Here is a 115,343-nt window from a genome sequence, read left to right on the forward strand (position 1 = left end):
GGGTGGAGAAACAGAGAAGCCAGGTGGAGGAACAGAAAACCCAGGTGAAGAAACAGAGAAGCCAGGTGAGGAAACAGAGAAGCCAGGTGAGGAAACAGAGAAACCGGGTGGAGAAACAGAGAAGCCAGGTGGAGGAACAGAAAACCCAGGTGAAGAAACAGAGAAGCCAGGTGAGGAAACAGAAAACCCAGGTGAAGAAACAGAGAAGCCAGGTGAGGAAACAGAGAAACCGGGTGGAGAAACAGAGAAGCCAGGTGAAGAAACAGAGAAACCGGGTGAAGAAACAGAAAAGCCAGGTGGAGAAACAGAGAAACCGGGTGAAGAAACAGAGAAACCGGGTGGAGAAACAGAAAACCCAGGTGAGGGAACAGAAAACCCAGGTGAAGAAACAGAAAACCCAGGTGAAGGAACAGAGAAGCCAGGTGAGGAAACAGAAAAGCCGGGTGAAGGAATGGAAAATGTAGATAAAGAAAACCCTACCTTACCAGAAAAAGGACAAGGTGCGTCTCATGCACAACTCCTTCCAGCTACAGGACATGATATGAATTATCTTCCATTCGTTGGTTTTGCTCTTGTTTTATTAGGGATACGTCTTAGATTTATGATTAAAAATAGCTAATAGTTTTATAAAAGGCATAAGAGAAATGTTATCTCTTATGCCTTTTAGTTTTTTGTTTAAGCTTCAATAACTTTCAGCATTCGATTTAAAAATGCGGCTGCTTCAGCACGTGTTGCTGTGCCTTTTGGTACGAATTCATTCCGTTCGTTCCCTTTTACGATTCCGTATGCGTAAACATTTTGTAATGCTTTCTTATCGTAGGCTAAATCTTGGTCAGTGAATGGTAATTTCATTTCTTTTCTATAAATCCAGTTATATTCTAATGCACGATCAATCATAATAACAGCTTCATCACGTTTTATCGTAGCGGTTGGATCAAATTTATTATTTCCACGACCACTAATGATACCTGCGCTAGCGGCACGATTAATTCCGTCTACTAAAGATGGATGTGCTTCGTTTAAGTCTGTAAATTTAGCGTTTCCAGCAGGTAAATTTAAAGCTCGTGACATTAAATTTGCAAATTCAGCTCGTGTTACGAGGCGGTTTGGCCAGTAAGAACCGTTTCCGTCACCAAACATGATTTTCCTAGCTGCTAACTGACGAATGTCTTGCTCATACCAGCCGCCTGTAATGTCGTCTTTTTCATGAGGGACTTCTGGCGGCGGAATAACATCTTTACGATTTTCATTATAGTAAGCGTTCGTGCCTTTTAAGAAAGCATCCCATTGTCCGCGCTGAATCATAAATGCAGGGCAGTTTTTTCCGCTCCAAAATTGATGCTTTTGAACGTGATCTAGAGATATGTTTAATTCGTTCATTAAATAAGCAGCTAACTTGCGTGCATTTTCTACCGCTTTCGCATAATTTCCATCACTATTCACAGCAATTTCAATTCCGATAGATTCATAGTTTCCGGTCTTATTTCCAGCATGCCAACCAACTTCATTTAATGGAAGATGTTGATAAATTTCTTTGTCATCTACTGTAAAATGCCAAGATGCTGAACGATCAGTATTTCCGCGGGCTTGGCTATCTAAGTACTTCGCATGATTTAACGCGTTAGCACCTTTACTTGTATTAGCAGTTTCATGAATTGTAATGTATTTCGGTTCCATTGCGTAGCCAGGGCGAATATTTTCATTCCCTTTTGGAACGATCATTTCTTTAAATGTAACACCATAAACGTTATTTGTAGGCAAATTAGATGGTGTTTTAAAGAAAGTTGCGCTTCTCTTTTCGATAGAACCTGTTTTTTCAAATAATGATGCTTTCGTACCTTCAAATGTAGCTGAAGGTGCATAAATCCATTTTTCAGTTCCGTTCATTTGAATTTTAAACCAGTTCCCAGCTTGTTCAGTAGGAGCTACTGTTTGTGGCTGTAATGTCGCTTCTTCTTTAAACGATTGGAAAGGGAATGAATATACTGATGTTTCTTCTGTTACAATTAATTTTTGATCCGAGAGTTTATGAATCTCTTGTACTTCTAAACTATTATTTTCCTTATTAACCCAGCCAGAACCAAACGTAGTTTGTATATAATATGCATTCCCTTTTTTCTTCGTTGCTTTTACTACAGGTTCAGCAATTTCAATATTTGTTTTGGTTTTTAAGTCGTTTGAATCGTATAGTGGAAGTTTTGTTGATAAGTGGAGAAGATATTCGCCCGAGATTTCAAGGTCGTTTTCTTCGTCATGTCTATGCTGTTTTGCATGCTCTTCAATGCTTTTTAAAGCTTGTTCATCAATAGACAATTCCGCAGTTCTCTCTATATTTTCTGCGAATGAATGGGTAGGTGCTACAAATGTTTGTAATGCCAAAGATAGTGCTAAAATGTTGTAAAGCTTTTTTTTCATAGTTGTTTTAACACGTGATAGTCTTTATTGCGTGTTAAGAGTCCTCCTTTATATGTATTTAAATTAGTAGTAAGTACTAATACGTTCTAGATTGTAACAAGAGTATATTACAATGTCTATATAACTAGGAAAAGTTCGTTAAAAATCAATATTCAGTTTGTTTTAAATAGGATATCAAAATAAGGTAAAACCTTCTGTATTGACCTGCAAACGCCCTTCAAGTAAACTAAAGAGAGTTTGCAAATGAAAAGGTGATAATGTTGTTAATTTCAATTAAAACGTTACAAGATGATCGTTTTTTACGTCCGCTGCAAAATATTGGCGGCTTATTTTTTGAAGATAGTACGATTGGATTTGAACAAGAGGAAGCAAATCTAATTGTTGATTTACACATTGAAGAGAATGTGAAAGCATCTGCTCGTTTAACAGATGTTGCTACTGGAAATGTGTATGAAGAAACATTCGCAAAAGATTTATCTGCTTTCACAGATGAAAAAGAGCGTATGAAACAAGTGAAGCACGTTGTTTCTTATGTATATCTTTCTGTTCTTCAGCAGTTAACTGGTCTTGAACAAAGCTGGGGCATTTTAACAGGAGTTCGTCCGACAAAACTTCTTCATAAAATGCTTCAAAATGGTATGTCAAAAGAAGAAGCACACCAAGAACTTCGTGAAAGCTATTTAATTCATGAAGAGAAAATCGAACTTCTTCAGCGTATTGTGGATTGCCAATTAGCGGTAGTTCCGGATTTATACCGTTTGAAAGAGGAAGTAAGTATTTATATCGGTATTCCATTCTGCCCAACAAAATGTGCATATTGTACATTCCCGGCGTATGCAATTAACGGACGCCAAGGCTCTGTTGATTCATTCTTAGGTGGTTTACATTATGAAGTTCGTGAAATTGGTAAGTTTTTAAAAGAAAAAGGTGTAACAGTTACGACGATTTATTACGGCGGTGGTACACCGACAAGTATTACAGCAGAAGAGATGGATATGCTGTATGAAGAAATGTATGAAGCGTTCCCAGATGTGAAAAATGTGCGTGAAGTAACAGTTGAGGCAGGTCGCCCAGATACAATTACGCCAGCGAAGCTAGAAGTGTTAAATAAATGGAACATTGACCGTATTAGTATTAATCCGCAGTCATACCATCAAGAAACACTAAAAGCAATTGGGCGTCATCATACTGTAGAAGAAACAATTGAGAAGTATCACTTAGCTCGTGAAATGGGAATGAACAATATTAATATGGACTTAATTATTGGTCTTCCTGGTGAAGGGCTAGATATTTTCAAGCACACGTTAGATGAGACAGAAAAGTTAATGCCAGAATCGTTAACAGTTCATACGTTATCATTTAAACGTGCTTCTGAAATGACGCAAAACAAACGTAAATATAAAGTAGCTGGTCGCGAAGAAATTACAGCGATGATGCACGAAGCAGAAGAGTGGACGCAAAAGCATAATTACGTACCATATTACCTATATCGTCAAAAGAATATTTTAGGTAACTTAGAGAACGTTGGTTATGCAATGCCGACGCAAGAAAGTATTTATAACATTGTTATTATGGAAGAAGTTCAATCAATTATCGGACTTGGTTGTGGTGCATCAAGTAAATTTGTTCATCCGAAAACAGGTGCAATTACGCACTTCGCAAATCCGAAAGATCCAAAATCATATAACGATGGCTTCGTAAAATATACAGAAGACAAACTGAAAATTTTAGAAGAGCTATTTGTATAAGAAGAAAGAGGTTGTTCCAATTTGGAACAGCCTCTTTTTATTCCACTACTTGTAGGTTGATTAAAGTTTTTCTTTATAGTGTCAGTTTTTGTCGGTGAGTCGATATATTCGAAAAAAAGCCGAAATAATTTCACTTACCGATAAGCGGAACCGTTTGTAAAACTATGTCGATAATAATCAGAAAAATTAGTCAAATCATTAGAGGACAATGTCTACTTATGGACGAAATGATAGATTTATGAAAGAGAAAAGGGGGAAATTGTTGGCATGTACATGACGATAGGGAGAATATTTGATTTAGCTGTTGGTAAGTATCCGAATAAAGAGGCGTTAGTAGAGCCGGAAAAAAACATTCGCTGGACATATAAACAGTGGGATGAGCAAATAAATAAAACGGCGCAAGCCCTGTTGAAAGAAGGGGTAAGAAAGGGAGATACTGTATCTGTTTACTTATATAATTGCCGTGAATTTGTAAACGTTTACTTAGCCTGTGCGAAAATTGGGGCAATCTTTAACCCGATTAACTTCCGTTTAAAAGCAAAAGAATTATCGTATATCCTTCAAGATGCAGCCTCAAAAGTAGTAGTCTTTGAAAAAGCGGTTGAATCAACTGTTGCCATCATTGAACGAGATTTTCCAAATTCGTCTTTTTGGTATGTAGAAGACGATACACCTTCTTATGCTAGTTCTTACCATGAAAAAGTAAATGAAGCATCAGCTGAAAAAGTAGATATTGAAGTCGATGAAATGGATTATTGTTCTATGTTATATACGAGCGGTACGACTGGTCATCCGAAAGGCGTACTACATCGCCATCGTGAAATGGCTGAGCATAGTATGATTTGTACGTATTTCATAAAATATAACAGAGATAGTGTCGGGCTTGTAGTTGCGCCTTTATATCATTGCGGGGAGTTAAATGCTGGAATCATTCCGCGCATTCAAGTTGGTGGAAAGAATGTTATTTTACATCACTTTGATACGGATAGAGTATTACATACGATTCAAGAAGAGAAGATTACGACGTTTTTTGCAGCACCGACGATGTGGAATATGTTACTGCAAAAAGATTTAACACAGTACGATTTAACTTCGATGAAGATTGGTGTTTATGGAGGAGCGGCGATGGCTCCAGCGCTAGTGAAGGAATGTAAAGAACGTCTATATATTGATCTTGTACAAATTTACGGAATGACAGAAATGGGACCAGTAGTTGCGTTTCTCGTAGAAGAAGATCAAATTACGAAAGCAGGTTCAGCGGGAACACCATGCTTTAGTCATGAAATCCGTATTGTAAAACCGAACGAAGATGCACCAGCAGAGCCGGATGATGTATTGCCTCCTTATGAAGTTGGGGAGATTATTTTGCGCGGCCCAACTATGATGGCTGGTTATCATAACCGAGAAGAAGCAAATGCAAAATCGATGTATAAAGGATGGTATCACTCTGGTGATTTAGGTTATTTCGATAAAGATGGCTATTTATTCGTCGCAGATCGTGTGGATGATATGGTAATTAGCGGAGGCGTTAATATTTATCCACGTGAAATTGAAGATTTCCTTCATAGTCATCCTGGTGTATTAGATGTTGCGGTGCTTGGTGAGCCAGATGAGTTATGGGGAGAACGTGTTGTAGCCATTGTTGTAAAGAAAGATGAAGCGATTACAGAAGAAGATTTGGAAATATATTGTAAAGAAAGTGATGAATTAGCAGATTATAAACGTCCGCGTCATTATTTATTTGTGGATGAACTTCCTCGTAATGCGAGTGGAAAATTACAGAAGTTTGTGTTGAGAGAGTCTTTAAAAGGGGCAAAAAAATAGAAAGTGGGGGATACCCACTTTCTATTTTTATTTACGTGAAAATCCTTCTTCATCAAGGTATTCCGCAGCTTCTGGATAAGAGTTGAATGTACCGTCTAAGTTTACACCAGCGTACACGTTCCACATATCATCCTCTGAGATAAGAGTAAGGATATGGCCGTCTTCGTTATGCCATTCTTCTTCTTTCGCAGGTTCTGCAGGAACTACGATTTCTTCTTGTGATAATAGTTCAATTGATTGCTCAATTACTGAACGTAACTCTTCTGCTGAAAACTCGCGGATGTTAATCATACCTTTATCATCCGTTTTATAGCCTTTAATACCATTTGCATATACAAATCCGTTTCCGTTTGGATGTAAATGATATACAACGTTCTTTTTATCTAAACGACTTTCTTCAAAGTGAAAGTTCACGCGTTTTAATGATACGTTCTTTCTTTCTAATTCAGGGAAAGATTCAATAATCGATAATTTTTCTTCAAAAGTTAGCATAGTGCCTCCAAATATATAATAAAAGATTTAATTTATCTATTATAGCACAGTTACAATGGTTTCCAAAGATAAGGCGAGGCTTATAATTGAATGCGTTTACGTCACGATACTGTAAAAAGTCGACTAACGAATATATTCTTTTAGGTGTACAATGGAACGTGGACTTAATGTGAAGGTGGTTATTATATGTTTCAAAGAATAGCAAAGGAATGTTTAGCAGGTTTTACTGTTGCGATTGTTGCGTTGCCACTTGCCATTGCGTTTGGTATTGCTGCAACGGGAACGTCTGAAGGAGCACTAGTCGGATTGTATGGTGCGATTTTTGCAGGTTTATTTGCGGCTTTATTTGGCGGGACGCCAGGTCAGGTTACGGGGCCAACTGGACCGATTACGGTTATTGCAACAGGGGTTATTGCGACGCATGGATTAGAGGCGAGTTTTATAGCCTTTATGATGGCGGGACTGTTCCAAATTTTATTTGGTGTATGTAAGCTTGGCTCTTACGTTCGATATATTCCGTATCCTGTCGTTTCAGGATTTATGAACGGTATCGCATTAATTATTATTTTAGGTGAAATGAAGCATGTGCAAAATAGTTTTCTACTCGTAGTATTAACGATTATTGTCATGATTGTTTCTGGAAAATGGATTAAGGCCATTCCATCTAGTTTAGTTGCATTAGTTGGTGTGACTGCTTTGCTTCCTTTATTTTCTTCTGCGTTAGAAGGGCTTACAGTGAAGTTACCGATTATCGGCAATCTGTCATTAAATAAGGTGATTGAAAAGATTGGAACGATTCCAGAAGCAATGCCAACGCTTCATATTCCATCTTTAAGTGGAACAGGCTTAGCGGAACTTATTTTACCAGCGCTTAGTATTGCTTTATTAGGATCGATTGACTCGTTGTTAACATCGGTCGTAATGGATAATGTGACGGGTACACGTCATAAAAGTAATAAAGAACTGGTCGGACAAGGTATCGGTAATATGGTGAGCGGATTGTTTGGCGGGTTAGCAGGGGCAGGTGCGACTGTACGGTCTATCGTTAATATAAGAAGTGGCGGTAAAACGGCGCTTTCAGCAAGTATGCATAGTGTTATATTATTTATTTTCATTATGGGACTTGGATCAGTTGTACAATACATCCCACTTGCTGTATTATCAGGTATTTTAATTTTAACTGGTATTGGCATGTTTGATTGGGAAAGCATGAAGAAAATGCATGTAGCACCAAAAGGTGATGTCATCGTTATGCTCATAACGATGGTTGTTACAGTGAAGTTTGATTTAATGATCGCTGTTGCGTTCGGTATTATTCTTTCGTTCATTATATACATGGTGAAATGTAAAGAACGTAAAGCTTCTATTGTAAAAGAAAAGGAAGCGACGTATAAAATTAAAGGCCCACTTTCTTTCTTAACAGTGGATCGTATTTTTTATGCTTTACAAGACGTAAAGTCTCCGGTTGTTTTACGTATGAAAGATGTGCGCTATATGGATGTATCAGGAGCTATGGCATTATTAAACTTTGTTGAGCAGTCGGATAAAGCGGGCGCGAGTGTGACGCTGGAACATGTACATCCGCATGTTGAAAAGACGATAGTGACGCTAGCAAACGATGAGCAAAAAGATAAATTACAATTTTTGGAAACTGAAGCGATATAATAATAAAAACTTTCACATGGAATACATTGTAGAGTGTGAAGGTTTTTATTATTTTTCCCTTTGTTTTTAATATGTGAAATTCGTATATCTAGATGTTGTACGTTTATTGATAATTGATTTTCTACACAATATAGTAACATCTTAGATTAGCAATGTGCTATTATAAGAAGGTATATGAATTTTGAGATTCCTTTATATTCAGAAGGAAGAGCTTTAAGCTGGAGGGAATATTTGATGTACAAACAGTTACCACATGGAGTGAAGATCGGGATTACGCGATCAATTGTTGTTTCTTTTGAGAAGTATATGAAAGAAATTGAATGGAATGAAGAAAAATTTGATATGCAGCAATTTGTTGAACAGTGGAAACAATATTTATACACAAAATCAACTTGGATTAATAAAGTAGATGATGAGTTGAAAGAACATCCAGATTTCCATCAAGCGTTAGCAGTGAAAGTGAATGAAAAAATTAACGAGCTTATTAATGAAGAGCCGAGCGAAGAGCAAGTAGAGCAATTAAAGAGGAATAAAGTGGAACACGTAGATGAAATGTGCAGATTAGAAGCTGAATATCATATTGAATGTTTATTAGTAACGAAGTAAATTTTACATAAAGAAAGAGCCTGTCCAAGGAGGTGTGATGACCATCTTTTTGAACAGGCTTTTTGTATGAAAAAGAATAAGAGAGGCTGCTTCTAGAAGCAGCCTCTCTTATTAGTCTTGTGGTACAAACGCTTTCCAAGAAGATAAATCCATATCTTCTTTTAATATAGATGAAGCAGGGAAGACAAATGACCACGGTTTTGTAGTGTTCGCTTTAATTTCAAGATTCGGTAATGTGAAAGCTCCTTTCACAACAACTGCACCTGCAGCATCTTCAATATGAAGAGGAAGTTGCTCTAGTTGAATCGTGTCTTTGCAACCGTTACGAATAAGAAGCGTTGTATGTAAATCACCGTTTTCTTTTCTTGCAGCTTGCAGACCTAGGAAGTTAATTTCACCATCATTTGGAGATGTTAAATTGTCTACGAAATTACGTAAAGCTTCTTTGCTTGCTTCAGGTAACTGAGCTTCCCAAGATGGGTCTAAATCTAATGCATGCTTACTTTCAAGTTCAAATGCTAATTCCCAATCTTTTTGCGATAATTCAGCATCTGTAATTGTTTCTTGCTCAAATGTAAAGATGAATGGCATATTTACATTTGCAGGAATATCTCCTAATGCAGAAAGGTTAAATGTTTTGCGAGCGCATAGTTTCTTCTCTTTATTTAGAAGGATTAATGTCACCTCTTCGAAAGAAATTGGTTTCGGAACAGTGCTGCGAATAAATACAGCTACGTCATAACCATTATCACGTTTTTCAATCTCAATTCCAGATAAAGAAATTTGATATTCTTGTAAACGTGTTAGTTCTTTATGTAAAAATTGATAAATGTATTTTTGTTCTTGTGCTACTGTACCCCAGCTTGGGTGGAAGTAAAGCGTTGGTTTTACAGTTTTATTTTCAGTATTTGTTTCTTCTTGTCCGAATAATTGATTACTAGAGACAGTTGTATCTTTTCCGCTTTTCTTAGCTCTTTTTAGAAATGATAACATAATCTTTCACCTCGTTATTGTACGTTTTCAGGAACACCTAAATGTCTTGCAACATAGCGGCACATTTCTTTTTCGAAATTACCATATGTGTATAAAAAGATATCTAAACCTTCTTTTTGATAAAGACGAGTAGGGTCTTCTTGTTGATATTGTCTTAGCCCGATGCCTTCTTTTAAGTGGGTCATTGCATCTAAGTGATTTACCCAGTTCTGATCTAGGAAATGAAGGGCAACATAGCGTAGCGACTGTTGTAAATCAGTATGGCTATTTAGTTCATTTACGCGCTCTTTATAAAGAGATAATGTTTCTTTCAAAACGGATTGTAAATCTTCCGGTGAATGTACATTATTCGCTGATAGTGATGGCATGTTTTCTACTGGTAAAATTTCGCTTATATTTTCTGTTAAACGAGCGAAATCCCATTCTTCCGGAAGCATACCTTCTAAAAGATATTGCTTAGAAATGGCTTCTACAGCATGATCAATCATTGGGATAATAATTTCAATCATATTTGTATCTTCTTGTAACAAGTTATTACGTAATTTATAAATAACGTTACGTTGGTCATTTATTACATCATCTAACTTTAAATTGTACTCACGCATTGAGAAATGGCTGCCTTCACAAATCAATTGTGTACGGTTCACGAAATCATGGACTTTAGAAGTTAGAATAAGTCCTGTTTCATCTGTTTTCAGTGATTTAGTTACTTTCTCGATTTCTTCTTGTGCGAAGCGTTTTAGCATTTCATCTTCTAAAGAAAGGAAGAACTGAGAGCTACCTGGATCTCCTTGACGACCAGCACGACCTTTTAATTGATTGTCAACGCGTCTTGATTCATGGCGTTCTGTCCCAATTACATGTAATCCACCAATTTCATGGACACCCTCGCCTAGTAAAATATCAGTACCTCGTCCGGCCATATTCGTCGCAATTGTAATTTGTCCTATTTGTCCAGCTGTTGCGATTAAATCGGCCTCTTGTTCTGCGCTTTTTGCATTTAATAATTGATATGTAATATGCGCTTCATCTAAGTAACGAGCAACGGTTTCTGATTGTAAAATAGACATTGTCCCAATTAAAATCGGGCGTCCTTGTTTATTGTGTTTTATAACATCTTCACGTACAGCTTTATATTTAGCATCGGCTGTTACGTACACGACGTCATTTTTGTCTTCACGAATGATAGGACGGTTTGTCGGAATCGGCATAACTTCCATGTTATATACACGGTTAAATTCTTTTTCTTCTGTTTTTGCTGTACCTGTCATACCAGATAATGCTGGATACATACGGAAGAAGTTTTGAATTGTAATGGACGCTTGTGTTTGGTTTTCATCAGTGATTTCTAAACCTTCTTTTGCTTCAAGAGCTTGGTGTAAACCATCACTTAAAGAGCGACCATCCATAACGCGGCCCGTGAAAATATCTACAAGTAGAATTTTTTCATCATGTACAATATAGTCAACATCACATTGGAAAGCGACATGAGCTCGTAATGCTTGAATCATATAATGGTATAAAGTTTGATGCTCTAAATCGTATAGGTTATTGATATCAAATAAATCTTCTATTTTTGTAATACCGTCTTCTGTAAAACTAGCAGATTTCGTTTCTGCATCGTACGTGTAATGAAGAGTATCCTGGAATGATTTAATAACTTTTGCACATAAATAGTGTAAATCAGAGCTGCTTGATTTCTTACCAGCGATAATAAGAGGCGTCTTCGCTTCATCAATTAAAACGCTATCAATCTCATCGATAATAGCAAAATGATAGGGACGTTGTACCTGATCACTTTTTGAAGCGGCCATATTATCACGTAAATAGTCAAAGCCAAATTCTGTTCCAATACCATATGTAATATCAGCTTCGTAAGCAAGTTTCTTTTCGGTAGGATCGATTTGAGGAATATTCAATCCAACCTTTAAGCCTAGAAATTCATGAACTTGGCCAATTAATTCTTTATCTCGTTTTGCTAAATAGTCGTTTACAGTAATTACGTGAACGCCTTTTCCTTCAAGAGCACGTACGTATGTTGGAAGAGAAGAAACTAATGTTTTTCCTTCGCCAGTTGGCATCTCTGCAATATTACCTTCTAATAGTACAAGGCCACCAATTAACTGCACATCGTAGTGACGTAATCCAAGTACACGCTTTGCTGCTTCACGTACAACAGCGAACGCCTCTACTTTTATATCATCCACTGTTTTTCCGTCGTTTAGCATGTTTTTAAATGTAATAGTTTTATGGCGTAAGTCTTCATCAGATAAATCAGATATTTTTACTTCTAGATTATTAATTTCTTGAACAAGTTGTTCATATTTTTTTAGTTTTCTCTTTTGAGAATCTCCTAACAGCTTTTTTACCGAATTCAGCATGTTGTAAACACTCCTCTTACTGACAATAGCTACATTATAGCACATGTTTATCTGGAATAAGTAGAAGTAGTAAATTGAAGAAAAAACTGGATAAAAATAAGGTGTTATGACATATGATATATTTAAAAGGCATAAAGAAAGAGAGTATTCAATGTATAATAAATTTGGTATGATAACTAAATGAGATAAAGTGAAATTTTTCTAAAAAGAGAAGAATATAGTTATCTCGTTTTATGATGTAATATGTATGGAAATTATATATTGAAAGAAAAGAGCTAGAAGATGAATAATAAGTTTGTGAAAGGCGCTGCGATTTTAACGATTACAACGTTTCTATCGAAAGTGTTGGGGAGTTTTTTTCAAATCCCGTTACAAAATATAGCCGGAGATGAAGTGCTTGGAATCTTCCGCCTTGTTTTTCCTGTATATATGATAGCCTTAACTTTATCAGTAGCGGGAGTACCGCTAGCTATATCAAAGTTAATCGCTGAACTTCATGAGAAGAATGACCAGGACGGAATTGCTAAACTATTTACGTCAGCATCTATTATTGGAGTAATATTTGGAGTGCTTGGATTTTCAGTTATTATGATTGGATCAAGTATGTTTGCAAATATGCTTGGCGGACAAGATACGAGACTTCCATTAATCATCACTTCGTTTGCTTTATTAATCGCACCATATATGGCGGTGTATCGAGGATATTTCCAAGGTTTTGGAGATATGATTCCTACCGGAGTGTCACAAGTAATTGAGCAATTCGTTCGTGTTTTCTTTATGTTAGCAATTGCATTCTTATTTGTATCTTTGAATAAAGATAGTGATGTTGTAACAGGCGGTGCAATGATTGGTTCTTGCCTTGGGGTAATTACGTCACTTATCTATTTGAGATTGAAGTATGTAAAAAGTATATATCGTTATAAAAGTAATACATATTCACTGCAAGACTTTAAAGATAATGCAAAAAAGATACTTCAGGTTTCGATTCCAATTGCAATTGGTGCATTATCGATGCCGTTGTTAAATTTAGTTGATTCTGTAACGATTCCACATATGCTACATGAATCCACTACAATGATTCAAGAACAATTTGGTATATATAGTCGTGGCTTTGCATTTACACAATTAATTGTCGTGTTTGCAAGCGCGATGGTATTTCCGTTAATCCCGTTGTTAACTGCTGCATTAACAAAGAAAGATATAGCACTAGCAAAACATACAATTGAACGAACAAATGAGCTTGCTCATGTTTTAACAACGCCGATAACAATCTGGCTCATGGCGCTTACAGTCCCGTTAAATGTTGGGTTGTTTACAGATGCTAAAGGGAGCGGCATGTTAGCTATTTTAATTGGTAGTTCGTATTTCACATCACTTATGGTATTATCAATAGGAATTTTGCAAGGCATTAACCGTTCTAAGCAAGCTGCGTGGATAGTTGTTGGAGCGAGTTTTGTAAAAGTCATATTAAATATAGTACTCGTAAGTCAATTTGGCATAACTGGCGCGGCTTATAGTACACTTATCATATATATCATGATTTGTATCGTAAATTATATATACATTCGAACAGAATTGGCTTATTCGATTCGCATGGGGAGATTTTTTGCTGTAATCGGAGTATCTAGTATAGTAGGTATAGGATTATATTTCACATCTACTGTAATAAATGTGGTAGATTCTAGACTTATTGCAGTAATATATAGTGGTTTAGCATTATGTGTGGCGTTGTTCATATATGGCATATGCGCATTAAAGTTGAACTGGATATCCAAAAAGCAAATTCCATTTTTACGTAAGTAAATTTGTCTATAAATAAGTATGGTTATTTATATGTTTGTGAAAGAAATCAATTTGAAGTTATCCAACTTTTCTTATTAAAGAGTTGATAGCAATTTGTTGAATGACAAAAAGTTGATTGCGAAATGTTGGAGGAGATTAAGAGTGCGGTTAGTTTTATCAGGATATTATGGTTTTTATAATGTTGGGGACGAAGCAATTTTGCAATCAATTATTAAAGCGCTACATGAAGAGGATCCTACTCTGGAGCTTGTTGTACTTTCGAATGACCCCGACTATACAAGAAAAATGTACGGTGTAGAGGCAGTAAATCGTTGGGATATAAGAGCAATCTATAAGGAAATAAAGAGAAGTAATGGTTTAATTAGCGGAGGGGGAAGTCTCCTTCAAGATAAAACGAGTATTAAAAGCATTTTGTACTATACAGGTATTATGCGGATTGCTCGTTTTTTGAAGAAGCCGTATTATATTTACGCGCAAGGAATTGGTCCAATTACGAAAAGACAAAATCGTTTATTAGTGAAATGGCAAGTATCAAAAGCGGCGTATATATCAGTTCGTGATGAAGATTCATTTTTGTATTTAAAAGAAATGGGTATTAAGAAAGATATCGAACTAGTTCCAGATCCAGTATTGGCATGTCAACCAGAAGGAATGAAGTCGGAGTGGCTGCAAAAACATTCGATTCAAGGGAAAGTAATTGCAGTTAGTGTGAGGTATTGGGACGCGAAAGAAGATTATATGAAGAAGCTAGCAGATACGCTGAAAAAATTTAAGCGTGATGGATATCATATTTTATTCGTACCAATGCATGGACCATTTGATCAAAATGCATCACGCGATATTATTAATTTAATGGGCGAAGAAGCTCATATGCTTCCGTATAAGTTGGATATCCATGAGAAAATTTCAATTTTGTCGGAATGTTCGCTTCTAATAGGGATGAGACTTCACGCGCTCATATTATCTGCGGTTGCTAATATTCCTATGGTCGGTGTTTCATATGATCCAAAGATTGATTCATTTTTACAACAAGTAAATCAGCCGATTATCGGAAACGTGGATGGTGACTGGACGGCTGAAACTTTGTATAATGTGGCAACGAAGCAACTAGAACAAAAAGAATATGTACAAGCAACATTGGAACAAAGAGTAGAAGAATTGAGAGAACAAATTTCAACAGCGTCTCGATACATCATAAGTGACTTGAATTCAAAAGAGTTCGAAAAAAGGGGAATGTAATCTTAATTTAAGAGGACATCCTCTTTTTTATTTTTTGAAAAAAAGAAAATGTCGAAAAAAACGAAACATTTGCAGAAAAATGTCGAATTATATAAGTGGTTTTAAATGTATGCGCATAAAAAATGAAGTTTGACAGATAAGATGTATGTTTGATAATCCTAACATTCATATATAGGTAATGTTAGGATTTTGCGTTTTAGTTGGTAATTATAAGAAAATAGGTTTGGTAATTTCGAAAAATCGGACGGTAAGAAAAGTGTCGAATTATACAAAAAATAACTGTCGATTAATGTCATAATATCTTTATAGCTGGATATTGAAATTGTAAACGTTTTTCTGCTATAGTTGTAAATGGTTATGAAAAAATTATTTGAAATGTAATTCTGACGCGTTTTTCCGTATATTTGAAATATCCCGATTTTAAAATCCAGATTTTTGAAATAAAAGTCGAAAAAACATCCGTTCAGAATTTCGAAAATTCACCTTTTTGTCGAATTTCAGATTTTTAATTGGATAAAAATGGTGTATAATTTCTTTGTGATTCTATACAAAGAATACGTTAACCACATTTATATCTACTAGTTTCAAAAATAAATAGAATATCTATTTAAAAACGTATGGAACTAGTATTACATTCCTAAGGAGGAAATATATAAAATGGCAAAGACTAACTCTTACAAAAAATTAATCGCTGGTACAATGACAGCAGCAATGGTAGCAGGTGTTGTTTCTCCAGTAGCAGCAGCAGGAAAATCATTCCCAGACGTTGAACCTGGTTCTTGGAGTGCAGAGTACATTGATTATTTAGTAGCTAAAAAAGCAATCGAAGGTAAGCCAGACGGAACATTCGCTCCAACTGAAGCAATTGATCGTGCTTCTGCAGCAAAAATTATGGCAATTACATTAGGTTTAGAAGTTAAAGATGGTGCAACACCAACTTTCAAAGATGCTAAAGATTCATGGGCTGCTAAATATATCGCAGCTGTTGAACAAGCTGGTGTTATTTTAGGTGATGGAACTGGTAACTTCAATCCAAACAATAAAATTGACCGTGCTTCTATGGCATCTATGATTGTAAAAGCTTACAAATTAGAAAGCAAAGTAAGTGGAAAATTAGAAACTACATTCCCTGATTTAAAAGATCACTGGGGTGAAAAAGATGCTAACATCTTAGTTGCTTTAGGTATTACTAATGGTACTGGTAATGGTTGGGAGCCAGATAAATCAGTAACTCGTGCAGAAGCTGCTAAATTCATTGCTAAGACTGACAAAGAGTTCGGTAAAGAAGCAGTAACAGTTGAATCTGCTAAAGCAGTTACAACTCAAAAAGTAGAAGTTAAATTCAGCAAAGCTGTTGAAAAATTAACTAAAGAAGACGTTAAAGTAGCTAACAAAGCTAACAACGATAAAGTATTAGTTAAAGATGTAAAATTATCAGATGACAAAAAATCTGCTACAGTTGAATTATATAGCAACTTAGCGGCTAAACAAACTTACACTGTAGATGTAAACAAAGTTGGTAAAGCAGAAGTAACTGTAGGTTCTTTAGAAGCAAAAACAATTGAAATGGCTGACCAAACAGTTGTAGCTGATGTGGCAACTGAATTAAAATACACAGTTAAAGATGAAAACGGTACTGAGGTTGTTTCACCAGCAGGTATCGAATTTGTAACTCCAGCTGCAGTTGAAAACGGAAAAATTACTTTAGCAAAAGGTACTTCAACTACTGTAAAAGCTGTTTATAAAAAAGACGGTAAAGTAGTAGCTGAAAGTAAAGAAGTAAAAGTTTCTGCTGAAGGTATCGCAGTATCTGCAATCTCTAACTGGACAGTAGTTCCTAATGCAACAGATGCTAAATTTGATGCAACTGACTTCAAACAAAACAATAAAGTATATGAAAACGATGACGCTGTTTTAAAAGTTCAATTAAAAGACCAATTTGGTACTGTAGTAACTGATGTAACTAAACTAAAAGTAGAATTTGAATCTTTAAATACAGAAGCAGTAGTAGTAGACAAAGCTACTGGTAAAATTACTGTATTAGGTACAGGTGGAAAAGCACCAGTAAAAGTAACTGTTAAAGATGAAAATGGTAAAGAACTTGCTTCAAAAACAGTTGAAATTGAAGCTTTTGCTCAAAAAGCAATGAAAGAAATTAAATTAGAAAAAACTAACGTAGCTCTTTCTACACAAGATGTAACAGACTTAAAAGTAAAAGCTCCAGTTCTAGATCAATACGGTAAAGAGTTCGCAGCTCCTGTAGCAGTGAAAGTACTTGATAAAGATGGTAAAGAAGTTGCAAGCAAAGACTTTGCTAAATATGTGAATAAAGAATTAGTTTTAAATGCAAAAGGACAAGCTGCTGGTAAATATACAGTAGAATTAACTGCAAAATCTGGTGAAAAAGAAGCTAAAGCTACATTAACTTTAGAATTAAAAGATCCAGGTGCATTCTCTAAATATGAAGTTCGTGGCTTAGAAAAAGAGTTAGATAAATATGTTACGGATGAAAACAAAAAGAATGAAATGACAGTTGCAGTTCTTCCTGTGGATGCAAACGGATTAGTATTAGCTGGTAAAGAAGCAGCTACAATTGAAGTAACTACAACAGATAAAGAGGGTAAAGAAGTACCTGCAGATGCGACTAAAGTAGCTGTGAATAAGGAAACTGGAACAATTACTGTAAGTCCACAAGCAAAAGCTGGTGAAACTTATAAAGTTGCTGTTAAATTACAAGATGGTAAATTAATCACAACTCACTCATTCAAAGTTGTTGATACAGCACCAGCTGCTAAAGAATTAGCAGTAGAATTTACAAGCACATCTCTTAAAGAGGTAGCTCCAAACGCTGATTTAAAAGCTGCACTTCTAGATATCTTGTCTGTTGATGGTGTACCTGCAACTACAGCAAAAGCAACAGTTTCTAAAGTAGAATTTGTTTCTGCTGACACAAATGTTGTAGCTGAGAATGGTACATTTGCTGCAAAAGGTACAACATCTATCTATGTGAAAGGCATGACAGTTGTAAAAGATGGAAAAACACAAGAAGTAAAATTTGATAAAGCTGTACAAGTTACAGTTTCTATTAAAGAAGCAGCACAAAACTAATTTAAAATCATTTGATACATGAAATGATTAATAAAAGCCTATGAGAAAATAGACAAAAGTCTATGAGTATCATAGGCTTTTTATTTTGATCTTACTTCATGTACATTTGAGATTAAAGGGAATAGTTTTATTGAGAAACAAATCGAAAACGGTTTCAAAAATAGAGGAACACCCCATTGATATGTAAATTATTTGTAAATTCACACCTTTTTTTGTTAAAAAAACATTCGAAAAGAAGAATAAAATGTCGAAATACAATAATTTCAGTCGAATGTAGTCTGAAAATTGTATTTATTGTAAAAAATATTTGAGTGATAAAGTGGAAATATGTGCTATAATTCCAATTGTGTATTCGATATGAAAAATATACGAAGCGCAGTGAGAGTGGTTTAGCGGAAAACAGTTTATTCATTTCTATATTTGAGTATTATTAATATAAAAATAATACGATAAAAAGACTGAATTATCAGAATGTGTCGAATCTTCTTTTGAGAAAGTTCTTGATAACGAATGGTTTTGTATAGTATGATGAACTTGTTTCAAAAAATGGTATTTAAACCTTATATTTACATCTAACGGTTTGTATCATTTTATTATGTGAACTACTTTTCATTATAGTATTTTTGTTTGTGTTTTTATTGTTTTATGGCTTTTCTAACTAGCTAGTTTTCAAATTTAATATGATATGAAACTAGTAGCATATTCCTGAAGGAGGAAATTTATAAAATGGCAAAGACTAACTCTTACAAAAAAGTAATCGCAGGTACGATGACAGCAGCAATGGTAGCAGGTGTTGTTTCTCCAGTAGCAGCAGCAGGTAAAACATTCCCAGACGTTCCAGCTAATCATTGGGGATTAGATTCTATCAATTACTTAGTAGATAAAGGTGCAATCGAAGGTAAGCCGGATGGTACATACGCTCCAGCTGAAGAAATTGATCGTGCTTCTGCTGCGAAAATTATGGCAATTACATTAGGTTTAAAAGTTGAAGAGGGTGCACAACCATCTTTCAAAGATGCTAAAAATCATTGGGCTTCTAAATACATTGCAGCTGTTGAAAAAGCGGGTGTTGTTAGAGGTGATGGTAAAGAAAACTTCGCTCCAGATAAAAAGATTGACCGTGCTTCTTTCGCTTCTATGATCGTAGGTGCTTATAACTTAAAAGATAAAGTGAACGGCGAGTTAGTTACAAAATTTGAAGATTTATTAGATCATTGGGGTGAAGAAAAAGCCAACATCCTAATCCACCTTGGACTTTCTGAAGGAACAGGCGGTAACAAATGGGAGCCAGACAAATCTGTATCTCGTGCAGAAGCAGCTAAATTTATCGCAGTAGCAGATAAAAAATATGGTAAAAAAGATAATGCACAAGCATATGTAACTGATGTAAAAATTTCTGAACCAACGAAATTAACATTAACAGGTACTGGTTTAGATAAGCTTGCTGCTGCTGATGTAACTCTTGAAGGAGACAAAGCTGTTGCGATTGAAGCAAGTGCTGACGGTACTTCTGCAGTTGTAACACTTGGTGGTAAAGTAGCTCCAAATAAGGATCTTACTGTAAAAGTGAAAAATCAATCATTCGTAACGAAATTCGTATACGAAGTTAAAAAATTAGCAGTTGAAAAACTTACATTTGATGATGATCGTGCTGGTCAAGCAGTTGTCTTCAAATTAAACGACGAAAAAGGTAACGCTGATGTTGAGTACTTAAACTTAGCAAACCATGACGTCAAATTTGTAGCAAATAACTTAGACGGTTCACCAGCATACATCTTTGAGGGTGGAAACGCTACTTCTTCTACAGGTAAACTTGGTGTTGGTCTTTCGCACGGTGACTACAAAGTAGAAGTACAAGTTACAAAACGCGGTGGTTTAACAGTTTCTAACACTGGTATTATTACAGTGAAAAACCTTGATACACCAGCTTCAGCAATTAAAAACACTGTATTTGCAGTAGATGCGGATAAAAACGGTGTAGTATACGGTAATACACTTACTGGAAAAGACTTCAAGCTAAACAGCCAAACGTTAGTAGTTGGTGAAAAAGCACAAATCCATAACGTAGTAGCTACAATTGCTGGGGAAGATAAAGTTGTTGATCCAAACTCAATCAGCATTAAATCTTCAAACCACGGTATTATTTCTGTAGTAAACAACTACATTACTGCTGAGGCTGCTGGTGAAGCAACACTTACTATTAAAGTAGGCGACGTAACGAAAGACGTTAAATTTAAAGTAACTACTGATTCTCGTACATTAAAGTCAGTAAAAGCTAACCCAGATAAATTACAAGTTGTTCAAAATAAAACATTACCTGTTACATTCGTAACGACTGACCAATATGGCGATCCATTTGGTGCTAACGTAGCTGCAATTAAAGAAGTTCTTCCAAAAACTGGTGTAGTTGCAGAAGGTGGATTAGAAGTAGTAACGACTGATTCTGGTTCAATTGGTACAAAAACTATTGGTGTTACAGGTAACGAAGTAGGAGAAGGTACAGTTCACTTCCAAAATGCTAACGGTGAAACTCTAGGTTCATTATATGTGAACGTAACAGAAGGTAACGTTGCATTCAAAAACTTCGAACTTGTATCTAAAGTAGGTCAATACGGCCAATCACCTGATACAAAACTTGACCTAAATGTTTCTAACACAGTTGCATATCAATTATCTAAGTACACTTCAGATCGCGTATACTCTGATCCTGAAAACTTAGAAGGTTATGTAGTTGAATCTAAAAATCCAGCTGTAGCTGAAGCTAAAATTGTTGGGAATAAAGTTGTTGTTACAGGTAAAACTCCAGGTAAAGTTGATATCCACTTAACGAAAAATGGTGCAACTGCTGGTAAAGCGACAGTTGAAATTGTTCAAGAGAAAATCGCTATTAAATCTGTAAACTTCAAACCAGTTCAAACAGAAAACTTCGTTGAGAAGAAAATTAACATTGGTACTGTATTAGAACTTGAAGGAAGTAACCTTGATGATATCGTTAAAGGCATTAACTTAACGAAAGATACACAACATAAAGTACGTGTTGTAAAATCTGGTGATAACCAAGGTAAACTTTACCTTGATACTAATGGCAATGCTCACTTCGATAAATTCGATCAAGAGCTTGGTCATGTAACAGTATCTCAAACAAGTGATTCTGTACTTCCAAACTTCAATCCAGACATTTACAATACTTTAACTACTAAGTACACTGACAAAGGTACATTAGTATTCAAAGTATTAGGTCAGAAAGATGTTCTAACAAGCGAAATCGGTTCACAAGCTGTACATGTGAACGTGCTTAACAACCCAAATCTATAAGTCAATTATAGATAGAATGAAAAATCAGTGGGGATGAATCCCCACTGATTTTTTTATTATCTCTTAATAGAAAGAAGCCTCTTGTACATTTACAAGAGGCTTCTTTCTATTTCTTAAACTTAAACATATCCCCACTTAAATTCGAATCACTATACACGAACAATACCATGTTAATGTTGTTGTCTTTAATGTATTGATATACATCTTTTTCGTGATAGTGACGCAGGTCGAGGATGGATGTATGTTTAAAGCTTTGTGCTAAGTGCGGCACGATTGCGTTTGCGAATGAGTCTTTTAGGACTAAGGCGCGTACTTCATTTGGTGCATTGTTATTTTCGATAACGATTTCTGGATAGTCGTCCGTGTAATAACCTGCGTATGATGTTGTATCTTTTTGTTTTTCTATGCCGTATATGTCATCTAAGTTTTGGTGAACAGTACCTGTCACATCTTTTGCGGTTACGCTTGTGAAATTGAAACCGTCTTTCGGTGTGTAGTAGCACAATTTTTCACCAGTGGCATCGATGAGTTGGTATAGTTGGTTGTTGAAGCTTCCGACTAAATGTTTATTTTGCGCACATGTACGAGTGTAGTCTTCTTTTTTTATTTCTTTTCCTTTATATATAGAAGATTCTTGTCCGATTGTATTCATTATATATTGGTAGCCTACGAAGGCACCGTCCATATTCCAATGATGATCTGTTTTGAAATACATGTCCTGTATTTCTTCGTTCGTATAGTTCTGTTTGAATTGCTCCATCAGTTTTATTGGCTTTACGTCAGCAGGAAGTTTTTTTAGAAAGTAATTTAAATTGTCCTGTGCATATGTGTAAATATGAGAAGGTAATTTAAATGATAAAGCATTCGTTTTTGACGGTGGTAAAGCAAAGTAAAACTCAACGTTTTGTTCTTTTGAAAACTGAGATAAGTCGTTTATAGCGGGCATGGATTGATCAATTTCATTATATTTTTTCGTCCACGCCGGATTTTTAAGGAGCCATTTATCATCAGTCAAAATAATGTCGTTAATGAGAGATTTTCCTATATTAATTTGAGCAATTGTATAGCTTTTAATAAATTCATCTCGTCCGATTAGTTGATCATTTGTGTATGTTTCAAAATCTTTAAAGAAGCTACCAGTTAGGAGAGCTTCTTTCGTAAGTGCTGGTTTTTGAGCGAGCGGCCGATTTTCAACTGGTGAAATGGCTCGGTCTGTTTTGAGAAACGATAATATGCCAAATGAAAAGATAATGGTGAGAAAACCGATTAATAGGATGAGGTTTCCTAATTTTTTCATAGTAACTTTTCCTTCCCATATAAGTTAAAACCTGAAATAAATAAATGGATTATATGTTGAGTTAATCAAGTACATAACTGAAATCATAAATAATGTTAGTAGTAATATAGGACGTACAATTTGCATCGTGAACATATACGTTTTTGGCGCAAGTTCTAGTATGTTTTTCATGCGTTTTAAAATTGGGGTCGCTGCGATACAGGCAATGAGAAATACGATAATGTATTCATGTACGTATAACATGGTATTGTCATCAATGAAAGATTGTCCCCCTATGCCGAACATCGCTTTTAAATATTGGAATGAGTAAGCGAAGTTGTCAGCTCGGAAGAAGACCCAACCAATCATAACGATTAGTAATACGTATGCATGTTGCAGCGGTTTCCATAGTTTGTTTAATATTTTTTCGAATCCAGCTTTTTCAATTGAAATAATAAAGCCGTAATATAAGCCCCATACGATAAATGTCCAACTCGCTCCGTGCCATAAACCAGTTAATCCCCATACGATGAAGAGATTACGATAATTCACTAGTTTGGAAACGCGGTTTCCGCCGAGCGGTATATATATGTAATCGCGGAACCAAGAACCAAGTGTAATATGCCATCTTCTCCAAAATTCTGAAATAGATTTAGAGATGTACGGGTAGTTGAAGTTTTTCGGGAAATCAAATCCGAACATTTTTCCAATTCCGATTGCCATATCAGAGTACCCTGAGAAATCGAAATAAATTTGCAGGGTGTAGGCGATAATACCAATCCATGCCGTTCCAACACTTATTTCAGATGGTGGTAAGGCAAATATTTTATCGGCTACAAATCCGACTTGGTTGGCGATTAATATCTTTTTTGCTAGTCCGAGAACGAAAATTTGAATGCCTTCTGTGAATCGTTCAAAAGAATGGATGCGCGTTTTAATTTGCTCAGCGACGATATTGTAACGAACAATTGGTCCGGCAATAAGCTGAGGGAAAATAGATATATATAGCGCTAAGTTAAGTGGATTTTTTTGAACTTCTCCATCTTTACGGTATATATCGATGACATAGGACATCGCTTGGAATGTATAAAATGAAATTCCGATTGGTAGTGGAATAGGTTCCACATGAATAGATAAATGTAAAGCGTTGTTTAAAATGTCTGTGAAAAATGAAATATATTTAAAATAAGACAGTAATAAAATATTTCCGACCACAGCCATAATTAAAAATGTGACTTTCATATTTTTTCGTTTATCATAATGATGCACGAGTAGGCCGAAGCAGTAGTTTAATACAATAGAAAAGAGCATTAAAAGAACGAAACGTGGTTCGCCCCATGCATAGAAAATTAAACTAAATGCAAGTAATACGAAATTACGTAGCTCGGCACGCACTATAAAATAGAAAAATAATACGAGAGGTAAAAAGATAAATAAGAAAATCGAACTACTAAATACCAAAGGACTCTCCTCACTTTTTCGAAATACATTTCGTGCAAAAAAACCGACATATCTATTATATATTCTTTTATATAATAGTGCCTTTAATATTTTATCATGTTAATAATTCGATTAAAATAATTCTTCTATATAAATAGTTTCTAATTTCATACATAAGAAAGTGTGCCATTAGTGTTTTTTAAATGGAAAAGAAGGTATTTGAGTGATTTATCCCGCTTTAATGGGCAGTAAGACCCCCACCTTAAAATTCAGCGAAAGCAAAGATGTTAGGTGGGGGTCGGGCTGCCCATTAAAGTCCGATTGGTGAGGGCTAATAATCAGTGGGGGATGAAGAAAACCCCACTGATTAAAGTTTCACTTTATGGGAATTATTAATTGTGAGATAAGGGAAGTGACATAATTAGGGGAGAGAAGAATGAGTAAATTCGGATTGTACGGTAAGTTTATTGTGGAAGAACGTAATCGGGAAGAATTAACGAATATTTTGCTAGAGGCTGCGGAATCGATGAACTCACTTCATAGTTGTGAGGTGTATATTGTAAGTACTTCTGATGACGAGCCGAATGCTGTATATGTTTTTGAAGTGTGGAGTAATGAAGAAGCACATAAAGCATCTTTAATGTTAGAGTCTACACAAAATTTAATTAAGCGAGCAAAACCAATGATTACTGGAGCAGAAAGAATTAGTACTTTGAATGCTAGAGGCGGTAAAGGGTTGGAATAGAAAAGAAGCAGCATCCAGATGGATGCTGCTTCTTTTATTCTATTTCTAAATCAACAATTAAGTAAGCGAGTATCACAACGAAGAAAATGCTAACGGCTGGTGCTGTTAATACGTGTCCAGACATAAAACCGATACCGAGCGATAAGACGAGTGTGCTAGCTAGTAGCATATGCTTTACGCTAAATAGTTTTTTAAAGTTTGTGATGATGCGAATGAATATTTTTATACCGAAATAAAGAAGCGGCAATACGTACATAAGGAAGCCGACAATTCCGAATGCAAAGAATAGGTCGTGGAAATCCATTTCGACTAACTTCGTTTTCGTTGTATAGTTACCAGCGTATCCCATTCCAAATAGTTTTTGAGATAGTGGTGCTTCTTTATAGTATTGTTTATATACTTTTAAAAATTTGTCGCGATCACTGTAAATTAAACTTTTCATTTCAGAGTCTGTTAGTTCGCCTTGCTTATGTTCTTCTTCTTTAATTACTTTTCCTTCTTTTCGGTCTTTTTCTTCTTGTACTGATTTTTTGTATTCATATATTTGTAAATGGATGCTCATGTTTTTTGCGATAGGAGTTTGCGGTGTAAGTACGAGTAACCCTCCTAATACGACAGCAGCAACAACTGTATTTACAAGATATGTGAATCCTTTTCCTTCTTTTTTACGATGTATCATATATTCAATGAATAAGAAGAAAAGAGCGATACCAAGTGTAATAACGATGGCACCATAGCCTACTTTTGTTCCAATCATAATGCTTGCATACATCGCAAGTACAGTTGGAATCCAGTAATACGCTTTTGAGAAAGAAGTTGTTTTATGAACCGAGTATAAGACAACGATTGGGAACATAATTGCGAAAATGGAACTTAAATCATTTCCAGCAAAGAACCATCCTCTTGAACCGATCTTTGAGTTCGGATAGCTTGGGAAATCTGTACCAGTTGCCATAGCCGCGATGATTGAAATACTTAAAATTAACGTTGCATATAAGAAATACGTAATGATTTTATGAAACGCATATTCGTTATTTTTTAATTCTTTTAGTGCGATAATATATCCAAACAGTAGTACAATTGGATATATACTTTTCAAAATAAATTTCACTTCTTCTCCAAATGAAACTGGAGACTTGACCATTAAATTATTCACAAGGCCGATTGCGAGTACAATGCCAAATAGACATAAATAAAGAATATATTTTTTCGCGCCTTGTTGTTTATGATGAAGAAGTAGATAACCTAATGCAAGAAGCATAAAGGCGAAACGGACTACGATTCCAACTGTTGCGCTCATGTGTAATACATAGATTGAAAAAGACGTTAATAAATCTAAGATTGGTTGAAACACAATGAATAGCAGCAGGAAATGCGGGAAGGAGTTATCCGTCTGTTTTAACTTAGTAACCATATGTTCCTCCATTTCTTCATTCCTTTATTTCAGAACCTCTATATAAATAGGAAGGAGAATGAATTTCTATATTTAATTTTTATATCAGACTTAAGAATACACCATTTCATTGTAATGGTAAATAGATGAGGAGAGGCGATAAACCGACTTTAATTGCTATATTTTTTAACGAAATTGTACGTTTTATACAAAGCTATATACACATTCTGAGATTATTAGACAGAAAATTAAGAAAAAAGAAGGGTTTTTTACCTCCTCTCTATAATTATATAAGTATAATCTTTATGTAGAAAAGAGGGGTATATATAATGGAAGTAACAAGTAAAACAGAATCTGTCATTGTGAAATATGAAGGGCACGTTGCAACGGTTATGGTCAATCGCCCAGAGGTGTTAAATGCATTAGATGAGCCAACGTTAAAAGAGTTATTACAAAAACTGAATGAAGTAGCGGAGAGTTCTGCACATATTGTTGTGCTATGCGGGAACGGCCGTGGTTTTTCTGCGGGTGGAGATATTAAATCGATGCTTTCAAGTAATGATGAAAGCAAGTTTGATGGTATTATGAATACTATTTCTGATGTTGTTGTAACTTTATATACGATGCCGAAGCTTGTGATTAGTGCGATCCATGGACCAACTGCTGGTCTTGGATTAAGTATTGCATTAACAGCTGACTATGTGATGGCGGATATTTCATCCATTATTGCGATGAACTTTATTGGAATCGCTTTAATTCCAGATGGTGGCGGCCATTTCTTCCTTCAAAAGCGTGTCGGTGAAAATATGACGAAGCAAATTATTTGGGAAGGAAAGAAATTATCAGCAACAGAAGCGCTTGATATCGGCTTAATTGATGAAGTAATCGGCGAGGATTTCCAAACGGCTGTGAAGCAAAAAATTAGTGAATGGTCACAAAAGCCGATCAAGGCGATGGTTCAAACGAAGCAAATTTTATGTGAAGTAAATCGCTCTAATTTAGAACAAACGCTGCAACTTGAAAAACGTGGCCAATATGCGATGAGAAAAACAGCGGATCATAAAGAAGGCATTGCTGCATTTTTAGAAAAACGTTTGCCGGCATTTAAAGGGGAATAAAGTGAAATTTTAATTAATGGTAGTTTTACTGCCGGTTAAATTAGGATAAAGGGGAGAAAGTGCTAACACATTTTAGTATAATTGTGTTAGCACTTTTTTTAAGGAGTAATATATGAAAAAAATCATCGGTGTTATCGGCATAATTGTCATAGCATATTATGCTTTGCATAGTACACCATCTATGGCGGTACGGACTGCTTTGTTTTTTGAAGGACATCCAAGCGTTGCGTTTTCTGGCGAAGTGACGAAAGAAAAAGATGTGAAAAAAGAAGCGATTCCAGCTGAGTACCAAACTTTATATGGTAAGGAAGAAGAATCAGAGCACTATTTCTTTCCTCACGTAAGGGCGCATGGATCAGGAATTGATATGCTTAGTGCGTGCGTGAAGAAAAAATGGTTTTTCTATAAAGCAGAGCTCGGATGTTATTAAATATAGGAGGTTGAATGATGTCAGCATATAACAAGTTAGTAAGAGATCGTGTTCCAGAGAAGATTTTAATGTCTGGAAAAACATATACAGCACAAAAATTAACAGGACAAGCATACATACAAGCTTTAGCGAAAATTGGAACGGAAGAAATTCGTGAATTCGCTTCTATGAAAGAACGTGAACATGCGCTAGATTCACTTGCGGATGCACTGGAAGTAATTATCTCTTTAGCGCGTGCAGAAGGTGCAACAATTGAAGATGTAGAACGTCTACGAAAGCAAAAAGAAATAGAGCGCGGTGGGTTTGAAAGAGGCATTTATTTATTAGATGTGTCAGAAGAATAGTTTGATAGAAAACATAGTGTTCATGAATAACGCTATGTTTTTTAGTGAATTTTACTACAATTTAGAAAATTAAGCTATATGAGTAGAGGATTTATAGTAAATTCTGTATACTAAATAATAGAAAAAATGAGGAGGAAACGACAATGGCACATCATGCGAAAGAAACGATGGAACTTATTAAGGAGCTTGTCTCTATTCCAAGTCCGTCTGGAAATACGGAGAAAATCATTCGTTTTATTGAAAACTATGTAAGTGAGTGGAACATAGAAACGAAGCGTAACAATAAAGGCGCTCTTATTTTAACGGTAAAAGGAAAAAATGATGCACAGCATCGTTTATTAACGGCACACGTTGATACGTTAGGCGCGATGGTGAAAGAAATTAAGCCTGACGGTCGTCTAAGTCTTTCTATGATTGGTGGATTTCGCTGGAACTCTGTAGAAGGGGAATATTGCGAAATTGAGACATCAAGCGGTAAGACGTATACAGGAACGATTTTAATGCATCAAACATCTGTACATGTATATAAAGATGCAGGTGAAGCGAAACGCGATGAGAAAAATATTGAGGTTCGTATTGATGAGCGTGTCTTTTCAGCTGATGAAGTACGCGAATTAGGAATTGAAGTAGGAGACTTCGTTTCATTCGATCCGCGCGTTCAAATTACAGAGAGTGGATACATAAAATCACGTCATTTAGATGACAAAGTAAGTGTTGCGATTCTATTAAAATTAATTAAGAGATTACAAGACGAAAACGTAACATTACCATATACAACTCATTTCTTAATTTCTAATAATGAAGAGATTGGATACGGTGGTAATTCTAACATTCCAGAAGAAACGGTTGAATATTTAGCGGTTGATATGGGAGCGTTAGGTGATGGACAAGCATCTGATGAATATACAGTATCTATTTGTGCAAAAGACTCTAGCGGTCCGTATCATTATGCACTGCGTAAACATTTAGTAGAGCTTGCGAAAACGAACAATATTGAATATAAAGTAGATATTTATCCGTACTACGGATCGGATGCATCAGCTGCGATTCGCGCTGGATTTGATGTGAAACATGCATTAATTGGAGCGGGTATTGATTCTTCTCATGCATTTGAGCGCACACATGAAAGTTCGATTGCACATACAGAAGCACTTGTTTATTCATATGTATTATCAGAGATGATTACGGAATAAGAAAAGAAATAGGTTGCCAGGGGTAGCCTATTTTTTTGCAGAGAAATCGACATAGATGTATCGATTTAAAACTAGCTTAAACGATTATATTCAACAAAAAGTAAATTAATTGTAATTTATTTTACAATATTAAGAAAGTAGGTTTACTACATAATTCGAGTATTATAAAATGATAGAGGCGCACTAATTTTTTTTGTCTGAGTTTATTTTGATTTATATATTAAGATTACGCGTTATTAAAAGATGATTGTTGAGAGGAGTATTATTTTTTATGAAGTATCGTGCAGTCGCGGCAGGTATTTTAGCCGCAAGTTTATTATCGTCTCCAGTAAGTAGTTTCGCAGCAGCGAAGAAGTTTTCGGATGTTCCTACATGGGCGCAAGAATCAGTTGATTATTTAGTAGGGAAAAAAGCGCTTGATGGAAAGCCAGATGGAACGTTTTCTCCATCGGAAGCAGTAGATAGAGGATCAGCTGCAAAAATCTTAGCAGTCGTTCTTGGTTTACCAATTGATCCAAAAGCAAAACCATCTTTTAAAGATGCACAAAGCCATTGGGCAGCACCGTACATTGCTGCAGTGGAAAAAGCAGGTGCAATTAATGGAGATGGTACTGGTAATTTCAATCCATTCGGCAAAATGAACCGTGCATCTATGGCATCTATGTTAGTACAAGCGTACTCATTAGATAAGAAAATTATTGGAGAACTTCCAACACAGTTTAAAGATTTAGAACCTCATTGGGGTAAGAGCCAAGCTAATATTTTAGTAGCTTTAGAGATTTCTAATGGTACGGGAAATGGCTGGAATCCTGAAGGAACTGTAACGCGTGCAGAAACAGCTCAGTTCATTGCAAAGGCTGATAAAGATAAAACAAATACATCAAAAAGAATGTATATGAACAGAAACTTTATTACATATCATCAACCATCATTATCATCAGGTATTACTGACGTTCAGCATAAGCCACAAATGGTTGAAGTGAAAGAACAAAGAGCAGACGGCTGGTTGAAAATTGTAACAAGTAAAGGTGAGAAGTGGACACCTCTACAAGAAAAAACAGAAACGATTAATGAAGGATTTACTGCTTATGAAAAAGCTTCACATAGTTCTCAAGTGCTAGGTACATATAATGCACAAACAGTAACGATTATGGAAGAGAGTGGAAGTTGGATTCGTATTCGCGTAGGCGCTGGATTCCAGTGGGTTGATAAAAATCAGTTAAATCCAGTGAAGCAAGGGAACTTCTTAGAAGGTAAAGCGATTATTATTGATCCAGGTCACGGCGGAATTGACTCGGGTAATCCTGGTTATTATGAGAAAGAAAGTCAAACTGTATTAGATGTATCATTACGATTAAAGAAAGTATTTGAGCAAAAGGCACCATTTACTGTTATGTTCACTCGTACAGATAATACACGTCCAGGAGTAGACTCAACAGATTCATTGAAAAAACGAGTAGAGTTTGCTCAAAAAAATAATGGAGATATTTTTGTAAGTATCCATGCTAATGGTTCTGAAAAGAAAAATGGACAAGGTACAGAAACATTATATTATCAGTCAGCAAGAGCAAAAGTAACGAATCCGCATGTAGAAGACAGTATGTTATTAGCACAAAAAATTCAAGACCGTCTTGTAGCAGCACTTGGAACAAAAGATCGTGGTATAAGACATCAGGACTTATACGTAACTAGAGAAAATACAATGCCAGCTGTATTAACAGAATTAGCATTTGTAGATAATAAAAGTGATGCAGATAAAATTGCTACACCAAAACAGAGACAAGCTGCAGCAGAAGCGATTTATCAAGGTATTTTAGATTATTACGAAGCGAAGGGTAATAACGTATCTTCTTTCCGTTAATAAATAAAAAGAGATTGCCAATGGCAGTCTCTTTTATTTATTAACGTTTCTCTTTATTTCAGGCATGTGATATCATTTAATTTTACACGAAAAAGTATTGTAGCAATTGTAATTATAACAATTTTAAACGATAGAGGATGGTAATAGATTGAATAATCATAGTAAAACACCTGCATGTATATATACGTATGCATTTCGCGAGGAGGAGCGTGCTTTATGTTACTTGGAAATGCGCTCGTTCTTTGGAACAGAGTCTCACGTTAATATTTTGAAAAGTGATGTCAAAATTGATCCGAGTAGAAGTGCGTTTATGAAAGAGCGCGTTGAGGTTATGTATGAAGGAGACGACTTAGAAAGTATTTTAAAACAAGTGGAACAAATTGATTTGGCGGGGGCGTCATTTAAAGTTATCTTCGTTAAAATCAATGACCTTGGGAAAGAAAATAAAATTGAATATGGGGAAAGACGTCTCATTGAACGTGACCTCGGTATGCATATTGAGGGAGAAGCGGATGTTCGTAATCCAGAGCGTGTATTCGGGATTGTTCCTCTTGGAGGACGTTGGTATTTCGGGCATTATGTAGAAAGTGAACCAGTTTGGTATCATCATATAAAAAAACCGCATAGTTATTCGACATCTCTTAGCACACGTGTTGCGAGATCAGTTGCCAATATTGCTGTACCAAATCCGGATGGAATACGAGCAATTGACCCGTGCTGCGGTATTGGAACAGTAGTAGTGGAAGCACTTTCTATGGGGATTAACATCGTTGGTAGAGATATAAATCCACTTGTGGTGCTTGGAACGAGAAAAAACATCGCACATTTCGGGTTTGAAGGAACAGTAACAAAAGGTCCAATCGAGGAAATTACTGAGAACTACGACGTTGCTATTATCGATATGCCGTACGACTTATTCACGCACGCCACACCAGAAGACCAGCTCTCCATTCTTTCAAGTGCGCGCCGCATTGCTAAAAAGGTAGTCGTTGTCACGATGGAAACAATGGACGACATGATCCATGAAGCAGGATTCGAAATTACAGATCGCTGTGTTACAAGAAAAGGATCATTTACTAGACAAATTCTCGTTTGTGAATAAGAAAAGAAGGTCACCCGTTTGGGTGACCTTTTTTTGCTTTGTGTTGGTGTGTGATTGGTTGGTAGTTTAGGTGGAATTTGTCGGTAAGTCGATATCTTTCCATTAGTATATTACTGTTCTTTTAATTTCTCTTGTTGTGCAAGTAATAAATTGCGTAAGACATGTCCGCGGTAACTTTCTAGTTTTCGCCCTTCGTGATAGCGCACGCCTAATTTTTTTAATTCAGCTACGTACCAGCCCTTTGTTCCGTAATACATTGGATCACTTCCTTTTTGCTTTTGAACAGTATATGTTGGGGGTGGAAGTAACTTTCCATTGAAAATAATAAGCCTAGTTGTATCAAGGTGTTCCATAAAATAGTTTCCGGACCGTGTATAAAAAAATAGACAGTAGTGTATGCTTTTTTACACAATGTATACAAATTTATACCCTATGCGTTGGCATGATATTTGCAATAAAAAGAGTATCAACATATAGGGGAGAGATAGAAATGAAGGTTAGTAAAGTGTACACGACAATTGATGCTCACGTAGCTGGGGAACCGCTTCGAATTATTACAGGCGGCGTGCCAGAAATAAAAGGAGAAACACAGCTAGAAAGACGCGCATACTGCATGGAACATTTGGATCATCTTCGCGAAATTCTTATGTATGAACCGAGAGGACATCACGGCATGTACGGTTGTATCATTACTCCGCCTGCAAGTGCTCATGCTGATTTTGGCGTATTATTTATGCACAATGAAGGCTGGAGTACCATGTGTGGTCACGGCATTATCGCTGTTATTACAGTCGGAATTGAAACAGGTATGTTTGAAGTGACAGGTGAGAAACAGAAGTTCATTATTGATAGCCCTGCTGGAGAAGTGATTGCGTACGCAAAATATAACGGGAGTGAAGTAGAGTCCGTATCGTTTGAAAATGTCCCTTCATTTGTATATAAAAAAGACGTTCCTATTAAAATAGATGACTATGAATTTCAAGTAGATATTGCGTTTGGCGGAGCTTTTTATGCGGTAGTAGACTGTAAAGAATTTGGCTTGAAAGTCAATTTCAAAGACTTATCTGCTATTCAAACGTGGGGCGGTAAAATTAAGCACTACATCGAGAGCAAAATGGAAGTAAAACATCCACTTGAAGAAGGGTTAAAAGGAATATACGGCGTTATTTTCTCAGATGAACCGAAAGGGGAAGACGCAACTTTACGAAATGTAACGATTTTCGCTGATGGGCAAGTAGATCGTTCTCCTTGCGGCACAGGAACTTCCGCAAGAATCGCAACGCTTTTTGAAAGAGATGTCCTACAAAAGGGAGAGATTTTCGTCCACGAATGCATTACTGACGGGAAGTTTGAGGGAGAAGTATTGTCGATAACCGCGGTAGATACATATGAAGCTGTCATCCCAAAAGTAACGGGGCATGCCTTTATTACAGGATTTCATCAATTCGTTATAGATCCGAGAGATGATTTGAATCGGGGATTTTTGTTAGGATAAAGGGAGGAGGTGGAAAGATATGCTAGTCATAAGCGCGAACGAACAAAGAAACTTAGTAAATATGAATGAAGTCATTGAATACGCGGCGCTTGCTTTAAAGGAATTTTCCGCAGAAAGAACGATTACACCAATTCGCGGCTCATTACCTTTTGCGAACGAGAAAAATACGGCCTTAATTATGCCTTCAGTAGCGGAAGGACTTGAGGCACTTGGCTTAAAAGTAGTAACAGTAGTCCCCGAGAACAAAAAGGTAGGAAAGAAAACGATAAACGGGATTGTGATGCTGTCAGACTTTCAAACGGGAGAACCGCTCGCACTTTTAGAAGGATCCTACTTAACGATGATTCGAACAGGGGCCCTATCAGGAGTAGCGACAAAACATTTAGCTCGTCATAACGCAAAAACGTTATGCATAATCGGCACAGGAGAACAGGCGAAAGGGATTGCCGAAGCAGTATTTGCGGTAAGAGACATCGAAAAAGTCATTTTATACAATCGAACAGAAGAAAAAGCATATGCATTTTCGCAATATATACAAGAGAGATTCAATAAACCTGCTTATGTTCACACAAACGCAAATGAAGCAATAAGCGAAGCAGACATCATCGTCACAACTACGAACGCATCCACACCAGTCTTCTCAGAAAAACTACAAAAAGGCGTCCACATAAACGCCGTTGGTTCATTCAAACCGAACATGCAAGAACTACCATCTCACGCCATCGCTAATGCAAACAAAGTAGTAGTCGAATCGAAAGAAGCAGCACTAGAAGAGACAGGGGACCTTCAAGTTCCAGTGCGAGAAGGTTTATTTAAAGCAAGCGACATTCATGCTGAACTTGGTCAAATTATAAGCGGAGAAAGAGCTGGCCGCGAAAGCGATGAAGAGATTACTGTTTTTAAATCGGTTGGTTTGGCGGTAGTGGATATTATTGTTGCGAAGTATTTGTTTGAGAAAGCGGTGGAGCGTGGGGTGGGGAATAGGATTGAGTTTTGAGGGACTGCCTTTTGGTGGTCTTTTTTTGTTTGGTTTGGCGGTCCATATATTTTGGCACATGAAAGTGTATTGAGATTGTGGTGTTCTTTTTGTTTATAATGCCTGAATACATTTCAAATGTGATGTATCATATATTCTGTTGAAATTAAACAAAAATGCAGGTGAGAAACTTTGGATTTAGTTCGAAAATTAACTCATATTTATGGTTTAGGACTTTGCTGTGGGTTGTGGAGTAAAGCTGAAGTAATTCAATGGTGTGATAAATTGATTGAAGCAAGTGAAAATCCACCATATGAATTAATTGAGATATCCTTAATGTCTAAAGCAAAGATAGATGATATGGAAAGGAAGTTATTTGAGTTTAGTAGCACGGTTGATGAAGAATACACTATTAAATTAACTCTTTCCATCATTCATGAAAAACTAAAAGAACATGAACTGACGATTGAAGAATCAATTAAATGCACCACCAGACTTTTAGTCAACAGGGGTGTGCATTGGGAGGTGGAATACTTTGAATTATATGGTCTAGATGATAGCTATGACTTAGCTAAAGATGGTGTTCATTTTGATTTAAGCGAAGTTATTCATACGTATATTGAAACGTTAAGTATTTACAGTAAGTATTTTAGGGGATTTGAAAAGATGTATTTTAAAGTAATGGGAAATGAATGGAGATTTTAATATATATTAGTATTTGATTGGCTTTATTTGTCCCTTATTTCCCAATTGGAGAATAAGGGACAAAGTTTTATGAAGGAGTAAATTTAGACACCAAGTATGCAGCTTTTTTACCATTCCCGCCATTCTTCTGTTATATCTTCTTCGGATTCTAAACCAGCTATTTGTGCTGCTTCATCGATAAATTCATAGAGATCTTCTCTTTCCATTGTTTCGATAAAATGGTTATGTTCGATATTTAGTTCATTTATTTTAATAACGACCTCTTTAACAACTTGCATTACTTCGACTTCGGTTGGATTCTCACCTAATTGCTGTAAGTTGTTAATGTAAGTGTCAAGAACCTTATTTGTTGCACTTATATTTTCTTCAGTGAAAAATTCCCCATCTTCATCATACTCAACCCATGAGGTTGTTGGTTTGTTTTTTTTCAATTCATCAAATGTCATGATAACCTCCTAAATGTTTTTTTTGTCTTTAATTTCATTCTACATTTTCGATCATATATAACAATCATTTTAGCGGAATTTTCTGTGAGTTGATAGTTTTTTAACTCATTTTTTGAGGCTACCTATTCGTGGTCTTTTTATTTAATCATCCTTATATAGATGATATTTATGACTATTCTTTTTGATTATCTGTAAATGCGATGCAGTCGGTCTTAAAGATTCTTCTGCTTTAATGAATTTTGTTTGTAATAGAAAGGAATCTTTAGTCATACAAATTACTTTGCATAATAATCATTAGGATCTTTTGCCTTTATAAAAGTAAAGGCTCCTAAATCCAATTCACTCCTAATCTATTGATGTAGAAGCGAAAAACTCAAGTCAAAATAACTTGAGTTTTCGTTTGTGTATAATAGCATTATTCATCATTTTTAAATCTAGGTTTACTAAAAAATAATGCTGCTACAAAAAATATTGAGGTACATACAATTCCTAACATAGCTTTACCAAGCACTGTGAATATTATTGCTGATAGGGCAGCTAAAAAGAAAAATAGTTTCATCAATGTTTTCATCCTCCCTAAATTACAAAATATTCAATCAATAGATATTGTTATGAATCACATTCATCGAGACAACCAAGGACTGTATTTACTCCCACGATACCGGCAGAGTTTACACATGCATAGCAAGCTGTTCCTGCTGTTGCTGGTACACCAGCGGTACATGAAACTCCACAAGCTGCAAGTAATCCAGCAATTACTAGCATATTTACACCTTTAGACGCTACACAACTTTGAGTACATTTCCATCTTTTTGTCCATCCATATTGAACGGCCTTATCAGTTTTTGGTGCAAGTTCTGTAGTAAGTATATCTGTTCCTTTTTCATCAGCGGATGAATCATTAATCACAGTAGTTAAATCTAAATCGGCAGAACTTGCTAGTTTATTATCGATCCACATCTTAGTAGTAGCTAGATTATCTTTGTTTCTATTAGACTTTAATTCATAAGTGTTTTTTAATTCAACCTTATCAGTAAAAACCATATTAAAGAGTTTAAGTGAATTCACAATTCCTTGATCATCTGTAGTAACAGATGAATCAAAAACAGAATACTCTACACCAAATGGTGTCTTAATTCCTCTTACTAAAAGTTTATCTACATCAATTTCTGTACCACCAACTGGTTTTACAGTTCCTGATGAAATTAATTCTTTAGCTTTCTCCAGTAATTGACCTTTTGTAACATCATCTACTGTAACTTCATTTTCCTTCACTACTTTAGTAGTTTTGAAGAATTCTTTAGTAGCTAAAATAGATTCATCAATTGACAACTGATCATCATTAGTTTTAGCGTACGAAGAATTCATTGGAAAGGAAGCTAAAAGTACCATAGAAAAAATTAGTAAATAAGATAGTAGCTTCTTCATACATAAAACCCCTTTTATTACAATTTTTGAGCGTATTGGAACAACCACCCTAATAAAAGGGTAACATAGATAGTACACCATGTGAAATAATATCCGCCCAAAAAGCAGTGTGAAAAAACCTATAAATCCCTACATGACAGTCATAGGAAAAAATTAAAAAAATTTTAAAACCTACTAAAATACTATTAAATAAAACTGAAAATTAGTTCATATATTTTTGTTAAAAGAGAACTAGAAACCATAACGAAAATATGTATTAGGAGGAGGGGAAGTCTTAAAAATAATCTTGTTAATGATAAATTTGAAATAAGGATTTCCAAGTTTAAAAGATGGTTTTAATTTGTCAGCAGAAAGCTTTTTTGATGTTAGATCCTTTGAAAAAGTATACGAAGGGGCCACCTCTTTCAAGGTGACCTCCCGTACTGCATTATTTTGAACTAGTACCATTCTTTAAACTATCCCCACCACCAAGCTCCGCCTCAATCTGCGAAGTCTTCGATGACTCATCCATACGCCAATATGTGATAAAGCTGATAGCGATACATCCAGCTACGTAGAAGTAGAATAGTGATTCCATTCCGATACTCTTTAGCCATAATGCGATGAACTCTGCGGTTCCACCGAATATCGCAACGGTTAATGCATATGGTAAACCTACGCCAAGTGCGCGAATTTCGGTTGGGAAGAGTTCTGCTTTTACAATTGCGTTAATGGAAGTGTAACCAGTAACGATAATGAGACCGACCATCATGAGTAAGAATGCTACCATTGGTTCTGTCGTTTTTTCTAGGAAGAAGAAGATTGGCGCTGTTAGTAACGTTCCGAGAATACCGAATGCCATTAATAGTGGGCGGCGTCCAATTTTATCGGATAATAGCCCCGCAATTGGTTGAAGTACGACGAAAATAAGTAGTGCGACAAAATTAATCCAGCTTACAACTTCTTTCGGAAGACCGACTGTGTTTACCATGAACTTTTGTAAATATGTTGTGTACGTATAGAATGCGACAGTACCTCCTAATGTTAGGCCGACTACTGTTAATACTGCTTTCGGGTGTTTCATAAGCGCGCGAACAGTTCCTGCGCTTTCGCGTTTTTGCGATTTTATGTTTGAAAACTGCTCTGATTCATCCATCGTGCGGCGAAGCCATAATACAGCTACTGCACCCATTGCTCCAATAATGAATGGAATACGCCAGCCCCAAGCTTTCATATCTGGTTCGCTTAGCAATTGCTGAAGAACAATTTGAACGCCTAACGCAACCATCTGTCCAGCGACGAGCGTTACATATTGGAAGCTTGAATAAAAGCCTCGGCGACCACTACTAGCCATTTCAGATAAATACGTTGCGGAAGTTCCGTACTCTCCGCCAAGTGATAATCCTTGCAGTAAACGGGCAAGAACTAAAATAATTGGTGCCATAATACCGATGCTTTCGTAACTAGGTGTACAGGCGATAATTAAAGAACCACCGGCCATAACCGTAATCGAAAGCGTTAATGCTGCCCGGCGTCCGTGCCGATCCGCATAACGTCCCATTAATAAACTTCCGATAGGGCGCATTAAAAACCCAACTGCGAAAATAGCTGCTGTGTTCAATAACTGACTCGTTGGATCTCCTTTAGGAAAGAACTCTGCTGAGAAGTAAACAGCGAAAGCAGAGTAAACGTACCAGTCGTACCATTCAATTAAATTGCCGACAGAACCTTTGAAAATATTGCCGGCGACTCGATTAGATTTTACTTGAGCCATAATCATTCCTCCTCTTGCTTAGTAATAAAATGATAGATATGAAAGCGTTTTTATTGTAGTTGAATTGTACTGTCTATAGAATAAAATCTCAATATTATGACAATTTTATTCTTTTTGTACTTTATGTACATGGAGAGTTTTAATAGTTGCTTCATTATTAGTTTTGTCATAATAATAGAAAAAGGAGATTGATAGTTTTGAATATTTTATCAAAGGATATGAAGTATGAAGAAATCACGAAAAGTGTCATTACAAACGAAAATAGTAAGCTTAATTATCGCGTTAATTTTATTTGTCGTTCTCCTATTAGCGGGAATATTTGTTTACATTCAGTCCGTTGATACGAAGCGCCAAGTGGAGCAGTTAGCACTGCAAACAGCGAAGTCGCTTTCTTTTATGCCAGCTATAAAAGATGCTTTTCAAAATAACGAGCATAAAAGTACGATTCAATCCATTGCGGAACAAGTTCGTGAACAAGCTGGCGCAGATACTGTCATTATAGAAGATCGCTTTGGGGTGATGTATTCCCATTCTAATTCGGATTTAATTGGCAAAAAGAGTAACAATCCATATAACTATGAAGCACTCACTTTTGGTGGCTATTATACGCTCGAAGGAAATGGTGAAAGTGGTCCGGCTTTAATGGCGAAAGCACCTATTATTGTTCATAACGGAGACTATGATCAAGTCGTAGGTGTTGTGACAGTAGAGTTTTTAATAAAAGGTATTGAATCTAACATACTGAGCAGGACGAAAGAAATTATACTCTTTTCCTTAGCTGTATTACTAGCCGGCATTGTTGGCGGCATTCTTTTAGCACGTAGCATTCGGAAAGATACACTTGGTTTAGAGCCGAATGAAATCGCAGCGCTATACCGGGAACGAAGCGCGATACTACTATCTATAAAAGAAGGAATTATCGCTATTGATCAAAACGGTTTTATTACGATGATGAACACTTCGGCAGAAGAGATGCTTCATGTAAATGGTGATTATATGCAGCAACACATTTCAAAAGTTTTACCGGAATTTAATATGGAACGAGTGTTAGAAAGCGATCAAGAAATCGCGTTTCAAGATAAAGTGTTTATTTTAAACATGACACCGATACTCGAAAATAACATTACGGTAGGAGTTGTATGTAGTTTTAGAGATAAAACAGAACTGCAAAACTTAGTGAATACAATATCTGAGGTAAGAAAATATTCTGAGGACTTACGTGCTCAAACACATGAATTTACAAATAAGCTTTTCGTCTTATCGGGATTACTTCAGTTAGGACATTACAAAGAAGCGATTGAATTTATCCAGCAAGAATCGAACATTCATCAAAGCCAAAACCATATTTTATTTCATCAAATTCACGATGCGAAAGTACAAGCTATTTTATTAGGGAAAATCGGAACGGCGTCTGAGAAGAAAATTGACTTTCATATTGAAGGAGATAGTGCGCTTCATCCGTTACCAGACCATATAAAAGTTTCGCACCTTATTACGATCCTTGGAAATATAATCGACAATGCGTTTGATGCGGTGAGTGAGCAAGAGGAAAAGAATGTTTCCTTCTTTGTTACAGATATTGGACACGATATTGTGTTTGAAGTGATAGATAGTGGAATAGGGATACCAGCTGAAAAAATCACGACCATTTTTCAAAAAGGGTTTTCAACGAAGGGGAACAATCGTGGTTACGGACTAGCGAACGTAAAAGAAATGGTAGATTTACTAGGGGGAACAATTGAAATTCAAAACGAGAAAAATGGGGGAGCTATTTTTACAATTTACCTTCCGAAAACATTGAGAGAAAGTACATGACAAACAGGGGGATGGTTATATGTTGAAGGTTGCAATTGCAGAAGATGATTTCCGCGTCGCACAAATTCAGGAAGAGTTTTTATCAAAAATAAAGGACGTAAAAGTGATTGGAAAAGCATTGAACGCGAAAGAAACGATGGAACTACTACAAAGGGAAGAAATCGATTTACTTCTATTAGATAATTATTTACCAGACGGAATCGGAACAGACTTATTGCCGAAAATCCATGCAGACTTTCCAAACGTTGACGTCATTATGGTAACAGCGGCGAATGAAAACTATATGCTAGAAAAAGCAATTCGAAACGGCGTAAGTAACTACCTTATAAAACCGGTCACGTTAGAAAAATTCGTTCGCACAATTGAAGACTATAAAAGAAAGAAGCAACTATTACATAATAGCAATGAAGTAAATCAAGCACTCATCGATAACTTCTTCGGCATTTCGCAAACACAAGACATAAAAAACTTACCGACAGGTGTGGACCCGTTAACACTGCAAAAAGTGAAAGGGATTATAAAAGGATTCGAAGAGGGAATTACAATAGAAGAAATGGGAGAACAAATGGGTGCCTCCAGAACAACCGCAAGAAGATACTTAGAATACTTAGTAGCGACAAACGAATGCACAGTAGAGTACACATACGGCATTATCGGACGACCAGAACGAAAATATCGAATAGGACGAGGACTATGAAAAACCGATTATTACTATGTATATGGATCATGACAGGAGTAATAGCTGGTTGTTCTGTAGAAAAAACGAACAAGAATAAAGTGAACATAGAAGAAGTAGAAATCGTTGCGCCGAACGTTCAAGGAGCCGGATGGGACTTAACAGCACGAGCAATGCAAAAAACGCTAACAGAAGAAAAAATCTTCACAAAACCAATCAAAGTCACAAACAAAGTAGGTGGCAGCGGGGATGTCGGATGGAAATATACGAAACAAAAAGGCGGTCACGTACTGGCGATTAACTCAAGCTTACTCATAACGAACAACCTACTAGGCCACAGTAAACTAACATATAAAGACTTCACGCCGCTCGCGCTACTTGCATCAGATTGGGAAGTCGTTGTCGTATCAAAAGACTCAAACATAGAAAACGCAAAACAACTAATGGAGCAACTAAAACAAGACAAGGAAAACTTCAAAATCGGCGTTGCCCCTGGCCTAGGAAACGACGATCATCTATCATTCGTACAAGTAAGCAAAGCATTCGGCATAAACCCAGCCGAACTACAATTCTTCGTCTACGAAAACAAAGAAAAAATCATAAACGCCCTAACGAACAAACAAATAGGCGCCGCAACCATGACCCTATCCGAAGCCGAAAAACAATACAAAGCCGGCAAAATAAAAATACTAGCCGTATCCGCACCAAAACGCCTAGATCGACTACCAGAAATCCCAACATGGAAAGAACAAGGAATCGACGTCATCTTCCAGCACTGGAAAGGAATTATGGGCCCGAAAGATATGACGGAGGAAGAGGTTGCTTATTGGGATGGTGTGATTAAGAGGATGGTGGAGAGTGATAGTTGGAAGGGGATTTTGAGGGAGAGAGGGTGGAATTCTTATTATAAGGATAGTGGGGAGACGAGGGGGTTTTTGGAGGAGAGTAGTGGGTGGTATGGGGGGATGGTGAAATTTAGTGATTGATGAATGTTCATTTGTAAGAAATAGGATATGTGACATAAATAATGCCACATTATAAGTTATAATTTATTTATCATAATTCATTAAAATGATTATTCAAGAGAATTGATTCACAAATTTATAAACGGTGGTGTGGGGAATGGATTATAATTTTGAGATTTTATCACTGTTAGATAATTCAATTGAGTTTGAGAAGTTACATAGTAAGTTTAATCGTTTTAATCCTTTTAAAATATTAAAGGTGGATAAGTTTGAGATTAGGCATTCTAATATGATTGCTTGGTTACTGGACCCAACGGAGAATCATCATTTAGGTTCTATGTTTGTAAATAAGATCCTTTCTAAAACGTTTGTAAAAGTGGAGAATGAGGAGTTAATTGGTCAATATAATTTTATTAAGTTACATAAGCAGTCCCTTCAAGATTTGGAAGTGTTTCGCGAAGTACAAACGAAAAATAATAAACGAATTGATATTTTGGCAATATCAGAGGCGCAAAAGGTTGCTATTTTGATTGAAAATAAATATAAGTCATCTGAGTCAGATGGACAATTACAAAATTACATAAACTTTGTTAGTGAGAAATATGAAGGGTATACGATCATTCCAATTTTTTTAAGTTTAGATGGTAGCGCTCCAAGTCATAAATCGTATCTTACTTTAGATTATGGAGATATATTAAATATTCTAAAAGGGCAATTGGAGATTTATAGTGAGTATACGTCTAGTACGATAAAAAATTTCCTTTCCTACTATATTGATATATTAGAAGGAGAACTAGTTCGTGATGAGGAAGACATTGAACTAGCGTTAACAGTGTACAAGAGCCATAAGGCCGCTGTTGATTTTCTATGTTTAAATGGTAACGGAAAAGTAGTTGGAAAGTTTGTTAATAAAGAGTTGTTAAGCGCTGTAAAGAAATTGAGCGTTGAAGAAAAAGAAGATCTTCGCAAAATTTATAAGAAGTATGCTGAAACGCTTCACTTTATACATGGAGCTGGAAATAGCGTCATGAGAGAGGCATTTTTACAATTTGTAGAGAAAAATCAAATGCCAGAAGATTGTTACCATGAACATATTCGCATTCCATCTTTCATTTTCGAAGAATGGAAACAGCTTGATGAGATTGTTGGTGTTCCTAATCATGAGTGGTGGCTAAACAATGCTCTTATAACTTGGTTCGAAAGAAAAGTAGATGGGCGTATGAAGCTTATTGTTGAAGTTGGGCCGTTGGAATACAAACAGAGATTAAAGTTATTATGCAAGTTAGAGGAAAATGGAATTACTATTAAAGAAAAATCAAAAGAAGCTGGATCCATGTATACAAGAATTTATGCTGAATATGAAAATATAAGTGATTGGGCAGATCAAGATGAAATTCTCCGTGTGATGAATGATATGTATAACAATGCTGAGTTTAATCAAGTGGTGGCAGCTATAAGCGATACTATAAAAGGGCTTGTATACGGAGAAGAAGATTCTTCTTCTGAAATTGTTGCGGTAGAGAATAGCCAAACAGACGCGGATACTTTAGCTAATGCTTTTCAATTATTCGTCTATGAACAAAAGTTCCAAGAAGGTTTTTACAATATTCATCATCGACTACCATCATTTATTATGCCGGAGTTTCGCAAACTAGAAGAACAATTTGGAACACCGAAATGGAATTGGTGGTTAAATAACTGTGCAATTATGTGGTTTGAACGCTTGAAGGATAATAGATTGAAACTGACGCTAGAAATTGGACCACTAGAATCACAAAAGAGATTAGCGTTATTAAAAAGACTTGAAAGTAAAGGAAGAAAAATAAGTGCAGGGGCGAAAAGGCCAGAAGCGTCGTATACAAGAATTTACACAAATACAAGTAATATAAGTAATTGGTCAGATGAAGACATTGTCATACAGGCTATGAACGAGTTATTTACTGATACGGACTGTCAAAATATTATTCAGATGTTAACAGACATTGCTAAAGAGGAAGTTCATATTTAAAAGCAATGCCAAGTGCAGAGGAATGTACTTGGCATTTGTTTTCATGTAATAAAGGAGATTAGTCATTAATGAAATTAGCAAAAACAGAGATACAACAATTTATATTAAAACAATTAGAGCGTTGTGAGTTGAAAGAACTAGATGTCGAGTTCGCAGTTCGAGGGTTGGATTTTGATCCAAACATGTTTATTCGTGCGGGAGAAAAAGAATTAGAAATAGGGTTTTATAGATTGGTATGGAATAGTCCTGTCGTACCAGATATGACACGGTTTACGCATCACATATTATTATGGGAACATCTAGAGGAATTAAGTGACAGTGAGAAAGCGGTGGAGATTAAAGAGAGTATTATTATTGTGGCTGATTTTAGAAAAAGGCGGTATCAGCAGTGTCAGTTTTGTGATACAAAGACTTTGCCAGAACATCTTTTTGAGGATGGTGTATGTCAGGGATGTGCTAGTGTGCATTTTGGGGTGTTGTATTAATATTATAAAGGAATATATAGAAAGAATGTAAAATGTGCTTCTATTCTTTTATACTTGAATGAGGATGGATGAATAGAAACGAGGAATTATATGAGTAAATTAAGTAACTGTCTATATATGATTGAGCTCCTGCATGCGAGAGGGAAAATGAGGATTAGTGAGTTGGCAGAGTTGTTAGAAGTGAAAGAGCGGATGGTCCGTATTTATCGTGATGATATTGAAATGGCAGGTATTAAAATTGAAACAACAAAAGGCAGGTACGGTGGTTATTCTCTTTCGAATACATCGCTATTTCCTATTAAAAATATGTCTCAGCAAGAGCTAGATGCATTAACATTCTCTATTAAAAAACTAGTTTCAAAAGGTAATGATATTTATTCACGAGACGCACAAGTAGCGTTAGACAAATTGAATGCCGTTCGGAAAGTAGAAACGAATAAAGACCGCCATATATATTTTGTGCAAAGATCGAAGCCGAATTATGCATTTTCGAATGAAAATCAAAAATATGTACAACTACAAGAAGCGCTATTTACAAGAAGCAAAGTAAAAATCCAGTATGAGAATCTGTCTGGTGAAAGATCAGAACGAATTATCGATCCGTACGGCTTTGTGCACTACAACGAATTCTTTTATTGCCTAGCCCTATGTAATGATAAAAAAGAAAAACGTATGTTTAAACTATCTCGAATAAAAGATATTAAAACTTTGTATGATACATATAAAATACCCGACAATTTCGATATCCGAGAAGAGTTTCCGAAATTCGGCATTATGAAAGAACAGTTAGAAGTAGAGTTACTCATCTATCCACCATTCGCCGTATCCGTACCAGAATCCATTTGGGGAGAGAACCAAAAGATAGAACATAATGAGGACGGCAGCATTCTCTTCCATGCAACCATGAGCGGGAAAGAGTCGATTAAGAAATGGATTTTAGGAATGGGTGCCTCGGTTAGGGTGATGAAGCCTAGGGAGTTGAGGGAAGAGGTTGTTGAGGAAGGTAGGAAGTTGTTGGAGATGTATGGTAGATAATAATGTATTGTTATATTAAAATATAAAATAGGCAAAACTGTAATATTTTTGGAAGAATATACAGCGGAAAGTGACGTTATTAGTGCTGGTTTTAATGTTATAATGGAATAGAATGTAAAGAAATAGTAGTTACATGTAATTACGATAATGATAGTCTATAGGATTGAACTTTCCTTTATAAAATATGAAGAGCTATTTTTAAATAGAAAGGACAGAGTATATGAGCAATGAATTTTTATTTTCTTTTTTACAGCCAAAGTATAAGAAGTTGGCTGATGTTGCAGAAGCGTTAGAGAAGCAAGTGTATAACGATGTTCCGTCTGCTTTATCAAAGGCGAGGCTTTTTGCAGAAAAGCTAGCGAAGTATGTAATGGAATTGGAAGATATTAATGTATATTACGAAATGAAGCACGTTGAAGTGATACATAAGTTATACCGTGAAGGGATTTTAAATGAAGAAATGCATTTCCGATTTGAATGGATTCGCAAGATGGGAAATAAAGCGGTTCATGAAGCGAATTTTGGAAGTGTAGAAGATGCATTAAAAGCTCATAAACTTACATATGACTTGGCAGTTTGGTTCATGGAATTATACGGAGATGTTAATTTTAAGGCGCCAGCATATGTAAGCCCGAAAGCTGTTACAGAGCAGAAGGTTAATACAGATGATATTAAACAAACCGTAGCAGAAACAGTAGAAAAAACACTTGAAGCGAAGTTCCGAGAAATGCAGGAGACATTACTCAAGTTAACGCAGGAGCAGCAAAAAGAGAAAGAAGTCGTACAAGTTGTAACTGAACAAAAAGAGCAAGAGCCGGTTATTGAAGAAAAAATACCTGTAAAGGAAGAAGTACAGGAGCCAGTTATTAAAGAAAAAACGCCTGAAAAAGCAGAAACAACTGATACGGAAATTTTAGAAGAAGACTTTGATTTAATGAGCTATTTGCAAAGTCATGATATAGAAATCATTGATAAACGTTCTGCTGGAGGATCTCTTTGGTTAATTGGTGGTTGGGAATTAAAAGAGGTATTAGATCCATTAAAATCACGTAAAATTTATTTCCGTTACACAGCTAAAGGTGGGCGCGTGACAAAGCGTAAGCCAGCCTGGTTTTTAATGGGAAGTTATAGTGATGGTCCTAAGAAAAAGGAAAGTACTCCTAAAAAGGAAGTAGAAAAACCGAAGCAAGTAGATGTGCCGAAAGAAGTTGGGCAGGAGAAAGAAAAAGAAGTCGTGCAGCAAGTAGTAGAAAAAAGAGAAGTGACTGATCAACAATTGATCGTTCCTTCTCGATTATTTGAATTGCGTCTGAATGAATATGAAGGAAGCCCAGTTTATACATTTGGCGAACATTTTCATTTAGACAATTTTGGAGAAATAAAAGAAGATCATTTACGTGATTGGTATCGAAAAGATAAACAAGCTTTTTATGATTTAGCAGTCCAGTTATGGTTTTTAGGCTGTGAGTATCAAGGGAATTTAGCGAAGCTTGTGAACTTGCCTCAGGAACAAGAGCGAGTATTAATAGAAATAAATACTACACAAAATGAAGCATTAAGCGAGAAGATTCCACAACACTTAACAGAGTTATTTGCTAAGTTTGGTGTGCGAAACATAAAACAATTACATGGACTGCCAGTGTTTGCAGTTCGCTGGCTTACAGCAGAAGCGTTTGATGAATTTTTAAATTGTTTAAAGCACGAAGAGTCTGATACAGATGACGACAGTCCCAGTAGTGTCGTAGAAGAAAATATACATAACGACATCGAAGAAGATTTGCAAAATGAGGCTGGAATTGTGGTTTGTCTAGGAACGGAATGCCTAACTATTCCTATTGATATGAAAGATACGATGATTACAACTGAATTAATTACAGGTTGTAATAATTTTATAAGTCAATTAAAGAGTAAATTCGGTGTTCATACGATAGGAAAGCTTCCGAAAGACCTACTTCCATTAAGAGAAGGAATGCAAGGGGTTGGTCCTAAAGTAATTGAAAAATTCTTTAAGCAACTTGGAAATATAGGGGAACTTGAAGAAGTAGAAGTAATCGTTGAACCGATGGGAACACAAGGAGAAGAAGTGCTCTTAAAAGGAGAGCGAGTAGCGATTCCGTCTTCTTTACAAGAAGAATCTTTAGAATACGGCGATTTTTTAAGTTGCCCATCACTAATAGAAAAAATGCAAGAAGCTGGTATTCATCAGTATAAACAACTTCCTCTCGATTTACAGGAATTAAGAAAGTTTCAAGGTGTTGGCGAGTCAGTTGTGAAGAGATTCCTACAACACTTAAAAGAAAAGGTAGAAATTGCTGAGAAGAGAGAACAGGAAGAAAGTTTTTATGCAACAATGACGGCGGACGAGAGAATGCAGTACGAAACAGATCAGTTAATAGAAATGCTGCAAGAAATGATAGAAACAGGAAGTATTCATACTAAGCTGAAGATAAACGAGAAAGCTCTTGCGATTATGCGCGAACGGTATGAAGGAACATTAAATGGAAAGCGCCCAACATTAGAAGAAACAGCGCAAAATCATGATGTAACGCGTGAAAGAATCCGACAAATTGTTAAAAATTCAGTTGGAAAGATTAAAATGAAAGCGGAAGTATGGTTTCAATTATTCCGAAATAAATTAGAAGCTAATAGAAACTTTATGGAAAATGACATTTTCACAGAGAACACTTTTTACGAGTACTTAGTTTTAGAAATGTTAGAGTTAGAGGATATATACCTTTGTTTTGATAATCAATTTTTCACTACTTTAACGAAAGCTGAGTTACAAGAATTTGATAGACAAATTTCTAATATTTTCTCTGAACGATTAAAAGGGAAATTGTTAGAAGAAGAGCAATATGAGGAAATGATCGAGAATGTTGCAACGAAATTAGAAGTGTCTCCGTTTATTGTAAGGAATACTTGTAATGAAATAATGCGCCAGACAGATCAAAATCAATATGTATTAGCAAAAGCGAAGAAAATTGATGTAGCTGAGATTGTATTGAGACAGTTCCCGAATGGTGCTGAAGTATATAAAGAGTATGAGATGTTAAATGAGAAGGCAAATGAAATAATGCCAAATTCATTCCATGGCGAAAGAGATTTTCCTGCTATTTGTACGAGAGATGAAGCTTCAGATACGATTTATTTATGGGGCAGAGGTATTTATATTCACAGTAGCTTCGTTAAGCCGAATATAGAATTAATCGAGACAATAGCAAAAGAAGCAGCTAACAAATTAGAGAAGAAGCCGGTTATTACGGTTACATATTTGTTCGATCAATATGAAGATGTACTACTAGAAAACGACGTTCCAACAGAATATGCATTGTACACATTATTAAGACAATATGGTTCTGACCATATTGCACTACCAAAGTTCCCGAAAATTATTCAAATAGGGGACACAGGAAGTATAAGAAATGCAGATTTACTTCGAGATTTTATTAGAAGTAAAGGGCATGAAGTGAGCACGAAAGAATTAAGAGATGAGTTTATAGTAAATCGTGGTTGGAAGCCGTTTACGGTGGAATTCACTTTATCTAGTACACAAGATATTATTCAGAGTAATCATGGAGAATACACGTTGCTAGAATTCTATGATCAAATGCCAGTTCAAATATTTGATCCGATTATAAAGCGTATAAACGAGAAATTAGAAGAAATTCCGCAGTTTCAAATTAATGGCATATTTAAAGAGTTTGAATCATACTGCATTGCAAATGGAATTCATACAAATTACTTACTCTATTATTTACTTCGTTCCAAGTGTGACGATCATTTTATGTTGCCGCGTTACCCACACATCGTGAAAATCGGAAGTGAGTTAGAAACTGCTAGTATTAGAACTTTAGTAGAAGATTATATTCTAGAGCAAGGATACGAGGTTTCAAGAGAAGAGGTAATGGATTGGCTTGTCAATGAACTAGGTGCTCGTGAAAATGCTTTGGATATTACACTACAGCTCTCGGATCGAATTTTTTACTATACGAGAGGCCAGTATGCTGAGTATGTACACGAAATGACAATTGGATGGAATGCAGAAAAGCAACTTATGTTAAAAAATACGGTATTAGACGTATTAGCGAGAGAACAGCAAATAAATGATAAAAACTTTATATTGGTAGAACAATGTTTATCTGAAAACCTTCCAGAATTAGATGGAGGTTTATCTTGGACAATTGATTTATTCGTAGATTGTTTAAAACGAGATGGAGAGTTTATTTTACTAGGTTCGAGGGGAATAATTATCGTACCTCGTACAAGCTCTATTCAATCAGAGACAGATTTTATCCAATATATATTAGTAAAAGAGTTTGGTGGATCAGCGAAAATGCGCGATGTAAAGAAAAAGTTAATGCAATACGGATTCTCAGCGGATGGAGAGTTGCTATTTGATACAGAAACGTTACTAGCCGAAGGAAAAGCTCCTTTCGTTCAAATAGGTGATGAGCTTATCTCTAAGCACTTAGTGGAGGTGTAAAAGTTGCAACAGGACTTAAAAGAAAAAATTGAACCGTATTTACAAAAAGAAGAAGACATAACGAAGAAAATTGTGCTGAAAACGGTAGAGTTAGTGAGTACGCGTAAAAAACTATCTACACAAGCTTTAGTGAAAAAGTTAGATAGAGATATTGATAGTTTAATATAAGTGTGACATACAGGAGGTGTAGAACATGTTAATTCAAAAAATCACCTTTCATCATTTTAGACAGTTTTACGACACGCAAAGCATTACGTTTGCAGGAGTAAATAGTGAAGGGCTTGTGACAGTCATTTTAGGTGAAAATGGTCGCGGTAAAACAGGTATTTACCGCGGTCTTCTCTTCGGTTTATATGGAGATATGTATTTAGATCAAGATGCTGATGGAAAAGACGATATTGTTTTAACGAATACAAAAGCATTGCAAGAAGATTATGATGGTGAGAAAAAAGGTGTTACTTGTACAGTAACAATTGATTTTCTTCATAATCAAAATGAATTTTCTATTAGCCGTTCCATATTTGCGGTGCAAAATGATAAAGGTGAAAAAATTGAACGATTACATGCTGCTGAGTTAAAAAATGTAACGAACGGAAGTGTCATTACAGATAAAGAAGAAATTCAGCAATTTGTAAATGAAATATTAGATGAGCGTGTAAAAAACTATTTCTTTTTTGACGGAGAACGTATCGAGCGCCTTACAAGAGCGTCGGAACAGCAACGTAAAGAAATCGCAAAAGGTATAAAAAACTTATTAAAAATTGATGATTTACTTAAATCACAAGAAGTATTACAAGCGTTAGATAAACAAGTGCTAAAAGAATTACAAAAACATTCTTCTGGTGATTATCAAAAGAAGTTAAAAGAAAAACTAGAAAATGATGAAGCGAAAGAAAAGGCTAAGCTAGAACTAGAAACAACTGGCGTACGGTTAGATGAAGCTGAACAACGTTTGGATCACCTTACTACACAATTAGAGCAATTCCAGGAAGAAGCACAGAAAATTAAAGAATTAAAACAACAAGAAGAACTTCTTCAAACAAAGCAGATGGAACAACGAGCTGCGATGCAACATTTAGTCGGTTTTAACAACACGCTATCTTTACTATTAGCGAAAGATATTCTTCATTCTGTTAAAACAAAGCTAGAGATCGTACTCGACTATCAAACAGAAAAAATGGATATCGGTTTAGAGTTCATTCAAAACTTACTAAGCGATTTAAAATGTATGTGCGGTACTGCTCTGCAAGAAGGATCCAAAGAGTACGAATCCATTATGAGACTAGAAAAAGTTGCAATTCGTAACGTTGAAAAGAAAGCTTTTTATGAACTACTAACAAACGTTATACAATTAATCGGTTTCCTTGAAGATAAAGAAAACGACTTAAAATATAAGCTTGATGAAGTGAGTAAAAAAGAGTACGAATTAGAAACGATTCGCCAACAAGTTGAAAGCTTAAATAAACAACTATCAGACACAGGAATTGAAGATTTATCTACGTTAAATAAAGAGCGAAATGATGTACATAAACAACAAGTACAGTTAGATGTGCATATGAAACAATTGCGCGAAAGCATAGAAGAGCTTGAACGTAAAGAAGAGCAATTAGAACTAGCTCTGCGCGATCTAAAAGTGAAAAGTGGCGTACACGCGAAGCTTGCTAAAAAGCAAGAAGAAACAGGAAAAGCTGTAAAAGCAATTAATCAAATGATAAAAGAATTTGAAAAGATTATTATTGCCGACCTAGAAAAAGTAACAACAAATAATCTTCAGCAGCTATTAGATGATAGCGGAAATATGAATATTCAAGAAGTAAGAATTAAAAAAGATTATTCATTAGAAGTATTAAACAGCTACGGTCACTCTTTCCTAGCGAACATTTCACAAGGGCAGCGACAAGTACTATCTTTAAGCTTTATTACCGCACTAGCACAAGTTGCAGGCGGACATGCTTCCTTAGAAATGCCGTTATTCATGGACACGCCGTTCGGCCGTTTATCTTCAAAACATGAACTGAACTTATTAAGCTTCTTACCGGAAGTATGTTCACAATGGATACTACTCGTAACAGATAGAGAATTCGGTGATCGCGAAAGAGCCATGTTCTTAGAAAAAGGATGCTGGGGCAAATATTACGAACTTCGCAGCGTCGAACCGAGCGTTACAAAAATTATCGAGCATCCAATGTTCATCCCGCAACATTCATAAGGAGGAGGGAGTTATATGGAAGAAACAAAAACATCATTACGTGTCAAAGTACGCAAAGAATACTTACCATTCTTTAAAGACTTACGAACAAAACATTTATTTGAACAACACAGCTCCTTCTTCACACTATGTGCATGTGTAGGACAACGACTAGGCAAAATAGACGAATCCTACAAAGGAATCGAACTATGCCAAGCCTACACATTCACAACATACGAAAAAACTATTTTACAATCACTCATCTACAACAAAACGAAACAACTAATAGAAGAAAGAGAAATGTTCACAGAAGCAGAAAAGTATGCGGATGCTGGATTTCGATTTCTAATTGAAGGACCGTTCTCAAGCGTTGCGATCAAACTAGAGAGTGGGGAGTATTCCTTGCATTCTGGTAGGGAGGAAGAGCTGGAGAAGTTGATGGCGGGATATGTTTTGGAGTTGGTTGAGGGGGTTCCGTTTTAAGGGATTCTTAAAACGGACAGTTATTACCGTATAAGGAAATTCAGCCTGAATAGATATTTTTTGATAACATATAACAGGTATAAATAAGAAGTTTACATGCTCAGTATGTAGAAATATAAAGTATAGAGGAGATATATAATGATTAACTTCCAAGATAAAGTAAGTTTTATTTGGTCAATCGCAGAAGTTTTGCGTGGACCATACAAGCCAGAGGATTATGGAAAGGTGGTTTTACCCCTAGCAGTTTTACGTCGTTTTGACTGTGTATTAGAGAACACGAAAGATGAAGTACTAGCGAATTTTGAAAAATTTAAGGTGATGAATGAAGATGCTCGTGAACCAATTTTAAATCGTATTGCAAAGCAAAATTTTCACAATACGAGTAATTATAATTTCACAAAACTATTAAGTGATTCTGATAATATTGCAGATAATTTACGTGATTACATTAATGGATTTTCAAAAACAGCCCGCGATATTATGGATCATTTTGATTTCGATCGCCAAATCGAAAAATTAGATAATAATGATTTATTATACTTAACGATTAAACGATTTAGTGAGCTTGATTTACATCCAGAAGTGGTTTCGAACGTAGAAATGGGTTACATCTTTGAAGAATTAATTCGTCGTTTCTCAGAGCACGCTGAAGCGGGTGATCACTACACTCCTCGTGAAGTAGTACGTTTAATGGTTAGCCTTTTATTCATGCAGGACGATGATATTTTAACGAAGCACGGATTGACACAAACACTATATGACTGTGCTGCTGGAACAGGTGGTATGGGATCTGTTGCACAAGAATATTTAACAGAGCTAAATAAAACAGCGGATCTGGAATTCTTTGCTCAAGAAATTAACGGAGAATCGTATGCGATTTGTAAAGCAGATATTCTTATTAAAGGCGCAGATGCTAAAAACGTTCGTTTAGGAAATACGTTATCAAACGATCAGTTTAAAGGGGATAAATTTGACTATTTAATCTCAAATCCTCCGTATGGTGTGGACTGGAAGTCATACGAAAAACCAATTAAAGCGGAGCATGAAGAACAAGGATATGCTGGTCGTTTCGGTCCCGGTACACCTCGTACGAGCGATGGACAACTATTATTTTTAATGCATTTAATTTCAAAAATGAAACCAGTAACAGCAGAAAATCCACAAGGATCTAGACTTGCAATTATTATGAACGGTTCTCCATTATTTACAGGTGATGCAGGTTCAGGGGAAAGTGAAATTCGTCGTTACGTACTTGAGAATGACTTAGTAGAAGCTATTGTGGCTATGCCAAACGATTTATTCTACAACACAGGTATTGCGACTTACATTTGGATTTTAACAAATAATAAAGCTGCTATTCGTAAAGGGAAAGTACAGCTTGTAAATGCTGTAGACTTCTCGAAAAAAATGAAAAAGAGCATGGGTAGCAAGCGTAACGAAATTTCACAAGAGCAAATCGATGAAATTGTTCGTTTATACGGAAACTTTAAAGAAGTTGAACACGTTAAAATCTTTGATAACGAAGACTTCGGTTACCAAAAAATCACTGTAGAACGTCCATTACGCTTAAACTTCCTTATTTCTGAAGAACGTATTCAACGTGTAGCAGAACAAAAAGCGTTCGAAAACCTTGCAAAGTCTAAGAAAAAAGGTGATAACGGCTTAGCTGAAATAGAAGCTGGTAAAGCGCTACAAGAAAAAATCATTGCTGTGTTACGTGGATTAGAAAGTGAAGAGTTATTTAAGAATCGTGAAGAATTTATAAAGATATTAAAAGCTGAATTTAAAAAGGAAGATATAGCAATTGGTGCACCAGTATTAAAGGCTATATTAGCTGGTCTGTCGGAGAAGGATGAAACAGCGGATATTTGTATGAAAAATAAAACAGATGCTGAACCAGATACTGACTTACGTGATACAGAAAGCGTTCCGTTAAAAGAGGGTATTTATGAATACTTCGAGCGTGAAGTAACACCACATGTATCAGATGCATGGATCGATGAATCAAAAACAAAAGTGGGTTATGAGATTCCATTTACACGTCAGTTCTATAAATATACAAAGCTTCGTAGTTCAGAGGAAATTATGGCTGAGATTAAGGCGCTTGAGGCGAGTATTTTAGAGAAGTTGAAGAAGGTGATGGGATGAAAAAAATATATTTGGAATATAAGGATAGTGAAAATGATTTAATAAAAGATATCCCAATACATTGGAAGACTACTAAATTAAAGCATGTGGCAAAAATTATTATGGGCCAGTCACCATCTTCAGATGATTATAATGATAAGGAAATAGGTTTTCCATTTCTTCAAGGTAATGCTGAGTTTACCGAACAATACCCTATCCCTAAAATATATTGTGATAAGCCTAATAAGCTCTCTAGAAAAGGAGATATATTACTTTCAGTAAGAGCGCCAGTGGGTGCTTTAAATATGTCAAATGTAAGTTATGCCATTGGTAGAGGGTTATGTGCTATAAGAGCAGAAAAGATTACAACGGAATTTTTATGGTTTTGTTTGTTAAGTGCAAAAAAGGAATTGAATACAAGGTTAAAAGGCAGTACATTTGAAGCTGTAACTACTGAAGATGTAAAAAATATAACAATTGTATGCCCAGTAAACGATGAGGAACAAAACAAAATTTCTTCATATTTAACAAGAAAAGTATTTGAAATAAATAATTTAATTACTGAAAAGGAAAAAATAATAACGTTATTAGAAGAGAAACGTCAATCAATGATTACAGAAGCTGTAACAAAAGGATTAAATCCAAATATGAAAATGAAAGATTCAGGTGTGGAGTGGATTGGTAAGATACCTGAGCATTGGGAGTTAAATTTACTCAAAAGATACTGTGGGAGAATTACAGATGGCTCTCATTTTTCACCAGAAATAGTGGATGATGGATTTTCATATGTAACTGTAAAAGATATACAAAATAGTGAAGTTAATGTAAAGAACGCATTAAAAATTAGTGAAGGTGACTATTTAGAGCTATGTAAGAGTGGATGCCAGCCGCAAAGAGGGGATGTACTACTAAGTAAGGATGGTACTATAGGAAAAGTAGCGGTGACAACAAATGAAGAGTATGTCGTATTATCTTCTATAGCAATTTTAACACCTAATCAATTAATAGGGTCTTATTATTTGGCTTACTGGCTGAGATCTAAAATAAATTTCGATCAAATGGAGAGTTATCTCGCTGGAGCGGCTTTAAGAAGATTGACGTTACAAACCATTAATAAATTTAAAATTATAGTGCCTCCGGTAGTGGAGCAGATAAAAATTGTAGAGTATCTCGATAAAGAATTAAGAGTGTTAGAAAATTGTATTAGTGAGGTTAGTAATCAAATCCAAAAACTAAAGGAATACCGCCAATCCCTAATCTACGAGGCGGTAACAGGAAAAATCGATGTACGTGATTTTGAAGTAGAAGCGTAATGAGGTGATGGTATGGCGGTTGATGCGACGGAAAAAGGTTTTGAGACGAATATTGAAGATTCATTGATAGAGAATGGATATATGAAGCGAACTCTTGAGGGAGAGGAAAGCCAACTATTTAAACAATATGGGCTTGATGTTGAGGAACTATTTACATTTTTAGAGGATACACAAGCAAAGCAACTGCGAGCATTAGAGAAATCATATGGTGCAGATTATAAGCAGAAAATGCTCAATCGCATTTGTGATCAGCTGAAGAAGCAAGGGATAATGGAATGTTTACGCCACGGGATTAAAGACCGTGGTGTAACATTAAAACTTATTTATAATAAGCCACCAACTACAATGAATCAATTAATGAACGATTTATATCGTAAAAATAGATTTACTGTAAGTCGCCAAGTGTTTTATAGCGATAAGCATAAAAATAGTTTGGATATGGTGTTATTCATAAATGGTTTACCGCTTATTGTAATGGAACTAAAGAATCCATTGACAGGTCAAACTGTTGAGGATGCGATGAATCAGTTGAAGATGGATCGAGACCCAAGAGAGCAACTGTTTAAATTTAACGAGCGCGTTGTCGTATATTTTGCGGTGGATCCAGATGAAGTGTTTATGGCGACTGAATTAAAGAAAGAGAAAACATATTTCTTACCATTTAATAAAGGCAATAATGGTGGGAAAGGAAATCCGACTGTTTACAATAATTATCGTACGCATTACTTATGGGAGGAAATATTAGCCCCTGATAGTTTGCTAGATATTTTATTCCGTTTTGTGTTTGTGAAGAAGGACGATATTTTAGACTCAAATGGTGAACTAATTGATGAACGTAAAATGTTAATTTTCCCGCGTTTTCATCAATTAGATGTTGTACGTGAGCTTGAGCGAGATGTACAAGAAAAATCAGTTGGCCAAAATTATCTCATTCAACATAGTGCGGGGAGTGGGAAGACGAACTCTATTTCTTGGTTATCGCACCGCTTAGCGAAGCTGCATGATGAAGAAAACAATGCGGTGTTTAGTAGTGTTATCGTTATTACTGACCGCCGTGTTTTAGATAAGCAATTACAAGATGCGGTATATCAGTTAGAGCATAAAGCTGGTATGGTTGAACGAATTAATAAGGATTCCAATCAACTAGCTCAGGCTATCACTGGTGAAACTCGTATTATCATTACAACACTTCAAAAGTTTCCGTTCATTATGGAAAAGGTGTCTGATTTTGACCGTAAAAAGTATGCGGTTATTATTGACGAGGCACATTCTTCACAAGGAGGAAAAGCTTCGACAGCATTAACGAATATTTTATCAGATAAAACGTTAGAAGATGCCTATGAAGAAGATCGAGTTGCGGAAGAGAATTTAGATAATATAGATGAGCAAATCATTGAAACGATTATGAAAAGTGGAAAGCAAGATAATATTTCATTCTTTGCTTTTACCGCTACACCGAAGCCGAAGACGATTGAAAAATTTGGAACGATGGGTACAGATGGAAAGCCACATGCATTCCATCAATATACGATGCGACAGGCTATTGAAGAAGGTTTTATTTTAGATGTACTAAGTAATTACACTACATATAAAACGTTTTATAAAATAGCGAAGAGAGTTGATGAAGATCCGTTAGTTTCGCAAAAACAGGCAACGAAAAAACTTGCGCAATATGTATCATTACATCCGCATAACGTTGCTCAAAAGACGGAAATCATTATCGAACATTATCGTAACTTTACTCGTCAAAAAATTGGTGGTCGTGCAAAAGCGATGGTCGTAACGGCGAGTCGTCTTCATGCGGTCCGTTATAAAATTGCCTTCGATCAGTATATAGATAAAATGGGCTATGAAGATTTAAAAACGGTTGTTGCTTTCTCAGGGATTATTAAAGACGATGAAATTCCATATTCAGAGCAGGATATGAACGGATTCAGTGAAAAGGAATTGCCTGAAAAGTTCAATTCAGATGAGTATAAAGTGTTACTTGTAGCTGAAAAGTATCAAACAGGATTTGACGAACCGTTGCTACATACGATGTACGTAGATAAACCGTTAAGCGGGATTAAAGCCGTTCAAACATTATCTCGTTTAAATCGTACTTGTCCAGGAAAAGAAGATACGTTTGTGCTTGATTTCGTTAATGATACAGAGGATATAAAGGATTCCTTCCAACCGTATTATGAAACAACAGGCCTTGAAGAAGTGACAGATCCAAACATTTTATACGATCTGCAAGCGGAATTAGAACCGTATCAAATTTTTACAGAAAAAGAAGTACAAGTTGTCAATGAGCTAGAGATTAAAGGCGGATTTAAAAAGCAGACAAAGGCACAAACAGAGCTGAACTCTTGGATTGATAGAGGAGTAGATCGCTTTAAGTCTCTGGAAGAGGAAGAAAAGGATGCTTTTAAAGCAGCAGCGACGAAGTTTGTCCGCACGTATGCATTCATTTTGCAGATTGCTACATTCATTGACCTTGATTTACACAAACTATATATCTACTTAAATTACTTATTACGCAAGTTACCTCGTAGTAGTAAAGATAAAGATGTATACACGGCTGATGATGTTGCACTAGAGTATTACCGTAATCAGAGGGTATTTGAAGGTGGAATTGAGTTAGAACAAACTGGTGGCGTAGACTTAAAACCAACTTCACACGGTGCAGGTGGTGTAGTTGAGGATGAAAAAGTTCGTTTATCATCTATACTAGATAAGCTAAACGATCGTTTCGGTACAGAATTTACAGAAACCGATTTTCTTTCACGCGATCAAGTAAAAGAAGATATGTTAAACAGTGAAGATATTCAACAAAAAGCAAAAAACAACACAAAAGACAATTTCAAATTTGCTTTCGAAAAGTCATTCATAAACTTCGTTATTGATCGTATGGGTAGTAATGAGAAGTTCTTCATGAAGATTTTAGAGAATGAAGAATTCAAGAACTTCATTATGGAAGATATGATGAATGAAGTTTATTCGGAAGTGAATGGGTAATATTGTTTGAAGATGGGGGAACCTCTTATTGTGCCTGTAGTGTGGGTGGTAAGGGGTTCTTTTTTATTTTGGATAGATTCATTGAATAATTGATATCGTTGTATTCATATGTTTTTTACTTGTAGATAGTTTGATAAAATAACAGTAATTGTAATTAATTGTAGCGGGGGATAAAGATGCTAGATAAAATAATGATCGAATTTATTAAAACAAAACAGCGAATTATGAATGGTATTGGTGATAAAAGTAATTGGCTTATGACGATAAAAGATAATGAAATATATGTAGAAAGAAAACTTGGAATAGAAAAAGAAGCAGGAACATTATTGGATTTTAATGTAACCGTTGAAGAGGTTCTACGAGTTTGGCAAGATTTTATAAATGATAGAATAATTAATAATCCTGACCTTTATCCAGGTGGAAGATCAAATTTCCTGGTATCGCTATTTGTGGAACTACCTTTCATAGAGGTAACAAAGATTAATGGAGAAAATGCTATTACATTTAAAGAATTTCAAACCGATAACTTACCAAGTGAAAAATATGATAAAGTCATGCTCTTTTTAGAAGAGATAATGAATGGTACATATACTCCAAGCAAGTTACGTGAACAAACGGATGGAAATTTATATCGAGTGAAATCTAATGCACGCCAAGATTTAAGATTGTTGGGCTTTTTGAATGAATCTAATGAAATGAATCAACTGCTATTAAGAGAATATGTTCAATCGGAAGATAAGAAGAACTACATTGCACAGCTAGTTTTAAAACAAGAATATTTCCGTCATGCTTTATTTGTTCTTGGGTTGTTAGAGAAGTATTCAAAGGATGAAAAGAAAGCAGCTCTAGTTGATTTTGGAATGACGATTGTTCGAAATTCATTAGGGGATAATTTGATGGTTGAATCAGTGGCGAAGAGGCGTACGGATAACTTACTGGATTGGCTGGAACAAGTAGGGCTGATTAATGATGAATGGATTCCATCCGAACAATACATAAAAAAGAGTGAAGAAAAGGGCGGTAATATGAGTAGTAGTTTACGTGAAGGCTTTTTAAAGATAATGAAAGAATATTTGGATGCAAAAACAGAAAAATTTGCAGGACATAAATTAGGATTAACAGTCCGAAATGATATAGCAACCGAGATCATTCGTTTACCATTTATAAATGAGAAGCAGTACAGTGTGATAGGGTCAGTCGGAAAAGGGAATTGGGCAACAGTTCCGTGGATTGCGCTAATGCATAGAGATATTACAACATCGACACAGAGAGGATATTATATCGTTTATTTATTTAGTGAAGATATGCAACGATTGTATTTGACCATTGGACAAGGTGTAACAGAAACGACTAAAGAAGATATGCAAAAAACTAAAGAAGAGATCCGCAAGCAAATACATATGTCCCAAAAGGTGAAAAAAGATGATGAGATTTTCCTAGGGACAAGCTCAAAAGCGAAAGGGTATGCAAATTCAACAGCGGCTTATATTGCGTATGATGTTAATAAAATGCCAAGCGAGAAAGAGTTAGTTGAAGACTTAGAAGAAATGCTTCGTTATTATGAGGGATTTATTGCTTACAAAGAGGAAGGAACGAAATATGAAATGATTTATGAGAGGAAAGAAGTGTATTTAGATCAGCAATCCATTATCGATCACGTGTCTTCTTATATTCAAAGTAAAGGTTTCTTTTATGAGAAAAAGGATCTTATTAATTTCTTCCTGTCATTAAAGACGAAGCCGTTTGTGATTTTGTCAGGTATTTCAGGTACAGGGAAAACGAAAATTGTTCAGTGGTTTGCGGAGAGTTTAGGGGCTACGGAAGAGAATGGACAATTTACGCTTATTCCGGTTAGACCTGATTGGAGTGATAGTTCTGATTTGCTTGGCTATGTGAATCTTCAAGGCGAGTTTCAAGAAAGACCGTTAATTAAGGTGCTTGAAGCTGCAGATGCAAATCCAAATAGACCGTACTTTGTAGTGTTGGATGAGATGAACTTAGCTCGAGTGGAGTACTACTTTAGTGACTTTTTAAGTGTAATTGAAAGTCGTAAATGGAAAGATAGAAAAATTGTTACGTCACCAGTTCTTCCAGAATCCATTACGAATAAGCACATTACGATCCCATCAAATGTATACATTATTGGAACTGTCAATATGGATGAAACGACACATCCGTTGAGTAAGAAAGTATTAGATCGTGCGAATACAATTGAGTTTAATACCGTTAACTTAGATTATTTTAATTTCTTAATGGATGTAGAAGAGAAGGAAGCTGAAGTTGCTTCAAATCGCTCTTTAGAAACTGAGTATCTGCATCTAAAAGAATGTTTTAAAGAAAATGAGGATCTTGTGAGAAATATCTCAACTATTTTAATAGAAATAAATAAAATGCTTGAATCAGTTGGAGCTCAAGTTGGATATCGTATACGAGATGAAATTTGTTTTTATATGGCATACAACGAGCAAGGGAAGTTATTGTCATTCGATGAGGCACTTGATTATCAAATATATCAAAAAATTTTACCGCGTCTTGCAGGGAGCGATGGAAGAACAGAAGAGGTATTAAAGCAGTTGTATGTATTATGTGCAAATGAAGAATATGATAGTGGCAATAATGACGCTTCATATGCTAAGTATCCTCGTTCAGTTAACAAACTGTCTCATATGTTAAGGAGGTTCGAGTATGATGGTTTCACCTCTTTCTGGATCTAATAATGAGATAGAACTAGTTAAGATTGAAACAGAGGAGCTATCATTGACGATTAAGGGAAATCCTTATCATGAAAAATATGAGAGTTTAAAAGAATATCAAGCTATGAACGCAGATGAAATGATGTATTTTCATGTAGATGGGAAGACGGAATCCGTTTCTGTATTTGATGCGAGATTGCAGAGGCTAGATGAATGGAACGAACATCCACCAATCTTTTTTGAAAATAGAAGTTATCAGCTTGTGGTTGTTCCGAAAAATAACAGGCAGCTCTCTTTTTATCATGAACATCCGGGTTTTCGAAAGCAAGTTAGTTCTATTCAAATGGGGTCACTTCATGTGTTAATGGGGAACCTTTCATTTCCAAATGAAGTAGGAAATACAACGTTTGAAATTAAAGATGAACAAGACACTTTATTAACTGTTACATTTGAAGTTTTCCCGGCAAAACTTGATTATAAGGATGATTACAGAGCCTTATTAGATGAAGTAAATGATGAAATTTATAATTTAGCGTTTCATTTACTGAAGAGAACATACTTAGGAGCATCTGCAATTTACGCTACAAATCCCTCGAAGAGTGAATTTTATCGTATTTTAAATGATTCCTTTGAGCGATTTATGAGGTCGATCTCTCATATTAAACGGCAACCGCATCATACGCTTATGACTAGACATCAACTTGTACGAGGAGAAAAAATTCGTAAACTGGATTCTGTCGGAATGAACTATTTGCGAAAGCGACCACACTTGCTACAAGGAGAAAACAGTATACCAACTAAAGGTATTACAGCTTATAAGGAAGTGTCTTATGATACGCTGGAAAATCGATTTGTTAAATGGATGATTCAAAGAGTCGTACATAAAATAGATGATCTACTTAAGGCGCTAGAGTCAAAATCTAGATATACACGTGGTGTAACGGATGAAGATTTACTAGAACGTGTAAAAAATATGAAGTCTCGAATGAAAAATGAATTGAACGATCCCTTTTGGAGAGGAATCGGAAAATTAGATCGCTCAGTCTTTTCACTCGTTATCCAAATGGCAGCAGGCTATCGAGATGCGTATCAAATCTTCTTAATGCTATCACGAGGTTTAACATTACGAGGAAAAATTTTTAAAATGTCGGTAAAAGATGTTGCTAGATTATACGAATACTGGACATATTTAAAGCTCGGACAAATTCTATCAAAAAAATATATACCGCTTCATCAAGATGTTATCCAAGTTAAACAGGATGGTTTATATGTAACGCTAGATGAAAGTAAAACTGCGAAAAGAACGTTCAAACATCCAGAAACAGACGAGGTAATTGAACTTTACTTCCAGAAAAGAAACGGTGGACTGCCAACAGTTACACAAAAACCAGATACGATGCTCGCTATTGAGAAAAAGGGAAAGAGCTATCAATACCAATACATTTTTGATGCGAAATACCGAATTGATTTTGCTGAAAGCTCTCATTATAAAAGGAAGTATGGCGCTCCTGGCCCAGTGGAAGAAGACATTAACACAATGCATCGTTACAGAGACGCACTAGTAGTAGAACAAGAAGGTCCTTTTGAACGAACAGCTTACGGAGCGTACGTACTATTCCCGTGGAACCAAGAGGAAGCGTACCAGAACCATCCATTTTATAAAAGTATCGAAAAAGTAAATATCGGTGGCTTCCCGTTCTTACCAAACGCAACAAGACTGGTCGAACAATTTCTAGATCATCTCATTGAAAAAAGCCCAGAAGAAATTATAAGAGAAGGCATCCTTCCAAGAGGTACAAAAGAAGAATGGCACTCCTCGCTAGAAGAAAAAGTATTAGTGGGCAGTGTGAAAGCTGAAGCCGACTATGAAGCATATAGAAAAGAAGGCTTATACCAGTTATCAGTCACACAGTTAAAACCAGGATGGCAAGAAGCAAAGTATATAGCATTATATGCACCGAAAAAATGGCACGGAGAAAAAGGTGGTATCCAATGCGTAGCCAAAATCAAACACATTCAAATGCAACAAAACGATGAGCATGTACATTTCGAACTAGAGCCATGGAAAAAACTAGATCACCTCATTCGTCCAGTAGGGTATGGCATTCAAACATACACAATAACAACTATGTCGTTATTAAAAGAAGTACAAGAACTCCCAGAACTCTTCATGAAATCAAAAGAAGAACGAATCCTTTGGAAAACGCTGCGCCGTTTTACGAAGCAAGTTAAGGTTGAACTGGATCATCGTAATTTAGATGAGGCTTCTTCTATTAAGAGTTATTATGTGCAGGATGTTCAGATTTGGGTTGATTATGGGAATGGGGTTGTTGTGGTTGGGAAAGATGGACGAGTTAAGGAAGTTCCTTTGGAGTTGGTTGTTGGTAGGGGATCGGTGTTGTTTAGAGAAGTTTTAGAAGTGCTAAATGTTAAAGAATAGCACTTAGATACAAAGGTGATTAAGTCATGGATAAAGGCCAAGTTTATTTTTGCATGGAACAAATGATTTTAGGTGAAGTGGAGAAGCATTATTAGTTGGATAAAGTGTATTGTTAGCGATGGGAAGAAGAGCATATGAGGGATATGCTCTTCTTTTTATTTGTAAATAAGGTGGCTGTAAAATTAAAATGATGACCTCTACCCTGTCAAGATAAGAAGCGTATATTTTACGTTTCGGTAATATCGAGCAGAAAGTTAGTTGTATCAAGGGTTTAGAAGGTAGTCTATATTTCTTCTTGTAAATCCAGTAAAGTAGAAAAATAAAAATTATTGACCGGAATTTTGACTAATCTTTACTCAGTTTCTTATAAGTTTAAAGAAAGGATTGTTCTAAAATTTGATGACTTATACACTATAAGTAACTGAGTTTTTCTTAGTATGAAATTAAAAAGATTTCTTCACTAGGCATTGAGTCTTCCTTTATACTAAGATAAACAGATATTTGAAATTTTGCAGGAAATACATAATTTATGAGGCTTACTGCAACAAGGGGGGAACTTAGGATTGGATTGGAAGCAGCAAATGAGTATCGGGCTCGATTATTGGATTCAGCTTTGTTCAAATGAACAGAAATACGTTTCCATTAAAGAACAAATCATCGGGCTACGAGAGGATATAGAGAATGAACTCACGATAATGATTACAGGCGAGTTCAACGCAGGAAAGTCAACATTTATTAATGCTTTACTTGGGGAAAAGGTTTTGTCTTCTGATGTTACTCCGGAAACGGCAATGGTAACAAAGTTGGTTTATGGAGAGAAGAGGAAGGTCATCGCTCGTTATCTTAATGGCAATTCGGAAGTGTACGATGATGCTTGGTTTGAGCAACTAACGGCAGAACGTGATGGGAAGTTCAAGGTAATCCGTCACCAGCTTTCCCATGTTGAGTTGCAAATGCCTCTTGAGATTCTTAAGGCTTTTACAATCATTGATACTCCGGGACTGAATGCAAACAATGAATTTCATACGAAGGCAACGGAGCGATTTTTGGGAAGAACTGATTATGCCATTTTTTTATTCCATGCTATGAATGTAGGAACAGCAACAGAAATAAAATGGCTGAAAAAGTTTAATGAAAATTCAATTTATCCCTTTGGAATCATTAATCGAATTGATGAATTAGATGAGGAAGAGGACGACTTAGAGGACTTGATTGATTTTAATAAACCACGGCTAGGGCCTTCAGTCCAGAAGTTGATTGGCGTATCAGCAAAGGATGCTTTAATCGGGAAATTGGAGAAAAATACTCAGACAATTGAATGGAGTAATTGGGGAGATGTAGAACGGCTTCTGGAGAGCTTTAAAGAAGAGACCAATAAGAAACTGGAACGGACTTATACGAGACTGTTGCAGCCAATTCGCCAAATGGACCAGCTTTATTTAGAGAGAAAAATATCGTTACCATTAAAAAAACTTAATACTAGAAATGTAGAGTTTTTTGTAACAAGGGAGTTTCCAGAGCTGTTTTTAACTAAAGAAAGATTGGATAGTCAAAAGAAACTAACCAAATCTGTGCAGGATAAGTGGAATGTTTTTTTTGATACAAAGATATATACAATTGATAGCCTTGATGGATTCTTGCGAAGTTTCATGCAGTATTACAAAAAGTTGGGGGATCAAAGAGGAGCTGAATTAAAGAGTAATCCTCTGCAAATCTGGGAGAAAATGATACTCCCAAAATATCACTCCTTCCTTCAAAATCGTAAAGAGTATAATAATAAAGTTATTGATTTGAACCAGGATAGAGAAAATCTTGATCGAAATTGGAAGACTGTCCAATTTAGCTCCTCGATAAATAAAAAGAAAAAGCTTAGAAGGCATGGGAGGAAGCTGGAATTTTACCATCATGAACGGGGAAATTTGGGTAAAAAGCGCAAGGTGTTAACCGATATTTTTAGGGAGATGACGATAGGAATAAATGAAATCCAACAAAGTATCAACACTTTTGTCGAGAGTGACCTTCAATCCCATGTAGAAAATGAACGGAAAGAGCTTGATAGCTGGAATAGACAGCTCAAAAAAGTGAAAAATTCTTTTGATGGATTTTCTAGGAGTGATCTTACTCATATAGAGTTATTTTCAAAAGGGTTAGACAATTTCCAAGAGAACGTTGCTGTACCGCTATTAAACGCAGGTCGGACACTTGAAAATCTTCTCGTTTATGAGGAAGTAAACTATCTCTTTAGTAATTTGGCACAATTGGGTCATGACTTGCCACCGAAAGAGTTTTATCACCAGTGGAAAATGATCGATGTATCGTCGAAAGTAAGGGAAAGAAACTATAATTTGAACATTTTGAAAATTATCTCTCCGGAGTTGTTGCATCATGAGCTTAAAGTTCTCCCTGATGAACTTAAGCACGATGTCCAGATAGAAATTGATACAGTCCGTGCCGAACTAAATCGATGGATGAAGAGTAGTGTAGCGGCTATGTTTCTGTTATTAGTAATAGTGGGGATTGCGGAATTAAACGATAGAAGTTCTTCGCAACACAGTGATAACAATATTTCAGATTACAAGGATAGTGATTATTCCGAGAATGTTGCCGATGCAGCTCCAAGTCTTGAAGAAGAAAAGCAGACATTAGAAAATCAGTACTCTGAGGAAGATGTGAAGAGTTTTCTAAGGTCAGTATATCAGCAGCTTAAATATGAACAATCCAGTCATTTCCGTTTATTTAGCAATGATGGGTGGGAAAGATTTTTACCATACTATGATAACCTTGCCAAGGGAAAACTGGAAACCTTTAATATTACCAATGTTGAATATTTGTCAGGGGATGAAATTAAGGCAACGGTAAAAGAAACCGCTATACAATCAGGGTCTCTTAAAGAATTCGAAACAGATTACACGTTAACAATGGATTCCAATGCAGGTAATAATTTAATGATTAGTGCATTTTCATACACGCTTGTCAATGAAACAGAAACCGAGATTGCACTTGAAGATAGGGAACTTAAAGAATTTTTTAGCAAATTTCGAAGTGAGTATATGCAGGTTTTGAATTGGGGGAATTCCGTTTACATTGCTGATTTCTTTGATCAGGGTAGCCCTGCTTATAAAGAGCTGCAGATTTATATTAATTCGATTGCCGGAAAGGGCTACACCTTTAAAGAACTTGGTTTCCAGATTGATAAGGTGAATAAGGTTAATGTTAACGAATATAGTGTCTCTACTTCTGAAAAGTACATGTTTACAGATGAGAAGGGAGAGAAGACAAATTATGAAAAGACCAAAAATTATATAGTGAAGGTCTTACCTGAGAAGAGGATTGTCATAAAGGAAATAACTATTAACAATACAAAGAAAGAAGTAGTTAAGATGCCGACTGTTCAGCTCGTAACCACCCAGGATGTGAACGGATTTATTCATCGCTATTATTCTGCCTTTGAGGGTGCCTTCAATGGTAATGGTTTCAGTTATGTGCAGGACTATTATGATCCGAAGGGCTCAGGCTATAAGAGTACGGAAGAGTATATCAAAAACGCGAACAATAAGAATATGCGCATGAATAACATCGAAAAGAGTGTTGAATCTATCAGTACAGTTGACGAAAATCATTATATTGTTATTGTTAATTTTATTGATGAATATGCTTATCGGGATGGATCAGGAGACCGGAAACGGGTGCGTACTACTTATAAAGTTTCAGTATCGAATAACGGAAATATGTTAATTTCGGAAGATCCGAAAGTCGAAATTCTAGAAAAAACAAAGTACTAGGGAGTGAATAGCATGAGTCTTTCACTGGATTTTTATACCACTAAAAAGAAACAGTTGTTTAATCAATTATACAAGCTAGAGGTTATGCTTCAAGATATGGGGAACCGCACCGATTTGAAAAAAATTAACGAGGCTAGGAATCAGGTATTGAAGGAGCAATTCCAAGTAGTCGTTGTAGGCGAATTTTCACGTGGGAAGTCGACGTTTATCAACGCGCTTTTGGGCAAAAAGCTGCTTCCTTCTTCGGCAAAGCCGACAACTACTTTGCTGAACATCATCACCTATAGTAAGGAGCCGTTCATCAAGCTTCATTTTCGAAAAAAGGGTGTTAAGGAAATTAACGAGGAAATGTTCAAGAAGCTTGTTGCACCGAAGGATCCAACTCCGGGTGATAAGGAATCTGAAGAGGCCTATGAGAAGCAGGTTGAACTGTTTAAGAGTATCGAATACGCGGAAATAGGCCACCCACTTTCCTTTTGTAAGGATGGGGTAAGGATTATCGATACACCGGGGACGAATGACCTAGACCCGGCGCGCGAGCAACTTACTAACAGTATTATCCCTCAATCTGATGCAGCGATTCTTCTCCTCTCGGCAATCAAGATTTTATCCGAGTCCGAGATGAGCTTCTTGAAGGACCGAATTCTTGCGAGTGACATTCAGAAGGTTTTTATCGTTGTTAACCAGAAGGATCTTTTGGAATCACCTGAAGCGGCTGAAAAAGTGTTTAATCATGCTTATAAGCACCTGAAGGATATTTTACATGAACCGAAGATTTTTATGGTTACATCGAAGGGAGCTTTGAATGCGCGGCGAAAAGCCGCTGGAGAGGAACTTGTCACAAAGCGTGGAAAGCAGATTCCAGTTATGCCACTTGAAGAGTCGGGATTTTTGGAGCTAGAGTCTGCGTTGGGTGATTTTCTTCAGTTCGAAAGAGGGGCAGTTAAACTGCAGAGGCCGATACAGAGAATGGACAAGCTCATTTCTGATGTACTGGAGAAACAGATTGATTTTGAATATAGGACCTTGACCCAGCAAATGGATGGCATTCAGGAAAAGGTGGCATCATTCCGTCCGCGCCTAAATGAGGTGCATAGGACTGGCAAGGAATCTTTAAAGAAAATTGTTATAGAGCTGAACAAAGAGGAATCCAAGGTAACTAAATGGTACGATGAAGAGCTGGCTAAGATTACTGCCAAAGGAATGGAGGCCTTTGATAAAAACCGATATTGTGGAATAGATGAAATTAGCGGTGAAGTGGAAAAGGAAATTGCCCCGCTTGAGCGAAGTCTCCATGAAAATAAAAAGAAGAAAATGACGAACACAGCCAAGAGGGTCATCGAGGAGATGAGTAAGCAACTAAATAATGAATGGTTCAAGCTTGAAGATGACCTGAAAAGCCTTGGTTCCTTCAGCGAGACTTTGAATGAAATGGCCCCGACAGGATTGGTACTTGAAAGGGAAGTAAAGCATTCTATTTTCGACGAGATTTTTGATGAACTAGATACTGCATGGGAAAGAAGCAATAGCTTTATCGGCAAGCTAGCCATCGGTGCAGGATTTATCGCTACTGCTGTTGTTGGACTTGCTTCATTTATCTTCGGAGGGGCGTGGGCCTGGTTTACTGGCGAGGATGAAAAGACTAAATTCCGTCGTAAGCTCTCTGCTCAGATGGATACATCAGAAACACAGCGCCGCTTGCATTTTAAGGGTGAATGGGATGGCATGGTCAAAGCAATTTATAAACAGTATCAGGAAATCGTTAATGAGAATGTTCAAAACGTTGAAAACCAGTTGAACCAGCTCTTGGAGAATACACTGCTTGAGGAAAAGGAAATCGAACTCAAAATGGAAATGTTGAACCGTAGATCACTGGCTTTTAAGCAGATTAAAAACGATCTCAGCAGCTTATATCAAGAACTTATAAATCCTGCAAAAGAAAAGGCTGGTGCTAAATGATGAACTATACAGCAGAAAAGGAATTGCTTAGGGAGAAGATAGGGAAGCTGAAGGGAAATCTTGTTGAATTGATGCCCGCGAGTTCACAGTTAAAAGTGCTTGGGGAAATCGAGGAGGACTTGATCCAGGATTACTATACGATCATGGTTGTGGGTGAATTCAAACATGGGAAGTCGACATTTGTCAATGCTTTGCTCGGCAAGGACATCATGCCGAGGGATGTCACGCCTACAACAGCAACTATCAATGCAGTATTCCACTCCGAAAATCCAGAGATGCAAATTTTAAAGGTGGACGGTCAGGTTGAGAAGAGGGATCTTACTGTAGACGAGCTTAACCAGTATACAGCTTCAGCTGACTTTAATGCGGAAGAAATTAAATATTTAAAGCTATTTATGGATGCCCCATTATTGAAGAATCGGGTGGTGCTAATTGACACTCCAGGGGTTAATGACCTTAATCAACAGCGTTCTGACATCACCTTCGAATTCCTTCCGCGTGCCGATGTTATTATTTTTATGACGTCGATGGATGCCGCGATGAAGAAGACTGAGAAGATATTCATTCAGGAATTTTTACTAAAAAATGGGCTGGACAAAATAGTCTTTGCTGCTAACTTCATGGACCGGATCGATGAGGAAGAACTAGATGACACTATTGATTACATCAATCGACGAATTCAAAACATCCTTGATGGGGAGAAGGCTACGCTGTTCCCTATGTCAGCCCGCGAAGCACTTGAAGGAAAGTTACATGGAGATGAAAGTCTGCTTCGATATTCTGGGGTTCCAGAGATTGAGGCGGAAATTGTAAAGAGGATAGAGAGCGGTTCGCGCAGTATGGAAAAGCTCGAGCGCTTCCACTGGAGGCTTAAGGCAAGTGCAGAAGCTGTTAGAAGTGAGATTGAAACTGCCAAGGGATTGTCTTCCGAGTCGCTTGAAAGCCTTGAAGCTCAGCTAGCAGCCGTTGCGAGTTGGTTTTCTAAACAAGATGTTTGGAGGGGACAGCTACAGAATTATTTGAATGATCGTCACAATGAAATCAAGTACATGGTACGGAAATCGGTCCAGCACTTTGGTAATAATGTCCGAGAAGATATTGAGAATCGGATTCATCTGTACCATGGTGCAGATGTCAAAAATCTTGTTGAATCTCAAATTCCGATTGCTGTAAAATCCCAATTTAACTCATGGGTTAATCAATATAGTGACTATGTCCATGAGCTGCTGCGCAAAATGCAGGTGGAAGTGATTAAAGGGCTGACCACTGCGTTCAAAGAGAGTGTCCATATCCAGGCAGTTAAAGGAGCTAACATTCAAATTGTCGATTCAATTCCGATATTGAGTGCACGGACAGGAAACGCGAATGTAAAGGCAGGGCTTGTTCTTGGTGGAGCGAGTACTCTTGCGATATTGCTCGGCGGACCGTTCTTTTTGCCGATAGTAGGGATGGCCGGACTTCCATTTTTATCACAAAAGCTCGCCGAAAAACAACTTGAAGATATCAAGCCAGAACTAATTACCGCAACTGGCCGCCAAATTAGCCAGCTGGTTGATAACTTTGAAGAACAGATTAACCACTACGTACAAAGAACAAAGGAGCAAATCGAAGAGGAATCATTGGAAGAATTCTCGCGCCTGCTTCGCTCTTATGAAGTGATTTTGAAAGATGAAATCAATAACAAGCAAAAGGAAGCCACCTTCATCAAGGCTTATCAAAGCAAACTTACTGATTTGGATGAATTAATCAAAACAGAACTTATGGAAGGGGAAAAAGCACTATGAGTGAACATAATCTGCAGCAAGTATCCGATTCATTTGACCATGACTTTGGCCAATCCAATGATCATTTAGTCGTTCCTGACCATCATAACATCCTAAACAATCATCATGGACCTGGCACCTATGACAATTCAAACGACTTCTTGGACTACCAAGATCCATTGAAACATGCTTATAAACATCAATTTCAGCCACTGAATCTGGACAACATTCATTTTGTTAACCCGCACCATGTTGATGGATATTTTAGGAATGATGGAACATATGTAAACGGCTACTTCCGTGACGGTGACGGTAATACCGCAATTGACCATCCAGCCGAGCAAGGTGGTGGGTACATCAGAAGCAATCCGGATGGGAATCCCTTTAATAACTTGAAATAGTATAAAAAAGCAGGAGCAATGCTCCCGCTTTTTTTATGGTGGGAGTTAGTATGCGTTCTTCTAGAAGGGGCAAAGTTTAGGGAATATCGAATGGAAAGCTAGTTGTATCAAGGGTTTATAGGGTATTCTATATTTTTTTATGCAAATCCTGTAACGTAGAAAAATGAAATTTATTTACCAGAATCTTGACCAGTTTCTAAGTGTGTTTATAAGTTTAACGAAACATTTTTCTGTCAAGATATGTTGCTATACAGAACATTGTTTTAGATTATAACAGGTAAAGTAAAGGTGGAAAATGATGATATTAGGTACACACCTTTTTTAATACACCAAATTAACTAGGAGATAACTGAAGACAGTATATAGTCTGTTTTCAGATGGGATTTATAAAAAGTAATATGATATAGCATATAATGAACTTATGAATAAACTATTTCCCTAATGGTAAATATAGCTATCTTAGTGCTTGCCCAATTGACAAGGTCACTGTGGAAATTCAGTATTTGTAAGGAGAGAACAGCTATGCAGTTTAACACCTAGTTAAACTGCTATAGAAGAAAAACCAAACGGAGGAAAACCCACATGCCAACCTACAACAAACTAATCCGAAACAAAATCCCACAAATAATAAAAAATAATGGAAAAACACCCACAACAAGAATCCTACCCGAAGACGAATACATAAAAGAACTCTGCAAAAAAACACAAGAAGAACTAACAGAATACATCGAAGCAAAAACAAAACCTGATAAACTCGAAGAACTATCCGACCTACTAGAACTAATAAACGCCCTAGCCGAACACGAAGGCACAACACTAAAAGAAATCAACAACATCCGTAAAAAGAAAGCAGTAGAACGAGGGGGCTTCTCAGATCGAGTGTTTCTAATCGAAGTAACCGATAACAAGCCCCTCCTAAGCCCCTTACAAGCCCCTACCAAGTAATAAATCACTAAGAAAAAACATAACAAAACAAAAACACCAACAAACACCGTAGTAGGAGTCGAAAAAAATTTTTGAAATAACACGCCAAAAACCCGGCCCTCCTTCCTATATATAGTACAAAGAGGAAATTTTCATTTTTGAATTAGGACGGGAGGAATTGGGATGGCGGTGTATCGTACTGTGCAGGTGAATTTTTGGCAGGATGATTTTGTTTTGGATTTGACGCCGGAGGAGCGGTATTTTTATGTTTACTTGTTAACTTGTTCGAAGACGACGCAGTGTGGGATTTTTCCTTTTCCGAAGCGGTTAGCTGAGATGGAGACGGGTTATAATCGGGAGACTGTTGATAAGCTTGTGCAGCGCTTCATTGATTATGGGAAGATTCTTTATGATGCGGATACACGAGAGTTATTCGTTTTGAATTGGCTTCGTTATAATCCGGTGACGAATACGAATGTGGAGAAGTGCGTGCTTCGTGAGCTGAAGGGTGTGAAGAATAAGGAGTTTGTACATATGTTTCTTCAGAAGTGCGTAGAGGAGGAGCTGAATGTTCCGATGCTTTTAGCGCATTTCGGTATGCCGAGTGATTTGGCTGTGGATGATGTTGAGCTAGTTAGCGAGGAGACAGAGGAAGAAGAGGTTATAGAGGAAGAAACGGGAAGTCGCGTGTTTACTTTTTATGAGCAGCATTTTGGTAGTTTGTCCCCTCATACTGTGGAGGAACTGAGTGCGTGGATGGAAGATTTGTCAGAGGAGCTTGTGCTGAAGGCTCTTCAAATTGCGTTTGAGAATAATAAGCGGACGGTTGCTTATGTGAAGGGGATTTTGAGAGGGTGGCACGGGAAAGGGTTTACGAAAGTATGTGAGGTTGAGGCGGATACGGCGAGCTTTAGGAAGAAGGATTCGTCTGTTAGTACGGGGGAGACGGAGGAGTTTTTGGCGAGGTGTGAGGAGTGGGAGAAGAATGCGCCGTCTGAGGAAGAGTTGCAGCGCTTTTTAGCGGAGCGCGGGTGGCGTCCATGAGTATTCAAAATGTGGAGGCGGAAAAGACGGTATTAGGTTCTCTATTACTTGATGGAGAGCTTATTAAGGAGTGCCGTTTGACGGAGCAGTATTTTTCGCTGTCAGTGCACAAGTCTATATTTCAGTTAATGCGAAAAATGGAAGAAGAGGGGCAACCAATTGATCTTGTGACGTTCATTTCTAGGGTAGATCCGAAGTTTTTAGAGGGGATCGGGGGAATGGAGTATTTTATAGGGTTAATGGATGGTGTGCCTACAACTGCCAACTTCTCTTATTATGAGGGGCTTGTTCGAGGTGCCTGGAAAATGTATCAGGCGGGTGTTCTCGGGCACAAGATGGGAGAGCGTCTTATTGCGGAGAAGAATGAGAAAATTATTGGCGAGACGATTACGGCCCTTTGTGAGTTAGAGGAAAAGGACTGTGTATGTGAGTTTGATTTGAAGGATGCGCTAGTTGATTTATATGAAGAGCTCCATCAAGATGCGAAAGAGATTACTGGTATTGAGACGGGGTATACATCGCTAAATAAAATGACGTGCGGATTGCAGGAAGGTGACTTTGTCGTTCTTGGTGCGCGTCCTTCTATGGGGAAGACTGCGTTTGCGCTAAATGTTGGACTGCATGCGGCGAAGTCTGGAGCGGCCGTTGGACTATTTTCATTAGAGATGAGTAGTAAGCAATTGTTAAAAAGGATGGCGTCTTGCGTAGGTGAAGTGTCAGGAGGTAGGCTGAAAAATCCGAAGCATCGTTTCGCGATAGAGGACTGGGAAAAGGTGAGTAAGGCGTTTGCGGAAATCGGGGAATTACCGCTTGAAATTTATGATAACGTAGGCATTTCGGTGCAAGATATTTGGATGCAAACTCGTAAGTTAAAGAGGAAGAACGGTGATAAGAAGGTTTTAGTCATTGTAGATTACTTGCAGCTTATTACGGGTGATCCGAAGCATAGGGGCAATCGATTTCAAGAGATTAGTGAAATTTCGCGTAAGCTTAAGGTATTGGCTCGCGAATTAAATGTTTGTGTAGTCGCGTTGTCGCAATTATCTCGTTCGGTAGAAGCACGTCAAGATAAGCGACCTCTTTTATCTGATTTAAGAGAGACAGGACAAATTGAGCAAGATGCGGATGTCATTATGCTTATGTATCGTGAGGATTATTATGATAAGGAAACGGTGCAGAAAGAGATGACGGAGATTCATGTGGCGAAGCACCGGAATGGGCCTGTTGGGGGTTTTAAATTGAGATTTTTGAAGGAGTTTGGGCGGTTTGTGGAGGGGGAATAGTTGAAAGGCTTGAGTATGACTTTGAAAATAAAGCATAAGTTTTTCATTTCATTAACTTATGCTTTATTCTTTGATTCTTTTAATATACTTCTTATTTCCCCATAAAAAAGGATTTTCTCTCTGCAGTAATCCATTGCTGCAAATCATCTTGGCTACGTCGGACAAGTCGATTCACTAAAACATCGTGCCATACATAATCCTCAAGTAAGTATATATGAACGGGGTCATCTGTATAAAAAGCAATATTACGCTCTTCAATTGATGGTCCATAAATCATCTCTTTAGAATCTATCGATAAAATAAACCAATGTTCTGTAGACAGAGTTTCTGTATAAGGTGTGATACGATGAGCTTCTAGATTTTTAATTGGATTTTCAACATGTAAGGTAATACCTTGTACTGAAACTTTATCAGCTACCTCAGATAGTTCCTCTTTTAACGCTTCATACATCTCATCCCACATTGAAATGACAATACGGTGTTCTGCTTTTTTTATTAATGCCTGACAATAGCTAATGATTGTTTTGTTGTCTTTTAAAGTAATCACTCGATTATCCGTTTTTTCCTCGGAAGTTTCTAGTTTTTTTAATGAGTCACTGATTCCTTCATAAGTAGACTGCCATTCTGATTGAGCCTTTTGTAAAAAGATTTCAACAGGTAGAGGTGAATAGCGAGTGGTGTCATTTATTTCTTCCTTCATGACAATTCCTTTTTCTACAAGGTTACCTAAAATCTCATAAATTCGCGCTCTTGGGACACCTGAATCCTTACTCACTTGATAGGCTGTGACAGGCCCTTGTTTAACAAGAGATACATAAGATTTAGCTTCATATTCATTAAAACCAATTTTTTTAAGCTGTTGTACTATGTAGTCCACTTTTTCGTCCTCCGATGTTTGCTTTTATCCCGCTTTAACGGGCAGTAAGACCCCCACCTCAAAATTCAGCGGAAGCAAAGAAGTTAGGTGGGGATCAACTGCCCGTAAAAGCCCGATTGGTTCAACTAATAATCAGTGGGGGATGAACACAACCCCCCACTGATTAAAGTTTCACTTTATATTTCAACGTTACAATAACTCTTTACATTTAGCAAATTGATAGTTACTATTACAATAGTGACTAAAGGGGAGGCTACTAGTATGGATTTGTATTTAGACCCATCTATATTAATTATTTTGATTGTTTTTGGGTTTGTGGCTGCATTTATTGATTCAGTTGTAGGCGGCGGTGGACTCATTGCCTTACCAGCTTTATTATTTACAGGGCTGAATCCAGCAAGTGCAGTAGCCACGAATAAATTAGCATCGACAATGGGAAGTGCAACTAGTAATATTGTGTTTTATCGCTCTGGTAATCTTGATTTGAAATCGGCTTTGAAATTATTTCCAATCACTTTCATAGGCTCTATAGTAGGTGCATGGACTGTTCATTTAATGAACCCAGAAGTACTGAAGCCATTGATGCTGGTGATGCTTGGTGCAGTCGCTATTTATACGATATTTAAAAAGGATTGGGGTAGTATTTCTACTCATAAGAAATTATCTAGTCGACACGTCATTATTTTTACCTTTTTTATTTTTGCTATTGGTTTTTATGATGGATTTTTAGGGCCAGGCACAGGTTCGTTTTTAATGTTTGCTCTTTTATTTATTGGGTATGATTTTTTAAAAGCAGCAGGTAATGCGAAGTTTCTTAATTTAGGAAGTAATGTTGGTGCATTGTTGATATTTATGTATGTGGGGCAAGTAAACTATGCGTATGGTTTTATAATGGGGATTGCTCAAATTGCTGGAGGGATTGTTGGCTCCAAATTTGCTATAAAAAAAGGAAGCGGGTATGTTCGCGCCCTCTTCATTACAGTAACTTGTTTATTGTTAGCGAAAAATCTGTATGACTATGTGCAGTAAGTAATGTAGAAAAGGTTAACTATGCAGGCTACATAAAGTATAAGAAGATACCAGGGGGAATTTCTTTAAAAAAGTCTCATTTAAAAGAAAATCTAAGTGAAGAGAATGAAAATAATATAAACTCATATTTTTCTGGGGTATGTTTATCTATCTTAGTGAAATACCTATTCCACATTCTTTTTATAAACAACCCGCAACAATATAAGCGTCGCCCCTAAGTATCCTTTTCCTGTGAGCAAAAGCAAAACCCGCGGAAAATACAGGTTCTGATGAAACGATAAGGCCTGTATGTGTGCGAGTTGAAAGAGATGGATATTCTCATTCCATTATAGAAAATTCGGATTTGAAGAGGATCGATAAGTAATAGTATGTAAAAAACGCCTATTTCATATAGGAGTTTTTTTGATGGAGAGGTTATTCCTCCCCAAACTGAAAAATATCCCGGTTAATAAGTTGATGGAGATACCTATCCATTTCAGCAGCGGAAACTTTTCTTTCATTTTTAAACCACCATGCGCTTAATGAGTTGATTGCCCCGGAATAAAATTCAATGATTAAATCATTTGGCATCGTATGGTTTTTGCAAAGTTGATGTAACGCTTCTATTTCTTGTTTTCTCGTTTCGTGACTTAAATACTGTGTCCGGTTAATAAATTGTTCATCAGACATTTGCGTCTCTAATATTTTACCGATTTCTTCATGGTGTAGAAATTGTTCCATTACTTGAAATGGTTTACTTAATCGATCTGAAACCGGTATTTCGCCAATCATCTTGCTGTATCGTTTAAATCCAAATGCTAATAAAGCATCTTTATCTTCAAAGTGTTTATAAAAGGTTGTTCGGTGTACCATCGCACGATCACAAATTTGGTTAATCGTGATGGTACTATATTTCTGTTTTGATTGCGTCATTAATTCAAATAAGGAATCCCACAATAATTTATGTGTACGTCTAATACGTAAATCAAGTTGTTTTTCACTATCGTTCATCTACAATTCTCCTTTTTTGTAGATTAAATATACAGTGGCTGAAAATTGATTCTCCCTTTTTAATCTACATATGTATATTATATTACATGTGTTCGGGTTTATTTAAAGTTTTTTTAGTAAGAAACAGGAGGAGAATCTGCAAATGAATATGACAACTAAGAGCCCTGCAAGTGGCAAAGTTGATACTTCTAATATGAAACATACCCCGATTTTAATCGCATTACTTCTAGGGGCAATGGTTGCATTATTAAACGAAACGTTACTTGGTAATGCGTTAACAGTATTAATGAAAGAATTTGGCGTAACAGCTTCAACGATTCAATGGCTTTCTACAGCTTACATGTTAGTAGTTGGTGTTTTAGTCCCAATTACAGCGTTACTTCAGCAATGGCTCACAACGAGACAAATGTTTTTGATCGCTATGGTAACGTTTTTAGTCGGTACATTAATTGCGGGATTTGCACCGACATTTTCTGTTTTATTAGTCGGCCGTATCGTCCAAGCTGTAGCGACGGGATTAATTACACCGTTATTAATGAATACGATTTTAATCATTTGTCCGCCTGAAAAACGGGGTGCGACAATGGGATTAATAGCACTTGTGATGATGGCAGCTCCGGCAATTGGACCTACATTATCTGGAGTAATTGTGGATTCATTAAATTGGCGCTGGTTATTCTATATTGTTATTCCAATCGTGATCATTTCCATTATGATTGGGATGAAGTACATTCAAAATGTTTCAGAGTTAACAAGACCAAAAGTAGATTATCCATCTATCCTTTTATCGACATTAGGATTTGGTGGACTTGTGTATAGCTTTAGTGCATCGGGTGATTTAGGATGGTCTGATGCGAAAGTGTATGGCACTTTACTTGTTGGGCTTATCTCATTATGTATTTTTGTTGTTCGACAATTGAAAATTGAAAATCCAATTTTAGAATTACGCGCATTTAAAGTTCCGATGTTTACATTATCAGTTGGATTAATCGTCATTGTGATGATGTCATTATTTTCAACGATGACTTTATTACCGATGTTCCTGCAAACAGTGTTACTCGTTACAGCTTTTAAATCAGGAATCATCATGCTTCCGGGAAGTGTTATTAGCGCCATCATGGGACCAATCGCGGGTAAACTATTTGATAAATTTAGTCCGAAAGTTATTATCGTTCCTGGTATTGTGTTAGTGGGGATTGCAATGTTCTTATTTAAAGGCATTACTCCTGATACATCAATGGTACAAATTATTGTCATGCATAGCGTATTAATGGTTGGACTCATGTTTGTCATGACAGCACAAACATACGGTTTAAATCAATTAACGCCAGATTTATATCCGCACGGAACAGCACTGTTTAGTACGTTGCAACAAGTAGCTGGCGCAATTGGAACAGCTATCTTTATTTCGAAAATGTCTTCAGGAACAGCTAGCTATATGGAAAGCTCCGCAAATCCAATGGATCCAGTAGAGAAGTTAAACGGTTTAACATCTGGATTCCAAGGTGCATTTACACTAGGGTTAGTCTTTATCATCGTTGCATTTATCGTATCGTTGTTTTTAAAAGAAGAGAAACAGGGAGTAACGGCAGCGAAGGTTTTACAGAACGAGAATTAAGCTTCAAATAAAAAAGACATCTTTTCTAGGAAAGGTGTCTTTTTATATTTCTTTCGTAATAATAGTTCAAACAGCTGAGGAAAATGTGGTGTATGTATTGTCTGTTTTTTAGTATGAAGAACTATTGAGAATAACGATGTAAAGCTTTACTAATAACTAAAAGTCCAATAATGAGGGAAAGTGTTCTTATAATCAGCTCTGCAACTAATAAGTCACCCATCGTTTTAGTGACATCATACATAGTCCCTGTAATGAGAATAGGTGCGATTATAATGATAATTCCAATTATTATTTGAAGAAGTAAATTCACGTTTTTACTCAAGATAATCACCTCCAAAAAATATTAAAAAGTAAATACATGGAATTTTATGTATTATAGAGTTAGTATAATGTATCGAATTAAGGTTGTGGTAATGTTTCTAAAATAAAAAGGAGTTGTCACATAGTCAAAAGATGACTCGTAGGACAGCTCCTTTTAAGTAGTAGTAATTAAAGATGCTTCAATAATGTATCGATCTGGGGCGTCACCAATGTAGTTAAAAGGGTAACAGGTTGTTAATGTTAATGTTGGTTCATCTTTTTCTACAATAACAGTTCGATCTTCTGCGTTTGTTATCCAATGTTTGTTAATGTTATATGTGTAGGTCTTATTTTCGTATTCTACAATAAGTTGGTCATTTTCCTTTAATTGACCTAAACCAGTAAATACAGTATCTCGGTGTCCACTTAAAACTGTATGACCATTTCCAGATGGTGTAGTTGTTAATTCGCTAACAAACATGCCAACGCCCTTTTTTAGTACCTTATCATCAGCTCCCCAATATATGGAGTATTTCTTTTGTATTTTAGGAATGATTAAGTAGGCTACTTTTTTTCCTACTTGATAATTTACTTCTGAAGATGGAATTCGTATAATTTCTTCATTGTTTTGAGGAGTTTCTATTTTATTGTCATTGTCTTCAGGTGGTGCTGTGATTGGTATTTGTGTTTCGTATTTCTTTATTTCGCTCGTAGCTAAAGATTCTGCGGAGCTTCTAGCGCTATACCATTCTATAAAACAATAAGAAAAGATCGAAATTCCAACGATAAATAAACATAAGCCTATCCATTGGTTTATTTTCATTTATATCACTCCATTTTAAAAGGACAGGGGAAGCCTGTCCTTTAAAGGAATTATGTTATGCGTTTGTTTTTTTACGACGGAACATTAATACAGATCCAACTGCAGCTAAACCTAAGCTTGCTAACATCATTGTAACACCGTTTGATGCTGTATTTGGCAATTTTTCGCCTTGTTTTTTATCATCTTTTTTCACAGCTGTATTTGTGTCTTTCTTTGTTTCTTTTACAGTTGTTTGAGGTTTAGTTTGTTCTTGCTTTTTGTTTTCCTGCTTAGTATCCTCTTGTTTAGCAGGTTCTTGCTTAGTTTGTTCTTGTGGTTTGTTTTCATCTTTTTTAGTAGTTTGTTTACTAGCTATAAATTGGTCATAATCCCCTTTTTTAACTTCACAAGGCAAACCATCGTTGTCACGGTCTAGATCGTGAGGATCGTTAGTTGCGCTATATCCATTGCTGTGCCAGAACTCCATAACTTCTTGCTTGTTTTTGAAGTGGCCACAGTTTTTGTCGTTTGAATTTTTTGCTGCAAATGCAGAAGAACTGTACCCCACAGTTAAAAGTGTGAACGCTGTTGCTGAAACTAATAGTTTTTTCATGATTTTCTCCCTTTTCCCAATATTATGTATTACATTGAAATATTTTACATTCAAATATTCGAAAATACAATACAATAATTTAAAAAAATGTAAGATTTTCGAAAAACCTTACATTTCCTCCGTAACATCATACCTTAGCAACTCTCCCTGATCATAAAACCTCTCAAAAATAAGCCCCATTACATAAAAGAATACTAAGCCAAAACAAATATGAATGAGTGTAAAAGTAGCTCCAAATGAAGAGAATTCATACACGAGAATTGGCAATTTCGCAGTTGTCCAAACGCCTAAGAAAAATACGATGTACCGAATGCTTGCGCCTTTCTTTAGGAGTAGTGCTGCAATTGGGAAGGCAACGTAGAGAGGGCCAGCTGCAATGCCGCCTAATAATAAAGAGAATAAGATTCCGTATACACCGGAATTTTCGCCCATATATTTTATGAGCGTTTCTTTCTTCACCCATTGATCAAGTAATCCTACAAATAGCAGGACAGGTGGGAGTAGAAACAGCATATCTAAAATGCTATTGCCTGTTAGTTGTAATGCGCTCCATCCTAAAGATTGATTTATAAAAGTTAATACAAAGAGTCCCAGTAATAAAATGAAAAAGAAGCGATATCTTTTTAGTTCCTTCATACCATCACCACCCAAATGATATAGGAGAATAGGAGGGACATGAGCAATGCAGATGCATTACGTGCGTAAGCAAAGCTTCGCCCGAATATCTTTTGTTCCATCGGTAAGGTTGTAAGTCCTACTGACATGAGTGTAGACATAAGTGCCGCAACTTGAGGAAGGCCTGCGCCGTGTTGGACTAATGTATTGCCAAGTGGAAATACGACGAAGCTTGGAATAAGTGCAACGGAGCCGAGTATTGCTGAATAAATAATGCCGATGAATCCAGATTGCTCCCCAATAATAGAAGAGATGAAAGACGACGTTAATATAGAAAGCGATAAGCCAACGAAAAGCATAATGGAGAGCATCGCAGGTAGAAGATTTCGGAACATTTTCCACGATTTCATTAGAGCTTCTTTCGTTTTATTGCGGTCTTTCATAAAAGAAATCCCCGTAAGAATAATGGCTAAAGTGTAAAGGATCACGCCATTAATCATGGTCGGAATCCTTTAAGTCCTTATATTTGTCTATGAAAAAGGATAAGTTCTTCATTTTTTCTTCAATATCCATTTGGAAATGTGCCAATTGTTCCTTTCCAGCAGGCGTAATTTTGTACATCTTTCTCGGTTTGTCTTGATGATCTGTACTTACGTAAGATTCGATTGCACCTTCGCTTTCTAACTTTTTTAGCGTGCGATATAAAATGGCACTATCGATTGGATTAACTGGAAGTTCTTCTTCGCACTTTTGTAGTAATTGCCCGCCATAGTTATCACCTTCTGCTAAAAATAACAAAAGAAATGCACCTGTATGTCTTCCTGTATGTTTCATGGATATACCTCCTAGAATGAATTAGGATTTATACTGTTAATGACAGTATACTGTTGTTAACAGTATATGGTGCATGAAGTGTTATGTCAATTTTAAAATGTGCGAATTTCGAGGGGAATTACAAGGATACTATTTCTTTATGACAGTGACTTTCGCATTGATACATTACCAGTGCGAAGGGGCTGTACATCTATAAAAATAAAAAAAAGACACTCTCAAGAGTGCCTCTTATTAGCAGCCGAATCCGCCGCCCCAACAACTAGCTCCTACGATGATTAATAAGATAAAGAGTACAACAAGTAAAGCGAATCCGCCGCCGAAACCACAGCCTCCACCACAAGTACCGCCATAGCCCATATTAACTCCTCCTTCCCTAAAGACCATTAATTAATGGATTTAATTCACTTTATGTTTTTACGGATAGACTTGAGCAGGTCCTTTTGAAAAATAAAAAGAGCTTAGATTTTAAAAGAGTTGACGACCTTATTTTTGTCACGGGTATTATGCTGATGACATATTGTATTTTATTCTGTGTATTGGGGGAAGGAGGATCTTTATGGCCAATTCTGAAATGATTTTACGATTACTTACGGATTTAAAAATTGAGCAGCAAGCTTTAAAAGAGCAGTTGGAAAAAATACAAACAGCTGTGACTACTCTTGAAGAAAAATCAGCGATTGTGGAAGAGAAACCAACGACTATTGAAGAAAAACCAGCTGTTGCTGCTGCAAAGCAAAGAGCTCATTCTGGACACCCAACATCTTTTCGTGCTTGGAGAGCATCTACTCAAAGGAATTCATAAAAATATAAGAAAAGAAGACATCAATTAAGATGTCTTCTTTTGCTTGTACAATCCAAATACGATAAGAAGGTATATATCCATATTGCTTAAAAACTAAGAAGAAAATAACGATTGTCGACTCCTTTTTTAGTATAGCATGTAATAGTAAATATTTTTATGTAATGTTGCATATATATAGATTATATGATGTTTATTGTATATATTTTAGTTGTCTGTTATTTGTTTTAATTCATTTACTTATATTATTTTTTGAGTGCCCCAGTGATGGGGCCTTTTTTTATAATTGTGTTAAAGCAGAAACCCCTTAAGCATAAGGAGAGGTTTCATGAATAGGCAAATGATTGTTGGTGCTTAATGAGATAAAAACCTGGATATTGCATCTGAATTTCTTCTAAATAAATTACTATTTATTTTTAAACCGTGCCCCATAAATGATAAACCATACCGAAAACAAAAAATGCTAGTCCTACAAACAAAACAATTAAAGCAAGCATTCCGTTTTTATTATGTTCCATACAGTCAGCTCCTTTTTAGTTATATACAAAAAGCCTTTAGTTGTAATTATGGCTAAAGAATCAGATTCTCATACTTTTTAGTTTATAAAGAAAAGACACCCATATAAGAGTGTCTTTTCCAATAGTTTTTTAGCAGAAGCAAGAAGCTCCAACGATGATTAATAAAATAAACAATACAACTAATAGTGCAAATCCTCCAGCAAAACCGCAGCCTCCGCCGCAACTACCACCAAATCCCATAATAGTTCCTCCTTTAATAAGAGGGGAAAACAAAGGGTCACTCGTGTTTTTTTAACGGATTCCATTTATTTTATGTTTTAACGTATAAACGTGAGCAGGTCCTTTTGAAAATAAAAAAGACACCTTAAGGTACCTTTATGTAATTAATATTCGCTAGCGTAAAATTCTTTTATTAGTTTTCTTTCATTTGTATCTGGGTCAAACTTAAATATTCTAATTTGATTTGATTCGTATTTATAGGCGAATGTATTATCGCCAACTTGGGTCATATTGCTAGTGTTTGGGATAGGATCACTACCACGATCAGTGATTTCCACAGTTTTCTCACAATCCCAAAATGCAATGGAAATTTCACCTGAAAGGGGACATTTTTAAAGTATTTTGTTATGGGTTCGTATTAACAGTATTGCTTTTCAGCACTCTAACATAAAAAACACTCCTTAAGAGTGTCTTTTATGCTAGAGTATAAACTAAATTTCTGGTTATTGTGTTTTTTTATAGTAATAGTAGTTAACCAAGAGCAGGACAAGACCTATCAAAAATCCATAAAGTATACTCATAAAGCATATTAGGATTCCAAGAATAATAGGGAATAAAAATACGGATATTTTTCTATATTTAAAATAAATGTAAAAGAGAATGGCACTACTCGTCCAAAATATCCAGCTATATTTTATCTCTTTAAAAATTATATATTCTAAAAAAGCGCCAAGAATTATTAATGGAATCAATTGTAGCGCTCTTCCTACTAAAGATACCCCGGCAGATACTAAATCGAATATAAAATCGAAATCACTATGAGGTCTTGTTGATCCACAGTGTACACAAATCTCAGCGTTTACTGATATGGGTTTTCCACAGTCAATACATTCTTGCATTATTAAATCATCCTATCCTTATATTAAAATACAACTTATTATAAACCACCACAGCAGAAAAATGAACGAAAAATTTTTCCTTTTCACAATCATTCATAAGATCAGCTCATTTCCTTCGTTTTGGGGAACAATCAATTTTTTAAGTTGATAGTAATGTGACGCTACCCCTAACTGCTAAGTAATTTCTAATAAATTATATTAAAAAAGTTTTTTGGTTCATTTTTCCACTATAGTGGTTTATAATGAATTGTACTATTAATATATTATATATATTAATAAAAGAAATTGAAAAAGGGGAGTTACAAACGTATGAAAAAAGCTTTATGGGTCCCATTATTGGTCATCTTAGTTCTAGCACTAGGATTCGGAGCTAATTACTTCTTAGGAAGTGGGAAAGTGAATAATATTATTGAGAGAGCAGATTTCTTAATGGAAAAACAAGATTACAAGAAGGCTAGTGATTTATATGCAGAAGCTAGTGAGTTAAAACAAGATAAGAAAACAGATGATTTAAAAACTCTGTCTAAAGAGATGGATCGTTTAAATGATATGAAAAAAACAGAAACACCGAAGATTACACTAGAGCAAGTTAATAAAATAAAAGAGTTACCTAAACATCAATTTGAAAAACAAATTACAAAATCTCTATTAAGTGTTGAAAAAGAGACAGAAGAACTCCAATCTCAATTGCAAGAAAACGAAAAGAATATGAAGTTGGTTGAAGAAGTTCTTAAAAATAAAGAATTGAGTAATGTTGATGAAGTAACGAAAGATGGTCTTATGAAGTTCACTATTGATCATCCATTAATTAAAGAGCAAGAAAAGAATTGGTCAGAATTCGTTACAAAGGCTAAAGAAGAAGCAAAATCTTTTGCAAAAGAACAAGAAGAGAAAAAGAAGTTAGCTGAACAGAAAAAACGAGAAGAACAAAAGAAAAGAGAAGAGCAGCAGAAGCAACTTGCTGAAAAACAAAAGCAAGAAGAGAAACAAAAACAAGAGCAAGTGAAAACAGAAGCTTCTAATGTAGAAGAGAAAAAGAATAATGAAAATGTGAATAATGAAGCTACTACTCTAAAGGTACCTAATTTCCAAGCTGGATTGTCTATTGTAAATTCATTCTTAAAAGCTCAAGGCCATCCAGGGACTGCGGTATATGTAGAAGAATTTGAAACTGAAGATCAATACGGATATAAAGTAACAGATTGGTCTAAGAATGAAACAGTTTTCTATGGAGTAAATAAGAAAACAGGTGCTGTACAAAAAATAGATATGTAGATTTTTTAAAAAAAGAAAGTGTTTTTTTCACTTTCTTTTTTTATGTGTATAATCTTTAAAATATATTATATAGATATAAAAGAGGGATTGAAAAGCTCAGGAAAGAGAAGCCCTTGACTATAGATTAATGAATAGATGAAGTATTTCAGTAAAATAAGAAGATAGGTCATAAAGACATGTCTTCTTATAGGAGTAGTACCATCAAATCGCTTAGCTGGGTAAATCCGTTTTTTCATCATTCTACTCCATAAAGAAAAGACACCCATATAAGAGTGTCTTTTCCGATAGTTTGTTTAGCAGAAGCAAGCAGCTCCAACGATGATTAATAAAATGAATAACACAACTAATAAGGCAAATCCTCCAGCAAAACCGCAGCCTCCGCCGCAACTACCACCAAATCCCATAATAGTTCCTCCTTTAATAAGAGGGGAAAACAAAGGGTCACTCGTGTTTTTTAACGGATTCCATTTACTTTATGTTTTAACGTATAAACATGAGCAGGTCCTTTTGCAAATAAAAAAGACACCTTAAGGTGCCTTTATGTAATTAATATTCGTCAGCATTAAATTCTTTGATGAGTGAAATATCATTTGTATCAGGGTTAAACTTAAATATTTTAATTTGACCAAAATCATCTTTATGTGCAAATGTATTCTCAGCGATTTGGGTCATATGGCTAATATTTGGGGTAGAACTGCTACCATGATCATTGATTTCTACAACTCTTTCACGATCCCAAAACGCAATGACAATGATCAAGATAATAAGGCATACACGTATGAACCGTAGTTCTCTTGCTACAGGATGCTCCATATGATAGTCCCCTTTTTCATTTGATAGATTTTGTGTATAAAAGAGATATTTTCTATGAGAATATAAATAAAAAAGACACTGTAAAAAGTGTCTTTTTTATCTAATTTATGCGCATTGCTTAATAAGACGCTAGTTCCTCAGTATGAATATGAGTAACTATGTAGGGTAGTTCTATTATAACATTTTAACCATTAATGGGTCTATATGGAATTTTATTAGTGATTGTGTTTGATTATTCAGAATCACGCGTGTGATGAAAGGTATGTATTACCTACAGTAATTGTAAAATATAATGATGTATATAACTAGTCTTGTAATGAATGGAAGCAACAGCTGATTAACTGTTAGTATACTGACAAAGAACAATGCTTTTTAAAAGTATTTTTCTTTGTAAAAAAATATTCAATAATTTATCATTGCAACCGCTTACTCTTTGTGTATAATAAAGGTAAGTTAATAAGTAAAAGGATTGTTACTGTTCGGCAGGCAAAACCTAAATTGATCTAGAGGCTACGGGTGTAGTGTGGCTTTTGGAATCAGTTTAGGTTTTTTTATTACCTTTTGTGACTTTAAGAAGAAGAAGGCGGAACAATATGAGGATCCATAAAATCTTAAATAACAATGTTGTTTGTACGATGAAGGATAATGAGATAGAAGTTGTACTGATGGGCAGAGGTTTGGGATTTCAGAAAAAAGTAGGCGATGCGATTGATGAGTCTATGATAGAAAAGACCTTTGTGCTAGAAACAAAAGAATTATCAGAGAAACTTGCTAGGTTGCTAACTGAAATTCCTGTAGAAAATTTAGAGATTACCGAGAGAATTATTCAGTTTGCTAAGACAGTTTTGCCGGGGACTTTAAGTGATTATATTTATCTTACATTAACGGATCACTTAAGTTTCGCCTTAACTCGGCATAAAGAAGGAATGGATCTCAAAAATACTTTGCTTTGGGAGATTAAGAGGTTCTATCAGAAAGAGTTTGAAATTGGTCTACAAGCTTTGAACATAATTGAAGAAGAGACTGGGTTTACACTTTCTGAAGATGAAGCAGGTTCAATTGCCTTGCATTTCGTGAATGCGCAGCAAGGAGAGCCGGCGATGCAACAAACGGTAGCGATGACGAAAATCGTCCAATATATTTTAAATGTTGTAAAGTACCACTATAAGATGAATTTAGATGAGAATTCATTTAATTATAGCCGGTTTGTAACGCATTTACGATATTTTGCGCAGCGTTTAATGCAGAAGGAATTGAACTCGGCCGAGGATGAGTTTTTATACGAACAAGTGAAAAGTAAGTATGAAGAGGCATATTGTTGTACAGAAAAAATTGAATCATACTTACGAAAAGCACATAATAGTCATCTTTCAAAAGATGAAAAAATGTACTTAACGTTGCACATTCATCGTGTAACGAAACGCAATGAATTATGTAATTGAATAAACGGGATTGTTACTGTTTGGCAGGCAAAACCTAAATTGACTTGTAATGGAGTGATTCGTATGTATCACGCCGTTATGGTTAGTTTAGGTTTTTTCTTTTATAAAAATAATAAATGGGATGATTGTAGGGAGGGAAAGTTACGATGAAATATGAAAAATTAGCAAAGGACATACTGAAGAATGTTGGCGGGAGAGAAAATATAAGTAGCGTTGTACATTGTATCACTCGTTTACGATTTCAGTTAAAAGATGAGGGGAAAGCAAATACGGAAGTACTGAAGGGTATGGAAGATATTGTGACTGTTATGAAAAGCGGTGGACAATATCAAGTTGTAATTGGTAACCATGTATCCGACGTATATAAAGCGGTTATTGCTGCTGGAGGGTTTCAAGAAACTGAGGAAGAAAGTTCGAGTGAGAAGAAAAAGAGTAGTCTTATAGATATTCTTTCTAGCATTTTCACCCCTATTTTAGGTGTGTTAGCTGCAACTGGGATGATTAAAGGATTTAATGCATTATTTGTAGCGTTAGGCTTGTTAAGTACACAGTCGGGAACGTATCAAATATTAAATGCAGTAGGCGATTCGTTATTTTATTTCTTCCCGATCTTCCTTGGATATACGGCAAGTAAGAAATTCGGAGGATCACCATTCATCGGTATGGCGATTGGAGGAGCTTTAGTTTATCCGGCTTTATCAGGTTTAAAAGCAAGTGAGCCATTATATACGTTATTTGCAGGAACGATGTTTGAATCACCAATTCATATTACGTTTTTAGGAATACCAGTTATTTTAATGAACTACGCATCATCTGTTATTCCAATTATTCTCGCTGCTTATTTTGGAGCAAAAGTAGAACAATCGTTAAAGAAAGTGATTCCGGATGTTGTAAAAACATTTTTATTACCATTCTTCACATTATTAATCGTTGTACCAGTTACATTTCTCGTTATTGGCCCGATTGCGACGTGGGCAGGTCAGTTTTTAGGACAGGCGACGCTTTGGGTGTATCATGCAAGTCCATTAGTAGCAGGTGCTTTACTCGGTGCTTTCTGGCAAGTGCTTGTCATATTTGGCCTTCATTGGGGCGTTGTTCCGATTGGCTATAACAATTTAGCAGTAAACGGTGTGGATCCGATATTAGCACTTATATTTGCCGCTTCATTTGCTCAAATTGGTGCTGTGCTTGGTGTTTGGATGAAAACGAAAGACAAGAAATTAAAAACACTTAGCATTCCAGCTTTTATTTCAGGTATTTTCGGCGTTACAGAGCCGGCGATTTATGGGATTACACTTCCGCTTAAAAAGCCGTTTATTATGAGTTGTATTGCTGGAGGAATTGGCGGCGCAATACTTGGCGTATTTGGTACACAAGTTTATATGACAGGTGGACTTGGTATATTTACGCTTCCGACATTTATTAGTCCGAAAGATGGGATTACAGCTGGATTTTGGGGAGCAATTATTTCGATAGTTGTTTCTTTAATAGTAGGTTTTATTCTAACTTACTTATTTGGTTTTACGAAAAAACAAACATCTACAGAAACAACTGAAACAATTGATAAAATCGCTGCATCAAACGATGATGAAGTAATCTTTAGCCCTTTTCATGGCGCTGTTATGCCGCTTCAAAATATTGACGATGCTGCATTTGCATCAGGTGCGTTAGGTGAAGGAGTTGCAATTGAGCCTTCAGAAGGAAAGTTGTTTTCACCAGTTTCAGGTACGATTGCTGCGCTGTTCCCGACGAATCATGCGGTAGGAATTACGGCGGATTCAGGTGCTGAAATTTTAATCCATATTGGGATGGATACTGTGAAATTAAATGGCGAATTTTTCTCTTCTCATATTGAACAAGGAGCGAGAGTAGAAAAAGGGCAATTACTGATTGAGTTTAATATAGCTGAAATTCAAAAGGCGGGTTATATTGTGACAACACCAGTTGTTGTTACAAATTATGATAAATATAGCATCAAAAAAACGGAAATAGAAAAGATTCAAGCAGGAGATTCCTTACTAAAGTTAGGAGTTAAATAGTAGTTACATTTCATACAGGTTCAAACGAAGAAAGGTATTCTTTAAAACTTACAATATCTTTCCTCGTTCATTCTTATATAAAGGAGTTTTTCTATATGTCTAAAGTTAATTTTCCAAAAGGGTTTTTATGGGGTGGAGCAACTGCAGCCAATCAAGTTGAAGGAGCATATGTAGAAGACGGAAAAGGATTAACGACGGTTGATCTATTACCAACTGGTGAAAACCGTTGGGATATTATGAAAGGAAATATTCATTCCTTTACACCAGTAGAAGAAGAGTTTTACCCGTCACATGAAGCGATTGATTTTTATCATCGTTATAAAGAAGATATCGCTCTATTTGCAGAAATGGGATTTAAAGCGTTACGTGTATCTATTGCGTGGACTCGTATTTTCCCAAGTGGTGAAGATGAAAAGCCAAATGAAGCAGGATTACAGTTTTATGATAAGTTGTTTGATGAACTGTTAAAGCACGGTATTGAACCAGTCGTTACGATGGCTCACTTTGATGTGCCTGTTCATTTAGTAGAAAAGTATGGGAGCTGGAGAAGTAGAAAGCTTGTAAACTTCTTCGAGACGTACGCAAATACGATTTTTAATAGATATAAAGACAAAGTGAAATATTGGATGACGTTTAATGAAATTAATATGCTTTTACATTTACCTTTCATGGGAGCAGGCCTAGCATTTAAAGAAGGGGATAATAAAAAAACAAATTCAGTATCAAGCAGCGCATCACCAACTTGTTGCAAGTGCGTTAGCTGTAAAAGCGTGTCATGAAATCATTCCAGATGCAAAAATCGGTTGTATGCTTGCGGCAGGTGCGACATATCCGTACACATGTAATCCAGATGACGTACTTCGTGCAATGGAACAAGACCGTGAATCATTCTTCTTCATAGATGTACAAGCAAGAGGTGCATATCCTGGATATGCAAAACGCTTCTTTACAGATAACAATGTAGCAATTGAAATGGAAAAAGAAGACGAGGAAATTTTAAAAGAGCATACAGTTGATTATATTGGCTTTAGCTACTATTCAAGCCGAGCAACAAGTACAGATCCAGAAGTGTTAAAAAGCATAACGAGCGGAAATGTATTCGGTTCTGTTGAAAATCCATATCTTGAAAAATCAGAGTGGGGATGGACGATTGATCCGAAAGGCTTCCGTATTACAGCGAACCAACTGTACGATCGTTACCAAAAACCGTTATTTGTTGTTGAAAATGGTCTCGGTGCAATCGATCAATTAAATGGTGAAGACGAAGTGAATGATGAATACCGTATTGATTACCTAGAGAAGCATATGATTGAAATGTCCGAAGCGATTCAAGATGGAGTAGATATTATCGGATATACAAGCTGGGGCCCAATTGACCTTGTAAGTGCTTCTACTGGAGAAATGAAAAAACGTTACGGATATATATACGTTGATAAAGATAATGAAGGAAAAGGTTCATTAAAAAGATCGAAGAAGAAAAGCTTCGATTGGTATAAAGAAGTAATTAAGACGAATGGTAAGAGTTTGGAGTCTTAAGTATGAAAAGAGACATCTTGATTGATGTCTTCTTTTTTCATTGTGAATAAAATACGGAGCGATATTTCCCTTTACACAAACATAAAGGTATAATATAGTTTAGTTAAGTGAACTAAACTAAACTAAACTATTAAAACCGAAATAACAGCATGGAGGAAGAACGCTATGACTAGATCTTATAAAGAAGTAATTAATGAAATGAATCGAGCCTACACGGAACTCTACATTTTACTATTTCAAGATTTAAAGGATGAGTTCGGTCTTACTGGGCAGCAAGAGAGCATGCTATTTCATATTAATTTAAATGAAAACACGACAGCAAATAACATTGCGACTACTTTTAATATAACGAAAAGTGCTGTAAGCCAAGTTTTATCGAAACTGGAAAAGCAACAGATGATTTCAAAACAAGTTAATCCGAATAATAAAAGGGAGTATTTCCTTACACTTGGTCCAAACGGTAGTAAGTATATGGAGCAATTGTCGAAGTTAGATGATGTATTAATCGAGAAATATTTCTCGAAAATTGATATTGAAGCTTTGCAACAAATGACTGATACGTTAACGAAAATAAATAAAGTGATATTGGAAGAAAAACAGAAGGAAATTGAGTCTAATGAGTAAGAAGCAAGATGAAGCAATTAGTGGAAAGGAGGAGATGCGTGTGATGAGTTACATACCAAATATGATTACGATAGCGAATTTTGTGTGTGGGCTTTTGGCTATTCACGCTGTTTTCGTTCACGATATGTATGGTGCAGTTATGTTCATTATTACAGGTATGGTATTTGATCTGTTTGATGGTATGGTCGCTCGGAAACTTGATGCTGTTTCGGAAATAGGCGGAGAGCTAGACTCATTTGCGGACTTAGTGACTTTCGGTGTGGCACCATCTATTCTTGCCTATAGTGTCGCTTTAAAAGATTTGCAATCGATCGGGATGATATGTGCGCTCGCGTATAGTATTTGCGGAATGCTGCGGCTTGCTAGATTTAATACAGTACAAAGCAAACTCCCAACATTCATCGGAATGCCCATTCCATTTGCGGCAATGTGTCTCCTCATTTTATGCCTCTTAAATAACCCAGTTTCCGTGGCATTTGGCACATGCGTACTTGCTTATTTAATGGTGAGCAAAATCAAATTCCCCCATTTTAAAAAAGATATATCGGAAAGCTTGAAGTCCGAAAGATGGGATTAATAGGAAAGATAAGGAGCATAACATGATTCGTATGGCATTAAGATCATTTAACATACAAATATATTGTTTGCTAGGCGTGATGTTACTGGGATGGTTGGTGACACCTTTTTCAGCCCAGTTTGTAGGGATAAGCATCGGCCTGTTAGTTAGTATGTACTGCGCCTGGATTTTAGGAAGGCGTATCGAAAAGTTCGGAAATAGCATTGTAAAAAAAGAAAAAGCACCGATGCTTGGCATGATGAATCGGTTCGCAGCCGCAATACTCGGCGCAATTATTATGTATGAAATTGAACACCGTGAGTACATGTGGACATTTGCTGCTGGAATTATGGGTGGGTATTTCTTGGTTATTATTAATTTGGGGTATTACAGTATGAGGGATGGGGAGAAATAAGGTGAAACTTAGATGAGTGAACAACAATCGTTTTTTTAAATATGGTTATCCACGGAATGATACTGATTCGTTTAAAGAAGATTTAAAAAATGGATAGAAGCTTTGCTGATGTGTAACCTACTGAAAATATTTTTTGAAAGCGATGAAAGTAATAAAATGTCTTGTAAATAACGAATTTGGATGACTTGAATACATAAATCTAAATGTGCTTTATAGCATGAGAAAAGAGAGCTTCTGCTCTCTTTTTGTTAATTATTTATGGAGACGGTGGAAATACAATGGCATCCATTGACCTAGCTAAAACTAGAACTCTATCTATATTACTTTCAAAAACACCTGTGCCACGACGAATTTCAAGCGAATAGGTATAGGTGCCTGGGCCTGGAGGTATATCAGTCCACGTTAAATTCTGGGTATCAATTATAATGGAACTAAAGCCTTCTAGTTTCACAAAGTTGATTATATGTGAATCAGCCTCTATTATTTGAACACCTCCAGTTCGTGTGAACCTAAAAGTTAAGCGACTGGTATAAAACGTTTCTGAGCTAAAAGTTTCAATTAGAGTTTCGATCATTGAATCTAGTCTTACTCTTTCACCAGGTACAGTTGTAGTTACATCAACTTGTAAAATAGTTTGGAAAGTGAAACCCGGATTTTCTGGAATGTCCAACCTTTCTGTCGTTTGGTTAAAAAAGTAAGATGAGCCTAAGCCAATTGGACCAGTAGGCCCTGTTATTCCAGTTTCTCCAGTAGGCCCAATTGGACCTGTTGGACCAGTTATACCAATTCCAGTAGGTCCGGTTGCACCTGTAGGGCCAGTACTTCCAACTCCAGTAGGCCCAGTAGGTCCTGTGGGTAAAGTGAATGGCGGGATTGGTGGAAGGGTGGGGCCAAGTAGGCTTGGGTTTATTGCCGCACCCTGTAAATCTTTTTCTTCTGACATAAGCTACCTCCTAAATTACTTATCATACTTAATAAATGCGGTGTGTTGACAAAATGACATTAGTGGGAGCTAATATTCTCTTTTTTATTTTCTATTTCTACATGTCCAAACACTTTAAAATATTTTTCATAATATATAGGGACAACCTTTAGCGCTTATATGAAGGGAGTGATTATATATGGCGGATTATTTCTTGAAAAATGGAAAGAAATATTACAAGAAAAATGATCGTTCATGTAATTCTTCAAATTCAGATTCAAATAACTGTTTTATAGAGACTTATACTATTTTTGGTACTGGGGATACTCCTCAAGATCTCGATATAACAACGGGAGTTCCTCGAACTGTATTTGAAAATTTCACCAAAAATCACAATAAAACACTTATTAAATTGAGTTTCAGTCTTGCATTTGCAACAACGGTTAGATTAACAATTGCGAGATTAAATCATCGTTCTCCACTTACACTTACCTTAACACAAGGAGATATTAAAACATTTTTAGTAGAAGATGTTGAAAGTATTACTTTTTCAGATACTAGTGCTCCAGCTACACTTAATCTATTAATACAACAAACAAATTGTATTTGTTGTAGTAGTATAAACGATGATGAATCTTATTATTATAACGGTTGTAATGATAAGTACTAAAAAATAGAGGGCTGCGGCTCTCTTTTTTAAATTTTAATTTACAAAATATAACAAGGATTCGTAACGGCATTTGCTATAATAGTTCAGAAAATCTTGTATTTTAAAGGAGATACATATTATGAACAATAGACTATTAAAAATACTTACTTGTTGTGCTTTATTTATGGGATTAGCAGCGTGTTCATCTAATGAAACAGCAAGTAATTCTAAAGAATCTAAAGCTGAGAAAGCGAAGAAAGCCGAAGCAAAAGGGATAGTGAAAAAGGAGAAAGTAGAACAAGAGACAGTTGAAAAGCAACAGAAATAACTCCGGTATCTATTTCTTAACTGAACAAACGATTCACATGATTTTATATATGCTGCATTAATTAAAATACTACGGAGGTTACGTGTGAAAATTAGATTTAAGCATGTTGTTGCCTAACAGCGGATAGCGGATTCCTAAGAGGATTAATAGTAAAACTCAACATAAAGTTTAATGAAAATTTTATATTTACCCCACTTTTTATTTTAAAAGTTTCTCCTATCCTGTAAACAACAAAGTCATAGATGAAAATGTAAAGTTAGGGGATTCCACATGCATACAGAAGTTTTAATGAGTTATTTGTATACTTATTTTTTTACAATTATGTTTTGTATTGTATTTCAAATTGGATGTTATTTTAAAGCGAAAAGAACTATATCTATTCGGCATTTTCTATCGGTATATGTTTTTCTGTTCTACCTTTCGCTTGTGTATAAGGTGACGCAAATCGCGACTGTATGGGATATAAGTAGATATGAAACGTGGATTCGTGTAAATCAAATTAATTTGACTCTATTTGATACGGCAGGTAGTACGACGTATCTTTTAAACATTGTACTGTTTATGCCGTTCGGTTTTTTACTACCGACTATTTGGCCGCAGTTTAGAAAAATGAAAAACACCGTATGTGCGGGATTCTTTTTTTCATTGGCAATTGAGTTAAATCAATTACTAAATAACAGAATTACAGATATTGATGATTTATTTACGAACACCCTTGGGGCAATTATTGGGTATGTCTTATATAAAGTATTATATACAGCGTTATTTAAATTGATATTGAAAAGAGCGGAAAAAAAGCTTGATACGAACTCTCCTGTAGTCATAAAATACGAGGCTGTTTTTTGTCTAGTATGTTCATTTGTAGGTGCGATGTTAATTTATCATCCAGCTTTATTTGGAAGACCTGTCATCCTTCAGTGAGGTGATTATGCCCTTGTGCGATTTCGTTTATCCCGCTTTAATGGGCAGTAAGACCCCACCTCAAAATTCAGCGAAAGCAAAGCAGTTAGGGGGGGGATCAACTGCCCGTAAAAGCCCGATTGGTTCAATTAATAATCAGTGGGGGATGAATAAAACCCCCGCTGATTAAAGTTTCACTTTATAAAAACAATGTGCTGAATAGATCATTAAAGAAGGCTTTTCGAATTTCCCCTAGAATGAACAGTAATGAATAATTTAATTCCTTAATGTAATAAGGAGGGCAAAATTCTTCAGTAATTGAATTTTTTAATAGCTGGATTTCGTTTGTAGATTCAAAAATTACGTATACGGGTAAGCGCACATCGCTATCAAGCTAAAAATTCATAGTACCCCCAAAATAAACTTTTTTGCTGATTTGTAACTAAGAAGCTCATTTGTTTGTTTTAATATCTTATGAAAAAATATTAGACTGTTAAAAATAGTTGTAGACTGAAAAGGTATCTTCTGTACATGAAAGTACTTTTGGCTACCATAAAAAGTCTTGCAAAACATGTAAAAACCCCTTCAGAAGTACGGAAAGAATTTTCAATTCGCATAATCAGCTTTATTGGTTGTAAATCAAAAATCTGCTTATTTTATTGAATAAATAGAAAATACTTTCTTTTTTCGTTTATTTAATTTAATATCAATAAGGGCACCAAAAAAATAGATAGAGGTGCTAAAATGTACGGTATTATTAATTATGAAGTGTTTTTACTAACAGGAATTTTATTGAATTTAATTCCTGGTGCAGACACCATGTATATTGTGGGGAGAAGTATTTCACAAGGTAGAAAAGCAGGTGTGTATTCTGTTTTTGGTATTATTACTGGTTCTTTAGTTCATACGTTGTTGGTTGCTTTTGGTTTATCTATTATACTTACAAAATCCATTGTGCTATTTAACATCATTAAGGTTATAGGTGTTATCTATCTCGTATATTTAGGGATTAAAATGATACTTGATAAGACAAATGTAGACTTCCAAGCTTCATCCAATAAATTAAACATTAGAAAGATATATATACAAGGGCTTTTAACAAGTCTTACAAATCCAAAAGTCTCTTTATTCTTTATTGCGTTTCTTCCGCAATTTATAGATACAAAGGCTTCAGGTCCTATGCCTTTTATCATCTTAGGACTTACTTTTACAGTAACTGGACTATTATGGTGTTTATTTGTTGCTTATTTCTCTTCATATGTTACAAAAAAATTAAGAGGAAACCAAAAGGTAGGAATGATTCTAAATAAGATAACAGGACTGATTTTTATTGGTATGGGGTTAAAGTTGCTTCAAACAAAAGCTCCTCAATAAACCTGAATAACATAAAAATGCCCCCTTTCAAGAGATGTAATCTTAGGTTTAGGCTAATTTCTACATACTAAAAAGTCCCTTTAACTTTGAAGGGACTTTTTGCTTGTTATTTTGAGTTATTTAAAAATTGATTTCAAGAAACAACCTATACTTTAATTGTATTACCAACTAGCAGTTTCCGTATTTTCCTTCAACCACTTCACCCAATCCAAATCCTCTACTTTAAGCAAACTAAGCGAAACACCCTTCATATCTAAAGAAGTTAACAGCGTACCGACTTTTACGAATGTAACTTGTAAGCCTTCCAACTCACACAAACGGCGAATGTCATTTGCAAAAATGTATTGTTCCATTAATGGTGTCGCACCTAATCCATTAATGAGGATCGCAAAGTTGTCACCTTTTCTCCAGCGGTAAATGCTTTTTAATTTGTTCATTAGTTCGATCGCTAATATTTCAGAAGAGGATAGTGCTTCTTTACGGTATCCTTTTTCGCCGTGGATACCGACGCCGTAAAAGACTTCATCGTCGTTTAATGTGAATGAAGCTTTTCCTTTTACTGGATCGTTTGCAGGTGAAAGGGCGACTCCTAATGTGTGTAAGTTTTCGGTGATAGAATGGCCTAGTGTTGTTAGTTCGTCTAAAGAGTGACCTGCAAGAGCGGCCGCACCAAGTATTTTTTGGACGAACACAGTACCAGCAACGCCGCGTCTTCTTTTATTAAACGAAGCATCATCTTCAATTGAAACGTCGTCATTTACGATGATGTGGTCAATTTGTCGTCCTTCTTCTTTGGCAATTTGCTTCGCCGCTAAAAAATTCGCTACGTCATCTTTAAAGTTTTTAATGATGAATAAAATACTTTTATCCTTTGGCATGAGACGAGTTGCTGCGACGATTTGTTCCACTGTTGGAGGAGTGAAGATGCTTCCGTTTACTGCCGCCGTAAGCATACCTTTTCCTACATAACCAACATCAGCGGGTTCATGTCCGCTACCACCACCGCTTATAAGGACAACGTCTTGATTCAGTTTTTCGATATCTTTTACATAAATGATGTTATTTGTTTCGTCGTAATTTACTTTGTCGTTATGTTCAAAATAAAAGCCATGCATCATATCTTGAACGATATGTTGTACATCATTCATAATCTTTTTCATTGCTTTTGCCACCCTTTAATTACTTTGCAGATTGCTCCAGTAATAGTAGTAATTGATTGTTTATCATATTTTTCATGAGAGAAGACATAATGGACGGATCTACTTCGCATTTGCTTTCAATCCAATCTTTTATCGTTCCAACGAAGCCGTGGCTATAAAAGGAGGCAATCGTATTTTTTGTCTCATCAGAAAGGCTGAATCCACAGCTCACAGATAATTCATCAATAATCTTCATATATAAGTTTTTCGTATGCTCAAATAAATAGTGATTGAACGAGTTTTGTTCAATGACTTTAAAAGCATTTCGGTAAAATTTTTGATTTTCATAAAAGTAATCAAATAATAAATCGAAAATGTTTTCCCACGTTTCATAGTCGAGAAAGTCGATGATGTTTTCTTTCGTTTCTTCCCTATAAATCCAGCTTAATAGTTCGAATTTATCTTTAAAATGATAATAAAAAGTTTGCCTACGCATTTGACAGTGTAACATAATATCGCTCACTGATATTTTATGAAATGACTCTGTTTCCATTAAATACTTCAATGAGTTCGCGATTATCTTTTTAGAAATTATAGAAGAGGTCATGTGAATCATCCCTAGAATGTTAGTAATATGAAAATCCTACCCATAAATGAGAGCGGTGTCTTTAGACAGATTGTCCATTTTGTCCGTTTACTATAAAACGCTTTCATTTTAACATGAGTAGTAAGAAGAAGATTTCAAATATATCACAATATATTAAAGGAATTGAGGGAGAATCACAATGAAAAAGATTATAAACAAACCAGAAACATTAGTAATGGAAATGTGCAACGGAATGGTGATGGCGCACCCAGAGCTTGAGCTTTTGAAAAAATATAAAGTAATTAAGAAGAAAGAAATGAACGAAAATAAAGTAACGTTAATTAGTGGCGGCGGTAGTGGTCACGAGCCAGCGCATGCAGGATTAGTCGGAAAAGGAATGTTAGATGCGGCAGTGTGCGGAGATGTGTTTGCTTCTCCTTCACAAATTCAGGTATATCAAGCGATTAAAGAGACAGCTAGTAAAAAAGGAACGTTATTAATTATTAAAAATTATAGCGGCGATATTATGAATTTCAAAAACGGAGCGCATTTAGCGACGGAAGATGGAATTGAAGTCGACTACGTAAAAGTGGATGATGATATTGCGGTAGAAGATAGTTTGTATACAGTAGGACGCCGCGGCGTTGCGGGTGTTATTCTCGTTCATAAAATTGCTGGCGCAGCAGCGGAAGCAGGTATGGATTTAGGAGCGGTGAAAGCTGTAGCAGAAAAAGCAGCAGCTAACGTGCGCACAATCGGTTTAGCGTTAACGTCTTGTACAGTTCCAGCGAGTGGATCACCTACTTTCACACTTGCGGAAGATGAAATGGAATACGGCGTAGGTATTCACGGCGAGCCAGGAATTAAACGTGAAAAAATGTTGTCAGCAGATGAATTAGCGAACCGTATGACAAACGATTTAATGAAAGATTTAGGAGTAAAAGACGGCGAAGAAATTGCGCTTTTAGTAAATGGTTTTGGCGGAACACCACTGCAAGAACTTTACTTATTTAATAACGCCGTGACGAGAGAACTAGCTGCTAGAAACATTAAAATTAATAGAGTATTCGTCGGCAATTATATGACGAGTATCGATATGGCTGGTATGTCTTTAACAGTAATGAAATTAGATGATGAGCTAAAAACATTACTATCGAAAGAATGCAATACACCAGCGTTTAAAGTAGATGGACCAGTCGAAAGTGTCGAGTACGTGAATGTACTTGAAGAGACAGAAGAGAAGGAAGTTTCATTTGAAATAGAAACAGCGGAAGAGCACGCTGTTATAAAAGATAATGTTATTACATTAAACAACATGATTTATCTCGTTGATAAAATGAGCGACGTGATTATTAAAAACGAAGTACCGTTCTGTGAGTTAGACACGCATGCTGGTGACGGCGACTTCGGAATGAGTGTTGCAAAAGGATTTAAGCAATTAAAACGCGAGTGGCATTCTATCGTAGATCAAGAGAACGTAACGATCGGATCGTTCCTTGATGGTTGCTCGATGATTATTATGGAACATTGCGGCGGCGCATCTGGTCCAATTTGGGGCGGTGCATTCCGTGCAGCTAGTAAAGCAGCAGGCGAAAAACGTGAGTTAACAGTGAAAGAATTCGCTGAAATGTTACAAGCAGCACTTCAAGGTATACAATCTATCGGTGAAAGATCGTTCGGTAGAGGAGCAGTAGTTGGTGATAAAACACTTGTTGACGCACTTGCTCCATGTGTAGACTCTTGGTTAGCTAGCGCTTCAAACGAAGAAAACATGAAAACTGCCTTTGAAAAAGGAGCAGAAGCAGCGGTTAAAGGAGCAGAGTATACGAAAGAAATCGTAGCTCGCATGGGCCGCGCTGGTACAGTTGGTGAAAGAAGCTTAGGCTATCCAGATGCAGGTGCACATGCACTTGGAGTTATCTTTACGGAGATTGCGGGTAGTTTGAGATAGAAATTAGAGAAACCCCTCTGCCTTATGGTGGAGGGGATCTTTATTTATAACCATTATGCTCCCAGTGAAAAAAATTATTTGTTAGCCAATCTAGAAGCCGCCTCTTCAACTTCTTTATACGCATTTTGTAATACTTCATTTGGATCTAATACTGCTGTTCCTTGTGCACGAACGATTTGATAATCTTCAATACCAAGGAAATTAAACATTGCTTTTAAATATTTATGAGAGTATTCCACTTCTGTATACCAATCATCATTTGTATAGATTCCTCCACTTGCTTGTATAACAAGCATTCTTCTTCCATCTTTAAGTAATCCCACTGATCCAGTTTCAGTATATTTAAATGTTTCACGTGCAATCATGATATTGTCCATGTAATCTTTTAACTTTGATGGAATATTAAAGTTGTGCAAAGGTAATACGATAACATACGTATTTGCACTTTTAAATTGTTGTAAAATTTCGGACATACGCTCTGTTACTTTTTGTTCTTCATCAGTTAACTTTTGTCCATTTCCTTGCTTTTCCCATGCGCTTAAAACAGTTTTATCTATCATTGGTACTACATCATCGTATAAACTAATCTGTTCAATCGTTTCATTATTAGGAATTAATTCTTTATAAGATACTAAAAAGTGGTTAAGAACCTTAATGCTGACTGATGATGTATCATCCACTTTCGGATGTGCGTTTATGATAAGTGTTTTGTTCATTTGTATTTCCCCTTTGTAAAAGATTTTACGTTTTAATTGTCGACCAAGTTAATCGTCGATTAACTTGGTCTTTAATATAAACTCTGCAATTATTTTTGTCAAATGAAATACATACTATTCTAAACGAGCCTTTTTTTATTTGACTAAAATTCTAAATGGTCCTAAGATACAATTTGATAACCCTTAAAATAAAAAGCAGGTGATTTGTATATGCAATATAGTGTTGGGGTTGAATATGCCTTGCATTGCCTAGTTTATTTAATTAACACTCCTTCCAAGGAAAGTGTCGGAATAAAAGATTTGGCAGAGTTCCAAGGGCTTTCTGAAACATTCCTTTCAAAAGTTTTCGGTAAATTATCTAAAGCTGGCATTGTAAGTTCTGTCCCAGGTGTAAAGGGCGGGTATAGGTTAGCTAAGTCTCCAGAAGATATTTCTTTTTGGGATGTAATAGAAGCTGTCGAAGGTCCAAAACCTATTTTTCAATGTAAAAATATTGTACAGAATGGTCTACTATATCGAGACGAGGACGAGGCTTGCAATTCTTGTGAACCTAGCAATTCTTCTTGTACAATTAACTTAGTAATGCTTGAAGCAGAAGAACACATGCGTGAGTTTCTTCGTAAAAAGACCCTTGCATGGTTAGATAAAGAACTTGATATTGTTTTACCTGAAAAGATAAGGGTAGATACTCGTGAATACTTCAAACAAAAAAACTCTAACTAAATTGCGATGACGAATTAGTTAGAGTTTTTTTGTTTTTTAACATTAATTCCATCATGTGAGTACTTCATCACAAATTCCTTCTTTAAATATCACATTTAATTAACTCATGAAGTTTTAAATTGATTAACATTGAAATTCTAAACAATACAATTTTATTTTCGTAAAAAGTAAATGGATTTATGTGTTCATATATTTTAAACATAGTGAAAATTCCCTTTGAAAAAGCAACAGAGTATACGAAAGAAATCGTAGCTCGCATGGGCCGCGCCGGTACAGTTGGTGAAAGAAGTTTAGGATATCCACATGCATTTGGAGTTATCTTTACGGAGATTTCGTGTAGTTTGAAATAGGAATGAGAAAGTCCCTTTGCCTTAAGGTGGAGGGACTTTTATATAGTTGGTGGAAGACTACTTTCGGGCTCTCTCTGTAAAATATGAGTTTGTTCATATTTTTGATAAAATTTTATTTCAAAACTCCAACTAATATTTCTCAACATTAATATATTGCAAATAGTTAGAATATTTAAGATAATCGTTTGTGAAGAAATAAATTATAAAAAAAGGGGGAATTTATTTTGTTACGTCGCTTATCTATTTGTACTTTATTAACAGCTTTTATGTTTACTTTGTTTACATTTAACGGCTCTGCTTTCGCGGCTACGAATACTACTGAAAATGAAACAGTAGTAGCAGCTTGTGCAAAGGGGGGTACGGTAGGTACATATGGTGCAAAGATGCGCAGTGGTTACACTGTGGGATCACCTGTCTTACATACATTTACTAGTGGTCAGAAAATTACTGGCACATGGGTAACAGGTGAGTATGTTCAAGGGCATTATAGTAATTCTAAACAGTGGTTAAAAGTTACTTATAAAGGGATGACAGGTTATGTATCCCACACAACATTATATAACGTTTGCTCATAAAACTATGTACTATAATAATAACTCTGGATATATTGAACTAATCTCTTTTAGGGATTAGTTTTTTTGTCTCCTAGTTTTTAATGGAGCATTTTTTGAAAAAAAACCAACGATTCATTAAATCGATGGTTTTATGTTTATATATTATTCATTTGTATCTATAACAAATTTTTTCATTGCTTTTTGCTTATTTGAGGATTAGTTTTTTTGTGATTGCAGCTTATCGATTTTCCAGTGTGCTCCTAGAGGATCTAAAGAGCTTTCAATATAAAACATATATTCATCTGCGGTACTTGGTACTTCAAAAGCTATTTTTAATTCTACCGTTTCATTTGGTTTAACTTGTATATCAGAAAGGTTTTGGTCAAGCACCTTTCCTTCATAAGTTTTTCCGTCTTTTTCATCTTTTAAGTTATATTTTAATTCTGATAGTCCAATCGTTTGACCTCGTACATTTTTTACAGAGACATTAACAACGACGGAATCGTTGCTATCATTTAAATATGCACTATGAACAGCGCTCAAGTAATAGCCTCCCTTAACACTCTCACCAACTAATAAAATACCTTGTTCCAAGCGGCTCATATCTTCTTTTTCTTCAAAATTTATTAATTCTTCACTTTCATTTTTTACGGTTGGTTCTTCTATTGGACTACTTTCAACGGCACTATCTTTTTTATCTTGTGTGCAAGCAGCCGTAACACTGACTAATACTAGAATTAAAGTAAGTAATATGAATGATTTTCTCATAAATTGATCTGTCTCCTTAAGTTTCTCAATTTTGTGCAACTATACATATAAGATTAACATAATGTCTCATTATTGGCTCGAAATAGGGAATCTTTTAGGCACCTTATTCTTTTTTCTTTTCATATATATTCGATGGATTCTCGCGATATTTTTTAATCTTTTAAATCATTGTCTTAGTAATACCAAGGGTTATTATAGATATATTAATCATATAATTTGTCCCTATCAAAATGAACGTTTCTTGCATCTAATATATTGTAAATATATTTTATTTTGAAAGGATGTGATTATATGGCTCATAAATCTACTGGAGTGTTTCGAGTTCCAGTTTCTGAAAATGGGATTATTCCAACTGCTCTCAACATTATGTTAAACAATGATTCACGCTGCCATACTAGTAATGTAACGGTAACTGTTAAGAGAAGTCCAAACACTTCTTTTCCAACTCAAAATGAATTAGTTGAAATCTCTCGTACTTTTGTTTCTTTAGAACCAAACAGAACAACTAAGATTGTGTTGTTTACGCCAGAATTCCACATAGAAGATTTTCTTGATGTCATCATTAGTGGAAATAAAGATGATGTTAAGGATGTGCTTGTATATTCTTTCTTAGCAGATTCAGCAGGTCACAATCTGCCATCTACTGTTTTCAGAAATGCAGAATACACTTTTTCTTGCTGACAACGTGATGATGTATTCTTTATTGTCATATATCTGAAGGGGAATGTTAAATAAACAAGGAACCGACTAATAGGTTCCTTGTTTATTTGCATTTTATATGAAATTTCGTGTCTATTATTCCGAAAGCAACTTTACAGAGGAACGGATTTTTCCTAGTGAAATAGCACCTATAGATGAAAGTACTCAATATTCCAATTCTAAAGGTAGGCGAAATGCTTGAATGTTACCATCATTCATAACCATCTTCATAATATGTAATTAGTATTATTCTATTCTTCAAATCTCTCCGGCTTCTCCACTCTAAATGATTTCACCTCACCGCACTCTAAACAAAATGTGGTTAATAGTTTGGATTGCTTCCCTCTTGAAAAGAAACTACTAGGTTCATCTGCACAAACATATGCATGATAAGCAGCTCCAATTCTTCCTTCTTTAAATGTAGTAGAACCACAATTCTCGCATCGTATATTTTTCATGCTACTAACACCTCTTTTTCTGTATTTTTAAGATAGAAGTAAAGCAACTTGGTTATACATGATGTTTTCGACATGATACAACATACCCCTTTAACTATCCGCAAGTAAAACAACATAATACCCTTATAAATCTCTATAACAATATGATTTTTCTGTATATCATTTAATGTATATCGGAAAAATAAGCATTAATAGATTGATTTTTATTATTCTGATGATTATAATAAATGAAAATCAAACAATTCTTATGTTGAGAAGTGGAGGGACGGGCCCTATGAAACTTCGGCAACCTCGTTTTAGACGAAAGGTGCCAAATCCTGCAGGTGAAAAAACACCTGAAAGATAAGAGCGGTTCACTTAGTCAAGAAGGCTACTCTTATTTCGATAAGGGTAGCTTTTTTATGGCTAAAAGTTAAAGGGGGAATAGGTAGTGGAGTATGGTTTTTGGTTGCCGATTTTTGGAGGATGGCTTCGAAATGTGGAGGATGAATCTATGCCGCCTACGTTTGAGTATGCAAAACAAACAGCGCAAGCGGCAGAACAATTAGGTTTTTCAACAACACTTATTGCAGAATTAAATTTAAATGATATAAAAGGTGTTTCAGCACCAAGTTTAGAAGCGTGGACAACTGCGGCAGCACTTGCAGCAGTAACGGATAAATTAGAGATTATGACAGCTGTAAGACCTGGGTTCCATAATCCAGCAGTTACAGCAAAAATGGCAGCAAATATCGATCAATTAAGTAATGGTCGTTTTACATTGAATGTAGTTTCAGCATGGTGGGAAGAAGAAGCGAGACAGTACGGCGGGGTATTTACCGCACATGATGAAAGGTATGATCGCACGGAGGAATTTGTAACAGTTTTGAAGGAGCTTTGGAAAGAAGACGAGTTTTCTTATAAAGGGAACTTTTATGAGCTTCATCACACGCACTTAAGTCCAAAACCTGTGCAGAAACAAGGTATTAAGCTTTATGCAGGTGGTGAGAGTGAGCGAGGGAAAGAGGTCATTGTAAATTACGCGGATGCATATGTAATGCACGGGGGAACAGTGGAAGAAGTATCTGTGAAAATAGAAGATATGAAGAATCGTAGAAAGAAAGTTACAGAGGATCCATTGCAGTCATTCGGGCTCGCGGCGTATGTCATTTGCCGTGATACAGAAGAAGAGGCATTAGAAGAATGGAGACGCATAACGGATGTGAAAGACGATGCGTTAGGTTATGCGGGTTATCAAGATTTTATTAGTAAATCGCATTTGGAACAGCAAGTGAAGCTCAATGATTATTCCGTATCGAATCGCGGGTAACGTCCTAATTTAATCGGAACACCAGAACAAATTGCAGAAAGGATACTTGCTTTTGAAAAAGTGGGTGTTACGTTATTACTTTTACAATTTTCACCACAGCTTGAAGAGATGAAACGATTTTCTGAAAAAGTGATGCCATTAGTTGAAACAAAAAGAAAGGAATTGATTACAAATGAGTAAAATTTACATATTACATGAGAATAAGGAATGGACGGATCATTTAGTGAAAAGGTTGGAAGAACTGGAGTTACCGTATGAGGAATGGTTTTTAAATGAAGGAACAATTTCATTAGAACAAGAACCTCCAAAAGGTGTTTTTTATAGTCGCATGAGTGCCTCTTCACATACGAGAGGGCATCGGTATGCGCCTGAATTGACTGAAGGGGTTCTTGCTTGGCTAGAGGGATACGGGCGCACAGTATTTAATGGATCTCGTGCGTTACGCCTTGAAGTAAGTAAATTGAATCAATATGCAGCATTAAGAAAATTTGGGATACAAGTGCCGAAAACAATTGGTGCTGTTGGCCGTGATCATATAGTAAAAGCAGCAAAGGAGTTAGGAGAAGTACCGTTCATTACAAAGCATAACCGTGCAGGTAAAGGTCTGGGTGTTCAACTCTTTCATTCCATTGATGCCTTAGAACAATATTTGGATAGTCCGGCGTTTGAAGAACCGATTGATGGAATTACTTTAATCCAGCAATATATTGAAGCGCCCGAACCATATATTACACGTTGTGAGTTTGTAGGTGGCCAGTTTGTATATGCGGTTAAAGTAGATACATCAGAAGGGTTTGAACTTTGTCCAGCAGATGCATGTTCGATTCAAGATGCTTTCTGCCCAGTAGGAGAAGAGAGTAAGACAGAAGCGCCAACAAAATTTGAAATTATATCAGACTTCCAAGAGCCAATTATTGAACAATACAAAGAGTTTTTGAAAGAAAATGAAATTACCGTTGCTGGTATTGAATTTATTCGCAGTTCGGATGGAACAATTTATACGTATGATATTAATACAAACACAAACTATAATTCTGACGCAGAATCTGTAGCGAATCAATTTGGTATGCTTGAACTTGCTACATTCCTTGGAAGAGAATTAGAGAAACAAGTGGAAACAGTTAAACAGTGTATAAGTTTCTAGTAAAGTAGCACTGCAAGGCATATAGTCTATCGGCGAAAGATCATTTGGTAGAGGAGCAGTAGTTGGTGATAAAACACTTGTTGACGCATTTGCTCCATGTGTAGACTGTTGGTTAGCTAGTGCTTCAAACGAAGAAGGCATGAAAACTGCCTTTGAAAAAGGAGCGGAGTATACGAAAGAAATCGTAGCTCGCATGGGCGCTGGTACGGTTGGTGAAAGAAGCTTAGGCTATCCAGATGCAGGTGCACATGCACTTGGAGTTATCTTTACGGAGATTGCGGGTAGTTTGAAATAAGAATGAGAAGATCCCCTCTGCCTTAAGGTGGAGGGGATTCTAAGTTGATGTATATTTCAAATGTTTAATTGTATTCTATATATATATTATTTTGTATCTAAATCCATGTTCAATCTCTTTACCCCATATAAAATGTTGTTTATGCATTTTGTGTTACTATGTATGTACATAAACTATGAATGGGGGGCTAATTTTGCTAACTATGATTGGTATTGTTGGAATAATATTTGTTTTGTTTATGCTTTCGAGTGTGAAAACCATTAGAGATGCAAATGAAAAAAAGAAAAATAATAAGGAGAAGAAGCCGAAATGAGTGTCGTGAACTTTTCTACTCATTAACTGCATCATTCTTTTAACTTTTTCCAGCAGATGCATGCGCCATTCACGATGTTTTTTGCCCAGTAGGAGAAGAGAGTAAGAAAGAAGCGCCAACCAAGTTTGAAACTATATCAGACTTCCAAGAGCAAATTATTGAACAATACAAAGAGTTTTTGAAAGAAAATGAAATTACCGTTGCTGGTATTAAATTTATTCGCAGTTCGGATGGAACAATTTATACGTATCATATTAATACACACACAAACTATAATTCTGACGCAGAGTCTGTAGAGAATCAATTTGGTATGCTTGAACTTGCTACATTCCTTGGAAGAGAAGTAGAAAAACAAGTAGAGTCAGTTAAATAATATATAAGGTTCTAGTGAAAACCTTTGTTAAAGTAATCGTGGGAGTATGGCTAAGTTTAACAGTACTACTTACATGCTCTTATGGTATTTGCGCTAGAATGAAAAACAGCCCAAGTTTCAATGAGGAACTTGGGCTGTTTGTGTGTTGTATTTCTCTTTTGTTTATATATCCACAAGTGAAACAACATAATATTAATACGGAAAAATATAATAATATGAGTTTTTGCATATTTCAAAACTTAATATATCCTTCAAAAAATTTTAATAGTATAATATGTTTTGTCATATTCTTTTAGATTTTTCGACAAAATATAAAAATAGAGAACGTATTGGGAGAAGGAATTATGTACACAAAACTATTAAAATCAATTACATCATTATCACTTATTGGCGGTGCTTTATTGTATACAAACGGCAGTGATGTGAGAGCTGCTGAGGCGGGTATTTTTTCTGATGTGCCTACATCGCATTGGTCGTATCCGGCAATTAAAGATTTGGCGGGTAAAAATATTATTTCAGGCTATGGAAATGGGAAGTTTGGTTTCGGTGATGTTGCGACGAGAGAGCAAGTTGCAGCTTTAATTTATCGTGTGTTAGTACCGAATAAGCAAGGTGGTACGTTTAGTAATGACGGTGCTCGTTACGTATTACAAGATGGATCAACTTTAAACAATCCGTATCGAGATATTCGCTCAGGTTCAACATTGTTCCCTGAAGAGGTTTTGACGCTAACAAAATTAGGAGTTTTTAAAGGTGATGCAAACGGTGGATTTAGACCGAAAGATTCTGTTAGCCGTGCAGAAATGGCGCAAATTCTTACAAATGCTTTCCAGCTTTCAGCGAAACAAAAGCATACATTTAACGATGTTCCAAGTGGTTTCTGGGGTGAAAATGCAATTAGTGCGGTGCAATCAAACGGGATTGCTTCTGGTACAGGCGAAGGGAAATTTGAGCCATATAGTGCGGTAAAACGTGAACAATATGCACAGTTTTTATACAATACTTTGAAATATAAAAAGCCTGAAGTTGCGGTGCAAGATACAGGAGATACAGCATTATTAGCAGCATTCAAAGATGAAGTACAAAAGCGTATTAATACGTATGAAACGAATATTACACTTCCGTATAAAACGACAAATAGTAATACAAAAGAAGTGATGGATACACTTTTTAATGCCTATAAAGAAGTGGCAAGTAAAAATGAGTATACGAATTATAATAGATCGAATGTTTCATATGGGCTTTCTGGATCACCCGGAAATTATACATTTACATTAAAGATTACATATCGTGAAACGAAAGAACAAACGGAATATGTAATAAAGCAAGCAAAGGCAATCGTTTCTTCGATTACTCAAGTTGGGATGGATGATCACGAAAAAGTGAAGGCGATTCATGATTATGTCTTAAAACACGTTTCTTATGATACGTCTTATAAAGCTTACACAGCATATGAAGCACTCGTAAATCGTTCGGCGGTTTGCCAAGGTTATGCACTATTAACCTATCAATTATTAAAAGAAGCTGGAATTGAGAATCATTTTGTAGTAGGAACTGGAGACGGTCAGCCTCATGCTTGGAATTTAGTTAAAATCGAAAACAAATGGTATCACCTTGATACAACATTCGATGATCCAATACCAGATGAACAAGGCCGCGTAACGTATTCTTATTTCAACTTATCTGATGAGCAAATCGCAAGAAATCATGAATGGAACAGAAGTGATTATCCGCAAGCTACAACAAATTATTATAATACATTAACAAATAAAATTACGGCAGGTAGTACGAAAACTCTTGCATATCAGCAAATCTTAAAAGATACAAAGTTAAATTATTTAGGAAATGAATACATTGCAAATAACTATAGTGAATTCAAAAATAAAATGCAGCAACGTTATAACGAAAAGTCACCAAAGATTGAAATTCTTTATAAACAATCAATGGATGGCGCATTACAAGATGTGAAGAAAGTAATTGGAGAAATTGGTTATCCACAAGGGGCAAACCGTGTTTCTTATAAAGCTGAGCCGTATAATGCGAAAGAAGGATATTCTTTAGTGACGATTACGTTTATGTAGTGAGAATGAGAAAAAGCATCTGTTGAAGATGCTTTTTTTATTCTTTTAGTTCGACATAATGCGACAAAATAACATACTAGCATCTGTTATGATGACTTTGGTAATTTTACATTTTGGAGGATTAATAATGAACAAAAAGAAGATTGTTGCTGCGTTAATAGGAATTATAGTGTTATTTGTAATTATTAATGTAGTTATTACGAAGGGAAAAACTACATCAACTAGTGAAAAAATGTACACTGAGAAAGAATACAATAAAGTAGTAGATGAGCATTTTGAAGAAATGCAAAAGTTAAAAAGTGATAAGAGTGTACTAGAAACTGAAAATAAATCTCTTGACGCGCAAGTTAAGAAGTTAAAAGATGAATTAGCGAAAAAAGAGCAACAAGTAGTACAACAGCCAGTTCAACAAGAACAACCGAAGCAACAACCAGCACCAGCTCCACAGCCAGAAACGAAAGAAGAGTCTAAACAAGAACAGCCTACAGGCGCATTCGCAAATCCTGTGAAAAGTATAAATAAAACAGATGCAATGAACAAAGTGAAAGAAAAAGCGAAGCAAGACTTCCAAGATGATTATATGACGCAAAACTTTGTTGCGGATGAACAATCAAAAGCATTTGATTTCTTAAACGGAGTAGAGATCAAATCACAAGAAGAATTGAACGTGATGAAGAAGGCATTGGGAGATTTTCCTAACGATTTTATGACCGCAAAGTTTGTTTATGAAGAGCAAATGAAGGCAAAGAATAAGCAAGGGTAATACAAAAACGCTATCTATTTAAAAAGGTAGCGTTTTTGTTATGGGTTATAAAGTTATTTCTGCATTTGACATATACAGTCCAACTGTATAAAATCAAACTATACAGTTTAACTATATAGTTTGGCTATATATTTATCGTTACATTGGAGGTCTTTATGAATAGAGATAAAAATTTACCATTAACGGAAACAACGTATTACGTTCTTTTAGCGTTATTAGAGCCAGCTCATGGATATTTAATTATGCAAAAGGTGGAGGAACTGAGTAATCATCAAGTGAAAATCGCAGCGGGTACATTGTATGGTGCGGTTGAAAATTTATTAAAACAAGGGTTAATTGAATCGGTAAAAAGTGAAGATAAGCGAAGAAAAGTGTATGTCATTACGGAACGCGGGAAAGAAGTATTGCACTTAGACTTTATGAGAATGCAGCACATTATTGAGGTTACAAAGAGTTTATTACACGTATAGTTAGGGGGAAACGATGATGTGGAGATTGAAATTCTTTTTAGACTTTGAGAAAGAGGAAAAATGGTTAGAAGAGATGGCTTGGAAAGGCTATCAACTAGAAAGCAATACATTTGGTTATACATTTAGATATACAGAGCCGGAAGATGCGACGATTAGAATAGACCATAGAGTATTTAGTAGAAAAAGTGAATTTATTAATTACTGCACGTTATTTGAAGATAGTGGCTGGGAGCATATAGCTGGTAATCGTTGGTCAGGTACGTACTATTTTAAAAAGGTAAATGAGGAAAGTGAAGATGACATTTTTTCAGATCAAATGTCACGAGCAGGGAAGTATAAACGTCTATCTAAAACATTTTTAGAATTAGCGATCTGTTATTTGCCGATATTATTTCTATTTATGTATAATAACACGATTAATGTAGACGCATTTGTAAATCCGAAAGAACTATACTTGACGCCCGGATTATGGGATAAGCAAGGCGTATCATTTTTATGGTCATTCTTATTTGAAACGCCATTTGCATTAATGAGAGGACTTTTTTGGACGTTTATCCCTGTTGCGACATGTATGTTTTTCTTTTGCTCGTATAAAGCAAATAGGTTGTATGAAGAGAGAAGATGATAGGAGAAGTCCCCTTAAAGCGGATGCTTTGGGGGGGTTTTTAAAATTTATAAACAGAACATTTAGTAATAATTTACATTAACCCCATTTGTTTGTGTTTGAATGTGATATAATTTTGATAATAATATTTCTTAGGAGGATGATTATCATTCATATACTTTTAGGTATTATTGGAGCAATTGTTTTACTTACTTTTGTTATCCATCCAGGCGTCCCAGACAAACGTGTCCCTCTAAAAAATAAACTTGCAGTAATCCTTCCATTGATTGTTATATCCGGGTTAATTTCATTGTATATATAATTTGAAAAAGTACGTAACTTAATTTAGTAAAAACCTCACTAGAATTACCACTATGGCTTCTTCACGATAATTACGTGTTAATTCCTTTTTCTTCTGGTTCCTACGTAATATATAAGATATACAGTATAAATTTTATTGGTATGTTACATCGGCTTAGCATGTGGTTTTCCCTTTCATTAATAGCTTGTTCTCTTGTTACTCGCTGCATGGATTACAAAAATATCTAATACAGGAGATCAGCATACATAAACTATTGTATTTCTCAATAAACAAAACAATTTAATGTGGTAAAATAATAGTTGGATGGGAGTCCAACATATACATATTATTAAAATTAAGATGGTTCAAGTCGGAAGAAGGCACCTTAGGGTGTCTTTTTCTTTTTTCTAAATGACAGTTTTGGCTTAAAGAAGATAAATTTTCAATGGATAATTCCCATGAATATATAAATAAAGTTCATCCATATATTTGTAGAGAGGAGGAATTCAAATGAAGAGAGAGGATAATAAGATTGGTCACTTTACATCTGAAAAAGGAAAAGAAGACTTTCAAATTGCCTACGATGAATCAATGGCACT

At 35.9% G+C, this 115,343-nt stretch carries 94 protein-coding genes, 8 pseudogenes and 1 riboswitch (1 of these 103 running past the window's edge); of the genes and pseudogenes, 69 read left to right on the forward strand and 33 right to left on the reverse strand.

Translation table 11 applies throughout. From position 1 onward, the window contains the following. A pseudogene (locus tag FS742_RS14375) lies at positions 1 to 619 on the forward strand (hypothetical protein); the annotation flags it as partial. 56 nt (positions 620 to 675) lie between these two features. Here FS742_RS14375 and FS742_RS14380 read toward each other — a convergent pair. Next, positions 676 to 2,415, reverse strand: coding sequence for an S-layer homology domain-containing protein (locus FS742_RS14380; RefSeq protein WP_144613125.1), 1,740 nt, complete (start codon positions 2,413 to 2,415; stop codon positions 676 to 678). 257 nt (positions 2,416 to 2,672) lie between these two features. Between FS742_RS14380 and FS742_RS14385 the strand changes: the two genes are divergently transcribed. Next, the gene (locus tag FS742_RS14385; RefSeq protein WP_144613127.1) at positions 2,673 to 4,163 is read left to right on the forward strand and encodes a coproporphyrinogen III oxidase; all 1,491 of its coding nucleotides are present in this window, start codon (positions 2,673 to 2,675) and stop codon (positions 4,161 to 4,163) included. A 267-nt stretch (positions 4,164 to 4,430) separates the two neighbouring features. Beyond that, positions 4,431 to 5,987, forward strand: a complete 1,557-nt coding sequence (locus FS742_RS14390) for a fatty acid--CoA ligase (protein ID WP_144613129.1) — start codon at positions 4,431 to 4,433, stop codon at positions 5,985 to 5,987. A 27-nt stretch (positions 5,988 to 6,014) separates the two neighbouring features. Here FS742_RS14390 and FS742_RS14395 read toward each other — a convergent pair whose 3' ends face one another. Further along, a complete protein-coding gene (locus tag FS742_RS14395; protein WP_000955004.1) occupies positions 6,015 to 6,479 on the reverse strand; it encodes a hypothetical protein in 465 nt (154 codons plus the stop codon). Positions 6,480 to 6,665: 186 nt separating this feature from the next. On the opposite strand from FS742_RS14395, the gene FS742_RS14400 reads away from it, so the two are divergent. Next, entirely contained in the window at positions 6,666 to 8,144 is a 1,479-nt protein-coding gene (locus tag FS742_RS14400) for a SulP family inorganic anion transporter (RefSeq protein WP_144613131.1), read from the forward strand. 234 nt (positions 8,145 to 8,378) lie between these two features. Continuing rightward, the gene (locus FS742_RS14405; protein ID WP_144613133.1) at positions 8,379 to 8,750 is read left to right on the forward strand and encodes a hypothetical protein; all 372 of its coding nucleotides are present in this window, start codon (positions 8,379 to 8,381) and stop codon (positions 8,748 to 8,750) included. A gap of 111 nt (positions 8,751 to 8,861) precedes the next feature. Here FS742_RS14405 and FS742_RS14410 read toward each other — a convergent pair whose 3' ends face one another. Further along, positions 8,862 to 9,743 carry an accessory Sec system S-layer assembly protein gene (locus tag FS742_RS14410; protein WP_144613135.1) on the reverse strand — a complete coding sequence of 294 codons (882 nt, stop codon included), beginning with the start codon at positions 9,741 to 9,743 and terminating at the stop codon, positions 8,862 to 8,864. A gap of 14 nt (positions 9,744 to 9,757) precedes the next feature. After that, entirely contained in the window at positions 9,758 to 12,124 is a 2,367-nt protein-coding gene (gene secA2, locus FS742_RS14415) for an accessory Sec system translocase SecA2 (RefSeq protein WP_144613137.1), read from the reverse strand. A gap of 282 nt (positions 12,125 to 12,406) precedes the next feature. Between secA2 and FS742_RS14420 the strand changes: the two genes are divergently transcribed. From FS742_RS14420 to FS742_RS14435, 4 genes are all read left to right on the forward strand, one after another. Next, complete coding sequence (locus FS742_RS14420) at positions 12,407 to 13,927, forward strand: putative polysaccharide biosynthesis protein (protein ID WP_144613139.1); 1,521 nt, start codon at positions 12,407 to 12,409, stop codon at positions 13,925 to 13,927. A 141-nt stretch (positions 13,928 to 14,068) separates the two neighbouring features. Beyond that, positions 14,069 to 15,166, forward strand: coding sequence for a polysaccharide pyruvyl transferase CsaB (csaB, locus tag FS742_RS14425; protein ID WP_144613141.1), 1,098 nt, complete (start codon positions 14,069 to 14,071; stop codon positions 15,164 to 15,166). A 657-nt stretch (positions 15,167 to 15,823) separates the two neighbouring features. Beyond that, positions 15,824 to 18,274: an S-layer homology domain-containing protein gene (locus FS742_RS14430; protein ID WP_144613143.1), complete on the forward strand. Its 2,451-nt coding sequence runs from the start codon at positions 15,824 to 15,826 to the stop codon at positions 18,272 to 18,274. Positions 18,275 to 19,000: 726 nt separating this feature from the next. Beyond that, positions 19,001 to 21,589 (forward strand): S-layer homology domain-containing protein, encoded by a 2,589-nt coding sequence (locus FS742_RS14435; RefSeq protein ID WP_144613145.1) that lies wholly within the window; start codon positions 19,001 to 19,003, stop codon positions 21,587 to 21,589. 106 nt (positions 21,590 to 21,695) lie between these two features. Here the strand turns inward: FS742_RS14435 and patB1 are convergent, their stop codons facing one another. Both patB1 and FS742_RS14445 read right to left on the reverse strand, forming a co-directional pair. Next, complete coding sequence (patB1, locus tag FS742_RS14440; protein WP_144613147.1) at positions 21,696 to 22,886, reverse strand: secondary cell wall polysaccharide O-acetyltransferase PatB1; 1,191 nt, start codon at positions 22,884 to 22,886, stop codon at positions 21,696 to 21,698. A gap of 24 nt (positions 22,887 to 22,910) precedes the next feature. Beyond that, positions 22,911 to 24,326, reverse strand: a complete 1,416-nt coding sequence (locus tag FS742_RS14445; protein WP_144613149.1) for an MBOAT family O-acyltransferase — start codon at positions 24,324 to 24,326, stop codon at positions 22,911 to 22,913. A 415-nt stretch (positions 24,327 to 24,741) separates the two neighbouring features. Here FS742_RS14445 and FS742_RS14450 point away from each other — a divergent pair, with 415 nt between their 5' ends. After that, positions 24,742 to 25,050: a putative quinol monooxygenase gene (locus tag FS742_RS14450; protein WP_076535808.1), complete on the forward strand. Its 309-nt coding sequence runs from the start codon at positions 24,742 to 24,744 to the stop codon at positions 25,048 to 25,050. Positions 25,051 to 25,084: 34 nt separating this feature from the next. Here FS742_RS14450 and FS742_RS14455 read toward each other — a convergent pair whose 3' ends face one another. Next, positions 25,085 to 26,464, reverse strand: a complete 1,380-nt coding sequence (locus FS742_RS14455) for an O-antigen ligase family protein (protein WP_144613151.1) — start codon at positions 26,462 to 26,464, stop codon at positions 25,085 to 25,087. Between the two features lie 308 nt (positions 26,465 to 26,772). Here FS742_RS14455 and FS742_RS14460 point away from each other — a divergent pair, with 308 nt between their 5' ends. The 6 genes from FS742_RS14460 (at position 26,773) to FS742_RS14485 (ending at position 32,491) form a co-directional block, all read left to right on the forward strand. After that, positions 26,773 to 27,561 (forward strand): enoyl-CoA hydratase, encoded by a 789-nt coding sequence (locus FS742_RS14460; protein WP_144613153.1) that lies wholly within the window; start codon positions 26,773 to 26,775, stop codon positions 27,559 to 27,561. A 112-nt stretch (positions 27,562 to 27,673) separates the two neighbouring features. Further along, entirely contained in the window at positions 27,674 to 27,991 is a 318-nt protein-coding gene (locus FS742_RS14465; protein WP_144613155.1) for a hypothetical protein, read from the forward strand. Between the two features lie 17 nt (positions 27,992 to 28,008). Then, positions 28,009 to 28,335 carry a nucleoside triphosphate pyrophosphohydrolase gene (locus FS742_RS14470; protein ID WP_001277353.1) on the forward strand — a complete coding sequence of 109 codons (327 nt, stop codon included), beginning with the start codon at positions 28,009 to 28,011 and terminating at the stop codon, positions 28,333 to 28,335. 143 nt (positions 28,336 to 28,478) lie between these two features. Further along, a complete protein-coding gene (locus tag FS742_RS14475) occupies positions 28,479 to 29,528 on the forward strand; it encodes a M42 family metallopeptidase (protein ID WP_144613157.1) in 1,050 nt (349 codons plus the stop codon). A gap of 271 nt (positions 29,529 to 29,799) precedes the next feature. After that, on the forward strand, positions 29,800 to 31,389 hold the full coding sequence (locus FS742_RS14480; RefSeq protein WP_144613158.1) for an N-acetylmuramoyl-L-alanine amidase: 1,590 nt from the start codon (positions 29,800 to 29,802) through the stop codon (positions 31,387 to 31,389). 148 nt (positions 31,390 to 31,537) lie between these two features. Further along, entirely contained in the window at positions 31,538 to 32,491 is a 954-nt protein-coding gene (locus FS742_RS14485; RefSeq protein ID WP_144613160.1) for a TRM11 family SAM-dependent methyltransferase, read from the forward strand. A gap of 110 nt (positions 32,492 to 32,601) precedes the next feature. On the opposite strand, the gene FS742_RS14490 is transcribed toward FS742_RS14485, so the two are convergent. Then, the gene (locus FS742_RS14490) at positions 32,602 to 32,844 is read right to left on the reverse strand and encodes a YflJ family protein (RefSeq protein ID WP_141478163.1); all 243 of its coding nucleotides are present in this window, start codon (positions 32,842 to 32,844) and stop codon (positions 32,602 to 32,604) included. A gap of 137 nt (positions 32,845 to 32,981) precedes the next feature. Here FS742_RS14490 and FS742_RS14495 point away from each other — a divergent pair, with 137 nt between their 5' ends. The 3 genes from FS742_RS14495 (at position 32,982) to FS742_RS14505 (ending at position 35,667) form a co-directional block, all read left to right on the forward strand. Continuing rightward, the gene (locus FS742_RS14495) at positions 32,982 to 33,986 is read left to right on the forward strand and encodes a proline racemase family protein (protein WP_144613162.1); all 1,005 of its coding nucleotides are present in this window, start codon (positions 32,982 to 32,984) and stop codon (positions 33,984 to 33,986) included. A 19-nt stretch (positions 33,987 to 34,005) separates the two neighbouring features. Then, positions 34,006 to 34,983 carry an ornithine cyclodeaminase family protein gene (locus FS742_RS14500; protein WP_144613164.1) on the forward strand — a complete coding sequence of 326 codons (978 nt, stop codon included), beginning with the start codon at positions 34,006 to 34,008 and terminating at the stop codon, positions 34,981 to 34,983. A 171-nt stretch (positions 34,984 to 35,154) separates the two neighbouring features. After that, positions 35,155 to 35,667 carry a protein kinase gene (locus FS742_RS14505; protein ID WP_144613166.1) on the forward strand — a complete coding sequence of 171 codons (513 nt, stop codon included), beginning with the start codon at positions 35,155 to 35,157 and terminating at the stop codon, positions 35,665 to 35,667. Positions 35,668 to 35,774: 107 nt separating this feature from the next. On the opposite strand, the gene FS742_RS14510 is transcribed toward FS742_RS14505, so the two are convergent. From FS742_RS14510 to FS742_RS14520, 4 genes are all read right to left on the reverse strand, one after another. Beyond that, complete coding sequence (locus FS742_RS14510) at positions 35,775 to 36,113, reverse strand: hypothetical protein (RefSeq protein WP_144613168.1); 339 nt, start codon at positions 36,111 to 36,113, stop codon at positions 35,775 to 35,777. A 415-nt stretch (positions 36,114 to 36,528) separates the two neighbouring features. Next, positions 36,529 to 36,675: a hypothetical protein gene (locus FS742_RS27590; RefSeq protein ID WP_161491745.1), complete on the reverse strand. Its 147-nt coding sequence runs from the start codon at positions 36,673 to 36,675 to the stop codon at positions 36,529 to 36,531. 47 nt (positions 36,676 to 36,722) lie between these two features. Next, positions 36,723 to 37,541, reverse strand: coding sequence for a hypothetical protein (locus FS742_RS14515; protein WP_144613170.1), 819 nt, complete (start codon positions 37,539 to 37,541; stop codon positions 36,723 to 36,725). A gap of 427 nt (positions 37,542 to 37,968) precedes the next feature. Then, a complete protein-coding gene (locus FS742_RS14520) occupies positions 37,969 to 39,294 on the reverse strand; it encodes an MFS transporter (protein WP_144613172.1) in 1,326 nt (441 codons plus the stop codon). A 225-nt stretch (positions 39,295 to 39,519) separates the two neighbouring features. On the opposite strand from FS742_RS14520, the gene FS742_RS14525 reads away from it, so the two are divergent. The 22 genes and pseudogenes from FS742_RS14525 (at position 39,520) to dnaB (ending at position 76,161) form a co-directional block, all read left to right on the forward strand. After that, on the forward strand, positions 39,520 to 41,109 hold the full coding sequence (locus FS742_RS14525) for an ATP-binding protein (RefSeq protein WP_144613174.1): 1,590 nt from the start codon (positions 39,520 to 39,522) through the stop codon (positions 41,107 to 41,109). Positions 41,110 to 41,128: 19 nt separating this feature from the next. Further along, positions 41,129 to 41,806: a response regulator gene (locus tag FS742_RS14530; protein WP_144613176.1), complete on the forward strand. Its 678-nt coding sequence runs from the start codon at positions 41,129 to 41,131 to the stop codon at positions 41,804 to 41,806. Beyond that, the gene (locus FS742_RS14535) at positions 41,803 to 42,771 is read left to right on the forward strand and encodes a tripartite tricarboxylate transporter substrate binding protein (RefSeq protein ID WP_144613178.1); all 969 of its coding nucleotides are present in this window, start codon (positions 41,803 to 41,805) and stop codon (positions 42,769 to 42,771) included. The genes FS742_RS14530 and FS742_RS14535 overlap by 4 nt, the downstream gene beginning before the upstream one ends. A gap of 136 nt (positions 42,772 to 42,907) precedes the next feature. After that, a complete protein-coding gene (locus FS742_RS14540; RefSeq protein ID WP_144613180.1) occupies positions 42,908 to 44,758 on the forward strand; it encodes a PDDEXK-like family protein in 1,851 nt (616 codons plus the stop codon). Between the two features lie 68 nt (positions 44,759 to 44,826). Beyond that, positions 44,827 to 45,243, forward strand: a complete 417-nt coding sequence (locus tag FS742_RS14545) for a hypothetical protein (protein ID WP_144613182.1) — start codon at positions 44,827 to 44,829, stop codon at positions 45,241 to 45,243. 90 nt (positions 45,244 to 45,333) lie between these two features. After that, positions 45,334 to 46,278 carry a helix-turn-helix transcriptional regulator gene (locus FS742_RS14550; protein WP_144613184.1) on the forward strand — a complete coding sequence of 315 codons (945 nt, stop codon included), beginning with the start codon at positions 45,334 to 45,336 and terminating at the stop codon, positions 46,276 to 46,278. Positions 46,279 to 46,498: 220 nt separating this feature from the next. Continuing rightward, a complete protein-coding gene (locus tag FS742_RS14555; protein ID WP_144613186.1) occupies positions 46,499 to 50,761 on the forward strand; it encodes a sigma factor-like helix-turn-helix DNA-binding protein in 4,263 nt (1,420 codons plus the stop codon). Between the two features lie 3 nt (positions 50,762 to 50,764). Next, complete coding sequence (locus tag FS742_RS27595) at positions 50,765 to 50,929, forward strand: hypothetical protein (protein ID WP_170952767.1); 165 nt, start codon at positions 50,765 to 50,767, stop codon at positions 50,927 to 50,929. 25 nt (positions 50,930 to 50,954) lie between these two features. Beyond that, positions 50,955 to 52,970, forward strand: coding sequence for an AAA family ATPase (locus FS742_RS14560; RefSeq protein WP_144613188.1), 2,016 nt, complete (start codon positions 50,955 to 50,957; stop codon positions 52,968 to 52,970). A gap of 15 nt (positions 52,971 to 52,985) precedes the next feature. Then, positions 52,986 to 53,432, forward strand: coding sequence for a hypothetical protein (locus tag FS742_RS14565; RefSeq protein WP_144613190.1), 447 nt, complete (start codon positions 52,986 to 52,988; stop codon positions 53,430 to 53,432). A gap of 138 nt (positions 53,433 to 53,570) precedes the next feature. Next, positions 53,571 to 55,580, forward strand: coding sequence for a type I restriction-modification system subunit M (locus FS742_RS14570; RefSeq protein ID WP_144613192.1), 2,010 nt, complete (start codon positions 53,571 to 53,573; stop codon positions 55,578 to 55,580). After that, entirely contained in the window at positions 55,577 to 56,872 is a 1,296-nt protein-coding gene (locus FS742_RS14575) for a restriction endonuclease subunit S (protein WP_144613194.1), read from the forward strand. Before FS742_RS14570 ends, FS742_RS14575 begins: the two co-directional genes overlap by 4 nt. A gap of 12 nt (positions 56,873 to 56,884) precedes the next feature. Beyond that, complete coding sequence (locus FS742_RS14580) at positions 56,885 to 59,872, forward strand: type I restriction endonuclease subunit R (protein ID WP_144613196.1); 2,988 nt, start codon at positions 56,885 to 56,887, stop codon at positions 59,870 to 59,872. 224 nt (positions 59,873 to 60,096) lie between these two features. After that, positions 60,097 to 62,586, forward strand: a complete 2,490-nt coding sequence (locus tag FS742_RS14585; protein WP_395940395.1) for an MrcB family domain-containing protein — start codon at positions 60,097 to 60,099, stop codon at positions 62,584 to 62,586. Next, positions 62,561 to 65,005, forward strand: a complete 2,445-nt coding sequence (locus tag FS742_RS14590; RefSeq protein WP_144613885.1) for a restriction endonuclease-like protein — start codon at positions 62,561 to 62,563, stop codon at positions 65,003 to 65,005. The genes FS742_RS14585 and FS742_RS14590 overlap by 26 nt, the downstream gene beginning before the upstream one ends. Positions 65,006 to 65,568: 563 nt before the next feature. After that, entirely contained in the window at positions 65,569 to 68,787 is a 3,219-nt protein-coding gene (locus FS742_RS14595; protein WP_144613200.1) for a TcaA NTF2-like domain-containing protein, read from the forward strand. 12 nt (positions 68,788 to 68,799) lie between these two features. Continuing rightward, positions 68,800 to 70,746 (forward strand): dynamin family protein, encoded by a 1,947-nt coding sequence (locus FS742_RS14600; RefSeq protein ID WP_144613201.1) that lies wholly within the window; start codon positions 68,800 to 68,802, stop codon positions 70,744 to 70,746. Positions 70,747 to 70,889: 143 nt separating this feature from the next. Then, positions 70,890 to 71,474 (forward strand): annotated as a pseudogene (locus tag FS742_RS28285) (dynamin family protein); the annotation flags it as partial. Positions 71,475 to 72,526: 1,052 nt separating this feature from the next. Continuing rightward, positions 72,527 to 72,910 carry a hypothetical protein gene (locus FS742_RS14610; protein WP_144613205.1) on the forward strand — a complete coding sequence of 128 codons (384 nt, stop codon included), beginning with the start codon at positions 72,527 to 72,529 and terminating at the stop codon, positions 72,908 to 72,910. Between the two features lie 582 nt (positions 72,911 to 73,492). Next, complete coding sequence (locus tag FS742_RS14615; RefSeq protein WP_144613207.1) at positions 73,493 to 73,855, forward strand: nucleoside triphosphate pyrophosphohydrolase; 363 nt, start codon at positions 73,493 to 73,495, stop codon at positions 73,853 to 73,855. A 162-nt stretch (positions 73,856 to 74,017) separates the two neighbouring features. Next, positions 74,018 to 74,878: a DnaD domain-containing protein gene (locus FS742_RS14620; RefSeq protein WP_144613209.1), complete on the forward strand. Its 861-nt coding sequence runs from the start codon at positions 74,018 to 74,020 to the stop codon at positions 74,876 to 74,878. Then, entirely contained in the window at positions 74,875 to 76,161 is a 1,287-nt protein-coding gene (dnaB, locus tag FS742_RS14625; RefSeq protein ID WP_144613210.1) for a replicative DNA helicase, read from the forward strand. The genes FS742_RS14620 and dnaB overlap by 4 nt, the downstream gene beginning before the upstream one ends. 91 nt (positions 76,162 to 76,252) lie before the next feature. Here dnaB and FS742_RS14630 read toward each other — a convergent pair whose 3' ends face one another. Continuing rightward, positions 76,253 to 77,038 (reverse strand): TrmB family transcriptional regulator, encoded by a 786-nt coding sequence (locus FS742_RS14630; RefSeq protein WP_087957553.1) that lies wholly within the window; start codon positions 77,036 to 77,038, stop codon positions 76,253 to 76,255. 261 nt (positions 77,039 to 77,299) lie between these two features. Between FS742_RS14630 and FS742_RS14635 the strand changes: the two genes are divergently transcribed. After that, positions 77,300 to 78,067, forward strand: coding sequence for a TSUP family transporter (locus FS742_RS14635; protein ID WP_144613212.1), 768 nt, complete (start codon positions 77,300 to 77,302; stop codon positions 78,065 to 78,067). A gap of 164 nt (positions 78,068 to 78,231) precedes the next feature. Here the strand turns inward: FS742_RS14635 and FS742_RS14640 are convergent. After that, positions 78,232 to 78,370: pseudogene (locus tag FS742_RS14640) on the reverse strand (EamA/RhaT family transporter); the annotation flags it as partial. 111 nt (positions 78,371 to 78,481) lie between these two features. Further along, positions 78,482 to 79,057, reverse strand: a complete 576-nt coding sequence (locus tag FS742_RS14645) for a TetR/AcrR family transcriptional regulator (protein ID WP_144613214.1) — start codon at positions 79,055 to 79,057, stop codon at positions 78,482 to 78,484. Positions 79,058 to 79,199: 142 nt separating this feature from the next. Between FS742_RS14645 and FS742_RS14650 the strand changes: the two genes are divergently transcribed. Further along, positions 79,200 to 80,675 (forward strand): MDR family MFS transporter, encoded by a 1,476-nt coding sequence (locus FS742_RS14650; RefSeq protein WP_144613216.1) that lies wholly within the window; start codon positions 79,200 to 79,202, stop codon positions 80,673 to 80,675. Between the two features lie 121 nt (positions 80,676 to 80,796). Here the strand turns inward: FS742_RS14650 and FS742_RS14655 are convergent, their stop codons facing one another. From FS742_RS14655 to FS742_RS14685, 7 genes are all read right to left on the reverse strand, one after another. After that, positions 80,797 to 80,997, reverse strand: coding sequence for a hypothetical protein (locus FS742_RS14655; protein WP_087957557.1), 201 nt, complete (start codon positions 80,995 to 80,997; stop codon positions 80,797 to 80,799). Between the two features lie 153 nt (positions 80,998 to 81,150). Continuing rightward, positions 81,151 to 81,798 (reverse strand): class D sortase, encoded by a 648-nt coding sequence (locus FS742_RS14660; protein WP_144613218.1) that lies wholly within the window; start codon positions 81,796 to 81,798, stop codon positions 81,151 to 81,153. 55 nt (positions 81,799 to 81,853) lie between these two features. Next, complete coding sequence (locus FS742_RS14665) at positions 81,854 to 82,390, reverse strand: excalibur calcium-binding domain-containing protein (protein ID WP_144613219.1); 537 nt, start codon at positions 82,388 to 82,390, stop codon at positions 81,854 to 81,856. A 108-nt stretch (positions 82,391 to 82,498) separates the two neighbouring features. Next, complete coding sequence (locus FS742_RS14670; protein ID WP_144613221.1) at positions 82,499 to 83,026, reverse strand: permease; 528 nt, start codon at positions 83,024 to 83,026, stop codon at positions 82,499 to 82,501. After that, positions 83,023 to 83,505, reverse strand: coding sequence for a hypothetical protein (locus FS742_RS14675; protein ID WP_144613223.1), 483 nt, complete (start codon positions 83,503 to 83,505; stop codon positions 83,023 to 83,025). The genes FS742_RS14670 and FS742_RS14675 overlap by 4 nt, the downstream gene beginning before the upstream one ends. Beyond that, a complete protein-coding gene (locus FS742_RS14680; protein WP_144613224.1) occupies positions 83,498 to 83,839 on the reverse strand; it encodes a PadR family transcriptional regulator in 342 nt (113 codons plus the stop codon). Before FS742_RS14680 ends, FS742_RS14675 begins: the two co-directional genes overlap by 8 nt. Positions 83,840 to 84,070: 231 nt before the next feature. Then, positions 84,071 to 84,196: a YjcZ family sporulation protein gene (locus FS742_RS14685; RefSeq protein WP_000540385.1), complete on the reverse strand. Its 126-nt coding sequence runs from the start codon at positions 84,194 to 84,196 to the stop codon at positions 84,071 to 84,073. A gap of 199 nt (positions 84,197 to 84,395) precedes the next feature. Between FS742_RS14685 and FS742_RS14690 the strand changes: the two genes are divergently transcribed. Beyond that, complete coding sequence (locus FS742_RS14690; RefSeq protein ID WP_144613226.1) at positions 84,396 to 84,641, forward strand: hypothetical protein; 246 nt, start codon at positions 84,396 to 84,398, stop codon at positions 84,639 to 84,641. A 644-nt stretch (positions 84,642 to 85,285) separates the two neighbouring features. Here FS742_RS14690 and FS742_RS14695 read toward each other — a convergent pair. From FS742_RS14695 to FS742_RS14705, 3 genes are all read right to left on the reverse strand, one after another. Next, positions 85,286 to 85,396, reverse strand: a complete 111-nt coding sequence (locus tag FS742_RS14695; RefSeq protein WP_000505681.1) for a YjcZ family sporulation protein — start codon at positions 85,394 to 85,396, stop codon at positions 85,286 to 85,288. A gap of 143 nt (positions 85,397 to 85,539) precedes the next feature. Continuing rightward, positions 85,540 to 85,746: a YmzC family protein gene (locus FS742_RS14700; protein ID WP_144613887.1), complete on the reverse strand. Its 207-nt coding sequence runs from the start codon at positions 85,744 to 85,746 to the stop codon at positions 85,540 to 85,542. A 132-nt stretch (positions 85,747 to 85,878) separates the two neighbouring features. Then, positions 85,879 to 86,274 carry a hypothetical protein gene (locus FS742_RS14705; RefSeq protein ID WP_144613228.1) on the reverse strand — a complete coding sequence of 132 codons (396 nt, stop codon included), beginning with the start codon at positions 86,272 to 86,274 and terminating at the stop codon, positions 85,879 to 85,881. A 309-nt stretch (positions 86,275 to 86,583) separates the two neighbouring features. Here FS742_RS14705 and FS742_RS14710 point away from each other — a divergent pair, with 309 nt between their 5' ends. After that, complete coding sequence (locus tag FS742_RS14710; protein WP_144613230.1) at positions 86,584 to 87,549, forward strand: hypothetical protein; 966 nt, start codon at positions 86,584 to 86,586, stop codon at positions 87,547 to 87,549. Positions 87,550 to 87,842: 293 nt separating this feature from the next. Here FS742_RS14710 and FS742_RS14715 read toward each other — a convergent pair whose 3' ends face one another. Further along, entirely contained in the window at positions 87,843 to 87,953 is a 111-nt protein-coding gene (locus tag FS742_RS14715) for a YjcZ family sporulation protein (RefSeq protein WP_000505679.1), read from the reverse strand. Between the two features lie 142 nt (positions 87,954 to 88,095). Further along, a complete protein-coding gene (locus tag FS742_RS14720; RefSeq protein WP_087957563.1) occupies positions 88,096 to 88,362 on the reverse strand; it encodes a YmzC family protein in 267 nt (88 codons plus the stop codon). Positions 88,363 to 88,955: 593 nt separating this feature from the next. Here FS742_RS14720 and licT point away from each other — a divergent pair. The 6 genes and pseudogenes from licT (at position 88,956) to FS742_RS14750 (ending at position 94,974) form a co-directional block, all read left to right on the forward strand. After that, positions 88,956 to 89,804 carry a BglG family transcription antiterminator LicT gene (gene licT, locus FS742_RS14725; RefSeq protein WP_144613232.1) on the forward strand — a complete coding sequence of 283 codons (849 nt, stop codon included), beginning with the start codon at positions 88,956 to 88,958 and terminating at the stop codon, positions 89,802 to 89,804. A 146-nt stretch (positions 89,805 to 89,950) separates the two neighbouring features. After that, positions 89,951 to 91,843 (forward strand): beta-glucoside-specific PTS transporter subunit IIABC, encoded by a 1,893-nt coding sequence (locus tag FS742_RS14730; RefSeq protein ID WP_144613234.1) that lies wholly within the window; start codon positions 89,951 to 89,953, stop codon positions 91,841 to 91,843. A gap of 95 nt (positions 91,844 to 91,938) precedes the next feature. Continuing rightward, positions 91,939 to 93,379, forward strand: a pseudogene (locus tag FS742_RS14735) (6-phospho-beta-glucosidase). 165 nt (positions 93,380 to 93,544) lie between these two features. After that, positions 93,545 to 94,003: a MarR family winged helix-turn-helix transcriptional regulator gene (locus FS742_RS14740; protein ID WP_144613235.1), complete on the forward strand. Its 459-nt coding sequence runs from the start codon at positions 93,545 to 93,547 to the stop codon at positions 94,001 to 94,003. Then, positions 93,996 to 94,580: a CDP-diacylglycerol--serine O-phosphatidyltransferase gene (pssA, locus tag FS742_RS14745; RefSeq protein ID WP_144613237.1), complete on the forward strand. Its 585-nt coding sequence runs from the start codon at positions 93,996 to 93,998 to the stop codon at positions 94,578 to 94,580. The genes FS742_RS14740 and pssA overlap by 8 nt, the downstream gene beginning before the upstream one ends. A 22-nt stretch (positions 94,581 to 94,602) precedes the next feature. Continuing rightward, positions 94,603 to 94,974: an ATP synthase subunit I gene (locus tag FS742_RS14750; RefSeq protein WP_144613239.1), complete on the forward strand. Its 372-nt coding sequence runs from the start codon at positions 94,603 to 94,605 to the stop codon at positions 94,972 to 94,974. Positions 94,975 to 95,230: 256 nt separating this feature from the next. On the opposite strand, the gene FS742_RS28045 is transcribed toward FS742_RS14750, so the two are convergent. After that, positions 95,231 to 95,917, reverse strand: coding sequence for an exosporium leader peptide-containing protein (locus tag FS742_RS28045; protein ID WP_260869669.1), 687 nt, complete (start codon positions 95,915 to 95,917; stop codon positions 95,231 to 95,233). Between the two features lie 178 nt (positions 95,918 to 96,095). Here FS742_RS28045 and FS742_RS14760 point away from each other — a divergent pair, with 178 nt between their 5' ends. From FS742_RS14760 to FS742_RS14780, 4 genes and pseudogenes are all read left to right on the forward strand, one after another. Continuing rightward, positions 96,096 to 96,566 carry a hypothetical protein gene (locus tag FS742_RS14760; protein ID WP_144613241.1) on the forward strand — a complete coding sequence of 157 codons (471 nt, stop codon included), beginning with the start codon at positions 96,096 to 96,098 and terminating at the stop codon, positions 96,564 to 96,566. A gap of 118 nt (positions 96,567 to 96,684) precedes the next feature. After that, positions 96,685 to 96,870 (forward strand): annotated as a pseudogene (locus FS742_RS14765) (hypothetical protein); the annotation flags it as partial. A gap of 273 nt (positions 96,871 to 97,143) precedes the next feature. Beyond that, on the forward strand, positions 97,144 to 97,794 hold the full coding sequence (locus FS742_RS14775) for a VanZ family protein (RefSeq protein WP_144613243.1): 651 nt from the start codon (positions 97,144 to 97,146) through the stop codon (positions 97,792 to 97,794). Between the two features lie 723 nt (positions 97,795 to 98,517). Beyond that, positions 98,518 to 99,147: a LysE family translocator gene (locus FS742_RS14780; RefSeq protein ID WP_087957570.1), complete on the forward strand. Its 630-nt coding sequence runs from the start codon at positions 98,518 to 98,520 to the stop codon at positions 99,145 to 99,147. A gap of 161 nt (positions 99,148 to 99,308) precedes the next feature. Here the strand turns inward: FS742_RS14780 and dhaQ are convergent, their stop codons facing one another. Together dhaQ and dhaS are read right to left on the reverse strand one after the other, a co-directional pair. Beyond that, positions 99,309 to 100,307 (reverse strand): DhaKLM operon coactivator DhaQ, encoded by a 999-nt coding sequence (dhaQ, locus tag FS742_RS14785; RefSeq protein ID WP_144613245.1) that lies wholly within the window; start codon positions 100,305 to 100,307, stop codon positions 99,309 to 99,311. Positions 100,308 to 100,326: 19 nt separating this feature from the next. Next, complete coding sequence (gene dhaS / locus FS742_RS14790) at positions 100,327 to 100,893, reverse strand: dihydroxyacetone kinase transcriptional activator DhaS (RefSeq protein ID WP_000204220.1); 567 nt, start codon at positions 100,891 to 100,893, stop codon at positions 100,327 to 100,329. Between the two features lie 178 nt (positions 100,894 to 101,071). On the opposite strand from dhaS, the gene dhaK reads away from it, so the two are divergent. Further along, on the forward strand, positions 101,072 to 102,823 hold the full coding sequence (gene dhaK / locus FS742_RS14800) for a dihydroxyacetone kinase subunit DhaK (protein ID WP_144613247.1): 1,752 nt from the start codon (positions 101,072 to 101,074) through the stop codon (positions 102,821 to 102,823). 74 nt (positions 102,824 to 102,897) lie between these two features. Here dhaK and FS742_RS14805 read toward each other — a convergent pair whose 3' ends face one another. After that, a complete protein-coding gene (locus tag FS742_RS14805; protein ID WP_144613249.1) occupies positions 102,898 to 103,539 on the reverse strand; it encodes an FMN-dependent NADH-azoreductase in 642 nt (213 codons plus the stop codon). Positions 103,540 to 103,749: 210 nt separating this feature from the next. Between FS742_RS14805 and FS742_RS14810 the strand changes: the two genes are divergently transcribed. The 3 genes from FS742_RS14810 to FS742_RS14820 all read left to right on the forward strand — a co-directional run bounded on the left by FS742_RS14810 (position 103,750) and on the right by FS742_RS14820 (position 105,187). Further along, positions 103,750 to 104,262 (forward strand): RrF2 family transcriptional regulator, encoded by a 513-nt coding sequence (locus FS742_RS14810; RefSeq protein ID WP_144613251.1) that lies wholly within the window; start codon positions 103,750 to 103,752, stop codon positions 104,260 to 104,262. A 179-nt stretch (positions 104,263 to 104,441) separates the two neighbouring features. Further along, entirely contained in the window at positions 104,442 to 104,612 is a 171-nt protein-coding gene (locus FS742_RS14815) for a dihydroxyacetone kinase (protein ID WP_144613253.1), read from the forward strand. Between the two features lie 224 nt (positions 104,613 to 104,836). Continuing rightward, positions 104,837 to 105,187, forward strand: coding sequence for an SH3 domain-containing protein (locus FS742_RS14820; protein ID WP_000946187.1), 351 nt, complete (start codon positions 104,837 to 104,839; stop codon positions 105,185 to 105,187). A gap of 195 nt (positions 105,188 to 105,382) precedes the next feature. Here the strand turns inward: FS742_RS14820 and FS742_RS14825 are convergent, their stop codons facing one another. Next, a complete protein-coding gene (locus tag FS742_RS14825) occupies positions 105,383 to 105,934 on the reverse strand; it encodes a DUF4352 domain-containing protein (RefSeq protein WP_144613255.1) in 552 nt (183 codons plus the stop codon). Positions 105,935 to 106,225: 291 nt separating this feature from the next. On the opposite strand from FS742_RS14825, the gene FS742_RS14830 reads away from it, so the two are divergent. Then, positions 106,226 to 106,615 carry a hypothetical protein gene (locus FS742_RS14830; RefSeq protein ID WP_144613257.1) on the forward strand — a complete coding sequence of 130 codons (390 nt, stop codon included), beginning with the start codon at positions 106,226 to 106,228 and terminating at the stop codon, positions 106,613 to 106,615. Between the two features lie 269 nt (positions 106,616 to 106,884). Here FS742_RS14830 and FS742_RS14835 read toward each other — a convergent pair whose 3' ends face one another. Further along, positions 106,885 to 107,091 (reverse strand): hypothetical protein, encoded by a 207-nt coding sequence (locus tag FS742_RS14835; RefSeq protein WP_144613259.1) that lies wholly within the window; start codon positions 107,089 to 107,091, stop codon positions 106,885 to 106,887. A gap of 242 nt (positions 107,092 to 107,333) precedes the next feature. Then, positions 107,334 to 107,440, forward strand: a riboswitch (SAM riboswitch). 81 nt (positions 107,441 to 107,521) lie between these two features. Here FS742_RS14835 and FS742_RS14840 point away from each other — a divergent pair. From FS742_RS14840 to FS742_RS14880, 9 genes and pseudogenes are all read left to right on the forward strand, one after another. Continuing rightward, a pseudogene (locus tag FS742_RS14840) lies at positions 107,522 to 108,580 on the forward strand (LLM class flavin-dependent oxidoreductase). Then, a complete protein-coding gene (locus FS742_RS14845) occupies positions 108,573 to 109,544 on the forward strand; it encodes an ATP-grasp domain-containing protein (RefSeq protein ID WP_144613261.1) in 972 nt (323 codons plus the stop codon). Before FS742_RS14840 ends, FS742_RS14845 begins: the two are co-directional and overlap by 8 nt. A gap of 1 nt (position 109,545) precedes the next feature. After that, positions 109,546 to 109,839: pseudogene (locus tag FS742_RS14850) on the forward strand (DAK2 domain-containing protein); the annotation flags it as partial. Between the two features lie 356 nt (positions 109,840 to 110,195). Continuing rightward, positions 110,196 to 110,525, forward strand: a pseudogene (locus FS742_RS14855) (alpha-L-glutamate ligase); the annotation flags it as partial. Between the two features lie 344 nt (positions 110,526 to 110,869). Continuing rightward, on the forward strand, positions 110,870 to 112,606 hold the full coding sequence (locus tag FS742_RS14860; RefSeq protein WP_144613263.1) for an S-layer homology domain-containing protein: 1,737 nt from the start codon (positions 110,870 to 110,872) through the stop codon (positions 112,604 to 112,606). 127 nt (positions 112,607 to 112,733) lie between these two features. After that, positions 112,734 to 113,369, forward strand: a complete 636-nt coding sequence (locus tag FS742_RS14865) for a hypothetical protein (RefSeq protein ID WP_144613265.1) — start codon at positions 112,734 to 112,736, stop codon at positions 113,367 to 113,369. Between the two features lie 155 nt (positions 113,370 to 113,524). Beyond that, positions 113,525 to 113,839, forward strand: coding sequence for a PadR family transcriptional regulator (locus FS742_RS14870; RefSeq protein ID WP_001078066.1), 315 nt, complete (start codon positions 113,525 to 113,527; stop codon positions 113,837 to 113,839). Positions 113,840 to 113,852: 13 nt separating this feature from the next. Beyond that, positions 113,853 to 114,464: a DUF2812 domain-containing protein gene (locus tag FS742_RS14875; RefSeq protein ID WP_144613267.1), complete on the forward strand. Its 612-nt coding sequence runs from the start codon at positions 113,853 to 113,855 to the stop codon at positions 114,462 to 114,464. Positions 114,465 to 115,254: 790 nt separating this feature from the next. Next, positions 115,255 to 115,343, forward strand: partial view of an alpha/beta fold hydrolase gene (locus FS742_RS14880; protein WP_144613269.1) — the 5' end (the start) only. The gene runs 820 nt beyond the window's last position; the window shows 89 of its 909 coding nt (coding positions 1-89); it begins with the start codon at positions 115,255 to 115,257; its stop codon lies beyond the right edge, outside the window.

The sequence above is a fragment of the Bacillus cereus genome (assembly GCF_007678085.1).
Lineage (GTDB): Bacteria > Bacillota > Bacilli > Bacillales > Bacillaceae_G > Bacillus_A > Bacillus_A cereus_BE.

Bases quoted from the DNA above. Each gene is read 5' to 3' on its own strand.
- FS742_RS14380 (WP_144613125.1), bottom strand. From the start codon at position 2,415: ATGAAAAAAAAGCTTTACAACATTTTAGCACTATCTTTGGCATTACAA.
- FS742_RS14385 (WP_144613127.1), top strand. From the start codon at position 2,673: ATGTTGTTAATTTCAATTAAAACGTTACAAGATGATCGTTTTTTACGT.
- FS742_RS14390 (WP_144613129.1), top strand. From the start codon at position 4,431: ATGTACATGACGATAGGGAGAATATTTGATTTAGCTGTTGGTAAGTAT.
- FS742_RS14395 (WP_000955004.1), bottom strand. From the start codon at position 6,479: ATGCTAACTTTTGAAGAAAAATTATCGATTATTGAATCTTTCCCTGAA.
- FS742_RS14400 (WP_144613131.1), top strand. From the start codon at position 6,666: ATGTTTCAAAGAATAGCAAAGGAATGTTTAGCAGGTTTTACTGTTGCG.
- FS742_RS14405 (WP_144613133.1), top strand. From the start codon at position 8,379: ATGTACAAACAGTTACCACATGGAGTGAAGATCGGGATTACGCGATCA.
- FS742_RS14410 (WP_144613135.1), bottom strand. From the start codon at position 9,743: ATGTTATCATTTCTAAAAAGAGCTAAGAAAAGCGGAAAAGATACAACT.
- secA2 (WP_144613137.1), bottom strand. From the start codon at position 12,124: ATGCTGAATTCGGTAAAAAAGCTGTTAGGAGATTCTCAAAAGAGAAAA.
- FS742_RS14420 (WP_144613139.1), top strand. From the start codon at position 12,407: ATGAATAATAAGTTTGTGAAAGGCGCTGCGATTTTAACGATTACAACG.
- FS742_RS14430 (WP_144613143.1), top strand. From the start codon at position 15,824: ATGGCAAAGACTAACTCTTACAAAAAATTAATCGCTGGTACAATGACA.
- FS742_RS14435 (WP_144613145.1), top strand. From the start codon at position 19,001: ATGGCAAAGACTAACTCTTACAAAAAAGTAATCGCAGGTACGATGACA.
- patB1 (WP_144613147.1), bottom strand. From the start codon at position 22,886: ATGAAAAAATTAGGAAACCTCATCCTATTAATCGGTTTTCTCACCATT.
- FS742_RS14450 (WP_076535808.1), top strand. From the start codon at position 24,742: ATGAGTAAATTCGGATTGTACGGTAAGTTTATTGTGGAAGAACGTAAT.
- FS742_RS14455 (WP_144613151.1), bottom strand. From the start codon at position 26,464: ATGGTTACTAAGTTAAAACAGACGGATAACTCCTTCCCGCATTTCCTG.
- FS742_RS14460 (WP_144613153.1), top strand. From the start codon at position 26,773: ATGGAAGTAACAAGTAAAACAGAATCTGTCATTGTGAAATATGAAGGG.
- FS742_RS14465 (WP_144613155.1), top strand. From the start codon at position 27,674: ATGAAAAAAATCATCGGTGTTATCGGCATAATTGTCATAGCATATTAT.
- FS742_RS14470 (WP_001277353.1), top strand. From the start codon at position 28,009: ATGTCAGCATATAACAAGTTAGTAAGAGATCGTGTTCCAGAGAAGATT.
- FS742_RS14475 (WP_144613157.1), top strand. From the start codon at position 28,479: ATGGCACATCATGCGAAAGAAACGATGGAACTTATTAAGGAGCTTGTC.
- FS742_RS14480 (WP_144613158.1), top strand. From the start codon at position 29,800: ATGAAGTATCGTGCAGTCGCGGCAGGTATTTTAGCCGCAAGTTTATTA.
- FS742_RS14490 (WP_141478163.1), bottom strand. From the start codon at position 32,844: ATGGAACACCTTGATACAACTAGGCTTATTATTTTCAATGGAAAGTTA.
- FS742_RS14495 (WP_144613162.1), top strand. From the start codon at position 32,982: ATGAAGGTTAGTAAAGTGTACACGACAATTGATGCTCACGTAGCTGGG.
- FS742_RS14500 (WP_144613164.1), top strand. From the start codon at position 34,006: ATGCTAGTCATAAGCGCGAACGAACAAAGAAACTTAGTAAATATGAAT.
- FS742_RS14510 (WP_144613168.1), bottom strand. From the start codon at position 36,113: ATGACATTTGATGAATTGAAAAAAAACAAACCAACAACCTCATGGGTT.
- FS742_RS14515 (WP_144613170.1), bottom strand. From the start codon at position 37,541: ATGAAGAAGCTACTATCTTATTTACTAATTTTTTCTATGGTACTTTTA.
- FS742_RS14520 (WP_144613172.1), bottom strand. From the start codon at position 39,294: ATGGCTCAAGTAAAATCTAATCGAGTCGCCGGCAATATTTTCAAAGGT.
- FS742_RS14525 (WP_144613174.1), top strand. From the start codon at position 39,520: ATGAAGAAATCACGAAAAGTGTCATTACAAACGAAAATAGTAAGCTTA.
- FS742_RS14530 (WP_144613176.1), top strand. From the start codon at position 41,129: ATGTTGAAGGTTGCAATTGCAGAAGATGATTTCCGCGTCGCACAAATT.
- FS742_RS14535 (WP_144613178.1), top strand. From the start codon at position 41,803: ATGAAAAACCGATTATTACTATGTATATGGATCATGACAGGAGTAATA.
- FS742_RS14540 (WP_144613180.1), top strand. From the start codon at position 42,908: ATGGATTATAATTTTGAGATTTTATCACTGTTAGATAATTCAATTGAG.
- FS742_RS14545 (WP_144613182.1), top strand. From the start codon at position 44,827: ATGAAATTAGCAAAAACAGAGATACAACAATTTATATTAAAACAATTA.
- FS742_RS14550 (WP_144613184.1), top strand. From the start codon at position 45,334: ATGAGTAAATTAAGTAACTGTCTATATATGATTGAGCTCCTGCATGCG.
- FS742_RS14555 (WP_144613186.1), top strand. From the start codon at position 46,499: ATGAGCAATGAATTTTTATTTTCTTTTTTACAGCCAAAGTATAAGAAG.
- FS742_RS14560 (WP_144613188.1), top strand. From the start codon at position 50,955: ATGTTAATTCAAAAAATCACCTTTCATCATTTTAGACAGTTTTACGAC.
- FS742_RS14565 (WP_144613190.1), top strand. From the start codon at position 52,986: ATGGAAGAAACAAAAACATCATTACGTGTCAAAGTACGCAAAGAATAC.
- FS742_RS14570 (WP_144613192.1), top strand. From the start codon at position 53,571: ATGATTAACTTCCAAGATAAAGTAAGTTTTATTTGGTCAATCGCAGAA.
- FS742_RS14575 (WP_144613194.1), top strand. From the start codon at position 55,577: ATGAAAAAAATATATTTGGAATATAAGGATAGTGAAAATGATTTAATA.
- FS742_RS14580 (WP_144613196.1), top strand. From the start codon at position 56,885: ATGGCGGTTGATGCGACGGAAAAAGGTTTTGAGACGAATATTGAAGAT.
- FS742_RS14585 (WP_395940395.1), top strand. From the start codon at position 60,097: ATGAATGGTATTGGTGATAAAAGTAATTGGCTTATGACGATAAAAGAT.
- FS742_RS14590 (WP_144613885.1), top strand. From the start codon at position 62,561: ATGGTTTCACCTCTTTCTGGATCTAATAATGAGATAGAACTAGTTAAG.
- FS742_RS14600 (WP_144613201.1), top strand. From the start codon at position 68,800: ATGAGTCTTTCACTGGATTTTTATACCACTAAAAAGAAACAGTTGTTT.
- FS742_RS14610 (WP_144613205.1), top strand. From the start codon at position 72,527: ATGAGTGAACATAATCTGCAGCAAGTATCCGATTCATTTGACCATGAC.
- FS742_RS14615 (WP_144613207.1), top strand. From the start codon at position 73,493: ATGCCAACCTACAACAAACTAATCCGAAACAAAATCCCACAAATAATA.
- FS742_RS14620 (WP_144613209.1), top strand. From the start codon at position 74,018: ATGGCGGTGTATCGTACTGTGCAGGTGAATTTTTGGCAGGATGATTTT.
- dnaB (WP_144613210.1), top strand. From the start codon at position 74,875: ATGAGTATTCAAAATGTGGAGGCGGAAAAGACGGTATTAGGTTCTCTA.
- FS742_RS14635 (WP_144613212.1), top strand. From the start codon at position 77,300: ATGGATTTGTATTTAGACCCATCTATATTAATTATTTTGATTGTTTTT.
- FS742_RS14645 (WP_144613214.1), bottom strand. From the start codon at position 79,057: ATGAACGATAGTGAAAAACAACTTGATTTACGTATTAGACGTACACAT.
- FS742_RS14650 (WP_144613216.1), top strand. From the start codon at position 79,200: ATGAATATGACAACTAAGAGCCCTGCAAGTGGCAAAGTTGATACTTCT.
- FS742_RS14660 (WP_144613218.1), bottom strand. From the start codon at position 81,798: ATGAAAATAAACCAATGGATAGGCTTATGTTTATTTATCGTTGGAATT.
- FS742_RS14665 (WP_144613219.1), bottom strand. From the start codon at position 82,390: ATGAAAAAACTATTAGTTTCAGCAACAGCGTTCACACTTTTAACTGTG.
- FS742_RS14670 (WP_144613221.1), bottom strand. From the start codon at position 83,026: ATGAAGGAACTAAAAAGATATCGCTTCTTTTTCATTTTATTACTGGGA.
- FS742_RS14675 (WP_144613223.1), bottom strand. From the start codon at position 83,505: ATGATTAATGGCGTGATCCTTTACACTTTAGCCATTATTCTTACGGGG.
- FS742_RS14680 (WP_144613224.1), bottom strand. From the start codon at position 83,839: ATGAAACATACAGGAAGACATACAGGTGCATTTCTTTTGTTATTTTTA.
- FS742_RS14685 (WP_000540385.1), bottom strand. From the start codon at position 84,196: ATGGGCTATGGCGGTACTTGTGGTGGAGGCTGTGGTTTCGGCGGCGGA.
- FS742_RS14690 (WP_144613226.1), top strand. From the start codon at position 84,396: ATGGCCAATTCTGAAATGATTTTACGATTACTTACGGATTTAAAAATT.
- FS742_RS14695 (WP_000505681.1), bottom strand. From the start codon at position 85,396: ATGGGATTTGGTGGTAGTTGCGGCGGAGGCTGCGGTTTTGCTGGAGGA.
- FS742_RS14705 (WP_144613228.1), bottom strand. From the start codon at position 86,274: ATGCAAGAATGTATTGACTGTGGAAAACCCATATCAGTAAACGCTGAG.
- FS742_RS14710 (WP_144613230.1), top strand. From the start codon at position 86,584: ATGAAAAAAGCTTTATGGGTCCCATTATTGGTCATCTTAGTTCTAGCA.
- FS742_RS14715 (WP_000505679.1), bottom strand. From the start codon at position 87,953: ATGGGATTTGGTGGTAGTTGCGGCGGAGGCTGCGGTTTTGCTGGAGGA.
- FS742_RS14720 (WP_087957563.1), bottom strand. From the start codon at position 88,362: ATGGAGCATCCTGTAGCAAGAGAACTACGGTTCATACGTGTATGCCTT.
- licT (WP_144613232.1), top strand. From the start codon at position 88,956: ATGAGGATCCATAAAATCTTAAATAACAATGTTGTTTGTACGATGAAG.
- FS742_RS14730 (WP_144613234.1), top strand. From the start codon at position 89,951: ATGAAATATGAAAAATTAGCAAAGGACATACTGAAGAATGTTGGCGGG.
- FS742_RS14740 (WP_144613235.1), top strand. From the start codon at position 93,545: ATGACTAGATCTTATAAAGAAGTAATTAATGAAATGAATCGAGCCTAC.
- pssA (WP_144613237.1), top strand. From the start codon at position 93,996: ATGAGTAAGAAGCAAGATGAAGCAATTAGTGGAAAGGAGGAGATGCGT.
- FS742_RS14750 (WP_144613239.1), top strand. From the start codon at position 94,603: ATGATTCGTATGGCATTAAGATCATTTAACATACAAATATATTGTTTG.
- FS742_RS28045 (WP_260869669.1), bottom strand. From the start codon at position 95,917: ATGTCAGAAGAAAAAGATTTACAGGGTGCGGCAATAAACCCAAGCCTA.
- FS742_RS14760 (WP_144613241.1), top strand. From the start codon at position 96,096: ATGGCGGATTATTTCTTGAAAAATGGAAAGAAATATTACAAGAAAAAT.
- FS742_RS14775 (WP_144613243.1), top strand. From the start codon at position 97,144: ATGCATACAGAAGTTTTAATGAGTTATTTGTATACTTATTTTTTTACA.
- FS742_RS14780 (WP_087957570.1), top strand. From the start codon at position 98,518: ATGTACGGTATTATTAATTATGAAGTGTTTTTACTAACAGGAATTTTA.
- dhaQ (WP_144613245.1), bottom strand. From the start codon at position 100,307: ATGAAAAAGATTATGAATGATGTACAACATATCGTTCAAGATATGATG.
- dhaS (WP_000204220.1), bottom strand. From the start codon at position 100,893: ATGACCTCTTCTATAATTTCTAAAAAGATAATCGCGAACTCATTGAAG.
- dhaK (WP_144613247.1), top strand. From the start codon at position 101,072: ATGAAAAAGATTATAAACAAACCAGAAACATTAGTAATGGAAATGTGC.
- FS742_RS14805 (WP_144613249.1), bottom strand. From the start codon at position 103,539: ATGAACAAAACACTTATCATAAACGCACATCCGAAAGTGGATGATACA.
- FS742_RS14810 (WP_144613251.1), top strand. From the start codon at position 103,750: ATGCAATATAGTGTTGGGGTTGAATATGCCTTGCATTGCCTAGTTTAT.
- FS742_RS14815 (WP_144613253.1), top strand. From the start codon at position 104,442: ATGTGTTCATATATTTTAAACATAGTGAAAATTCCCTTTGAAAAAGCA.
- FS742_RS14825 (WP_144613255.1), bottom strand. From the start codon at position 105,934: ATGAGAAAATCATTCATATTACTTACTTTAATTCTAGTATTAGTCAGT.
- FS742_RS14830 (WP_144613257.1), top strand. From the start codon at position 106,226: ATGGCTCATAAATCTACTGGAGTGTTTCGAGTTCCAGTTTCTGAAAAT.
- FS742_RS14835 (WP_144613259.1), bottom strand. From the start codon at position 107,091: ATGAAAAATATACGATGCGAGAATTGTGGTTCTACTACATTTAAAGAA.
- FS742_RS14845 (WP_144613261.1), top strand. From the start codon at position 108,573: ATGAGTAAAATTTACATATTACATGAGAATAAGGAATGGACGGATCAT.
- FS742_RS14860 (WP_144613263.1), top strand. From the start codon at position 110,870: ATGTACACAAAACTATTAAAATCAATTACATCATTATCACTTATTGGC.
- FS742_RS14865 (WP_144613265.1), top strand. From the start codon at position 112,734: ATGAACAAAAAGAAGATTGTTGCTGCGTTAATAGGAATTATAGTGTTA.
- FS742_RS14870 (WP_001078066.1), top strand. From the start codon at position 113,525: ATGAATAGAGATAAAAATTTACCATTAACGGAAACAACGTATTACGTT.
- FS742_RS14875 (WP_144613267.1), top strand. From the start codon at position 113,853: ATGATGTGGAGATTGAAATTCTTTTTAGACTTTGAGAAAGAGGAAAAA.